At 62.4% G+C, this 115,343-nt stretch carries 96 protein-coding genes and 10 pseudogenes (2 of these 106 running past the window's edge); 53 read left to right on the top strand and 53 right to left on the bottom strand.

The features are described from left to right. The 5 genes in view from PWP93_RS16440 to PWP93_RS16420 are tightly spaced (at most 45 nt apart) and all read right to left on the bottom strand, a layout consistent with a single transcriptional unit that may run on beyond the window. On the bottom strand, positions 1 to 168 hold the beginning of the coding sequence (locus PWP93_RS16440) for a MaoC family dehydratase (RefSeq protein WP_421045147.1). 288 nt of this gene lie to the left of the window's left edge; only the first 168 of its 456 coding nucleotides appear in the window; its start codon is at positions 166 to 168; the stop codon falls past the left edge of the window. 35 nt (positions 169 to 203) lie between these two features. After that, entirely contained in the window at positions 204 to 1,412 is a 1,209-nt protein-coding gene (locus PWP93_RS16435; RefSeq protein ID WP_421045146.1) for an acyl-CoA dehydrogenase family protein, read from the bottom strand. A gap of 45 nt (positions 1,413 to 1,457) precedes the next feature. Then, the gene (locus PWP93_RS16430; RefSeq protein ID WP_421045145.1) at positions 1,458 to 2,369 is read right to left on the bottom strand and encodes an SDR family NAD(P)-dependent oxidoreductase; all 912 of its coding nucleotides are present in this window, start codon (positions 2,367 to 2,369) and stop codon (positions 1,458 to 1,460) included. 40 nt (positions 2,370 to 2,409) lie between these two features. Further along, entirely contained in the window at positions 2,410 to 3,609 is a 1,200-nt protein-coding gene (locus tag PWP93_RS16425; RefSeq protein WP_421045144.1) for an acetyl-CoA acetyltransferase, read from the bottom strand. A gap of 14 nt (positions 3,610 to 3,623) precedes the next feature. Beyond that, positions 3,624 to 5,084: a 3-oxoacyl-[acyl-carrier-protein] synthase III C-terminal domain-containing protein gene (locus tag PWP93_RS16420; protein WP_421045143.1), complete on the bottom strand. Its 1,461-nt coding sequence runs from the start codon at positions 5,082 to 5,084 to the stop codon at positions 3,624 to 3,626. Positions 5,085 to 5,492: 408 nt separating this feature from the next. On the opposite strand from PWP93_RS16420, the gene PWP93_RS16415 reads away from it, so the two are divergent. After that, a complete protein-coding gene (locus PWP93_RS16415; RefSeq protein ID WP_421045142.1) occupies positions 5,493 to 7,049 on the top strand; it encodes an acyl-CoA synthetase in 1,557 nt (518 codons plus the stop codon). A gap of 28 nt (positions 7,050 to 7,077) precedes the next feature. On the opposite strand, the gene PWP93_RS16410 is transcribed toward PWP93_RS16415, so the two are convergent. Both PWP93_RS16410 and PWP93_RS16405 read right to left on the bottom strand, forming a co-directional pair. Beyond that, positions 7,078 to 9,234 (bottom strand): acetate--CoA ligase family protein, encoded by a 2,157-nt coding sequence (locus tag PWP93_RS16410; RefSeq protein WP_421045141.1) that lies wholly within the window; start codon positions 9,232 to 9,234, stop codon positions 7,078 to 7,080. A gap of 106 nt (positions 9,235 to 9,340) precedes the next feature. Continuing rightward, positions 9,341 to 11,446 (bottom strand): acetate--CoA ligase family protein, encoded by a 2,106-nt coding sequence (locus PWP93_RS16405; protein WP_421045140.1) that lies wholly within the window; start codon positions 11,444 to 11,446, stop codon positions 9,341 to 9,343. A gap of 450 nt (positions 11,447 to 11,896) precedes the next feature. Between PWP93_RS16405 and PWP93_RS16400 the strand changes: the two genes are divergently transcribed. Beyond that, complete coding sequence (locus tag PWP93_RS16400; RefSeq protein WP_084225890.1) at positions 11,897 to 12,133, top strand: hypothetical protein; 237 nt, start codon at positions 11,897 to 11,899, stop codon at positions 12,131 to 12,133. A gap of 114 nt (positions 12,134 to 12,247) precedes the next feature. Next, the gene (locus PWP93_RS16395; protein WP_421046101.1) at positions 12,248 to 13,876 is read left to right on the top strand and encodes an electron transfer flavoprotein-ubiquinone oxidoreductase; all 1,629 of its coding nucleotides are present in this window, start codon (positions 12,248 to 12,250) and stop codon (positions 13,874 to 13,876) included. Positions 13,877 to 13,981: 105 nt separating this feature from the next. On the opposite strand, the gene PWP93_RS16390 is transcribed toward PWP93_RS16395, so the two are convergent. The 3 genes from PWP93_RS16390 to PWP93_RS16380 are packed head-to-tail and all read right to left on the bottom strand — an operon-like array spanning position 13,982 to position 16,495. Then, on the bottom strand, positions 13,982 to 14,878 hold the full coding sequence (locus tag PWP93_RS16390; RefSeq protein WP_421045139.1) for a sterol desaturase family protein: 897 nt from the start codon (positions 14,876 to 14,878) through the stop codon (positions 13,982 to 13,984). Positions 14,879 to 14,893: 15 nt separating this feature from the next. After that, positions 14,894 to 15,373 (bottom strand): hypothetical protein, encoded by a 480-nt coding sequence (locus tag PWP93_RS16385; RefSeq protein ID WP_421045138.1) that lies wholly within the window; start codon positions 15,371 to 15,373, stop codon positions 14,894 to 14,896. A 24-nt stretch (positions 15,374 to 15,397) separates the two neighbouring features. Continuing rightward, the gene (locus PWP93_RS16380; protein ID WP_421045137.1) at positions 15,398 to 16,495 is read right to left on the bottom strand and encodes a 2Fe-2S iron-sulfur cluster-binding protein; all 1,098 of its coding nucleotides are present in this window, start codon (positions 16,493 to 16,495) and stop codon (positions 15,398 to 15,400) included. A gap of 139 nt (positions 16,496 to 16,634) precedes the next feature. On the opposite strand from PWP93_RS16380, the gene PWP93_RS16375 reads away from it, so the two are divergent. Then, positions 16,635 to 17,312 (top strand): Crp/Fnr family transcriptional regulator, encoded by a 678-nt coding sequence (locus PWP93_RS16375; protein ID WP_421045136.1) that lies wholly within the window; start codon positions 16,635 to 16,637, stop codon positions 17,310 to 17,312. Between the two features lie 65 nt (positions 17,313 to 17,377). On the opposite strand, the gene PWP93_RS16370 is transcribed toward PWP93_RS16375, so the two are convergent. From PWP93_RS16370 to PWP93_RS16340, 7 genes are all read right to left on the bottom strand, one after another. After that, positions 17,378 to 17,863, bottom strand: coding sequence for a c-type cytochrome (locus tag PWP93_RS16370; protein ID WP_421045135.1), 486 nt, complete (start codon positions 17,861 to 17,863; stop codon positions 17,378 to 17,380). Beyond that, entirely contained in the window at positions 17,860 to 18,357 is a 498-nt protein-coding gene (locus tag PWP93_RS16365) for a c-type cytochrome (protein ID WP_421045134.1), read from the bottom strand. Before PWP93_RS16365 ends, PWP93_RS16370 begins: the two co-directional genes overlap by 4 nt. Further along, the gene (locus tag PWP93_RS16360; protein WP_421045133.1) at positions 18,354 to 18,899 is read right to left on the bottom strand and encodes a methylamine dehydrogenase light chain; all 546 of its coding nucleotides are present in this window, start codon (positions 18,897 to 18,899) and stop codon (positions 18,354 to 18,356) included. The genes PWP93_RS16365 and PWP93_RS16360 overlap by 4 nt, the downstream gene beginning before the upstream one ends. Before the next feature lie 38 nt (positions 18,900 to 18,937). Further along, complete coding sequence (gene mauD, locus PWP93_RS16355; RefSeq protein ID WP_421045132.1) at positions 18,938 to 19,543, bottom strand: methylamine dehydrogenase accessory protein MauD; 606 nt, start codon at positions 19,541 to 19,543, stop codon at positions 18,938 to 18,940. Next, positions 19,540 to 20,106, bottom strand: a complete 567-nt coding sequence (locus PWP93_RS16350; protein ID WP_421045131.1) for a MauE/DoxX family redox-associated membrane protein — start codon at positions 20,104 to 20,106, stop codon at positions 19,540 to 19,542. The genes mauD and PWP93_RS16350 overlap by 4 nt, the downstream gene beginning before the upstream one ends. A gap of 7 nt (positions 20,107 to 20,113) precedes the next feature. Then, the gene (locus PWP93_RS16345) at positions 20,114 to 21,262 is read right to left on the bottom strand and encodes an amine dehydrogenase large subunit (RefSeq protein ID WP_421045130.1); all 1,149 of its coding nucleotides are present in this window, start codon (positions 21,260 to 21,262) and stop codon (positions 20,114 to 20,116) included. Positions 21,263 to 21,456: 194 nt separating this feature from the next. Next, positions 21,457 to 22,413 carry a helix-turn-helix domain-containing protein gene (locus tag PWP93_RS16340; RefSeq protein WP_421045129.1) on the bottom strand — a complete coding sequence of 319 codons (957 nt, stop codon included), beginning with the start codon at positions 22,411 to 22,413 and terminating at the stop codon, positions 21,457 to 21,459. A gap of 271 nt (positions 22,414 to 22,684) precedes the next feature. On the opposite strand from PWP93_RS16340, the gene PWP93_RS16335 reads away from it, so the two are divergent. The 11 genes and pseudogenes from PWP93_RS16335 to PWP93_RS16285 all read left to right on the top strand — a co-directional run bounded on the left by PWP93_RS16335 (position 22,685) and on the right by PWP93_RS16285 (position 39,322). Further along, positions 22,685 to 24,049, top strand: a complete 1,365-nt coding sequence (locus tag PWP93_RS16335; RefSeq protein ID WP_421045128.1) for a DUF1329 domain-containing protein — start codon at positions 22,685 to 22,687, stop codon at positions 24,047 to 24,049. 75 nt (positions 24,050 to 24,124) lie between these two features. After that, positions 24,125 to 25,954: a DUF1302 domain-containing protein gene (locus PWP93_RS16330; RefSeq protein WP_421045127.1), complete on the top strand. Its 1,830-nt coding sequence runs from the start codon at positions 24,125 to 24,127 to the stop codon at positions 25,952 to 25,954. Between the two features lie 64 nt (positions 25,955 to 26,018). Then, entirely contained in the window at positions 26,019 to 28,379 is a 2,361-nt protein-coding gene (locus tag PWP93_RS16325; protein ID WP_421045126.1) for an efflux RND transporter permease subunit, read from the top strand. A 30-nt stretch (positions 28,380 to 28,409) separates the two neighbouring features. Further along, positions 28,410 to 29,372: a WD40/YVTN/BNR-like repeat-containing protein gene (locus tag PWP93_RS16320; protein ID WP_421045125.1), complete on the top strand. Its 963-nt coding sequence runs from the start codon at positions 28,410 to 28,412 to the stop codon at positions 29,370 to 29,372. A 683-nt stretch (positions 29,373 to 30,055) separates the two neighbouring features. Beyond that, positions 30,056 to 30,184: pseudogene (locus PWP93_RS16315) on the top strand (phage integrase central domain-containing protein); the annotation flags it as partial. Positions 30,185 to 30,960: 776 nt separating this feature from the next. Beyond that, the gene (locus PWP93_RS16310; protein WP_421045124.1) at positions 30,961 to 31,323 is read left to right on the top strand and encodes a DUF3870 domain-containing protein; all 363 of its coding nucleotides are present in this window, start codon (positions 30,961 to 30,963) and stop codon (positions 31,321 to 31,323) included. A 245-nt stretch (positions 31,324 to 31,568) separates the two neighbouring features. Next, positions 31,569 to 32,513, top strand: coding sequence for a glutarate dioxygenase GlaH (gene glaH, locus PWP93_RS16305; RefSeq protein ID WP_421045123.1), 945 nt, complete (start codon positions 31,569 to 31,571; stop codon positions 32,511 to 32,513). Between the two features lie 254 nt (positions 32,514 to 32,767). Further along, positions 32,768 to 34,519, top strand: a complete 1,752-nt coding sequence (locus PWP93_RS16300; protein ID WP_421025903.1) for a hydantoinase B/oxoprolinase family protein — start codon at positions 32,768 to 32,770, stop codon at positions 34,517 to 34,519. A 21-nt stretch (positions 34,520 to 34,540) separates the two neighbouring features. After that, positions 34,541 to 36,640 carry a hydantoinase/oxoprolinase family protein gene (locus PWP93_RS16295; RefSeq protein ID WP_421045122.1) on the top strand — a complete coding sequence of 700 codons (2,100 nt, stop codon included), beginning with the start codon at positions 34,541 to 34,543 and terminating at the stop codon, positions 36,638 to 36,640. Positions 36,641 to 36,742: 102 nt separating this feature from the next. Continuing rightward, positions 36,743 to 38,101: a purine-cytosine permease family protein gene (locus PWP93_RS16290; RefSeq protein WP_421045121.1), complete on the top strand. Its 1,359-nt coding sequence runs from the start codon at positions 36,743 to 36,745 to the stop codon at positions 38,099 to 38,101. An 84-nt stretch (positions 38,102 to 38,185) separates the two neighbouring features. Beyond that, on the top strand, positions 38,186 to 39,322 hold the full coding sequence (locus PWP93_RS16285; RefSeq protein WP_421045120.1) for a porin: 1,137 nt from the start codon (positions 38,186 to 38,188) through the stop codon (positions 39,320 to 39,322). A gap of 67 nt (positions 39,323 to 39,389) precedes the next feature. Here the strand turns inward: PWP93_RS16285 and PWP93_RS16280 are convergent, their stop codons facing one another. Together PWP93_RS16280 and PWP93_RS16275 are read right to left on the bottom strand one after the other, a co-directional pair. Continuing rightward, positions 39,390 to 40,775, bottom strand: coding sequence for a PLP-dependent aminotransferase family protein (locus PWP93_RS16280; RefSeq protein ID WP_421046100.1), 1,386 nt, complete (start codon positions 40,773 to 40,775; stop codon positions 39,390 to 39,392). Between the two features lie 224 nt (positions 40,776 to 40,999). Next, entirely contained in the window at positions 41,000 to 41,989 is a 990-nt protein-coding gene (locus PWP93_RS16275; protein ID WP_421045119.1) for an AraC family transcriptional regulator, read from the bottom strand. A 298-nt stretch (positions 41,990 to 42,287) separates the two neighbouring features. Here PWP93_RS16275 and fae point away from each other — a divergent pair, with 298 nt between their 5' ends. After that, entirely contained in the window at positions 42,288 to 42,833 is a 546-nt protein-coding gene (gene fae / locus PWP93_RS16270) for a formaldehyde-activating enzyme (RefSeq protein ID WP_421045118.1), read from the top strand. Between the two features lie 210 nt (positions 42,834 to 43,043). Here the strand turns inward: fae and PWP93_RS16265 are convergent. Then, positions 43,044 to 43,190: pseudogene (locus tag PWP93_RS16265) on the bottom strand (DUF1275 family protein); the annotation flags it as partial. Positions 43,191 to 43,756: 566 nt separating this feature from the next. On the opposite strand from PWP93_RS16265, the gene pgaB reads away from it, so the two are divergent. Both pgaB and PWP93_RS16255 read left to right on the top strand, forming a co-directional pair. Beyond that, complete coding sequence (gene pgaB, locus PWP93_RS16260; RefSeq protein ID WP_421045117.1) at positions 43,757 to 45,847, top strand: poly-beta-1,6-N-acetyl-D-glucosamine N-deacetylase PgaB; 2,091 nt, start codon at positions 43,757 to 43,759, stop codon at positions 45,845 to 45,847. A 61-nt stretch (positions 45,848 to 45,908) separates the two neighbouring features. Beyond that, positions 45,909 to 46,079: a hypothetical protein gene (locus tag PWP93_RS16255; RefSeq protein ID WP_421045116.1), complete on the top strand. Its 171-nt coding sequence runs from the start codon at positions 45,909 to 45,911 to the stop codon at positions 46,077 to 46,079. A 31-nt stretch (positions 46,080 to 46,110) separates the two neighbouring features. On the opposite strand, the gene PWP93_RS16250 is transcribed toward PWP93_RS16255, so the two are convergent. From PWP93_RS16250 to PWP93_RS16240, 3 genes are all read right to left on the bottom strand, one after another. Continuing rightward, a complete protein-coding gene (locus tag PWP93_RS16250) occupies positions 46,111 to 46,692 on the bottom strand; it encodes a hypothetical protein (RefSeq protein ID WP_421045115.1) in 582 nt (193 codons plus the stop codon). Positions 46,693 to 46,818: 126 nt separating this feature from the next. Next, positions 46,819 to 48,129: a chloride channel protein gene (locus PWP93_RS16245; RefSeq protein WP_421029081.1), complete on the bottom strand. Its 1,311-nt coding sequence runs from the start codon at positions 48,127 to 48,129 to the stop codon at positions 46,819 to 46,821. Between the two features lie 81 nt (positions 48,130 to 48,210). Continuing rightward, positions 48,211 to 49,410 (bottom strand): MFS transporter, encoded by a 1,200-nt coding sequence (locus PWP93_RS16240; RefSeq protein WP_421042788.1) that lies wholly within the window; start codon positions 49,408 to 49,410, stop codon positions 48,211 to 48,213. A 388-nt stretch (positions 49,411 to 49,798) separates the two neighbouring features. Between PWP93_RS16240 and pal the strand changes: the two genes are divergently transcribed. Beyond that, the gene (pal, locus tag PWP93_RS16235) at positions 49,799 to 50,305 is read left to right on the top strand and encodes a peptidoglycan-associated lipoprotein Pal (protein ID WP_421045114.1); all 507 of its coding nucleotides are present in this window, start codon (positions 49,799 to 49,801) and stop codon (positions 50,303 to 50,305) included. A gap of 41 nt (positions 50,306 to 50,346) precedes the next feature. On the opposite strand, the gene PWP93_RS16230 is transcribed toward pal, so the two are convergent. From PWP93_RS16230 to PWP93_RS16210, 5 genes are all read right to left on the bottom strand, one after another. Beyond that, a complete protein-coding gene (locus PWP93_RS16230; RefSeq protein WP_421045113.1) occupies positions 50,347 to 50,595 on the bottom strand; it encodes a hypothetical protein in 249 nt (82 codons plus the stop codon). Continuing rightward, complete coding sequence (locus tag PWP93_RS16225) at positions 50,579 to 52,543, bottom strand: chloride channel protein (protein WP_421045112.1); 1,965 nt, start codon at positions 52,541 to 52,543, stop codon at positions 50,579 to 50,581. Before PWP93_RS16225 ends, PWP93_RS16230 begins: the two co-directional genes overlap by 17 nt. Before the next feature lie 57 nt (positions 52,544 to 52,600). Next, positions 52,601 to 54,202 carry an APC family permease gene (locus PWP93_RS16220; RefSeq protein WP_421029086.1) on the bottom strand — a complete coding sequence of 534 codons (1,602 nt, stop codon included), beginning with the start codon at positions 54,200 to 54,202 and terminating at the stop codon, positions 52,601 to 52,603. Between the two features lie 108 nt (positions 54,203 to 54,310). Further along, positions 54,311 to 54,742: a MarR family winged helix-turn-helix transcriptional regulator gene (locus PWP93_RS16215; RefSeq protein ID WP_421029087.1), complete on the bottom strand. Its 432-nt coding sequence runs from the start codon at positions 54,740 to 54,742 to the stop codon at positions 54,311 to 54,313. 561 nt (positions 54,743 to 55,303) lie between these two features. Then, the gene (locus PWP93_RS16210; RefSeq protein ID WP_421029088.1) at positions 55,304 to 55,678 is read right to left on the bottom strand and encodes an STAS/SEC14 domain-containing protein; all 375 of its coding nucleotides are present in this window, start codon (positions 55,676 to 55,678) and stop codon (positions 55,304 to 55,306) included. Between the two features lie 614 nt (positions 55,679 to 56,292). Here PWP93_RS16210 and PWP93_RS16205 point away from each other — a divergent pair. The 4 genes from PWP93_RS16205 (at position 56,293) to PWP93_RS16190 (ending at position 61,113) form a co-directional block, all read left to right on the top strand. Further along, positions 56,293 to 56,976 (top strand): DUF4396 domain-containing protein, encoded by a 684-nt coding sequence (locus PWP93_RS16205; RefSeq protein ID WP_421029089.1) that lies wholly within the window; start codon positions 56,293 to 56,295, stop codon positions 56,974 to 56,976. 740 nt (positions 56,977 to 57,716) lie between these two features. Continuing rightward, positions 57,717 to 58,484, top strand: coding sequence for a hypothetical protein (locus PWP93_RS16200; RefSeq protein WP_421029090.1), 768 nt, complete (start codon positions 57,717 to 57,719; stop codon positions 58,482 to 58,484). Positions 58,485 to 58,926: 442 nt separating this feature from the next. After that, positions 58,927 to 59,541 carry a c-type cytochrome gene (locus PWP93_RS16195; RefSeq protein ID WP_421029091.1) on the top strand — a complete coding sequence of 205 codons (615 nt, stop codon included), beginning with the start codon at positions 58,927 to 58,929 and terminating at the stop codon, positions 59,539 to 59,541. Between the two features lie 180 nt (positions 59,542 to 59,721). Continuing rightward, a complete protein-coding gene (locus tag PWP93_RS16190; protein WP_421029092.1) occupies positions 59,722 to 61,113 on the top strand; it encodes a cytochrome C in 1,392 nt (463 codons plus the stop codon). 79 nt (positions 61,114 to 61,192) lie between these two features. Here PWP93_RS16190 and PWP93_RS16185 read toward each other — a convergent pair whose 3' ends face one another. Then, a complete protein-coding gene (locus PWP93_RS16185; protein ID WP_421029093.1) occupies positions 61,193 to 61,705 on the bottom strand; it encodes an acylphosphatase in 513 nt (170 codons plus the stop codon). Between the two features lie 191 nt (positions 61,706 to 61,896). On the opposite strand from PWP93_RS16185, the gene atpD reads away from it, so the two are divergent. The 16 genes from atpD (at position 61,897) to tnpA (ending at position 75,103) form a co-directional block, all read left to right on the top strand. Next, positions 61,897 to 63,414: a F0F1 ATP synthase subunit beta gene (atpD, locus tag PWP93_RS16180; protein WP_421029094.1), complete on the top strand. Its 1,518-nt coding sequence runs from the start codon at positions 61,897 to 61,899 to the stop codon at positions 63,412 to 63,414. Then, entirely contained in the window at positions 63,411 to 63,869 is a 459-nt protein-coding gene (locus tag PWP93_RS16175) for a F0F1 ATP synthase subunit epsilon (RefSeq protein ID WP_421029095.1), read from the top strand. The genes atpD and PWP93_RS16175 overlap by 4 nt, the downstream gene beginning before the upstream one ends. Continuing rightward, the gene (locus PWP93_RS16170; protein WP_421029096.1) at positions 63,866 to 64,162 is read left to right on the top strand and encodes an AtpZ/AtpI family protein; all 297 of its coding nucleotides are present in this window, start codon (positions 63,866 to 63,868) and stop codon (positions 64,160 to 64,162) included. Before PWP93_RS16175 ends, PWP93_RS16170 begins: the two co-directional genes overlap by 4 nt. Then, positions 64,159 to 64,434, top strand: coding sequence for an ATP synthase subunit I (locus PWP93_RS16165; RefSeq protein WP_421045111.1), 276 nt, complete (start codon positions 64,159 to 64,161; stop codon positions 64,432 to 64,434). The genes PWP93_RS16170 and PWP93_RS16165 overlap by 4 nt, the downstream gene beginning before the upstream one ends. Next, positions 64,431 to 65,129: a F0F1 ATP synthase subunit A gene (locus PWP93_RS16160; protein WP_421029098.1), complete on the top strand. Its 699-nt coding sequence runs from the start codon at positions 64,431 to 64,433 to the stop codon at positions 65,127 to 65,129. The genes PWP93_RS16165 and PWP93_RS16160 overlap by 4 nt, the downstream gene beginning before the upstream one ends. Further along, positions 65,126 to 65,371, top strand: coding sequence for a F0F1 ATP synthase subunit C (locus PWP93_RS16155; protein WP_410852683.1), 246 nt, complete (start codon positions 65,126 to 65,128; stop codon positions 65,369 to 65,371). The genes PWP93_RS16160 and PWP93_RS16155 overlap by 4 nt, the downstream gene beginning before the upstream one ends. Positions 65,372 to 65,381: 10 nt before the next feature. Beyond that, positions 65,382 to 66,131: a F0F1 ATP synthase subunit B gene (locus PWP93_RS16150; protein WP_421029099.1), complete on the top strand. Its 750-nt coding sequence runs from the start codon at positions 65,382 to 65,384 to the stop codon at positions 66,129 to 66,131. After that, the gene (locus tag PWP93_RS16145; protein WP_421042787.1) at positions 66,118 to 67,680 is read left to right on the top strand and encodes a F0F1 ATP synthase subunit alpha; all 1,563 of its coding nucleotides are present in this window, start codon (positions 66,118 to 66,120) and stop codon (positions 67,678 to 67,680) included. Before PWP93_RS16150 ends, PWP93_RS16145 begins: the two co-directional genes overlap by 14 nt. Beyond that, the gene (locus tag PWP93_RS16140; protein ID WP_421045110.1) at positions 67,677 to 68,546 is read left to right on the top strand and encodes a F0F1 ATP synthase subunit gamma; all 870 of its coding nucleotides are present in this window, start codon (positions 67,677 to 67,679) and stop codon (positions 68,544 to 68,546) included. Before PWP93_RS16145 ends, PWP93_RS16140 begins: the two co-directional genes overlap by 4 nt. A gap of 26 nt (positions 68,547 to 68,572) precedes the next feature. Next, positions 68,573 to 68,929: a BON domain-containing protein gene (locus PWP93_RS16135; RefSeq protein ID WP_421029102.1), complete on the top strand. Its 357-nt coding sequence runs from the start codon at positions 68,573 to 68,575 to the stop codon at positions 68,927 to 68,929. After that, positions 68,848 to 69,189: a BON domain-containing protein gene (locus PWP93_RS16130; protein WP_421029103.1), complete on the top strand. Its 342-nt coding sequence runs from the start codon at positions 68,848 to 68,850 to the stop codon at positions 69,187 to 69,189. The genes PWP93_RS16135 and PWP93_RS16130 overlap by 82 nt, the downstream gene beginning before the upstream one ends. 1,132 nt (positions 69,190 to 70,321) lie before the next feature. Continuing rightward, positions 70,322 to 70,786, top strand: coding sequence for an HU family DNA-binding protein (locus PWP93_RS16125; RefSeq protein WP_421029104.1), 465 nt, complete (start codon positions 70,322 to 70,324; stop codon positions 70,784 to 70,786). A gap of 391 nt (positions 70,787 to 71,177) precedes the next feature. Further along, on the top strand, positions 71,178 to 71,846 hold the full coding sequence (locus PWP93_RS16120) for a hypothetical protein (RefSeq protein WP_421029105.1): 669 nt from the start codon (positions 71,178 to 71,180) through the stop codon (positions 71,844 to 71,846). 711 nt (positions 71,847 to 72,557) lie between these two features. Next, positions 72,558 to 73,732 (top strand): IS3 family transposase gene (locus PWP93_RS16115; protein WP_421028881.1). Its coding sequence is split into 2 segments (ribosomal slippage): positions 72,558 to 72,807 and positions 72,807 to 73,732, totalling 1,176 coding nucleotides; the frame shifts between segments, so codons are not numbered across the junction. A 155-nt stretch (positions 73,733 to 73,887) separates the two neighbouring features. Continuing rightward, positions 73,888 to 74,559: an endonuclease NucS domain-containing protein gene (locus PWP93_RS16110; protein WP_421045109.1), complete on the top strand. Its 672-nt coding sequence runs from the start codon at positions 73,888 to 73,890 to the stop codon at positions 74,557 to 74,559. An 82-nt stretch (positions 74,560 to 74,641) separates the two neighbouring features. Beyond that, the gene (gene tnpA / locus PWP93_RS16105) at positions 74,642 to 75,103 is read left to right on the top strand and encodes an IS200/IS605 family transposase (protein WP_421023352.1); all 462 of its coding nucleotides are present in this window, start codon (positions 74,642 to 74,644) and stop codon (positions 75,101 to 75,103) included. 25 nt (positions 75,104 to 75,128) lie between these two features. Here the strand turns inward: tnpA and PWP93_RS16100 are convergent, their stop codons facing one another. The 4 genes from PWP93_RS16100 to PWP93_RS16085 form a co-directional block, all read right to left on the bottom strand. Continuing rightward, positions 75,129 to 76,475, bottom strand: a complete 1,347-nt coding sequence (locus PWP93_RS16100) for an IS4 family transposase (RefSeq protein ID WP_421028804.1) — start codon at positions 76,473 to 76,475, stop codon at positions 75,129 to 75,131. Between the two features lie 430 nt (positions 76,476 to 76,905). Next, entirely contained in the window at positions 76,906 to 78,504 is a 1,599-nt protein-coding gene (locus PWP93_RS16095) for an HNH endonuclease family protein (protein ID WP_421028805.1), read from the bottom strand. An 814-nt stretch (positions 78,505 to 79,318) separates the two neighbouring features. Further along, positions 79,319 to 80,602, bottom strand: a complete 1,284-nt coding sequence (locus PWP93_RS16090) for a hypothetical protein (protein WP_421028806.1) — start codon at positions 80,600 to 80,602, stop codon at positions 79,319 to 79,321. A gap of 539 nt (positions 80,603 to 81,141) precedes the next feature. Continuing rightward, on the bottom strand, positions 81,142 to 81,753 hold the full coding sequence (locus PWP93_RS16085; protein WP_421028807.1) for a hypothetical protein: 612 nt from the start codon (positions 81,751 to 81,753) through the stop codon (positions 81,142 to 81,144). 432 nt (positions 81,754 to 82,185) lie between these two features. On the opposite strand from PWP93_RS16085, the pseudogene PWP93_RS16080 reads away from it, so the two are divergent. Further along, positions 82,186 to 82,424, top strand: a pseudogene (locus PWP93_RS16080) (transposase); the annotation flags it as partial. Between the two features lie 126 nt (positions 82,425 to 82,550). Continuing rightward, a pseudogene (locus tag PWP93_RS16075) lies at positions 82,551 to 82,835 on the top strand (AAA domain-containing protein); the annotation flags it as partial. A gap of 77 nt (positions 82,836 to 82,912) precedes the next feature. On the opposite strand, the gene PWP93_RS16070 reads toward PWP93_RS16075, so the two are convergent. Together PWP93_RS16070 and PWP93_RS16065 are read right to left on the bottom strand one after the other, a co-directional pair. Further along, complete coding sequence (locus PWP93_RS16070; RefSeq protein WP_421028808.1) at positions 82,913 to 83,482, bottom strand: hypothetical protein; 570 nt, start codon at positions 83,480 to 83,482, stop codon at positions 82,913 to 82,915. Beyond that, complete coding sequence (locus PWP93_RS16065; RefSeq protein WP_421045108.1) at positions 83,479 to 84,711, bottom strand: AAA family ATPase; 1,233 nt, start codon at positions 84,709 to 84,711, stop codon at positions 83,479 to 83,481. The genes PWP93_RS16070 and PWP93_RS16065 overlap by 4 nt, the downstream gene beginning before the upstream one ends. A 425-nt stretch (positions 84,712 to 85,136) precedes the next feature. Between PWP93_RS16065 and PWP93_RS16060 the strand changes: the two genes are divergently transcribed. Next, positions 85,137 to 85,370: a DUF6650 family protein gene (locus tag PWP93_RS16060; RefSeq protein ID WP_421028810.1), complete on the top strand. Its 234-nt coding sequence runs from the start codon at positions 85,137 to 85,139 to the stop codon at positions 85,368 to 85,370. 501 nt (positions 85,371 to 85,871) lie between these two features. Here PWP93_RS16060 and PWP93_RS16055 read toward each other — a convergent pair. From PWP93_RS16055 to PWP93_RS16030, 6 genes and pseudogenes are all read right to left on the bottom strand, one after another. After that, positions 85,872 to 87,189, bottom strand: a pseudogene (locus PWP93_RS16055) (tyrosine-type recombinase/integrase). Between the two features lie 94 nt (positions 87,190 to 87,283). After that, positions 87,284 to 87,856 (bottom strand): hypothetical protein, encoded by a 573-nt coding sequence (locus PWP93_RS16050; protein WP_007180433.1) that lies wholly within the window; start codon positions 87,854 to 87,856, stop codon positions 87,284 to 87,286. Between the two features lie 76 nt (positions 87,857 to 87,932). Further along, positions 87,933 to 88,196: a hypothetical protein gene (locus tag PWP93_RS16045; RefSeq protein ID WP_007180432.1), complete on the bottom strand. Its 264-nt coding sequence runs from the start codon at positions 88,194 to 88,196 to the stop codon at positions 87,933 to 87,935. Further along, positions 88,193 to 88,555, bottom strand: coding sequence for a hypothetical protein (locus tag PWP93_RS16040; protein ID WP_156903410.1), 363 nt, complete (start codon positions 88,553 to 88,555; stop codon positions 88,193 to 88,195). Before PWP93_RS16040 ends, PWP93_RS16045 begins: the two co-directional genes overlap by 4 nt. Then, positions 88,552 to 90,345 (bottom strand): annotated as a pseudogene (locus PWP93_RS16035) (Tn3 family transposase); the annotation flags it as partial. The gene PWP93_RS16040 and the pseudogene PWP93_RS16035, both read right to left, overlap by 4 nt. Before the next feature lie 377 nt (positions 90,346 to 90,722). Then, positions 90,723 to 90,905: pseudogene (locus tag PWP93_RS16030) on the bottom strand (helix-turn-helix domain-containing protein); the annotation flags it as partial. Between the two features lie 74 nt (positions 90,906 to 90,979). On the opposite strand from PWP93_RS16030, the gene PWP93_RS16025 reads away from it, so the two are divergent. Further along, complete coding sequence (locus PWP93_RS16025) at positions 90,980 to 92,056, top strand: aromatic ring-hydroxylating dioxygenase subunit alpha (protein ID WP_011178402.1); 1,077 nt, start codon at positions 90,980 to 90,982, stop codon at positions 92,054 to 92,056. On the opposite strand, the gene PWP93_RS16020 is transcribed toward PWP93_RS16025, so the two are convergent. From PWP93_RS16020 to tfdA, 4 genes are read right to left on the bottom strand one after another with little or no spacing between them, the layout of a single operon-like run. Continuing rightward, entirely contained in the window at positions 92,053 to 92,469 is a 417-nt protein-coding gene (locus tag PWP93_RS16020; RefSeq protein WP_049796618.1) for a Zn-ribbon domain-containing OB-fold protein, read from the bottom strand. The two genes, PWP93_RS16025 and PWP93_RS16020, sit on opposite strands and share 4 nt — an antisense overlap. Positions 92,470 to 92,489: 20 nt before the next feature. Further along, a complete protein-coding gene (locus PWP93_RS16015) occupies positions 92,490 to 93,656 on the bottom strand; it encodes a thiolase family protein (protein WP_011178401.1) in 1,167 nt (388 codons plus the stop codon). A gap of 5 nt (positions 93,657 to 93,661) precedes the next feature. Continuing rightward, a complete protein-coding gene (locus tag PWP93_RS16010) occupies positions 93,662 to 95,203 on the bottom strand; it encodes an acyl-CoA synthetase (protein WP_011178400.1) in 1,542 nt (513 codons plus the stop codon). Between the two features lie 42 nt (positions 95,204 to 95,245). After that, positions 95,246 to 96,109, bottom strand: a complete 864-nt coding sequence (gene tfdA / locus PWP93_RS16005; protein WP_011178399.1) for an alpha-ketoglutarate-dependent 2,4-dichlorophenoxyacetate dioxygenase — start codon at positions 96,107 to 96,109, stop codon at positions 95,246 to 95,248. 205 nt (positions 96,110 to 96,314) lie between these two features. Here tfdA and PWP93_RS16000 point away from each other — a divergent pair, with 205 nt between their 5' ends. Continuing rightward, entirely contained in the window at positions 96,315 to 97,202 is an 888-nt protein-coding gene (locus tag PWP93_RS16000; protein ID WP_011178398.1) for a LysR substrate-binding domain-containing protein, read from the top strand. 184 nt (positions 97,203 to 97,386) lie between these two features. Then, positions 97,387 to 98,226 (top strand): IclR family transcriptional regulator, encoded by an 840-nt coding sequence (locus PWP93_RS15995; RefSeq protein WP_011178397.1) that lies wholly within the window; start codon positions 97,387 to 97,389, stop codon positions 98,224 to 98,226. A gap of 27 nt (positions 98,227 to 98,253) precedes the next feature. Here the strand turns inward: PWP93_RS15995 and PWP93_RS15990 are convergent, their stop codons facing one another. The 3 genes and pseudogenes from PWP93_RS15990 to PWP93_RS15980 form a co-directional block, all read right to left on the bottom strand. Next, positions 98,254 to 99,042, bottom strand: coding sequence for an enoyl-CoA hydratase/isomerase family protein (locus tag PWP93_RS15990; RefSeq protein ID WP_227978825.1), 789 nt, complete (start codon positions 99,040 to 99,042; stop codon positions 98,254 to 98,256). Then, a pseudogene (locus PWP93_RS15985) lies at positions 99,019 to 99,645 on the bottom strand (helix-turn-helix domain-containing protein); the annotation flags it as partial. The gene PWP93_RS15990 and the pseudogene PWP93_RS15985, both read right to left, overlap by 24 nt. Beyond that, entirely contained in the window at positions 99,614 to 100,486 is an 873-nt protein-coding gene (locus PWP93_RS15980; protein WP_232355764.1) for a LysR family transcriptional regulator, read from the bottom strand. The pseudogene PWP93_RS15985 and the gene PWP93_RS15980, both read right to left, overlap by 32 nt. A gap of 210 nt (positions 100,487 to 100,696) precedes the next feature. Between PWP93_RS15980 and PWP93_RS15975 the strand changes: the two genes are divergently transcribed. The 5 genes from PWP93_RS15975 to tfdB all read left to right on the top strand — a co-directional run bounded on the left by PWP93_RS15975 (position 100,697) and on the right by tfdB (position 106,554). Further along, entirely contained in the window at positions 100,697 to 101,464 is a 768-nt protein-coding gene (locus PWP93_RS15975) for a chlorocatechol 1,2-dioxygenase (protein WP_011178386.1), read from the top strand. Beyond that, entirely contained in the window at positions 101,461 to 102,573 is a 1,113-nt protein-coding gene (tfdD, locus tag PWP93_RS15970) for a chloromuconate cycloisomerase (RefSeq protein ID WP_011178385.1), read from the top strand. Before PWP93_RS15975 ends, tfdD begins: the two co-directional genes overlap by 4 nt. A 41-nt stretch (positions 102,574 to 102,614) precedes the next feature. After that, a complete protein-coding gene (locus tag PWP93_RS15965) occupies positions 102,615 to 103,352 on the top strand; it encodes a dienelactone hydrolase family protein (protein WP_223995859.1) in 738 nt (245 codons plus the stop codon). Then, on the top strand, positions 103,349 to 104,413 hold the full coding sequence (locus PWP93_RS15960) for a maleylacetate reductase (RefSeq protein WP_011178383.1): 1,065 nt from the start codon (positions 103,349 to 103,351) through the stop codon (positions 104,411 to 104,413). Before PWP93_RS15965 ends, PWP93_RS15960 begins: the two co-directional genes overlap by 4 nt. 344 nt (positions 104,414 to 104,757) lie before the next feature. Next, positions 104,758 to 106,554, top strand: a complete 1,797-nt coding sequence (gene tfdB, locus PWP93_RS15955) for a 2,4-dichlorophenol 6-monooxygenase (RefSeq protein WP_011178382.1) — start codon at positions 104,758 to 104,760, stop codon at positions 106,552 to 106,554. Positions 106,555 to 106,907: 353 nt separating this feature from the next. Here the strand turns inward: tfdB and PWP93_RS15950 are convergent. The 5 genes and pseudogenes from PWP93_RS15950 to PWP93_RS15930 all read right to left on the bottom strand — a co-directional run. After that, a pseudogene (locus tag PWP93_RS15950) lies at positions 106,908 to 107,107 on the bottom strand (IS30 family transposase); the annotation flags it as partial. Between the two features lie 541 nt (positions 107,108 to 107,648). Then, positions 107,649 to 108,221, bottom strand: a complete 573-nt coding sequence (locus tag PWP93_RS15945) for a hypothetical protein (RefSeq protein ID WP_007180433.1) — start codon at positions 108,219 to 108,221, stop codon at positions 107,649 to 107,651. Between the two features lie 76 nt (positions 108,222 to 108,297). Beyond that, positions 108,298 to 108,561, bottom strand: coding sequence for a hypothetical protein (locus PWP93_RS15940; protein WP_007180432.1), 264 nt, complete (start codon positions 108,559 to 108,561; stop codon positions 108,298 to 108,300). Then, complete coding sequence (locus PWP93_RS15935) at positions 108,558 to 108,920, bottom strand: hypothetical protein (protein ID WP_156903410.1); 363 nt, start codon at positions 108,918 to 108,920, stop codon at positions 108,558 to 108,560. Before PWP93_RS15935 ends, PWP93_RS15940 begins: the two co-directional genes overlap by 4 nt. Further along, the gene (locus PWP93_RS15930) at positions 108,917 to 111,943 is read right to left on the bottom strand and encodes a Tn3 family transposase (RefSeq protein ID WP_007181927.1); all 3,027 of its coding nucleotides are present in this window, start codon (positions 111,941 to 111,943) and stop codon (positions 108,917 to 108,919) included. Before PWP93_RS15930 ends, PWP93_RS15935 begins: the two co-directional genes overlap by 4 nt. Before the next feature lie 143 nt (positions 111,944 to 112,086). On the opposite strand from PWP93_RS15930, the gene PWP93_RS15925 reads away from it, so the two are divergent. From PWP93_RS15925 to PWP93_RS15915, 3 genes and pseudogenes are all read left to right on the top strand, one after another. After that, complete coding sequence (locus tag PWP93_RS15925; protein WP_007180429.1) at positions 112,087 to 113,778, top strand: site-specific integrase; 1,692 nt, start codon at positions 112,087 to 112,089, stop codon at positions 113,776 to 113,778. 228 nt (positions 113,779 to 114,006) lie between these two features. Continuing rightward, a pseudogene (locus PWP93_RS15920) lies at positions 114,007 to 114,892 on the top strand (DNA-binding protein); the annotation flags it as partial. 217 nt (positions 114,893 to 115,109) lie between these two features. Continuing rightward, on the top strand, positions 115,110 to 115,343 hold the 5' end (the start) of the coding sequence (locus PWP93_RS15915; RefSeq protein ID WP_421042782.1) for a hypothetical protein. 315 nt of this gene lie beyond the right edge of the window; only the first 234 of its 549 coding nucleotides appear in the window; its start codon is at positions 115,110 to 115,112; its stop codon lies beyond the right edge, outside the window.

Genomic DNA, 115,343 nt, shown 5'->3' with positions numbered 1-115,343 from the left:
GAACGGGCCGTCTTTTGCGCGTTCCGGGTCCACGTGGATCCACTGGTGATCGCCGGTGGCGTCGGCGAACAGATTGACGCGCGCCTGGTCGATCGTCGTCCACTCGCTCGTGCCGATCACTTCGCCGACCAGCGGCTGAAGGTCGGCAATCGTTTGATACGTCTTCATTTCGGTTCCTTCGATTTCGATATGACTTCGCGCGCTCAGAACTGAAACAGCGCACGCGCGACGATGCTGCGCTGGACCTCGCTGGTGCCGCCATAGATCGTGGAGGCGCGGCGAAAGAACATCTCGTTGGCAAGGCCGCGGCCAAGCTCCTGCATCGGCAGCGTGGCGGCGTCGCGTTCCTGCGGGCCCGGATAGGCGATTGCGCCGTGATCGCCGAGCGACTCCACCACGAACGCGCTCATCTGCTGCTGCAGTTCGGTCGCGCGCACCTTGAGGATCGAGCCCATGGCATGCGCCGCCGGGCTGTGATCCTGCTCCAGTGCCGCCACGCGCTGCACCATCATGGCGATGGCGTTCGTTTCCGCTTCGAAGCGCGCGAGACGCAGGGCGAAACTGGTGCGCTCGATCAGCGGGCGCGCGCCGTCCCGAGCGACCACCGCCAGCGACCGCAACTGCTTCAGGTATCGCCGCAGCACCGGCAGGTCGGCCGTCGAGGCGTGCTCGTTGTTGAGCAGGAACTTCGTGATCGACCATCCCTCGCCCTCGGCGCCCACGCGGTTCGACACGGGCACGCGCACGTTGTCGAAGAACGTCTCGTTCAGGTGATGGCAGTCGTCGATGCTGCGGATCGGGCGCACCGTGATGCCGGGCGTCTTCATGTCGACCAGCAGGAAGCTGATGCCGGCCTGCTTCTTCGCCTCCTGATCGGTGCGTACGAGCAGGAAGATCCAGTCGGCCCGATGCGCGTAGCTGGTCCAGATTTTCTGGCCGTTGACGACGTAGTGGTCGCCTTCATCGTCCGTGACCCGATCGGCGCGCGTGCGCAGCGAGGCGAGGTCCGAGCCCGAGCCCGGCTCGGAAAAGCCCTGGCACCATTGACGCTCGCCGCTCAGCAGCAACGGCAGATGCGCCGCCTTCTGCTCAGGTGTGCCAAAGGCATTGAGCACGGGGCCGAGCAGTTTCTGCGCGCCGCCGTCCTGGGTGGGCGCGCCCGCGTTCATGCACTCCTCGTCGAACACGAGGCGTTCCTGCACGCTCCAGCCCGGGCCGCCATGTTCGGCCGGCCACGAGGGCGTGCCCCAACCCTGTTCGTTGAGGAGGCGCTGCCAGCGCGTCACGTCCTCGCGCGCCGAACGCGTGCCGGTGCGCAGCGGGCGGACGAGGTCCGCTGGCAGACGCTCGCGCAGGAAGGCGCGCAGGTTCTGGCGAAAGGCCTCGAGGTTTCGATCAGGCTGGAAGTCCATGTGTACTGTTCCTTTGCGTACTGGCGGGGCGCACCGGGGTTCCGGTCAGACCGGGTCCCAGGCGAAGACGTCGCGCGAGAGTTCGAGCGGGTAGAACGACTTCTCGAACATCGGAATGGCGCGCTCGACGCAGGACTCCACGGTCCAGCCTTGCGCCGTGTGCGCGGTGCGGATGGGGCGCGGCTGCGAGAACAGATAGATTTCGTTGTTACGCACACCGAAGATCTGGCCGTTGACGTGCTTCGCGTTGTCAGTGAGGAGGGCGAGCGTGAACGGGGCGATCTTGCCGGACTCCATCGTCATGTAGACCTTCATGCGCTCCTTCGCTTCTTCCGATTCGGTCGGCACGCTGCCGACCATGCGCGTGAAGGCGAACGGCGCAATGCAGTTCGAGCGCACGTTGAAGCGTTGCATGTCGATCGCGATGGATTTCGACAGTCCCACGATGCCCATCTTGGCGGCGGCGTAGTTCGCCTGGCCGAAGTTGCCGATCAGCCCCGAAGTCGAGGTCATGTGCACGAAGGCGCCGCTTTCCTGCGCCTTGAAATGCGGCGCGGCGGCGCGCGACATGTTCCAGGAGCCCTTCAGGTGGACGCGCACCACTGCGTCGAACTCTTCTTCGGTCATGCGGTGGAACACCGTGTCGCGCAGATTGCCGGCGTTGTTGACGACGGCGTCGACGCGGCCGAAGGTGTCGAGCGCCTGCTGGACGATCTTCTGGGCCGAGTCCCATTCCGCCACGCTATCGGTATTGGCGGCAGCCTCGCCGCCCGCCGCGCGGATCTCGTCGACGGTCTGCTGCGCGGGGCCGGCGCTGCCGCCGGAGCCGTCGATGTTCACGCCCAGGTCGTTGACGATTACGCGCGCGCCCTGGCGCGCGGCCTCGCAGGCAATACCCTTGCCGACACCGGCGCCCGCGCCGGTCACGATGACAACCTTTCCTTCGAGCAAACCCATTACGTACTCCTCGATGAATCGGAATCCTGACGATCCGTTTTTAGTGATGAAGACCCAGCACGCTGATCGCGGCGACGCCCTGGTAGGGAACGCCGCCCAGGTTGTGCGTGAGCCCGATGGCCGGGTTCTTGAGCTGGCGCTCGCCGGCCCGGTCCTGCAGCTGGTTGTAGATTTCGTAGGCCATGCGCAAGCCCGATGCGGCGATGGGGTGGCCGAAGCATTTGAGGCCGCCGTCGATCTGGCACGGCACGCCGCCGTCGCGGTCATAGAAACCGTCGAGCACGTCGTGCACGGCGCGTCCCGCTTCGGAGATGAACAGGTCCTCCATCGTCACGAGCTCGGTGATGGAGAAGCAGTCGTGCACTTCGATCAGGTCGAGCTGTTCGCGCGGATTCGTGATGCCGGCCTCGGCATAGGCGCGTTGTGCTGCGTTGCGCGTGTTGCGAACGTGGCTGCCGTCCCACACGTTGGTCGTCGATTCGATGCCCGAACTGACGCTCAACTGGATTGCCTTGATCGTCACCATGTCCTTGCGGCCGAGCGCGCGCGCGATCTCCGGCGTGGTGACGATGGCCGCCGCCGCGCCGTCGCTCACGCCGCAGCAGTCGAACAGGCCGAGCGGCTCGGCGATGATCGGCGCGCCGAGAATCTGTTCCATCGTCACCGCTTTGCGCAGATGGGCCTTGGGGCTCAGCACGCCGTTCTGATGGCTCTTCCACGAGACGCGAGCGAGCGCGCGCTTGAGTTCGTCTTTCGCGATGCCGTGGCGGGTGCGATAGCCATCGGCCAGTTGAGCGAAGCCGGCGGGCGCGGAGCCGAGGGGCAGCCACAAATCGTTCATGGTGCCCTTGTACGTGGGCGGCAGGCCGCCGTAACCGGTGTCCTTGAGCTTTTCCGCGCCGATCGCGAGCGCGATGTCCACCGCGCCCGACGCGACCGCATAGGCCGCGCCGCGCAACGCCTCGGTGCCGGTCGCGCACATGTTTTCCATGCGGCTGAATGGAATGCCATCGAGGCGCAACGCGAGCGACGCCGGGACGGCCGAGTTGCCGACGTTCACCGCATCGAGACACGACCCGTACCACGCGGCGCCGATCTCGTTGCGTGCGATGCCCGCATCCGCGAGCGCTTCGTTGAATGCCTCGGCCAGCAGATCGTGCGTACCTGCGTCCCAGCGCTCGCCAAAGCGCGAGCAGCCCATGCCGATAATGGCGACCTTGTCCTTGATACCGTTTGCCATGGTTGTCGCCTCCGTTATGCCGCAAGCGGCGTGGCTTTCCAGAAATAGCGCGGATAGTTGCGCGTCTTGTCGATGTCCTTGATACGGAACACCATGCGCAGCGGCGTGCCGACATCGAGACCTTCCGTGCCGACGTCGGTGACTTCCATGAGCACGCGCGCACCGTTGTCGAACTGCACGAAGCCCACATAGAGCGGCGGGGCCGGGTGATACGAAAGCCAGTCGGCGGTCATGGTCAGCACTTTCGCGTCCACGTCGTAGAGCGCGGTGGGCTCGAACTGCGAGGCGGGCGCGTGGCAGGTATCGTTCACGCAATAAGCCAGCTGCGGGAACTGCACGGTGCCGCAACAGCCGCACTTGCCGGCCACAAAGCCGCCGAGCTGCCACGCGCTGCGGTATTGCTCGGTGAACGCCGTCTTGACCTGCTTCTCGGCGCGCATGCCCCATTCGAGGTCGATGGCGTTGTCGTACGAGAGCATGCGCAAATAGTCGCCATGCACCTGGGCGTCGGCGATGGCCTGCGTCGCACCGCGGCGCGGCCTGAACGATGCGATGGCCGCGGTCGTCTTCAGCACGAGCACGTCGCATCCCTGTCCGAAGCCCGCCACCACGATGATGTCGTCCGGTTGCGCGCGTTCGAGCGTGGCTGCGAGCATGAGACACGGATGCGCGGCGCCCGCGTAGCCGCAGTGTTCGTCGAGATGATCCGCTACGGCCTGCGCGGCGATGCCGGCGCGCCTGGCCACGGCTGCGCCCACGCCCTTGAGCGGCGCGGCAAATACGAAGTGCGCGACCGCATCGGCGGGCACGCCCGCGCTTTCGAGCGCGGCCTTGACGGTGGCCGGGACGATCTTCGCGTAGCCTTCGTCGCGAATCCAGCGCTCTTCCCAGTAGTAGTCGTGCTTGCCATCGGCGGCGCGAAAATGATCGACGAACAGATTGGCCTCGCTGGCGCTGCCGATGAGTTCGGCGATCACACCTTCGTTGCCGAGCGTGAATGCAGCGGCGCCTGCGCCATACGCGAGTTCCTGCGCGCTGGCAGGCTTCGCCGAGGGATGATCGCTCGCGACGAACAGCACGTTCTCTCGCGCCGCGCGCAGGTGGTTCAGCAGGCCGGCAACGCCGGCGCGCTGCGATTGCCCGATTTCGAGCGTGCGCACGCCAGCGGGCAACTCGAGTGCGCCAGCGACGATGCTCGCGCCTTGCAAGTCGGCAAAGGCGGGCCGCGTCGTGGCGAGTGTCAGCGCTTCGATGTTCGTGCGGGTGCGTTGGCCGAGCGCGTCACGGGCGGCTTCGACGGCCATCGTGATGCTGTCCTCGTCCCAGCTGCAGAAGGCGCGCTCGCCTTTCGGCGCGGCGCCGGCCGCTCCGCTCATCCAGCGATGGGCGGCGGCAATGGCGGCGCGCTGCATACGCAGGCGGGGCACATAGCCGCCATAGCCGGTGATGCCATACGGTATTGGCGTTCGGGTCATGCTTACCTCGCGGTCTTGGATGCTTGATGAATCCTGCTGTCGAGCGGACCCTGGTGGTGCGGGGCGCTCGGGTGATCGAATCATCGCTAGAGGTCGGTTCCGGGCCACTCCCCAACGCGGGGGGCGGCGAGGACGGCACTTAAGCGCCGGGTGGGGAGAGCGGGAATTGCAGGAGGACGAGGCGGGTCATGTCGGGGGGCGGCGTGAAGGGTTGCCTCGGGGTCGCCTCGCGCGGCAGGCGCACCCGGCGAGGGCGGAAACGGAACTTATGCGCACGGCCCGAACGGCCTGCCCCCTGAGTCGAGGGGGCGGCGATCTCGCGCCTGGCGCCATACTGGCGCGGACGATTTTTCTTCCATTTCAGGGCTGCGCGTTCCGATCTGGATACCGACAACGGAGACAATCACGATGTACCTCACCCAATGCCTTCATCGTGCGGTTCAGCAATACCCGGACCGGACGGCCACTGCGTTTCGCGGGCGTCGCCGCAGTTACGGCGAATTTGGCGAACGTGTCGCGCGCCTCGCGGGCGCCCTGGTTGGCCTGGGCATGGCGCATGGCGACCGGGTTGCCATGCTGGCCCCGAATTCGGACCGGTACGTCGAGTACATCATGGGTGTCTGGTGGGGGGGCGGCGTCCTCAATCCCATTAACGTGCGCTGGAGCGTGCCGGAAATCGTCTACTCGCTGGACGATTGCGATACGCGCATCCTGCTCGTCGACGATGCGTTCCTGCCCCATGTCGAGGCGATTCGCGCGAAGGCGAAGCACGCGCCGCTCGTGATTTATGCGGGCGACGGCGAGGCGCCCGAGGGCATGCTGTCGTTCGAGACGCTGATCGCCGATACGCCGCCCATCGAGGATGCCTGGCGCGGCGGCGACGATCTCGCTTGCATCATGTACACGGGCGGCACCACGGGCTTTCCGAAAGGCGTGATGCAGACGCATCTGAACCTGTGGTCAGGTTGCGTGCCGCGTCTCGCAGAGATGCCGCAGCCGCCCAACTGCGTCGTCATGCACGTCGCGCCGCTCTTTCACGTGGCGGGGCTTGGACGCGTCGCGACGCAATTCCTCGCGGGCGGCACGCACGTGCTGGTGCCGTCGTTCGATGCAGGCGAGTTGCTTGCGACCATCGAACGGGAAGGCGTGACCGAATCGGTACTGGTGCCGACGATGATTCAGGCGCTGCTCGCGCATCCCGATCTTTCGCGCTACAACCTGAGCAGCCTGCGCCGGCTCTACTACGGCGCGTCGCCCAGCGCAGGCGCGATGGTCGAGCAACTCCTCGCGCAGTTTCCGGGGATCGAACTGTCGCACAGCTATGGCCTGACCGAGACGTGCCCCGTCGTGTCGAGCAATCCGCCGGAGAATCACAGCGAGGCCGCACGCCGCAGCGGGCTTTCGCGCTCGGTCGGGCGCGGCGGGATTGGCGTCACCATCCGCATCGTCGACGCTGAAGGTCGCGAGGTGCCGCGCGGGACGGTGGGCGAAATTGTCGTTCGCGGTCCTAATATCACGCCGGGATACTGGAACAAACCGGAGGAAACGGCGCGCGCCATGCGCAACGGGTGGTTCCATACCGGCGACGGCGGCTACATGGACGAGCAGGGCTATGTGTTCATCGTCGATCGCATCAAGGACATGATCGTGACGGGCGGCGAAAACGTCTATTCCGCCGAGATCGAGAATGTGATCGCGCGTCATCCTGCCGTGGCGATGTGCGCGGTGATCGGCGTGCCGCACGAGCACTGGGGCGAGGCGGTTCACGCGGTGGTGGTGCTCAAGCCTGGCGCGAAGCTCGACGAAACCGCGCTGCGCGAGCATTGCCGCGAGTTCGTTGCAAGCTACAAATGCCCCAAGACCGTGGAGTTTCGCGACGCATTGCCCCTTTCCGGCGCCGGCAAGATTCTGAAGAAGGATCTGCGCGAGCCTTACTGGAGCGGCAAGGCTCGCGAGACGAAATAGGGCGGGTTGCGGGCGTTGCGCGCCTCGATCAACGGAACGGGCCGCCCGGCAGCTGACTGGCGGCCGGTTCGCCTCCGTGACGGCAGAGGACCGCGTCGAGCGCGACGACGCCGTGTCCCTGCGGTCTTACCGCGAGGGGATTGATTTCCAGTTCGCCGACCGAATCGGCGTGGCTCGCGACGAAGTCGCTCAGTTTCACCATGACGGCAACCAGCGCGTCGACGTCATACGCGCACTGGCCGCGATAGCCTTTGAGCAGCGCGTGACAGCGGGTCTCCTCGATCATCTGCCGGGCGGACTGCGCTGTGAGCGGAAGCAGCCGCCTGCTGACATCGCCGAAGAGTTCGATGCCGACTCCGCCGAGTCCGAACGTGCACACGTGACCGAACACCGGGTCCTGGTGAATGCCCACTACCACTTCCACAAACGGCGCCGGCAGCATGGGCTCGATCAGTACGCCTTCGAGATCGGAAGCCGCGCATACCCGCAATCCGTTTGCATGAATGTCCCCGAATGCTTCGGCCGCTTCGCGTTCCGACGTTATGCCGAGCCGCACGCCGCCCATATCGGTCTTGTGCGTAATGGAAGCGCTCGCGATCTTCATGACCGCTCTGCCGTTTGCGACGTCGCGCCAGGCTTGCGCCGCTTCATCGGCTGTGCGGGCGACGCGGCTATTGGGTACGGGAATGCCGATTTTTGCCAATAGCGCCTTCGTTCTGGCTTCGGAAAGACCCATGTTCGCTGCGTGCGATGCGATTGCGCCCAGCGGGGTCCACGCGTTGTCGAAGCGGGCTCGCCAGCGCCCGTATTCGATGAACCGCTTGACGGCCAGCACGGCGTTGCCCACGGCACGCATCGGCATCAACCCGCCTTCGATGATCGTGCGATGTCCCTCGCCTGTGCGGTCGCTCATCCACACGGGGACGATGGGCGTGCTCACCTCGCGCTGTACGTCGACGAGGCTTGCGCCGAGCAGCGTAGTGGTCCTTCCGTATTCGACGGGAATCGGCACGAGCACGAGGTCCGCGTGCGGATCGCTTGCCGTCGCTTTCAGGGCAGCATGGCTCACCTCGGCATTGACGAGCACTTCCGCCGTGACGTCGACCGGGTTGTCGATCGCCGCGTAGCCGGGGAGGGTGTCGCGCAGCTTTTGCAGCGTCTGCGGGGCGAATCGGGTTAGCGTCAGGCCAGCTAGCCCGATCATATCGGACGCGAGTGCGGCGGTCCCGCCGGAGAAGCTATAGACGGCCACCTGTTCGCGGCCGGTCGGCTCGGCGCGGGACAGCAGCGAAGCGACATCGATCATTTCGTCGATGTCGTCGACCTCGACGATGCCCAGTTCGCGGAACACGGCGCTATTGATTTCAGCGACGCCCGCAATGGCGGCGGTATGCGACTGCGCGGCTTTCGCGCCGTAGGCCGATTTGCCGACCTTCAGCGCGACGATCGGCTTGCCGAGGCGCGCGGCGTGCAAAGCGGCAGCCATGAAGCGCGGGCCGTTGCGTACGCCCTCGAGCGTCGTCACGATGACCTTGATGTCGGGCGCTTCAGCCATGTAGTCAATAAAGTCGCTGACTTCGAGATCGACCTCGTTGCCGCCGGAACACCAAAGGCCGATGCCCACGCCGCGGTCCATGGCCTGGATGAAGGCGCGGCCGAGGCCGCCGCCCTGGGTCGCGACGCCAATCGGACCGCTGCGCTGGTCGATGCGCCATGCGGGCGAAAAGCACAAACCGAGCCGCGCATTCATGTTGTTCAGGCCGGGGCAGTTGGGGCCATAGATCCGCATGCCGGTGCTCGCCGCGATTTCACGCATGTGCGCCTCGATCGCTCGTCCTGCCTCGCCGGTTTCGCCGAAGCCGGACGTGAAGACGATCGCGAACTTCACGCCGTGCTCGCCGCACTCGCGCAGCGTCTCCAGCACGGCGTCCGCGCGCACGGCCAGGATGGCCAGATCGGGAGCCTGCTCGATGCGCCGTATGGACGGTACGCAGGGTCGTCCGTGAATTTCGGCATAGCCAGGGTTCACGAGGTAGAGCTCACCGTGAAAATCGGACCAGGCGGTCAGATTCTCGAATGTGCGGCCTCCGATGCTGTCGGGCCGCTCCGATGCGCCGATCAACGCGATGGATCGCGGCTGGACAAGCAGCGAAAGGTCACTGAAGTGCGAGAGGCTTTCATTCATGGCGCGAGGAAGGTCCTGTTGTAGTGGTCATACTTTGGACTGCAGATGAATGGTCAAGAGCGGAGACGCCGCCCGGACGAACCCGGGCACTCCGGCTCGATGGGGCTCACGATCCCGGAGCTTCGTCGGCGACGATGGCCGCGTCGGCAGCCAGGGCCCCTTCGCCCTCGGGCATGGCGAAGACGGGATTGAGATCGAGCGATTGCAGGCGCGGCCCGGCGGCTATCGCAAAGGCCGAAAGCTTCGACAGCATGCGTGCGAGTGCGGCAATATCGGTAACTGGCCGGCCGCGCGCGCCGAGCAACAACGGTGCGCCGCGAATCGAGCGGATCATCCGCTCGGCGACGTCGACGCCAAACGGACAACGATGCAGGACGACATCGTTCAGGATCTCGACGAATACGCCGCCCAGGCCGAACATCGCGATCGGACCGAAGACCGGATCGCGCTGAATGCCCATGATGCACTCCACGCCGCCCATGATCTGGCGGGCTACCAGCACGCCGTCCAGCCGGGCTCGCGGTACGGCGTTGCGGGCGCGCTGAAACAGTGTGCCGAAGCCGCCGTGCACGGCGCTTTCATCGCTTACGCCGAGTAATACGCCGCCTGCCTCGGACTTGTGCAGGATATCGGGCGACAGGATTTTCAAAACCACGGGGAAGCCGAATTCGCGCGCCGCGCGCACGGCGGATTCGGCATCGGCGCAGGCCCGTTCCGGGACACTGGCGATACCCGCGGCGGCGAGCAGCTGCTTGGCCTGGGCTTCGGTGAGCGGGCCCGACGGCAGTGCAATCGGCGCTAATGCAGGGACCGGGGCACCCGGCTGCGCGTCTGCAGCGAAGCTGCGGCCAATGTGCCCCATGGCGGCAATGGCGGCGACTGCGCGGTTGAGGTCTTCGAAAATGGTGAAGCCTTGTTCCTCGAAAGCGTCCAGCGTTGCGCGCGACCCGCGCAGGATCAGCACATAAAGGCGGTCCGGATGGCGCGCCCGCACCCGTGCCATCCGCTCGAGCAGGCCCCTCCATACGTTGGGCGCGGTGCCGGCGTAGGTGAAGAATCCGAGCAACGTCCGATAGCCACCTTCGTCCAGCATGGTGTCGACGAACGGTTCGATGATGGACGGGTCGTTGATGAACTGGCCGGTCGTGTCGACCGGATTGCGTGGCGAGCAAATCGGCAGCAGTTCGAGCAAGGTGTGCTGCGCGTGTGCCGGCAATTCCGGCATGGGCAGCTTCAGCGCTTCCGCGGCATCCGAAACGATGACGCCCGCACCGCCGCTGACCGTGACCATGCCAAGCGTATTGCGTTCGGGAAAGATGCCGCGCGTGGCAAGCCGCACGATGTCGAGAAGCGCCTCAGTGGTGCTCGCGCGCACGACGCCGGCTTCGGCGAGAACGGCGTCGCACACGGCGTCGTCGCCGACGATCGACGCCGTGTGCGAAAGCGCTGCGGCGCTGCCCAGCGCGCTGCGGCCGACCTTCAACATCACGACAGGCTTGCGGGCCCGGCGCGCGGCCTGCAGCGCGGCGAGCAGGCCCGGGCCGTCCTGAATGCCTTCCGCGTAGAGCGCGATGACGGTGGTGTCGGGATCCTCCACCATCAAGTGGACGACGTCGGCCAGCGCGAGATCGGCCTCGTTGCCCGTCATGAAAATGCTGGAGATGCCGACACCGGCGTCGGCGGCCGCAGCGAGAAGGTGCCCTCCGTACGCGCCCGATTGGCTGGCGATGCCCACGTTTCCGGGGCGCACGTTGGCCGTGACGTCGGTCGAGAGAAAACTGCCCACGAAGCCGCTGTGAAAGTTCACGCATCCGAGTGCGTTCGGACCCAGCAGCCGCATGCCGCTGCGGCTTGCGGCTGTTGCCAGGCTGGCCTGCAGCGCGCTGCCCGGCGCGCCGGTTTCCGCGAAGCCCGCGCTGAACACGATTGCCGCGCGAACGCCGCGCTCGGCCAGCGCCTTCACGGCATCCAGCGCCTGCGGGGCGGGAACGGCGACGATCGCGGCGTGCGGCGTTTCCGGCAATGCGGCGATCGAAGCGTAGGCGGGCAGTCCCTGCACTTCGTTTCGGTGCGGATTGACCGGAAAGATGCGGCCGCTGAAGCCGAGCCGCCGCATGGCTTCGATCGGGCGGCCGCCTATGCGGGTCGGATCGTCCGATGCGCCGACCACAGCGACCGAGCCCGGGTTCAACAATGCATTCATCGAGAGCATTGCATCCATGTCCTTGACGGGAGGGTTACGGGATTGCGGTCCGTGGCGGTCTGAATGCCTCGGATGACCAAGCGTAGGCAAATGACGGCCCCAGTCTCCCCCCCAACGTTGGGGGTGGTAGGCGTTGCCACATGGGAAACGGATCTTTCCCCGCGCGGCGACACATCGCGCCGCGTGGCGGATACCGGATTTTGCTGTGACAAGAGGTGTTGCACTCGGGCGGCACAAAAGTCGAACGCGCCGCCGCAGTCGGCGGAGTAATGCGCGAGAGCGGTTAGATACCCCCGCCTTTTTGGGGGGGGAGGTCCGTCGCGCATGGCGTTACCTTGCTACCTGGAGTAGCCCGTGTTGTCGGGCATTTCGTTCGGAAGTAGGGCACAGTCGCGTTGTTTCAGGAATGGACCTTGGCCCTCCTCAGCATGCTGCGCACAGATGGCACTGGAGATATCGATGAAAACCGCGGAACGATCGTTGCGTCTGCTCGTTGAGAAGTGGATTGGCGCGAGCCCGGAAAGGCGGGCGCGGGTCACCGGGTTCGGATATTGCCGCAAACGTGCGTGGCGCTATGTGCGCGTGGAGACTGCGAATTCGTCAGGTGTTCTTTCTATTTTGTTTTTCCGGCATGAAGACGGATCGTGGTGCGTATTTCCGCCCGAACGCAGACGGCCGGCAATGCGCATCGTCTGAGAGCGTTGGTTTGTGGAAAACGATGTTTATACCGGATATCGGCAGGTATGGAGGCCTGGTTTCGTGAGTATCTCGACAGTTGAAAATGACGGCTTCGCGCCTGTGCGCGAGTCGATGGAATACGACGTGGTGATCGTGGGCGGCGGGCCGGCAGGCCTGTCCGCCGCGATTCGCCTGAAACAGCTGGCAGCGGAAAAAGGCGCTGAGATCGGCGTATGCGTGCTGGAAAAGGGCTCGGAGATCGGGGCGCATATCCTCTCGGGCGCGGTTATGGATCCGCGCGCCATCAGCGAGCTCATTCCCGACTGGAAAGAGCAAGGCGCGCCGCTGAACGTGCCCGTTGCCGAAGATCAATTTCTTTTCCTTTCGGAAAACAGCGCGAAGACGGTGCCCAACTGGGCGCTGCCGGACAACTTCAAGAACCACGGCAACTATGTGATCAGCCTCGCGAACGTCACGCGCTGGCTGGGCCAGCAGGCCGAGGCGCTGGGCGTGGAAATTTTCCCGGGCTTTCCGGCGGCTGAAGTGCTCTTCAACGATGATGGCTCGGTCAAGGGCGTGGCCACGGGCAACATGGGCGTCGGCAAGGATGGCGAGCCCACCGAGAATTTCCAGCTCGGCATGGAGTTGCACGCGAAGTACACGCTGTTTGCCGAAGGCTGCCGCGGCCATCTGGGCCGTCAACTGAACGAGCATTTCAAGCTCGGCAAGGACGCGGACCCGCAGGTGTACGGCATCGGCATCAAGGAGCTGTGGGAGATCGATCCCGCGAAGCACCAGCCGGGTCTGGTGATCCACACGGCCGGCTGGCCGCTCGAAAAGGACACCTACGGCGGTTCGTTCCTCTATCACACCGACAATAACCAGGTGATGGTGGGTTTTGTCGTTGGACTCGCGTACCAGAATCCGTATCTCTCGCCGTTCGAGGAGTTTCAGCGCTACAAGACGCACCCGGCGATCCGCAAGTATCTGGAAGGCGGCAAGCGCGTTTCGTACGGCGCGCGCGCGATGACGGCGGGCGGTCTGATGTCGCTGCCGAAGCTCGTGTTCCCGGGCGGCGCGCTCGTAGGCGACGACGCGGGCTTCCTGAACGCCGCGCGCATCAAGGGCAGCCACGCGGCGATCAAGACCGGCATGCTCGCAGCGGAAGCCGCATTCGATGCCGTGCAGGCCGGCCGCCAGAGCGATGAACTCGCGGCTTACCCGGAAGCGTTCAGGCAGTCGTGGCTCTATACGGAGCTCTACAAGGCGCGCAACTTCAAGCAGTGGATGAGCAAGGGCCTGTACCTGGGCACGCTGATGGTGGGCATCGAGCAGAAACTGCTGGGCGGCAATGTGCCGTGGACGCTGCATCACCAGCATCGCGATCACGAGATGCTCAAGCCGGCGTCGCAGTGCAAGCCCATCGAGTACCCGAAGCCCGATGGCAAGCTCACGTTCGACCGCCTTTCTTCGGTGTTCATTTCCAATACGAATCACGAAGAGAACCAGCCCGCGCATTTGACGCTGAAGGATGCAACGGTGCCGGTCGGCATCAACCTCAAAACCTACGCGGGCCCCGAATCGCGCTTCTGTCCCGCAGGCGTCTACGAATTCGTGAAGGATGAGCAGGACGACGACCGCCTGCAGATCAACGCGCAAAACTGCGTACACTGCAAGACCTGCGATATCAAGGACCCGACGCAGAACATCGTGTGGGTCACGCCGGAAGGCGGCGGCGGACCGAACTATCCGAACATGTAAGCGATTTGCGCACCCAAGGTGGCCCGTTCTGAACCGGCCGCTCTCGTTGTGCGCGCATCCACATTAAGTGACGAGGCGTTCGTACGCGCCTCAGTCACGCCATCTTCAGTTCGTTACGGCAATGGCGATGCCGCTGGCCGTGACGATCACCGCATCCGCCGCAGTCAGTGCTGCTTCCGAGCTTTGGGCCAACGGCGTCCCTTGCTGCAAACTCGAACGCCCGTCACGCAGAAGCGGCCAGAACAGTTGCACCATTCCGGGCTCCACGGGCATGCCCGCGGGCACGCCGTAGGCGTCCTGCCGCCGTGGTTGACTCTGGTGGGTCGTGCCGTGCAGCACGTCCCAGACGCAGAGGATATTGCCGTAGTTCGAAGAAGCATTGCCGTAACGGCCAAGGCCATGATGCGCGTGGTGAAAGTCCTGCAACACCACGACTTTCTCCACGATATCGAGCACCAGGCGGCCAGCGCGATATCGCCGTACCCACAGGTCCCAGCGATAGCCCGTGTGCTGCAGCAGCGTCACGACCCCCTTGAACCCGAATACCACCGCGGAAGCCGTGCCGGCGCCGAGATAGATCAACACAGGCGCCATCCACAAAGCCGGAACGAGAAAGTAGTAGAACGTATTTTCTCGCCCAGCCATCAGCACGTTCAGGTAGGTTGGCGTGTGATGGGGCTTGTGCAGGCGCCACAGCAGCGGCCACTGGTGCGCCATGCGATGCAGCCAGTAGTTCAGGTAGTCGTCGATGGCGAGGATGATCAGGAACATCGCCCACACCGGTACCTGAGCCAGCGCGCCCTTCCATTGCGGCAGGAAGCGGGCAATCGGCCAGGCGAGCGTCACGAGCAGCAGCGCCCGAACCGAAAAGGTCAGGATCTGGCTCAACACGTTGGTGCAGAGTTCACGCTTGCTCGACGCTTGCGGGTTGCGGAATTGTCCCGTCGACAGATCGACGACGAGCAGGAAGAACATCAGGCCAAACACGATTGCGACATTCATGTTCTTTCCCCTTGCTCACGGCTGGCTGGCGCTGTCGCGCTGGTTTTCCATCAGGAACACCGCCTTTCCCACTTTGGTCGGGCTGACACTGGCCTCGACAGCAACGCTGCCCGAGATGCCGGCAAAGTCGCCCGTGCCGCTTTCGATGGAAATCTGTCCGCGATCGGCGTGTTCGGCATCCCCCTTGTAATGGAGGTAGGCGACGCCGCCGCCCGTCGACTTCAGCTCGCAGTCGCCGCCTCCCTCGACCTGTTTCGTGCCGTCCAGTGTGTCGATCACGTTGCAGAGCGCGTAGAAGCGCACCGTCTTGCCCTGAGCGGTGATGACGCCCGCGCCTTCGACGAGGACGTCGATGCGCGAGCGTTCGGGCGTGATGTTCATGCGCGACGAGTTCTTGATCGCGCCGCCAATGGTGAGGCGAATCGGAGTGCCGGCGGCGTGCGCGTGTGCAACGAGGGACAGCAGCAGGCTGGCGATAAGGGTTTTCTTCATCATGATGTTTGTCTCCGGTGTTCGGGATCAGGCGGCGGCTTCGGCGAGATGGCTGCGGTCGAAGAACCGGTCGTAATGGATGCAATGCGGCGGCGTTTGCCCGCGCAGTTTTTCCAGCGTTGCGTCGATCATCGGCGGTGGCCCGCACAGGTAGAAGCTGGTGTCCGCGAGGCTGCAAAAACGTTCGAGATGGTCGGTGCAGAATCCGCGCAAGCCCTCCCAGCCCGAGTCGGGGGCTTCGCCGGAGAGGACCGGGAGCACGAGCAGGCGCCCCGGCGCGGGCCAGTGACGTTGCAGGCGTTCCAGCGCGTCCATGCAGTACAGGTCGCGCTGGCTGCGCGCGGCAAAGAACAGCGTCGTGTCCGGCGCGCGCGGCAATTGGCTCATGTGCTCGAGCATCGCCTTGATCGGTGCGAGCCCGCTGCCGCCCGCCACGCATACGACCGCGCGACCGTCGTCGCGAAAGCCGAAATCGCCAAGCGGCCCCGTGATGGCGAGCGCATGGCCGACGCGGTCTTCAGCAAAGAGCCATTCGGTGAACTGACCGCCGGGCACGCGCCGCACGTGGAATTGCACCTCGGTCTGCGGTCCATCTTGCGCAGCAGAACTGAACGAATAGCAACGCGGCGCGGACTCCAGCGAGGGATGTCCAGGCACGCAAAGCTGTGCGTATTGTCCCGCGCGGTAGGCGAGGGCCTCGTCGAGCTCGACCGTAAGCAGGCGGATATCGTGATTCAGTTCCGTAACCGATTTGATGCGGCCGCTGGTGTTGATCAACGCGCCTGCATCCATGCCATGCGAAAGGCCCGGCACGGCGAGCAGAATGTCGCTTTGCGCCTCGCTCTGGCAGGCCAGCAGGTGGCCCCTCTGCAAGGCCGCGGCATCGACATGGCTGGAAATGTCGCGCTTGAGCCGGACCTTTCCGCGCACGAGGCGGCAGCGGCACGACCCGCATTCTCCCGTCATGCAGAGGTGCGGAATGCGGATGCCCTGGCGCACCGCGGCCTTGAGCACGCTTTCGCCGGGCCGCAGCCAGCCGGATCCTGCGCCATCGGCTATTTCGAGGCGAAACGCCCCCGGCGGAGGGCTGTCGCGCTCCGTCCTTGTGTTGTCTCCATCGTTCATTCTGTCTTTGCCTGGCTCGTGAATGGATCGGCACCGCTTTTTGCTCCTGACGGATTGCGATGCCACGCTTGCCACGCGAAATTTTTATCAGCCGGGTGCCGGGTAGAATATGAAGTAGTTCACAATGTTGGGGTTACCGATGACTGTCCAGGACCCTCTCGGCCCTCATCTGCTGTTCGCCGTGCTCAACGAGGCAACGCGAGCCGAACTGTTCGCCGAGGGCAAGGAAGTGCGCTACCGCCCGGGGCAGACGATCCACCGGCAGGGCGATCGCGATCGCTCGCTGCAGGTCATCATCGAGGGTCAGGTGAGTTTCAGCCGTCTCGATCTCGACGGGCGCAAAGTGAACGCCGCCGTTTTCGGGCCAGGGGAGACGTTTGGCGAGATCCCGTTGCTGACGGGGCGCGCGCGCACGCATGACGCCGTGGCGGTAGGGTCTGTCCGGCTGCTGCGCCTCTCCGATCGTCAGTTCAGGGATCTGCTGAACCGCAAACCCGATCTGCGCGACCGGCTGCTCGCGGAACTCGCCGAAAGACTGATTCATGCGGCGGACAGGCTCGACAGCGCACTGCGCCTCTCGGTGCCGCAACGGGTTGCCCAATTTCTCGTCGCCGAGGTGGAGCGGGGTGCAGGCGGACGGTCTCTCGGTGTGCGGCAGACGGATATTGCCGAAGCGCTGGGTGTTACGCGCGAGGCGGTTGCAGCGGCCTTGAGGCAGTTCCGGGAGGGGCGCTTGATCGAGACCCGCTACCGCGCGATCGATGTTCTCGATATCGAGGCATTGCGCCTCGCAGTGGGGCGCACGACCGCAGCCTGAATTGCGCCGTGCCCCGGGAGCAGGGGCGTCGACGGACGAAACGTCGGATGAGCGCAGCGGCCGTTTCAGTAAACGGGCGCGACTTCGCGAATGCCGCGCCGCTGCATTTCACGCACGAGCGCCGCACGGCGCGGGGCGACGTCCGCAAACGCCGGGCGGCGATGTTCTGCGACTTCCTCCGCCGTATAGGGCTTGAAGTCCGGCGGCAGCGCCTCGCGGTTCATGGTCATGAGCAGCCAGTTCAGCACGTCGGCCAACTGTTGATCCGAGAGTGCGGAGTTGGATGCGCCCGGCACACGCATGACGTACTCGCGCCCGCCCGGCACGCGCTCGAAGTAGCCAAGCGAGTGCGCAAGCGGCGGGACCTTGCCCGCAATGCCGCCGCCGGTGGCCGTGTGGCAGCCCATGCAGTTCTGGATCCAGTGCTGCCGGGCGAGGGGCCACGCGCTGTCATGGTCGGCGGCCGCGCCGAGTTCGCCCGCCGTCGCAGCGCTCGTCCAGAGCGAGACCAGCACGAGGCAGCAGGTCATCGACCGGAAAACGGCCTTCATCGCAGGCCCAGTGCTTTCGTGACGGCTGCGCGCTGAGCGTAGACAGCGCCGGCGTCCATCGATTTCGCGCGGGCGGCCTTGATTTCCGCCGCCGTGAACGGTTTCGCCGCGCCGTGGCTGCTGCCGTTCAGGTCGAATACGACGTAGTTCAGCACTTGGGCGAGTTCGTCGTCGCTGAGGCTGTCGAAGTTGGGCATTTTGAAGTTGTAGGTCTTGTCCGCGACGCGGATCTCCCCATACATGCCGTGCAGGACCGTATCCGGAAGCTGATGCCGGCCTTGCGCCGAGGCCGCATAGTGGCCGGGATACGCGGTGAGCGGCGGCGCGAGGCCGTCCTGTCCTTTGCCGCCGGCCTGGTGACAGACGGCGCAGCGGGCATCGAAAGTGGCCTTGCCTGCCGGGAAATGGATCGCCTCGGCGCGGGCCGCGCCGGATATCGCGCCGAGCGCGATGAGCGCAGCGGCTGCGCAGGACTTGAGAGTATCGATCTTCATTGTTTGGCCGCTCCCAGAAGAACGGAAACCGAGCAGTGGTAGTTCGAATTGCTGTTCGCCATGCACCAGTTGATGTCGTTATTGAGCGAAAGTTTGTAGAGCGGCTTTTCGCGTTCGTTGCGGTTGCAGAAGCATTGCCCGCAGGAAGTCTTGCCGCAGCAGTCGTTATACGAAACGATGTAGTCGGAGCCGTCGTGCGGATTGCGGCAGGTGCCGATCCACGTGATCGGCGAAGCCGTGGTGCCCGGCGGACAACTGCTCGACGTGCCGCCGCAGCAACTGCAGAGCCAGCCGTCGATCGCGCAGTACTTCCAGTAGTCGCAGCTCGTGGGGTCGTCGACGCCCGGCGCGAGGGCGGTCGCCCCCGCACCGCTCGCGGCGGCGGGCCTGTCTGCTGCGTAAGCCGTGCGATCGACGGGCAGCAAGGGAACGAGCGCCGAGCCAACGAGCACCTTGCCTAGCCGCGCCATCGCGCTGCGCCGGGAGCTTCGCTGCGCCACGCCGCGCGCCGAATGCTCGAACCATGAATCAAACCACGCCATACAGGGGATCTCCGGTCAAATTGAATGAGGGGCGGCGCTCACGCGTGCTGTTCACCGTGCACGTACTGCTGCAGGGACGCCACGCCGCGTTCCTTCGCTTCGAACAGGCTTTCGAGGTGCTCGCGCGTATTGACGAGTCCTTTCGCGCGCACCTTGCCGTTTTCGTCGAGCAGGACCGCGTACGGAAGCTTGCCGATCTGGTAAGCCATGCCGAGTTCCTGGGAAAGCACGTACGGGAAGCGCTCGAGCCGTTGCTTCTGCGCGAAGCGCGTGTGGTCGGCCAGGTCGCCGTCGCTTGCCAGCACGACGTTGACCGGCGTCGCTTCGCTCGTCTGAATCGAAGGCAGCAGCGGCAGGAGCTTCTTGCAGACCGGACACGTCGGCGAGAGGAAGAACAGCAGGGTGGCCTTGCCGGCTGCGTCGAGGCCGCCGATCTTCACCGCGCGCCCCTGGATATCGGTCAGTTCGAAAACCGGCGCGATCGCGCCGACGGCCGGACCCTTGTCGATCATCAGCGCGCCGGCCGGCATGATGCGCTCGTACAGGATGCCGACCTGACGAACGAGCGCGAGACAGATTGCGCCAAGCGCGAGAACGGCTGCCCACAGCATGGCGGTGGAAACGGCAAGAGCGGTTTGCATCATGAATTCCTCAGGTGTTCGAGCTTCGGGCCGTTGGCGATCAGTGCGTCCAGCGCGAGCAGCACGCAGACGATCGACAGGACAGCGAATAAAAGCGTGAGATAGTCGAATGAGACGGTGGGGCGCGCGGTGCTTTCCAGGTAAGCCGTGGCCGTGAGCGCGGCAAGCAGGCCGAGCCGCGCGACGTGCCACCAGCCAATGCCGCGCGGGACGGCGTCGGGCTCTCTTTGCGCGAGGGCGGCCAGGCCGGAACAGCCGCAATCGATGTTCGTATGGCCGCGCAGGATGTTGAGCGTGAGACCCGCGGCGAAGAGGACGAACAGGGCGATGAGCAGCGTCGCGCCATCCGCGCGCGTTTCCTTGCAAAGGAGCGCGAGCGCGCCGAGCGTTTCCGCGGCCGCTATCGCGATGGCGCCAGGCCAGACGAGCCTTTCCGGCACGATCTGCCATGCGGAGAGTGCGTCGCGGAACGCGACGGGACGTCTCCATTTGGCCAGCGCGCCCAGCAGGACGATGATCGCCGCGCCCGATTGCGCGGCGTCAGCGAGGACAGGATCGATCTGCATGGCGGCCTCAGGGGTTCACGAGCAGCGTCGGCGTGCGCGCCACGTGTTGCGTGATGTAGCGGAGTTTGCCGGTCGGCGCGTCCTGCACCACCAGATCGCCGGTCAGCGTGAGGCCGTAGAGCAGCGGATGGTCGTCCTGGCTGACTTGAATCGATGCGACGAGCGGAGGGATCTTCTGATCCGCGAGGCTCCATCGCGCGATGCGCTTGTGGGTGTTCAGGTCGAACACCCAGATTTCGCTTGCGGGTTCCTTGTGCGAGCCGTCGGTCCCTTGATGCATGGCGACGTAGAGGCGATGCGTCCGGTCGTGGACGGCAGTCGGCTGGAGGCCGCCGGGCCGCCATCCGGAAGCGCGTTCGGCGTCGGTGACGAGCGGCCAGGGCTTGCCGAATACCGCCTTATCGCCACGAAAATCCGCAGTGCGAACCATGCCGTGGAAAGTGGTGAATACGTAGCCGCCTTGCGACGGCGAGGCGTTCGCAAACGCCGGGTCCCGCTCGACGTCGATGAACGGTTCCGACATGGCGCGATGGCTTTCCTTGCCGTTGGCGTCGAGCGTGATGGTCAGCGCCTTGCCGCTTTCGCACAGCGCCGTGAACTTGCTCGGGCCGCTCGGCAAGGCCAGCACGCAGGCAGCCATGTCGATCTCGCCGGCCAGCTTGCGCGAGCGCGCGTCGACCACGCTCACCGACGCCGACGGCGTGAGATTAGAAACGTAGATGTGCTTCCCATCGGAGCTGAATGTCGTGTTCCAGGCCGAGGGAACCGACTGGGCGTGCTTCGCCGGGATGATAGTTTCACCGGCGTGATCGAGCGTGCTGTTATCGGTGAACTCCATGACGTCCGTGCGCGCGCCATGCGATCCGCGCGAGAAATAAGTCGTCGCGACGACACTCGTCTTGTGGTCGGGCGAGATGACGAAGCCCGGCAGAAAGCCCGCGTCGATCTGGCCAAGCTCCTTGCGCGCGTCCGCGTCGTACAGGTAGATCCGGCCGTCGGTGGCGGCGTCGCCGGAGGGATCGACGATAAAAATCTCATGAGGATGCCAGGCCGGCATCTTCTGAATGGTCAATTCTTCCGGCTTTTCAGCGGCCGTTGCGGCGCCCGCGAATGCCAGAACCGCCGCGGCAGCCGCAGCGTGCTTTCTGATGCTCATGTTCACTCCTCGATCGAATCTCGATTCGGAGCGGACTGTAATACGGTATGAGCGGACCCGATGGCTCGAATCGGCAGATCGTGGATGAGGGCTTGCCCTGGTGCGGCGAGCGTATGGCAGGAAACCGCGCGAGCGCCACGCGGTTTTCGGTGTGAGTAACGTGCGTTCGGAGCGGCGCGTTCGGCGCGGTGTGTTCAGGCGCGAGAGCCGAAGCGCGGAGTCTGCGAGGGCAGCTCGCCGAACAGGCGCTGGTAGTTGCTGGCGAATTTGCCGAGATGGACGAAACCCCAACGGGCGGCGATGCTCGCAATGTTCATTTGCGCGGCGTGTTCTTCGCGCAGCATCTTGCGCACGCCGCACAGCCGCACCGCGCGCAGATAATCGGCAGGCGACTCGCCGGTGATTTGCCGGAAGCACGTTTGCAGCGTGCGGCGGCTCACGCGCAGCTCGGTGCAAAGATCGAGAACCGTCACCGGACTGCCCGCGTGACGCATCACGTAGTCCTGGCTGCGCCGGACGATCTCGCTGTAGGTGAGCCGGGTCAAGTCCTCACGCGGCGCAGGCGCGAGTTCCTCCATGGCCAGCAACACGTCGTCGAGCAGCGCTTTCCGGAAGGCATATCGCGTGGCGGGGCATGTGAGCCGATCAGCGTTTGCCCTTAGCTCGCCCACACGCGCATGGAGCCTGTGGAGCGCCTCCGGTGACGTTTCGCCGTGTGGCGTCGGGGTATGGCTTCGGACGGCGCGCTGGTACGTTGCACGGCTGAGATGTTCGGCCATGCCGTCGAATTCCGACTCGGCCAGGGTAATGCCGAACATCGTGGCGTCCGATGGAAGGTGCACGACCCAATCGTTGTCGCTGCGCGCGGCGCCAATGGTGCGATTGGTGATTTCGCGGCCGCGCGACGTGGGCGCCACCGACGAATGCGAAACCCAGCCGATGCCGACCATGCCTGCCGATACCCGGCCGCATTCCACGACACGCCGGTTGACCTGTTCGCAGAAGAGATGCAGCCCGTCCAGGTCGAACTGTTCCAGAGTGCCGCCGAACTTCCCTCTTTCGATCTGAAAGTATTGCTGCTTGATGTTGGCGAGATGCTGCGCATGTTCGCCGGCGTCGGCGTAATGCCGCACGGAATAGTGAGTAGCCATTGCAAAGTTCGAAGCCGGGCGCGCGGGTTACGCCGGCCTTCCTGAAGAGAGTTGCTGAATTCCGGGGACAGGTTCTGGAACGTGCGCGCGGGCGCGCCTCCGTCTTGCGGGACCCGTAGCGGTGGACCGTACCACGGAAAAAAAACGCCTGGAAGGCGGGTTGCAAGCTGGCACACCCGTATTTTCCCCAAGGGTGCGAGTTGCCGATTCGGGCCAGGCGCGCAACGCACGGTCCGTTAAAGTCGGTCCCGACTTGACAGAAGGGAGAGAGATGATGAAGAAGCGGAGCATGGGTGCCGCATGTATCGTCGCGGCCACCGTTTCGGTTGTCTGCCTGGCGGCGTCCGCGGACAACCTCACGCCGGCGGGCGCGAATCCCGCGGCGAGCAGCGATGGGGTCGTCCCTGCGTTCGCGGGACGCGAGGCGCCCGAGCAGGGCTGGGCATACGGCAAATACCGCGGCGATTTCTGGAAGCACCGCGCGGAGAAGCCGCTTTATTCGATCGACGCCTCGAACGTCGACAAGTATGCCGCTCACCTCTCGGCCGGTCAGATTCAGTTGATCAAGCAACGCAAGGGATACCGGATGGATGTCTATCCGGCGCATCGCGAGTGCCAGCTTCCCGAGGTTGCCGAGCAGAATTCGCGCGAGAACCTGACCGCCGCGAAGCTCGATGCGGGCGGCTCGATGCTTCAGTCGGCGTATTTTCCGGGCGTCGCCTTTCCGAAGCCGCAAAACGGCGCGGAGGCCATCCTGAACTTCGAGTACCGCTATCGCGGCGTCGGTATCGAATGGCCTTCGACGACGACAGCCGTGTCGCCGCGTCCGGGCAGCGACGACTGGATCATGACGATGGGACCGCAGAGTTTCTATCTCCCGTCGGGCAAGCTGGGCAAGAACACGCCGAGCGACGTCGACCAGCTTAGCCTCGCGGGCTACTTCGGCTACAACTCGCCGGCCGCGATGGCGGGACAGGGCGGCATGCAGCGCCAGTACTACGATAAGGACTCGGAAACCTTCTACTACTTCCCCGGCCAGCGCCGCGTGCGCCGCATGCCTGCGTATACGCACGACGCGCCGCAGATCGGTTACGAGAATCAGTACACGGTAGACGACGCGAACATGTTCAACGGCTTCATCGACCGGTTCGACTGGAAGCTGGTCGGCAAGCGCGAAATGCTCGTGCCATACAACGACTTCGCCATGTACGACTTCAACGCGAAGTTCGCCGACGTCGCGAAGCCCGACGGCCTGAGCGCGGCGAGCCGACGCTACGAGATGCATCGCGTCTGGGTCGTCGAGGCGACCGTCAAGCCGAAGGCGCGCCATGTCGCGTCGAAGAAGATCTTCTATCTCGACGAGGACAGCTGGCTCGCGCTCGTCGGCGAAGACTACGACGCGCAGGGCAAGCTCTGGAAGGTGCGCGAGGGATACCCGATTCCGGTCTGGGAGCTGGGCGGCGCGTGCGATCTCGAAGCGTTTGCGCAGTACGACCTGAACGACGGACGCTACGTGTTCGACCAGTCGCCGATCGGTGCGGGAAAGGACATTCACTGGTACTCGCAGTCGAACGACAGCCGCTTCAAGTCGGACTACTACAGTGCGGAGACACTGCGCTCGATCAGCGAGCGTTGATCCGGGTGCGGCGCAAGGGGCGCGGGCCAGCACATGCCCAATCCTTGCGCCTCAACCCATACAAAGAGGATAGCCATGAAGGCACAGGGGATAGGGAAGTCGGTTTGCGCTTCGCTCGTCGCATTGGGGGCGGCAAACCCGAGCGCATACGGCTATGAGTTCACGACGGGCGTGGGCGACATGCAGGGGTCGTGGGTGACCAACCTCACGGCAGGGGCCGGCATACGCCTGAAAATTCCGAGCTGTTCGTTGATCGGCGATCCCAACGCCGAGGGCTGCGGGGCGGCGGCAAACACGGATCAATGGGGCTTCGGCGACAACGGCAACTTGAATTACCGGAAAGGCCAGCTCTATAGCACGTATGTCAGCGCGACCAGCGAGCTGCTCCTGACGATGCCGAGCGAGGGCGTGAAGTTCATGGTCCGCGGCACCGGCATGTACGATTTTCTCGCGAAGGATACCGCGAGAACGCCGCTCACGAGCGCGGCGGAATCCCAGGCGGTGTACGACGCGCAACTGCTCGATTTGTGGGTCGAGAAGGACTTCACGATCGGCGACCGGCCGGCGCATGTACGGCTCGGCAACCAGGTGATCAACTGGGGCGAAAGCGCGTTCGCGGCGGGCGGCATCAATGCGACCAACTCGCTGGATATCCAGAAGCTGCTGATTCCGGGCACGCAGCTCAAGCAGGCGCTGCGTCCCGCGCCGATGCTGAGCTTTGCAGCCGACCTTTCTCATGGATTCAGTACTGAGGATTACTACCAGTTCCAATGGAACGGAAATCGCTATCCGCCGGTCGGCACGTACTGGTCGATCACGAACAGCTTTGGCCGCGGTGCGGAACCGCTTACGCTGAACACGAACAACCTCAACGCGGCGGGCTTCAGCGCGGGAACCATCGCGGGGCCCAATAGCGGCAACGCAGGAACGATTGCGGCGATCAACGGCGGGCTCGTCAACGGAGACTTCGCCGGGCCGCCGTTCAATACGATCGGCATTCCGGTGTCCACTGAACTGCCCTCGAAATACCGGCCGCAATTCGGCGTGAAGTTCAACTACCGGCCGCGAACCATCGACGCGAACTTCGCGGTCTATTACGAAAACTATACCGACAAGTCGCCAGTGATATCGGCGCTGCCCAACGGGACCGCACAGTTCTCCTTTCTCCAGAATCGCCAGCTTTTCGGTGTCAGCGCGAACTTCGGACTCGGCGAATGGGCAATCGGAACCGAGCTCTCGTATCGTCCGCATGATGCCGTTGCGCTTTCAAGCTGTTTCGGCGCGGGCGGTCCGCTCGATTCAAACACCAATGGGGTTTTTGGCGTCGACTGCCAGCAGTGGGCCGACAAGAAGAAGATTCAGTATGACATCAACGGCATTCTCAGCCTCACGCGCAGCGAGTATCCGTTTCTCAAGCTGATCGGCGCGGATATGGCCGTGCTGACTACCGAGCTGACGTGGATCTACTATCCGGGCCTCAGTTCGAGCGGCGTGACGCGCACGGTGGGCGGCCAGTCCGTGACGCAGGTTCCCGCGGCTGGCTATCTGCCGTGGCTCAACTATGGCTCGGGTGTCGGCTATCCGATCGTCATGGCGCAGGGCACGTCCAGTTCGGTGGGCGCGACCGTCGACTTCAACTGGACTTACGACGGCAGCCTCGTCCCGGGTTGGCAGGTGACGCCCGGCGTGACGTTCTCGGATGCGCTCTACGGCTATACGCCGACGTTCTCCGCGAATTACCTGCAAGGGGCGAAGTCGGTCAACGTCTACGTGCTGTTCAACCAGAACCCGGCCGTATGGCAGGCCGGGATCAACTTCACGGCGTTCTTTGGCGGCCACCAGACGGTGGGCCAGCCTTTCGCGGATCGCAATTTTGTCGGCATGTTCGCGACCCGGAATTTCTAAGGTCTCGAACGGGGAGGCGCGTTCTTGCTGTCAAACGCATCTGCCAATCAGAAGGGAAATTTTCGTGCTAAATCGCCTGGTCTGTCGTCTTGAGACGCTTTTGTTTGGTCATCGCGCCGTCGTGCTGATTGCGATTGCGGCATTCACCGCGGTCATGGCCGTGTTCGCCACGCAGTTGCGCATGGACGCAGGCTTCGACAAGCAGATGCCGATCGGACACGAGTACATCCAGACGTTCCAGAAGTACCGGAACGACCTGTTCGGGGCGAACCGCATCACGGTGGTGGTGCGCGCGCGCAAGGGCTCCATCTGGACGCCCGATGGGCTCGCACGCCTGTACAAGGTCACGCAGGCCGTGACGTATCTGCCGAATGTGGACCGCTTGGGCGTCCAGTCGCTCTGGACGCCTAATGCCTACGTCAACGAGATCACGGAAGATGGCTTTCGCGCCGACCCGATCATCAGCGGCACGGTCACGCCGGACCAGTTGACGCCCGCGATCATCGAGAAGATTCGCCGCTCCACGACGCAGGGCGGCTATATCGGCACGCTCGTTTCGCATCACGAAGATAGCGCGATGATCACGGCCGAACTCACCGAACGGGACCGTTCCGGCAAGGTGCTCGACTACCTGGCGTTCAACCGCTTGCTGGAGAGCCAGATCCGCAAGCCGTTCGAGGACGCAGGCTACGAGATCCAGATCATCGGCTTCGCCAAGCAGATTGGCGATATCGCCGACGGCGCGACGTCGGTGCTCGGCTTTTGCGGCATCGCGCTCGTTCTTACCGCGCTCGCGGTGTACTGGTACAGCCACTCGATCCGCTTCACGATCCTGCCGATCGCCTGTTCGCTGACATCGCTCGTCTGGCAGTTCGGCACGCTCAGGCTGCTCGGCTTCGGGCTCGATCCGCTTGCGGTGCTCGTGCCGTTCCTCGTCTTCGCGATTGGGGTGTCCCATGGTGTTCAGCAGGTCAACTACATCGTGCGCGAACTCTCGCTCGGACGCACGCCGCTCGAGGCCGCCCGCCACAGCTTCAGCGGATTGCTGGTGCCGGGCGTGCTCGCGCTCGTCACTGCCTTTGTTTCGTTCATCACGCTTTTGCTGATTCCGATTCCCATGGTGCGGGAGCTGGCCATCACGGCTTCCCTCGGGGTGGGCTACAAGATCGTGACGAATCTCTTCATGCTGCCGGTCGTGGCGTCGTGCTTCGATTTCACGAAGACCTATGCGGACCGCGCCCTCGAGCGGCGCGAGCGCCGTTCGGCGTGGCTTCAGGGGCTCGCGCGCGTGGCCGAGCCGCGCTACGCGCCGTTGGTCATCGCGCTCACGCTGGTCGTGTTCGCAGTGGCCGTGTGGCAGAGCCGCGAGCGTGTCATCGGCACGCTCGAGCCGGGCGCGCCGGAACTGCGTGCGGATGCGCGCTTCAACCACGATGCGCTCTCGATTGCCGGCAGCTACGACGTCGGACTGGACTGGCTCACGGTGGTTTTCGAATCGAACGGTTCGTCGTGCGACAGGCCCGCACTCGGCTTCTATGAAGACGATTTCGCGACCGCCATGCAAACCGAGCCTGGCGTGGTGTCGGTGCAGTCGTTTCCGGCGATGCTGCGCACGTATAACGAAGGCTACAACGAAGGCTATCCGAAGATGAACGTGGTGCCGATCGAAGCCAGCAATTACGGCGCGCTGGCGGCCGAAGTCGGGCGCGTGAAAGGCTTCATGAACAGCGACTGCAGCATGACCGCCGTTCACCTTTTCCTTGCCGACCACAAGGCGGCGACCATCAATCGCATTCTTGCGGACGTGAAGCAATACCGCGCGACGCACGAGATGCCCGGGGTCGCGATACGCCTCGCGGCGGGCAACGCCGGCGTGCTCGCGGCAACCAACGAGGAAGTGGCGAAGAGCGAACTGCCGATGATGCTCTATGTGTATGCGGCAATTCTGGTCCTCGTGTTCCTGGCTTACCGCGACTGGCGCGCGATGGTGGCCTGCTGTGCGCCGCTCACCGTGGCGACCTTCGTTGGCTACTGGTTCATGAAGGCGCTGCACATCGGACTCACGGTTGCGACGCTTCCCGTCATGGTGCTTGCCGTGGGCATTGGCGTCGATTACGCCTTCTATATCTACAACCGGCTGCAACTGCATCTTGCCGGCGGGGAAAGCATCGTGAAGGCGGTGGAGCATGCGATGCTCGAAGTCGGCGTGGCGACGATCTTTACGGCGATCACGCTGGCGATTGGCGTGGCGACCTGGAGCTTCTCCGCGCTGAAGTTTCAGGCCGATATGGGCAAGCTGCTGGCCTTCATGTTCGTGGTCAACCTGCTGATGGCGATGATCGCGCTGCCCGCGCTTGCGTCGCTGCTCGAGCGCTGGTTCCCTCGAACGAAGCCCGCGCGGGCGCCGGGCCTGCTGAGTCACTGAGCCGAACGGACTTTTCTGGAACAGATAGCCATGCTGAAAACAATCGCAGTTTGCGCCGGGTTGTGCGCCTGCTTGCCGGTGCTCGCGCAAACGGCCGACAAGCCCGCTACGCTCATCGAGGCGCCCGCACATGCCTGGCGCGCGCCGGAAACCAAAATGATGCTCGATGCAACGCGCGCGGGGACGCGCATCGTGGCGGTGGGCGAGCACGGCGTCGTGCTGCTGTCCGACGACGATGGCCGGTCGTTTCGTCAGGCCGCCAGGGTGCCGGTCAGTTCGACCCTCAACGCCGTGACATTTGCGGATGCGGCGCACGGTTGGGCGGCCGGGCATTGGGGGACGATTATCGCCACCGAGGACGGCGGCGAGACCTGGAAGCTGCAGCGAGTCGATACGTCGACGGACCAGCCGCTTTTCTCGGTTGATTTTCTCAATGCGCGCGACGGCTTTGCGGTAGGGCTCTGGTCGCTGCTGCTCGCGACGCACGACGGCGGCAGCACCTGGACGCGGGTTCCGGTGCCGAAGCCGGCTGGCGGCAGTCGCGCGGACCGGAATCTGTATCGTGTCTTTAGCGATCGCTCCAACTCGATCTATGTGACTGCGGAGCAGGGGGCGGTATTGCGGTCCACGGACGGAGGCGCGAGCTGGACGTGGCTGGATACGGGGGGCAAGGGTTCGCTATGGGCGGGGGTTGCCGCGGCGGACGGCCGGCTCTTTGTCGGCGGTCTGCTCGGCAATCTGTACGAGAGTAGCGATCGGGGCGAAACCTGGTCGCATGTCGATTCGCGCGCAAGCGGGTCGATTACCGATCTGGTCGACACGCGCGATGGTGTGGCGGGTGTTGGACTCGATGGCTTCGTGCTTGAAACGCAAAGCGGCTCGCCGGACTTCACCGCGAAACAGCGCGCCGACCGCGCTGCGCTGACGGCTGTCGTGATCAATAGGAAGGGTGCGCCGGTGATGTTTTCGAAGGATGGCGTGATTGGGCGGTGAATTGTCCAGCCCGGCTTTCGGAAAATTGGTGCCCCCTGCCACGGCCAGTGCCCATATGCAGTGCAGCGGATGACGAACGGCTCGCTGAGGCGGTTCGGCTGGAAGCAAGTTTGAATCGGACGTAGAGAGATTGCTGTCCGTCCCAGTTGGCCGTTTGCGAAATATATTTGATATTGGGAGCTAGCTCAGCGAACTTGTCGAGCAGCCATCCGCCCCCGTCCTCAGGCAGCCAATGGTCCTTTCCATGCTCTCTCTCGGCGCGTAGAGTTTGGCCCGGGGTGCTTTTGCTCATAGGCCTCGCGCTGATTGCGGCTCGTTCCATTTTGTTCCGCCACTCAGCAGGGGTAGATCTGGGGGTAACCGCATATCGCCACATTGCCAATCCCTTACGTGACGGGCCTGAGCGCCTGCAATGAGAGTCCGACCCGGCCCACCATTTGCTGTTCCATAGAGTGCCAGCGTATTCCGTTGGACTCGCCAAACCCCCTTTCTGGGTGGGCTTCTCGGCCCACGTCCTGTTCCCTGAGTTGCCGGCTAGGTCCGTTGACTTCCCGCGTTTTTTCGGGGGGTAAGTTTTGGGGTAACTCTAAGCGGGAAACAGGAGTTACCACCATGCCCCTTTCCGATACTGCAATCCGTAGTACAAAGGCTGGGCTTCGCCCTGTCTCTTCCTCGCAAAACGCCCGATCAATGAGATTTCCGCGGTCGAACTGCTGGCTGCGTTGAGGGAAATCGAGCAACGCGGCGCCGTCGACACTGCACATCGTTCTTTGCAGAAGTGCGGACAGACTTGCCCGTGCGCAGGAACATGATGCAGGCGTGGGCTGATCACCTCGATCAATTCGAACACGGTGCGAGAATCCTAAAAATGCATTTGCCGAAGGCTGGTTGACGCACAGAACCGGCATTACGGACAATTAAAAGCGTCTGCGCGAGATCACCGACATAGCGCACGCTATTTACTGTTATTGCGGAAGTCTTGGAGACGGCGAGCGTTTTACGAACGGCCGAAAACGGGAGAGAACTCGGGCACAACGACGCGAGGCCGTGGTGCTAGGAGCATGCCGCTGCACATTGCTGCTCCACACGCGGTCGGAGTGATTTAGTGTAGTGAATAATTCGAAATCCTCTATATATGACGGTTGCAGTGGTATAGGCCAAACCTCGGCAAGCAAAGCCTGACAGCCCGCGCGGGTATCAAGCCAGCATCGTTTGGCGAATTCGCAGCTTGATCGCATCGAGGTGCTTTTCCAGTGCGACGCCTGGCTCGGCGCCTAGAGGAATCAATTGGGCCAGGGTAGTCATGCACCTCCTCCGAAACGGAGCGCTTTTACGGCCCGCGCCGGGTGGGCCCATTCACAGCCCAATTTATCGGTCTGATCAGCCTTCCCGCGGCAAAATTCTTTCAATGATGGGCCGCCAGTGTACTGCCGGCGGAAGCAGGACAGTACGTGGATCGCTCGCAGTGGGCTGTACATTGCCGCGTGATATCGCCGTTCCTAAACTGGACTCCAGATATCGAACGGGAGCGAACGATGCAGACCCATCAACTGCGCAGCCTTGCCGCCGCGACGTGGTGCACCCGATCATGAACCGCGCTCAAACGCTGTTCGTGGCGGGACACGCGCGGCTGCCCCAGGGCATGGCTGCTCAGCATCTGTTCGAGTCGTTGGCGGTCACCGTGGAGATCGACGCGAAATACGCGGTTATCCTCGATGCTTCATGCACACTGGTCACGGAGCATGGGCGGACCTTCATTGGCGACCTGCTGCGTGGACACAGCCTGCGCGACGGCGCGGCGCCGGTCATCGACCGTGTGCAGCGTTGCTACATTGGCCGCGCCGGGCTCGCGCTCGTTGCGGCGCTCAAGGACTTGCATCTCCAGTACGAACGCAGTCTGTCCGAAGCGCCAGACACGCGCCCGGGCAGTATTTCGCGCAGAGGGATGTAACGCGGTTCACCAGGCGCTTGCCTGTGCCGCGCCGGCTCGTTTCGCACCCGTGCGAAACGGGTCGGCGCCGCCTCTACACCTTGCTCCGCGCAGGATGACGCCTGCAGCGACAGCACAGGTTCCCCGATTGCCATTCGCTGCGAGCTGTCGCGACGCGCCATGCGGCGTGGGCCGGCAGGACCGACACGCCGTCGAGGGCGCCAGGGCGCCCGCTCTCATCCAGCACAGTCACTCAAGGACAGATCATGCAACGAGAGCAGCTTTTCGCACGTCCCGCGTTCACTAATGTTGCCGGCGACGCCGGGTTTCGCGTCCAGCCGCACGTGGAACATCAGCGGCTTTATCACATCGAGCTCGACGAGCACGCGCTTGCCGACTTCTTCAAATCGCACCGCTCGATGAGCAGCCAGCATCTGGAATATGTGCCGACCGCGCGCTTCATGCTCGCCCAGGCGCTGGACGAGCGCCTGGGTGCCGGCTTCAGGCAGACGCTGCGCGCGATCCTGCATGAGCGCGATAGTGGCGGCTTTACGATTGGGGTTCAGGGCGTCACATCTGATCATGAGGATTACGTGAAATTCGGCACGGCCATCGGCCATCTCATCGGGCCAGCTAATTACGACGCAATGTCCGGGGCGTTTTATGCGCGCTTCGTGGTCGAGGCCACCGATGCCAGCGATTCGTATCTGCGTCAGGCGTATCGTCGCTTCACGCTGCATACGGATGGTACGTTCGTCGACGAAGCAACGGACTGGCTGCTGATGATGAAGTTCTCCGAGCATCACGCACGCGGTGGCGAATCGAGACTGCTGCATCTCGACGACTGGGAGGAGCTCAAACGTTTCAGCGAGCATCCGCTCGGCGCGTATCCGTTTACCTACCGCTCACCTGCGAGCAAGAACATCACGCAATGCGTGGCGCGGCCGACGTTTTTCAAGGTCAATGACCGCGAGTGCATCTGCTATATCGACCAGTTCGTTTGTCCAGAAAGCATCGAGCATGCGGCGTGGCTGCAGGCGCTTTCCGATTCGATGGAGGCGTCTGCTGGCACCTCGGCACTGCCGTTGCCGGCGGGGGACCTGATTGTGCTGAATAATCAGTTCTGGCTGCATGGCCGGGCGCCGTTCGAACCCGATGCGCAACTGCATCGGGAACTGATGCGCCAGCGTGGCCGCTTTTCATCGCGGTGAAGAAGGCGGCGATGGCCACCACATACGAGCTTGCGATCGGGGGCGGCGCCGTGCCTGAGCGCGCCCGTGGGGCGTACCGGATGCGCTAGCCGCACAGTGCGCGTGTATGGCTCGCAGCGGCAACACAGCGTGGGTGCGAAGCCGCTCTGCTGTGCATTGTTGGGCCAATTTTGCCTTTCTACTCTCGTTCTATCCGCTTCGGATCGGGCTCCTCATCGGGAGCCCGGAAAAACACTTATCAGATGGAGACAGCAATGGCACGAGATGTTGATCCGATTACGCTTGCCGTCGTGCGCGGCGTGCTCGAAACCACGCAGCGCGAGATGACCATGACGCTGGAGAAGACCGCGCGCTCGAGTGTATTCAACGTTGCGCACGACTACAGCAATGCGATCTTCAACGAACGGCCCGAGATGGTCCTGCAAGGCCAGGATATTCCTATCCACCTGGGCGGACTGATTCCGGCCATGAAAGAGGTCGCACGCTTCTTCGGCGATGATCTCCACGACGGCGACATCATTTACCACAACGACCCGGTCTACAAAGGCAGCCATATCGTCGACTGCTGCATGTACAAGCCGGTGTTTTACAAGGGCGAGCTGGCGTTCTGGACGGTGTGCAAGGGCCACGTGACCGACATTGGTGGCCCGGTACCAGCAGGCTATAACCCGGATGCGAAGGAGATCTACGCAGAGGGTCTTCGCATTCCGCCTGTGAAGCTTTGGGACCGTGGCGTCGAGCGTTACGACATGGTCAACTTCATGTTGAGCAACATGCGCTCGCGCCGCGACCAGGAGGGCGATCTGAAGGCGCAGCTTGGCGCGGTCAACGTTGGCGCGCGCAACCTGATCGCGCTGCTCGACAAATACGGTGTCGAGACGGTGCGTGCATGTATCGACGAGCTGATGGACATGGCCGATCGACACATGCGCCAGATCATCCGCGCGGTACCGGACGGCACCTATGAGGCGAGCGCGATACTGGAGGATTCGGGCCACGGCTTCGGCGAGATCGAGATCAAGGCGACCGTGGACATCGCAGCGGATTCGTGCCGCATCCGTATCGAGAGTCCGCCGCAGATTCCCTACTTCATCAACTCCTACGAAGGCAATTCGATCTCGGGCGTCTACCTCGGCCTGATGATGTTCGCCCAGCTCGATCCACCGTATAACGAGGGCTTGTACCGCTGTGTGAGCGTCGACCTTGGCCCGAAGGGGACACTGTGCAACGCGCGCGAGCCCGCGCCGCACGTGAACTGCACGACGACACCGATGGAAACGCTCGCCGACGCGGTGCGCCTCGCGCTGGAAAAGGCGCAGCCCGAGCGTGCAGTCGGCTCATGGGGCCACTCGAGCGGGGTGAATATCGCAGGACACGATCAAAGAAACGATGAGGAATACGTCACGATGGTGCTGGCGTCGCTCGTATCGGGCGCGGGCGCAACCGGCTACATGGATGGCTGGCATGCGTGCGGGCCACAGTCCTGTTTCGGGGCGCTGTATTCGGGCGACATCGAGACGCTCGAATATTCGTATCCGATCCTGATCCATCGTTACGGGCTGGTCACGGACAGTGCAGGAGCGGGCCAGTATCGCGGTGGCAGCGGCACGGTCTGGGAAGTCGAGCCAATCGGCCATGAAATGACGGTCGTGAGTTTCGGAGAGGGGCGCAAGCTGCCCGCGATCGGCGCCAACGGTGCGTCGAGTGCCTTGCCGGAGACGAAACTCGGCCGCGTCGACCTGAAGCGCCACGGCAAGGTGATCGAATCGCATCAGGAAAACTCGGTTATGACGGTGCGCGACGGCTATTGCCTCGCCACGTACAACCCAGGCGGCGGCGGTTGGGGATCGCCACTGTTGCGCGATCCTGAGCAGGTGGCGACAGACGTGCGCAACGGCATTGTTTCAATCGGTGCGGCGCACGCCGAGTATGGGGTGGTAATCGACGAAGAAAGCCTGCGCGTGGACCGCGCCGCTACCGATGTGCTGCGCGCCAGCCGCCGCTAACCGCAAGACGAAGGAGACACCATGAACAGCAAGCAATATCGCCTGGGCGTTGACGCAGGCGGCACGTTTACCGATTTCGTTCTCGCGGACGGCGCAGGCCAGATGCGCCTCTTCAAGGCCACTTCGACGCCCGAGGACGGCACCCGCGCCATCGCGGACGGCCTGGGACAGATTGCGCAGGCGCTTGGCCAGCCGGTCGGGCAAATCCTTTCGAATCTGGACTTGTGCGTCAATGGCACGACTGTCGCGCTGAACGCGCTGATCCAGCACAAGGGTGTGAAGACCGGCCTCATCTGCACGGCCGGCCACGAGGATTCGCTCGAAATCCGCCTCGGGCACAAGGAAGAAGGACACCGCTACGACGCCTGCTATCCGGCCGCGAAAATGCTCGTCGAGCGCTATTTGCGCAGACCGATCCGCGAGCGCATTCTGGCCGACGGCACGGTGCACACGCCGCTGAACGAGGACGACGTGCGCGCCGCGTGCGAACTGTTCCGCCGCGAAGGCGTGGAGGCCGTCGCGGTCTCGTTCGTGTGGTCCGTTGCCAACGGCGCTCACGAGCGGCGCGCCGCAGAGATCGTGCGCGAGATGCTGCCGCATGTGTATGTGTCAGTGGGTCTCGAAGTGTTTCCGCAGATGCGCGAATACACGCGCACCTCGACGACCGTGGTGAACGCCTATCTCGGCCCCGTGCTCTCACGCTACGTGAGCCGTATCGAACGCTTCTACCTCGACAACGGGGTCGAGTCGCCGGTGCGTTTCTATCAGTCGAACGGCGGCATGGCGTCGCCTGCCGCGATGGCCTCGCGCGCCGTCAATGCGATCAACTCGGGGCCGGCGTCTGCGCCGCGCGCGGCGCTGTTCGTCGCAAAGCCGTTTGGCTATCGCAATCTGATTACCGTCGACATGGGCGGGACGTCGTTCGATATCACGCTGACCAAGGACGGCGTGACGAACGTGAACAAGGATATCGACTTCCTGCGCTACCGGATCGGCACGCCGATGATCCAGGTCGAGACCCTTGGTGCGGGCGGCGGCTCGATCGCGTGGATCGACGCGATGGGGCTGCTGAAGGTCGGGCCGCAGAGCGCCGGCGCCGTGCCAGGGCCGGTGTGCTATATGCGCGGCGGTACGGAGCCGACGGTGACCGACGCAAACGTCGTGCTCGGCTACCTGAATCCGGAGTCGTTGCTCGGCGGCCGGGTGAAGATTGACGGAAAGGCTTCGCAGGCTGCGATCGAAACGCACATCGCGAAGCCGCTCGGGCTTGGTGTTGGCAAGGCGGCATACGGCATTTACAACATCGTCAACGTGAACATGATCAACGGCATCCGGCGGGTTTCGATCGAGCGCGGCTACGATCCTCGCGACTTCGTCCTGATCGCTGCCGGTGGCGCAACCTCGCTGCACATCGCGGGCCTCGCGCGCGAGATTGGCGTGAAGACGGTGCTGGTGCCCAAGCTGGCCTCGGGGCTGTGTGCGTTCGGGCAACTGCTTTCCGATGTCAAGTATAACTACATGGCCGCGTGCCCGATGCGCATCGAGCCGCACACGTCGTTCGAGCGCGTGCAGCGGCAGTTCGACCGGCTCGAGGCCGACGCAGTGGCGGCGCTCGAACGCGAGGGCTTCCCGCGCGAGCGCATCCAGGTCGAGCGCCAGCTCGACATGCGCTATTGCGGCCAAGTGCATGAGTGCTCGGTGAACATCGGCGCCATGGAGGTCAGCAGGGAGACCATCGGCCATATTCGCGAGTTGTTCGACGAGCGCCACAAGCAGCTTTTCACGTACGCGGAGCCGGAAAGCCAGGTGGAGATCGTGAACATCGAAAGCACCGTGTACGGCGTGCTCGAGCAGCCGCCCGCGCAGACCATCGACGCGGGATCTGGCGAAGTGGAGATTGCGATCAAGGAGCGGCGCAACATGATCTTCGGGCGAGGGCAGGACGTCGAGACGGTGCATGCGCCGGTATACGACGGCACGTTGCTGGGTGCGGGCGACGTGGTTGCCGGCCCTGCGGTCATTGAGGAGGTGACGACCTCGATCGTGTTGCCGCCGCAATGGAGCGCGCGCCTTGACGCAACGGGCGTCTACGTGCTGACGGACGAAGGCGAAGCGGCCTGACGCTGAATCGGTGTGGCGGGCCGTGCGTCGCGCGGTTCGCCTGACGATGAAGCAGGCAGGATTCCTGGCGCTTGATTACACCAAAATTATTTCGGAGGACTTATGGAGATTGATGCCAATGCGGAAAAGCACGACAGCAGCTATGCCGCAAGCCCGGTTCCTGACGACGCACGCATGTCGCGGGGCTCATTGACCATGGCGTGGTGGGCGATCTGCAGCGCGATGTTCTGGCTGGTGGTATCCGCTACGCTCGCTATCCATTTCGGCACTGTCAATGCGCTGATCGGGCTTGCGCTTTCGGTCGCCGTCTACAGTGTGATCAACCGGGTGATCGTGCGCTTCGCGATCTCGAGCGGATTGTCGGTTGCGCTGTTTTCGCGCGTCGTGTTCGGCAGTTTCGGCGCGCCGCTGGCGACCCTGATTTTCTTCGCAACGGCGATCTACTATGCGCTATTCGAAGGCTCGGTGATCGCCATTGCGATCAACGCCTACTTTCCGTCCATCTCGCTGCATCTGGCCTACCTGATTGTCGTGACCTATAGCGTGCTGCTCGTGTTCGGCAGCGTGCAGCGCTGGCTCGACAAGTTCAACGGCGTGCTGCTGCCGTTTTACCTGATCGGTCTCGTGGCAGCGCTGATCGCCGCATTCTCCGCGAGCGGCGACCACAGCGCCTGGCTGCATCTGGGGCCGTCCGGCGGCGCGCCGGCAAATGGGTGGTGGAACTGCTTCACCGCATTCATGGGGGTTTGGATTCTCATGATGTACACGTGGGACTACGCGCGCTTCGGCAAGAAGCAGGACGCCGCCTATCACGCGAACCTGAACTTCGGGTGGATCTTTTACACGTTCACGTTCCTCTGCAACGGCGTGGCGGGCATCTTTCTCGCTGGCACGCTTGCGACCCAAGGCGCGTTGAGCGAAGTGTCGGTGGTCATGGCGCTGCTCAAACTCATGGGTTTCGGCGGGCTGCTGTTCGTCTGGGTCACCCAGACGCGCATTAACACGGCGAACTTCTATCTCGCGTCGACGAACATGCACGCATTTTTTCAAAGTGCGATCGGGCTGCATTTGCCGGAATTCGTCTGGTCAATCATAGTTGGCGCGCTCGTCTATGCGCTCATGCTCACGAACGTCTTCAGCTTCATCCTGCAGGCGCTCGCGTATCAGGGCATCTTCGTCGTTGCGTGGGTTGCGATCTCCGTCACGCATATCGTGTCGCCGCACTACAACGCGATTTTCGGTGGAGCGATCGAATATCGGCGCGAGCGCGTGGTCGCGCTCAATCTGTGCGGGCTCGGCGCGTGGCTCGCAGCAACCGCGATCGGCATCGCGCTGCTCGAATGCGGCGGCGCCGTCGCGACATTCTCTGCTCCCGCGGCGGCCGTAAGCGCGGCGCTTGTCTATCGCGCGGCCCTGACGCTCGCTGGCAAGGGGACGTTCGTGCGCGACGTGGTGCTCTAAGCAGTTTCGCGCGGTGCATGGCGAGGTGAGCGCGCCCCCGCGCCGCGGACACCCATTCAACATCAAATCAACATGGAAGAGACAATGAAAAAATTCGTGAGCGCAGGACTGCCGCTCCTGCTGCTTGCAGCCGGTGCGCAGGCGCAGAGCTCGGTCACGCTATATGGCGTGGTCGACCTTGGCATGGACTACGCGAACAACGTGGTGAACGCGAGCAACGGCCAGGCGGTGGCGGGCAGCGGCGGCCGGCTCGTTCAGATGCAGAGCGGCGTGCCGCTCGGCAGCCGCTGGGGCGTCAAGGGTACAGAGGAGCTGGGTGGGGGCTTGAGCGCGATTTTCCGGCTCGAAAGCGGCTTTGACGCCGCAAATGGTCAGGCGGGTGGCGGCCTTGCGTTTTCACGCAACGCTTATGTCGGCATTCAGTCCGTGCGCTACGGCACGCTCACGCTTGGCCGGCAATGGGATGCAAACGTCGATCTGCTGGAACCGTTCACGCTGAATGGGCAATACGGAGGATGGTACTTCGCACATCCGAACGATATGGACAATCTCGACAACGGCTTTTCGGTGCCGAACGCGATCAAGTACGTGAGCCCAGCGATTGCGGGTATCACGTTCGAAGGCCATTACTCGCCCGGCGGCCACGCGGGCGCGTTTTCGACCGATTCGACCTGGAGCGTGGCGCTCGCATACGCCGGCGGCGCAATTAGCGCGGGTGTTGGCTATCTCCACGTTGACGATCCGCTGACGGCTGTAGCGGGTTACGCGTCGGGTGGCGGCTTCGCCAACGCCATTTATGGCGACGCGCTCGCACGTGCCCGCAGCCAGAGCGTGCTCGCAATGGGCGCGTCATACGTGTGGGGCTCGCTGAAAGTGTCAGCGGATTTTTCGGACACCGCGTTTCGCTCGGCGGTTGGCGGCGGCGACATGACGTTCCAGAATTATGAAATCTCCGGAACGTACTCGGTCACGAGCGCATTGCTTCTTGGCGCGGGTTTCACCTATACGATCGGGCACGCGCACGTGAGCGACACCACGCCGAAGTATCAGCAGGCCAACCTGATCGCGCAGTACGCGCTTTCCAAACGCACGTTCCTCTATGCGATGGGCGCGTTCCAGAACGCCTCAGGCGACGCGCCCGTGGCCCAGATTGCGGGCTTCAATCCGTCGAGCACGAGCAGGCAGGTCGCGGCGAGGCTTGGCGTGACGCACCAGTTCTAACGGGCGCAGGATAGGTATAAAGATGGCGCAAGCGGCATTCGCCGGCTTGCGCTGCTTTTGCGCTGCGCTACGCGAGAGCCAGAAACTCGAACAGCGCATCGTGATCGCAATAGCCGACATTGAAGCGCAGCCAGGGCGTGGTTGCCTCGTCGTGCATGAACAGATGACCGGGCGCGAGATAGATGTCCTTGTCGAGCGCGCGGTTAGAGAGCGCGCGCGAGTCGTCGTGGGACGGATGGCGTGCCCACACGAACAGTCCATCGTGTGCGTCGTTGAACAACACCATACCCGCCTGGACGAGCTTGCGCCGCGTTTCGTCCTGCGCGCGCGACAGGTTATCGCGCAGCCCCTTGAGATGCTTGCGATAGCGGCCATCGGTGAGAAGTTGATAGACGAAGCGCTCACTGATCTCCGAACTCGTGAGGCCGGTAATCATCTTGAACTGCGTGAGGTCCTCGACGAGGTCCGGATGCGCGGCGATATAGCCGGCGCGCAGGGCCGGAGAAGCCGTTTTCGAAAAACTGCCCACATAGATCACGCGCTCGAGCTGGTCCATGCTCGCAAGAGGGCGGCGGGCCGCGCTGTCGAGGTCGGCGCATACGTCGTCTTCTACGATCAGGAAGTCGTGTTTCGTGGCAAGCTGGAGCATCCGGTGTGCGGTGGCAGTCGAGCACGACGCGCCCGTTGGATTGTGCAGCCGCGGATTCGTGAACCAGGCGCGCGGCTTGTGTTCGCGCAGCAACTGCTCGAGGACCGCGATGTCCGGGCCGAGCGGCGTCCACGGCACGCCGACGATATTCACGCCGAGCCGCTTCAGATGGAGGAACAGCAGGCTGTACCCGGGCGAATCGACAAACACCGTGTCCGCGGGCTTGATTAGCAGATGGATCAGAAGCCCGAGCGCGTGCGCGGCGCCAGTCGTCATCAGCAACTGCTCGGGCGGGCAGAAGACCTCTTGCTGATTGAGCCAGTCGGAGATCTTCCAACGCAGCGGCAGATAGCCCTTGGGCGTGCCGTAGCCGGCCATCGAGCCGTTCGTATGGAGCGACATGTTGCGCATTGCGCGTCGCAGGCCTTCTTCGTCCAGCCAGCGCGGCGCAATCCAGCCGCAGCCCGGGTTGATTTCGACGTTATGGTTTTGCCAGATGCGGTTTGGCATCCACAGCGAATCGAAGCCCGCGGCTTCGTCGCTACGTGCGTCGTAATCGCGCCGACCGCCGCGCTGAAAACTGCGCACGAAGAATCCGGCGTTCTGGCGCGGCACCAGCAGGCCGTCGGCGACCAGCCGGTCATAGGCGTCCACGACAGTCGACACGCTGACGCCGTGCGATTCCGCGAAGCTGCGGATCGACGGAATCTTCATGCCGGATTGGAGCTTGCCGTCTTCAATCAGCGTGCGGAAGTGATCGACGATGCGCTGCACGAGCGACCGGGACGTATCGGGCATGGTCATATACACGGCATCTCTCCTTTTGTCCTGGGTGCTGCGGGCCCGCGCGCCATCCGGCACGACGGAACCCGTTGATTCGCACTCTACAAAGCGGAAAAGCCGCTCACTTGCACAGTGGCGCACAAAAGCCTGGACTGGAGCGCCCGGATGGTGGGCGATCGGGATGCGGTGCCGGTAAGGATTTTGTCAGGAGAATGCCGGCCGCGCGGCGCTGCCTGAGCCGAGGCTTACGGGGTGTCGCCTTCGTACCGGGCAGGCGAAACGCCGGTGGCCTGGCGGAACACGCGGCTGAACCAGGCGGGATCGGAGAAGCCTACGGCATACGCGATTTGCGTGACGCTCAGGCGTAGCTGTGCGCGGTTTGCGAGAAGGCGCTTTGCCTCGAGAATGCGGCGTTCGCGGATGGTTGCCGAGATGGTTTCCTGCCGCTCCGAAAAAATCTTCTGCAGATAGCGCTCGGACACGCCGACCGCGCGCGCGATGCCGGACGGGTCGAGCGCCGGGTCGCAGAAGTGCTGCTCAATCGCACGCAAGGCGCGCTGCCGGTGTGCGCTGCGCACGGACGTTTCGCTGCTGATGTCGTCGGCGCCAAGGAGTGCCATTGCCAGCAAATCGAGCAGTTGCTGCTCCAGCCGCTCGTGGTGCGCCGGCAGCAGTGCAGGGCCATGCTGGCCATAGGAGGCCGCGAAATCGAGAAAGAGCGCCACCAGTGGCTGGCTCGAGTCGCATGTTGTTGCGACCCAGTCGTCGAGGCTCGGCAGGCGTGCGCGGAGCGAGCGGCATGGAATGCGCAAGGTGCGGACCTCGTTGTGTTGCGCAGTCTCGAACGTGTAGCCCTCCGCGCCGTTGACGACCGTGAAGCCGCCCGGGCGAACGATGGCCTCGCGACCGCGCTGCGCGACCCGTACTGACGCCTCCCGAGGTATTTCCACCACGTAGAAGTCGCGCCCGTCCGGCATGGCGCGCGACGCGCGGCGCTCGGTCAGCATTGGATCGGTCTTCAGCGTGCATGCGCGTATGTTTCCGATATCGACGCGCGTGAGCAGGCCCGAGCGAAAGTCGCGGCCAATCTTCACGTCGAGCGGGAAGTAATTGTCGTGGAGGATCTTGAACCATGCCTGTACGCCGGTGTGAACCTGCCCGGAAGCGTTGAGGTCGACATTGAAGGTGCGAGCTGGCGACGCACTTCGTGCGATGCTCCCGCCATTTTCAGTCATGCTCGTCATCTCCTTGCTGAAATGGGGCGCTGTGCGACAGGCGTTGAGCACCGGGCAGCGCTACGCAACGGTATCGCTACGTCAATCCACGCGCAATTCGGATCCGCCCGGGGCATGCCTGCAACGTGCAGGTGTCGTCGCAGTCAGGTGCTGCAGAGGTGATGCCGGTTTGTCACCGTGTCACGAAAGCGATACACGTTGCGCAACGCCATGGCTGCTCAAGGGCGTTGACTCGAGTGGCACTGTCCTTGCATGCAGCCAACCTCCCATGTCCAACTATCGAAGGGAGGAAGTAACGATGAGTCTCGATTTGACGTTCCGCGCAGGCGAAGCCACCGTATTCGCGGCGCCCGGCCAGGTGACCGACGCGATGCCCGAAGTCCTGATAGGCCGCGTCGACGGACCGGTCGGTCACGCGTTCGCCAATATGATGGCGCAGAGCAAAGGACACACGGCCATGTTCGCGATTCGCGCCTGCAATCAGATGGTTCGCCCTGCCACGATGATCGTCCCAAAGGTGACGCTCAAAGACATGGCCACTATCGAGTTGTTTGGTGGCGTCGTGCAGTCGGCTACGTCGGATGCCATTGTCGATTGCCTGATCGAAGGGATCTTGCCTAAAGACCAGGCCAACGAGCTATGCATCATCAGCCTCGTGTGGATCGATCCGCGCTGCGCCACAGACGCCAATCTCGATAAACGGGACATGTACCGCACGAACTACGAGGCAACCAAACTTGCCGTTCAACGCGCCATGAACAACGAACCGGGCATTGAGACGCTTATCGCCAACCGACACACCGTCAGGCACGATATGGACGACTGGAGTTCAAGTGCGGTTTGAAGCGCGCCTTTACACCCCTTGGAAGGGAGCCGCTGTCAACACGGCCAGCCTCTAGCCGCTGACTTGAATGTCGTGCGTAGTGTTCCTGGCCAAGCCCTCATATCGACGCTTGAAGCCGCGCCACCAGCCATTTCCTGAAAATTTTGAGTCTCGGGTTGAGGTCCTCCTCCTTGCGGTAAAGGAGGTGATACACGTGGTGGGCCGAAGCAGCCGGTACCGATTCCAGTACAAACCCTTGCCGAGTTCAATGCCCAGGTCGGTCACGATGCCGGTCATGTGCGTTGTGCGTCTTTCGGCTCGTGAAATCTTTGTGATCATGGCGTTTTGTACGCCCATGACATAGCAGAGTAGCGCGACGATTATCCTGCGATTGACATGGTGACCGCGACGACGCGCGAATTTGTTGTGTGGTTTCGGTCGATGTTGCGCAAGTCCGGTTCGGGGTGCGTTTTTCGGTTGGCAGTACGTGACGTTATCCTGCAGCAGGAGATGTACCGGCTGATTAAAAGATCGTAACCCGGTTGCTGCTGATCGAGTTCATTGTGTTCCGCCGTTTCGTGGGGGTAGATCCGCCTGCTGCCTTGACGGCAGCAGGATCCACTGCGGGGAAATAAAAAGCGCATCGCTTTTGGATAAGACCTCCGGGGTCGCATCGGAAACTTTGCTGAGTGCAATGACAGCACGAGATACCCGGTCAATCGGGCTGGTCACCCGGCGAGCCTTCCAAACCTTGCCTGGAATTCGTGTGCTCATCCAGGTATGGCGCGTGCGCACCTTCGGTACTTTGATTGCCACGAGAAGTGGAACGGCAGGACTTTCCTCGTCAGCACTCCAGCCTCGGGCGTGCAAAACATCACGCTCCTCACACGTGACGCTACGTTGTTTACGGTTCAGTTCCGACGTCAGATTTTGAAAGGAGGCCGATGATGCAGACTCGGCGACGTTTCATTTGCGGGTGTCTGGGTGCCATGGCAGGCGGGACACTCTTCCCATCGTTCGCTTCCGCAAGGCTGATTGACATTCTTCCACCGGCCGATCCGGCGGACGGTGTGACCTTTCGTGTGCTGTGCTTCCATGACGTGCGCGACAACTTGCGAGCGCAGTACCATACGAACGGGCTGATCGATCCCTACGCGGTCGACACCGGCACGCTGACGTCGATTTTTTCGTGGCTGGAAGACAACCATTACCACCCTGTCACGATCGGCGCGATTCTGGCTTCACGCGCAGGCGGCGATCCGTTGCCGCCGCGCCCGGTACTGCTGACCTTCGACGATGGCTTCAAGAGCCATCACGACAAAGTCTTGCCGCTGTTGAAGGACTTCCGCTATCCGGCAGTCATGGGCATCGTGACATCATGGATCGATACGCCTGTCGAAAGTGGCGTTCGTCTTTCGGATAAGCTGGTCGTGCCGCGTAACATCTTCATGTCATGGGATGACGTGCGCAACGTGGCCTCGTCTGGGCTGGTCGAGCTGGCGTGCCATACGCACGACCTGCATCACGGAGCAATTGCCAATCCGCAAGGCAATGAGTTGCCGGCAACAACATCGCATCTGTACCTGAAAGATCAGCAGCGCTACGAAACGGACACCGAATTCCATTCGCGCGTGCAGTCGGACCTGGCCACATGCATGCAGCAAATCAGGGCGCAGACGGGCGCTTCCGTGCGGGCGATGGTTTGGCCTTACGGGGCACAGAACCTTGCCGTGCGCACTATTGCGTCGGATCTTGGCATGCCCACGCAGTTCACGCTCGAGGACGGCCCGAACACGCGTGATGTGCCGCTCAACCGGCTGCGCCGGATTCTGGCGACCTACGATATCGACGTTGGCGGTCTGGAGCGCTCGATGCGCGAACCCGCGCAGAACCGCGGGGAAATCAACCCGGTGGAACGGGTTGCCGTCGTTGCACTGGACGACGTGTACGACCCCTCACCTGCTGCGCAGGAAAAGAAGCTTGGCGAGCTGATCGATCGAATGTACGCATTGCGTCCGAGCTCCGTATACCTCCAGGCGTACTCGGACCCCAGACGTTCCGGGTTCGCACGCGCCGTGTACTTTCCAAACCGGCACCTGCCGATGCGCTCGGATTTGTTCTCCCGCGCAGCATGGCAGTTGAACACGCGTGCTCACGTGGAGGTCTACGCGTGGTTACCGGTGCTCGCCTTCGCGATCCCGGCCAAGCTTGACAGGCGGGTGGAGTTCGTCACGGCGGCAACCGGCAACCGCCTGCCGCCCGGTGCCTCCGGCGTGCGGCGGCTCAGCCCTTTCGATCCTGCTGCGCGGGCGTATGTGCGCGAACTGTACGAGGACCTGGGCAAGTATTCCGCTTTCAACGGCGTGCTGTTCGGCGAGGACGCGATGCTTACCGATTACGAGGACGCGGGGCAGCATGCGCGACAGACGCTTGCCCGCTGGGACCTGCCGCAGAGTATCGACCAGATTCGCTCCAACCCCGAACTGGCGAAGCGTTGGGGCGACATGAAGACCCGGTATCTGCTCGACTTCACAAAGGAGCTCAGGAAAATCGTGCTCGATAGCCAGAACAGCGACGAAGTACTGACCGTTCGGACGATATTTCCCGATGCCCTGGTCGATCCACTTGCGGGACGGCGCTACGCGCAGAACTACGAGGCATTCCTCGGCACGTATGACTATGTCGGGTTGCTCGCCATGCCTTCTCGCCAGGGCATCACGTCGGTGGATCATTGGCTCGATTCGTTGAGCGAAGAGGTGCGGTCCGTGCCGAACGGTGCTCACCGGACGGTCTTCCTGCTCGAAGCCACCGACGCCCATTCCGGCGCACGCATACCAACGGGGCGTCTCGTGAACCAGATGCGTCATTTGCGTATGACCGGGATGGTGAGCTACGGGTACTATCCCGACAACTTCGCTCGCGATCTGCCGCAGGCTGTTGCGCTCAACGATGTTCTGTCAACACGATCGCAGCTCAACCGTGATTCCATCAAGGCGCTGTTTCAGGCCAGCACCAGCGGGGCACTTTACCGCTGACGCATGACGCGCCGTAACATCGCGCGTGCCTTTGGCGTATGAGCCGCGTCTGCGAGGCTTCATGCTGCGCCAGCAGGATGCAGCGGTGCGCTTTGCGGGCTCATTCACGCCGCGCAGCCGTATCGGACTTCTCCTGCGCGATTGTGTCGTGAACCTCATGAACGTCCCGCAGATTGGCGCGTGGCTTGCGCCGCGCATGCTGGGAGAGCGCTTCCTGTTTCCTGGCGATTAGCGTCGGTAATCAACAGGCATCCGGGGCCACCCTAATCCTTCCGTTCGACGCGCAGATGGCGCGTATTACGTTCGATCGACATCAGAACCAGAAGCAGCGTGAGGAATCCCGTCAGGGCAAGCAGCGTTCCCAGAGAAGCCCTGAACTGCTCGCTCCTGTCGTGCGCGATCTCGAGGGCACGCTCGGCTGCGGCGATGCGCTCGATTTTGACGCGCGCATACAGATTCATCGCCGCCGCTACGTACCGTTCGCGATCGTCCCATTCCCACGTTGCTGCATGCTGGCTGGCACGAGTGACGACCTCCGAAAGCTTGTTCAGGAACTGCTGCCGGTCGGGCGGGGGAACGTTGCCCAGCCACGCGTTGAGCAGCGGCTGGCTCGCGTTATCCCCATTCAGGACCTGACGCAGCGGGGCCGGGATCGCGAGGCCCGCCGCGGCCTGGACGCTTACTTCCGGAATGTTGCCGTTCGCGCTATTGCCGGAGATGGCATCGTTGGCCGTCTCGGAGCCCGGGAGCGAGGCGAGTACATCGGTCACGCTCACTGACGAATCCGCAGCTGCGCTGTGTTTGGCGGGAACCGCGAGTGCGAAAATGACGGCGGTGATCGCCATCACGGCTGCGACGAGGGCGGCGATGCATAGTGCGCGGGCCGTGCCGAGCAAGCGACGCTCCAGCCTTTCTGCAAGCTTCATTTCAATCCCGTTGGTATCGGTAGAGGCGCGCCGTTGGCATCGAACTCACGGCTCGCGCAGATAGCGCTCCGACAACGCCTCGTACAGCGGCGGTGCAAAAAAACGCGAGACGCGGCTCGCGATGAGCGCGGTGGCCATCAGCGAGATGACGAGCGCATGGCCGTTGATCATCTCGATGACGATCACGAATGCCGTGATCGGACTCTGCGTCACCGCTGCGAGATAGCCGACCATACCGAGCGCAATCAGCATCGACAGTTGCATCTGCGAGAACACCATGTGCAAGGTATTGCCGATGCCGGAGCCGATGGCCAGCGACGGCGCGAACAAGCCACCGGGCGCGCCCGGCAGATACGATCCCACCATCGAGATGAGCTTGAGGATCGGGTAGGCCGCGCTGACATGCGCAGTGTCTTCCAGCATGCCGCGCGCCTCGGCGTAGCCGCTGCCAAACGTGTGACGGTGAGACAGCACGCCAACGACGGCGATGACGAGGCCGCATAGCGCCCCGAACAGCACCGGCCGTTGCGCGCGCATCTCGAGCAGCATGCGCGGCATCCAGCGCCGGGTATTGAGCAGCAGCCAGCAGAAGCTGCCGCCCAGCACACCCGCAAGCACACCGGTCAGCACGACGGCGACGCTGAGCCACTGTGGCAACCCGGAGCCGATATCGATCGTGCCGAAATACACATAGTTGCCCTGGAGACCCAGCGAGACGACGCCAGCGAAGATGATGGCCGTGATCAGCACGCCGCTCGTGCGCTGCTCGAAGCTGCGCATGAGCTCTTCGATGGCGAACACGACCCCTGCAAGCGGCGCATTGAATGCCGCGGACAGGCCCGCGGCTGCACCTGCGAGTGCCAGCCTGCGTTCGAGCACGCCCGGCCGGATGGTGAGGAAGCGCTGGGGATAGAAGCGCCTCAGACTGAACATCAGGGCGGCGCCGACATGGATGGTCGGTCCTTCGCGGCCAATCGTGAACCCGCCGAGAATGGCGAGGAACGAGATGAAGATCTTGCCCACGAGGATGCGCAGCGTGAGCAGTCGCGGACCGAGTTCGTTTGGTCCGTGCAGCATCGCAATGACTTGCGGGATGCCGCTGCCTTCGGAGCCGGGAAAGAACTTCCGCGTGAGCCAGACCGTCACTGCACCCGTTGCGGGCGCGACGAGGAGCGGCAGCCAGAACCGCTCAGCTGCGTAGCGCAGGAACAGCGCATAGCCAAAATCGATCAGCTTTGCGTAGAGCACGGCGACGAGGCCGACGGCGATCGCGCCCAGCCAGAACACGCCATAGTGGAGCCACAGCCGGTTGGCGCGCTGTAACGTTCGCCTGTCGATCAGCCCGAAGATTCGCACGATCTGTATCCCCTGTTTGTCGATTGTCGTTGTACGGATGGTACAGGCGTTTCATTCAGTTCGCGCCAGGGCGCAAATAAGTCAGGCACGGCGCAGCGGCGGCGCCTTCATGCTGGCCGCGATCAGGAGCCAGCAGAACACGAGCCCCGAGCACGTGTAGAACACCGCGCTCGCGCTGCCGTGCTTGAGCAGCCAGCCGCCCACCACGCCGCCGAGCGCGAGCCCGATCGACTGGGTGGTGTTATAGACGCCCGTGGCCGCGCCCTTGCGGTTGCCCGGTGCGAGCTTGGACACCAGCGAGGGCTGCGAGGCTTCGAGAATATTGAACCCGAGAAAGTACACGAACAGCACGGTCGCCACGATTGCTATGGTATGCGCAAGCGAGCCGAGCAGAAGCTGGCCGATCAGGATAAGCCCAATGGCCGAGCACAGCACAGCCTTCATCTTGCCCCGCTTTTCCGCGGCGATGATGGCAGGCACCATCAGGACGAACGAGACGCCCATCACCGGCAGATAAATTTTCCAGTGTGACGCCACAGGCAGGCCCGCGTCCACGAGCAGGCGCGGCACGACGAGAAAGAGCGCGGTCTGCGTGGCATGCAACACGAGCACGCCGAAGTTCAGGCGCAGCAGTTCCACGTTGTGCAGGACTTCGGCGAACGGCGCGCGCACATGCACGGGTTTGGGCGCATCGGGCACGATCCACAGCACGACGCCCACGGCGAGAATCGAGAACACGCCCACGAGGGCGAACAGGCCGCTCATGCCGACCCAGTGGAACACGATGGGCGCGCCCACGATCGCCACCGCGAAGGACATGCCGATCGAGCCGCCCACCATCGCCATGGCCTTGGTGCGGTGCTCCTCGGAAGTGAGGTCGGCGATGAACGCGAGCACCGCCGAGGAAATCGCCCCCATGCCCTGAATCACCCGCCCGACGATGATCCACGTGATGTCGTGCGCGAAAGCCGCCACGAAGCTGCCGAGGGCAAAGATCACGAGGCCGATGACGATCACCGGCTTGCGGCCCATCTTGTCCGAAAGCCAGCCATAAAAGATATACAGGAGCGATTGCGTGACACCGTAGGCCCCGAGCGCAATGCCGACGAGCAGCACGTTGTCACCGCCGGGAATGGTTTTCGCGTAGACCGAAAACACCGGCATGATCATGAAGAGGCCGAGCATGCGCAACGCGAAGATCGCGGCGAGCGACACGGTCGCGCGCATTTCCGGCGCGCTCATGCGTGAAGAAGGAGTAGGCGACGTCGAGGAGGTGCGCATATGGGCAATCGAAAAAAAACCCAGCGACAACGCTGGGTCAGGGGAGTTGCCGCCGGTACTCTACCGGTGGTAACTGGACGTTTTCAATCCGGCAAGCTGAGGATACAACGGTATCGTGCTCACTTCTGATGCACCCGCTGAAAGCATATTGCAATAAATAGTCACAGCATGACATTTTCTCCAGTTTGAGCCGCAATACTTAAATGAAGCTTAAATTTGTCGCTTCAGGTGCGCGGTTTTGCCGGAGGATCCGGTTACGCGAGAGCATTCGTGAAATCCAACACCAACGCGGGAAAATACGCTGGCATCCGGGCATATTGCCACCTAGACTGCATCATGCAATGAAAATAGTGGTGCTACGCATGTCCACCCGGACGGGGAGCCTCGGATGAGCCTGAATCGATCCTGCGCGGCAATCCTGCTGGCTGCGCTGCTTGCCGGATGTCATTCGGCAACGACGGTGCCGCAAGCCAGTGGCACGGCAAACACCAATGCCGCCACGATGCAGCCCGTCACCGGGGCAGCGTCCTCAGTCGACGAGCTGAACAATCCCAACAGTCCGCTCGCCAAACGCAGCGTCTATTTCGATTTCGACAGCTATGACGTGAAGAGCGACTATCTGCCGTTGCTGCGCGCCCATGCCAACTATCTGCGCAATCATCCGGCCCAGCAGGTGCTGATCCAGGGCAATACCGACGAGCGCGGCACGGACGAGTACAACCTGGCGCTGGGCGAACGCCGCTCCGAAGCCGTGTTGCACGAGCTCGAATCGCTCGGCGTATCCGGCTCCCAGCTCGAGGCCGTCAGTCTTGGCAAGGAGAAGCCCGTGGCGCCTGGCCACGATGAGGCGTCGTGGGCCCAGAACCGGCGCGCTGATCTGGTTTATCGTCAGTAGTTCGTATCACTATGGCTGGGTACCCTGGCGCACCCAGCCATTCACATGCCCATGAAGTAGGGGCGTACATCCATTTCCTCTGCCCACGTCTGGACGTCGAGCATGTCTTCGAAATCCACGGGCAGCTCTTGGTACATGCAGCAAAAACCGTTCGCCGTCCGGTAGACGATCACCCATGCGCGATTGTCTTCGCCAGGCCGGCTGGATCCCGGGGCATTGTGCAGCTTCGCGTAATGCAGTGCCGCTTCAATGCGGCTGCGGACCGCGCGCCATTCAGTCGTTAGTTTCATGACGGTCCTCCTCGTCTGCGCCACGCGACGCTACTTCGCGCTGCAACGCACGCGCATCGCCGTGCGGCCCGCGCGCATCGTTGTTTGCGCGAGCCGGGAAAATGCGGATGCTGCTGGCGACGGCATCCGCAATGTGCTCCTTTGCAATGACGCCGCTGACTCGCAACGGCCCCGATAGACCTCCAGCGACGACGACCGCCATCGTCGCCCTGTGCTGCCGCAACTGGCTGATGACGTCGAATGCGGCATCGGACTCGTCGACGACGATGTAGTTGTGTTGTGCGAGCCGGCCCAGCGTCACCGTCAGGTCGTCGCGACTCACGGCGCGCCGCAGGCCGGTATTGATGCGAAGCACGCCGTTTATCTTGCCATCGCGTGTGACAACCACATGACGAAAGGCCGGGTCGCCTGGCGAGCGAAGCAGATTCCGGAACGGCACGGCCTCGTCGAGCACGAGGACATCGGTTTCCATGACCTGTGCAGCGCTTTGCACCAGAAACATGTTGGCATGCAAGGCATTGGGAATGACGTGCCCCCGGCGCGCAAGCTTCAGCGTATAAATGCTCTCGTGCGAAAGCAGGCGGCGGGTGCCCAGGCTAAACGCGACGGCTATGATCATCGGCAGCACGATGTCGTAGTCGCGCGTCATCTCGAAGATCATCGCCACGGCAGTCATGGCGGCGCCGGTGCCCGAGCCGACCATGGCGCCCATGCCCACCATGGCGAACGCAGGAGCGCTCACCGGCACCCCCGGCAGCATGAACTGGAACGCCGATGCCAACGCGGCGCCCAGCGTCGCGCCGACGAACAGTGACGGAGAGAAGACCCCACCCGACGATCCGGAGCCGAGACTGACCGAAGTCGCGAACGTTTTCGCGGCAGCAAGCAGAAGCAAAAACAGGCCGCCCTGCAATTGGCCGTAGAGCGTCGCCTGGATCGACGCGTAACCCACGCCTTCGACGTAATAGTGTCCGGCGTAACGCATCAGCGCGTACATCAACGCACCGACAAGCAGCATGCCGAGCGCGTGGCGCCAGTAGCGATTATGGATGCGGTCGAAGCCGTCTTCCGCCCAGTGCAGCGCGCGTATCAGCACGGCAGCGGCAGCGCCGGTGACCACCCCGAGTACTGCGTACAGCATCATCGTGAGGGCGCTGCCCGGCTGATTGGGCAACGCGCCCAGCTGCGCGGGCACCAGAAATGCGGGTTCGCCTCCGAAAAAGAGCCGCCCGACGAACGTGGCTGTCCCGGTCGCGAGGGCAACGGGAAGAAACGTGTTGACGCTGATCTCCGGCATCATCAGTTCGGTCGCGAAAAGTACGCCGCCGATAGGCGTGTTGAAGGTGGCGGCGATCCCCGCGCCCGCCCCGGCCGCGACCAGCGTGATGCGCTGGCCCGCAGCCATCGGCATCGCCTGGCCGAGTGTCGAGCCGAGCGCCGAACCAATCTGGATGATGGGGCCTTCCCGGCCCACGGCCGCTCCGGTGCCGATCGCAAACGCCGACGCAAGCGACTTGACGACGGCGACGACCGGCCGGATCACGCCGCGTTTGAAATAGATCGCGTCCATGACTTCTGGCACGCCATGCCCCTTTGCCTCGGGCGCGAAGGTGCTGACGAGCCAGGTGACGACGAGCGCGCCTGCAACGGGAACGAGGATCACCCAGGCGCCCCATGGCGCCGCAGGTGTGAACCGGCTCGCGTCATAGGAAAATGACAGATGGCCGAGAAAGAACACATTGTGCACGGCGCCAATCAGGCCGCGAAACACGACGGCCCCGAGTCCGGTGACGATGCCTACGAGGAAGGCATAGAAGCACAGCAGATAGATGCCTATCGGCTGCGCTTCGTCATCGGGCAGGGTGGCCGGTACGGCGCGCCCCGCCGCGACCGGAACGGCCTGGCGAGCGGCCTTCCCAGTATCCTGTTGCCTTATCCCTTCGCTCATGGTCCTGTGCTCCCGGCTGCCATCGGTTGCTTTGCGGCGCTCGCCTGACTGTGGTCGTTAGCTGGTGCTGTTCATGCGCGCCATCATGTCAGCGGTTTCGCTGCCGTCAAGCGAGCTGCGAAGCGCAAGCAGGAGCACCACAATGCTCCAGACCGTGACGACCAGGATATCCCAGCCAAAGCCGATCACTCCGCGTCCGCCGCCGATTCCGCCAAGCCACGAAAGCACCCAGAGGCCGCCGAACCAGGGCAGCAGCCATGCGATGTGCTTCCAGCCGAAGTCGTGAACGCTGCGGCGCGCAATGAAGTGATAGTGGACGGCGTAAATCACGAAGCCGATCGCCACAAGCGTGAACAGGAAATTGTTGGTCTTGAACCCGGTCCAGTAAATGATGAGGTTGCTGCAGATAAAGGCGAGCGGGGCGATGATCGCGGCGCCGCTCATGCGGAACGGCCGTTGGAGATCCGGCAGATTGCGCCGCAGGACCAAGAGCGCGACGGGACCGAGGCCATAGGTCAGCACGGTGACGGAGGTAATGTAGTTGACCATTTGCTGCCACGCCGGGAAGGGCAGCAGAAACAGCACGCCAACGACCCACATCACGAGCACGCTGAGCCACGGAATCCTGTTGCCGTTCAGGCGCGTGAGCGCGCGCGGGCCCGCGCTCAGCTCACCGGTGGCGAACAGGACGCGCGAGCCGCCCGTCATGTACATGAGGCCGGTGCCGCCCGGCGAAACATAGGCGTCGATGTAAAGCAGCGTCGCCATCCAGCCCAGCCCGAGCGTGGCCGCTAGTCCGGCAAACGGCCCCATTTCTCCCTGGAAGCTCAACTGCGCCCAGCCGTGCGCGAGGTCGCCGGGCGAGAGCGCCATGATGAACGCGACCTGGAGCAGGATGTAGACGACGGCGGCCAGCACCACGGCACCTATCACGGCAAGCGGAATATTGCGGTGCGGGTTGGCGGTCTCCCCGCCCAGGTCGATGGCTGTGCGAAAGCCGAGATAGCTGAAAACGATCCCGGCGGCCGGCAATGCCGTGAACATGCCCGAGAGCTTGTAGGTGCCGGGCGCCGCGTGCATGACGTCCCAATGGGTGCTCGCGGCGATCAGCCCAACGATGGTGGCGAGCGGCACGAAGATCTTCCACCACGTGATGGTGGAGTTCACGTTGAGGAGCCAGCGCACGACCATCAGATTCAGAAGCGCCATGACGCCGAGCAGCGCGGCACAGGCGACGAATCCCGTCAACGTAAGCAGCCCGGAGCTTCCCGGGCGGATGAACCAGGGGAGATAGTTGTTGGCATAGGTGACGATGGCCTCCGCTTCGACTGCGGGCACGGGCACATAGGCCAGAAAGAGCAGCCAGCACCAGATGCGGCCGAGCCCTTCGCCGTGGCTGGCGTGGCTCATGTGGACCAGCGCGCCGCTGCGCGGGAAGAGCGCGGCGAGCTCGGCGAAGCACAGCGCAATCAACATGATGATGATGGCGCCCAGTATCCAGCTCCCGATGCTGTACGGCCCCGCGATCCGGGAGGCGTGAAATGCGCCGAACAGCCAGCCCGAGCCGATCATGCTGGTGGTGCTGGCAAACAATAGCCCTACGATTCCGGCATCACGCCGGAGCTTGCCTTCGAGGGTCAGGCTTGAGGGTGTGCTCATGCTGAACTCCTTGCTTTCAGTCACCCCTGACCTAATGCTTTGTTCTTGTGCCGTGTGTGGCGTTCTCCTCTTCGTTGGCACGAGACTACGGGCTCTTGTCGCTTCGTGCTATTCCTCTTTGTCCCTGAAAGCCCAACCGAAGGACTGAACCTCCTGCTTGTGAAATGCGGCCACCTTCATGAGGCATTGCTCCCCCTTGGGCGTCAGGTGCACCTGTGACTGACGGCGGTCGTATGGGCTCTGTACGCGGGAGACAAGCCCGGCCGCCTCACAGCGGGTGACCAGCGCCACGGTTCCGTGCGACGAAGCCTGCAGGCGTTCGGCGATTTCGCCCACGGTAGCCCAGTCGCGGTCGGGAAACGCGCGTGTGTGCAGCATGAGCATGTACTGGAGAGGCGTTATCCCCTGCGCATGCAAGAATTCCTCGGAAATTCGCAAGAACCTGCGCAGACGATAGCGAAACTCCGAAAGCTCCTCCAGGTCGGCCCGTGTCACCTTTTCCGTTACTTGACGGGGCTTCGGTGGCATAGGCCTGTCCATATTTTGGTGAGCTTAGGTGGGGAAAGATCACTATGTGACATAAAATATAGACGTAATTGAGTTGTCGTGCAAAACACGATTGTATAAGGGAGCGCCGCGCCGCAACGACTGGACCACGCGCTGGCTTCGCCTGCCGGCGGTGCCTCGGTGTTCATTTCCATCGGCGGTGTGGGCCGCTCGCGGTCGCAATGGTTTTCGGCGTTGCCGCGCGGACAGCGGCAGTTCGAAGTCGATTCCTCAAAGCTACGTGGTCAACGCTTTCACTGGTACGCGCCAAAGCCTCGCGCGTGGCGGGGCGCCCTGTTGCGTTATTGATCGGGTCGCAAGCGTCTATGTCCACGCAGGATGTCAGAAATGGCGGCGAAGCCTGGTTGGTGCTGATGCCTCATTCGTCCGCCGCTCGCTTTCGCCTGGCACCTGGCTGATTTTTTTGTGCTTGGCTTCCCCGCTGGTCGGCAGCGTTCATGTTGTCGTTTTGCTGCGCTCCGGCGAAATGCGTCGTGCTGGCCGTACCCGGTTCCCGGGAGTGGCTGCGCTTCCGGGAATTGAGGATGTGCGATTCTACGGAGACTTACCTTCGACAATCCATGCTCGCGCTGTTGCCGCATCGCCATTTAAATATACCCGGACATCACCAGGGATCATGAATCGAAACGCAGTCAGTGCAATTCGGATCCATTCGACGTTCGTGACGACGGCAACGCGCTCCCACTGTGTGATGTGTTGCATACCGACCTTGAAGTCCTCCCATGCCGCACCCGGGTCCATTCCAGAGAAGTCGGGTCCCAATTCATAGTAGCAGCGGACCTTTGGGTGACTGCGAAGTGTTGCTTCCAGCGCTGGAAGCAACACGTCTTCATAGTCCTTTCTCGTAACACGCCCCGTGGCGACGAATCCTGCTACGCCGTCCGGCAGGCCGGTAACAATCTCGATCATGATCGTCCCCTTCTCGTGATTGGGTGGTGCTTGTCAATGCGGCCGGTAGGGCTCGATGAAGCTCTAACCGGGGAGACACTTCGCAAGGCATAGATCCCATCATCTGGACCACATCCCCCTCGTCCTTACGATAGTCGACTCCGGTATCGTTGCCAAATCGCCGGGAAAAATGGGGAAGAAGGGCCCGGAACCGATGGCGTTTGCTTCCTCTTCCTCATAGTGCTTGCGCGGGTTGTCGCGGCTAACCGCCATTGCGCGGCCACTCCGGATGATATCTGTCGCGCCTGTCTGTCTCGCGCGCTCCCACAACTTGAACCGGTCACGCCGCAAGCGCTCCGTATGTTTCAAGGAATGGACGTTGCGGGTACCTGCTTGCGCCGACGTTCGTGCGAACGCCGAAGCAGTGAGCGATTTGCGATGGTCCGCCACGATGCCCGGTATGGGAATCTGCGTCCGCATTCGTGATGGAAGGTCGTCGCTCACCTGCGCCAGTGGAACGCAATTTTTCAATTTGCTCGGCCAGAGCGACATCTCAGTCGACGCTCCGGCTGTGCCGCGCCGGAGTGACCAGGGTTTGCTGCAAGTCCCGTGCGCCGAATTGCGGAGTGCAAGGAATGGAACAAAATGGACTCGAAGCATTTGTCGCCCTCTGGCTCGCTGCCAGCGTCCTTTCTGCGGCTTGGGTTACCTGGGACGTGACAGGAGGCGGACGGCATCAACGCATGACGGTCATGGCGGTCGTCTGGCCGTTGACCATGTTGTACTGGGGGCCGCCAGGGCTAGTCTTTTATGTTTCCTTGGGGCGTGCCGTTCGCGTGACGGCGAGCAGGAGTCACGACGAAGATGACAAGTCAGTGGCTCCGATGTGGCATGCAGCGTTCAAAGGCGCGATGCACTGCGGCGCGGGCTGCGCGCTCGGCGACTTTATTGGTGAATGGGTAGCATTCGGTACTACTTTCAGAGCGGCTGGCTCGGCACTGGGCGGGAAACTGCTTCTCGCGTTCGTGCTTGCCTACTTGATTGGGATCGCCTTCCAGTTTTTCTCGATCGCCCCGATGCGGGGACTTGGTCTGCGCGACGGCATCGTCGCTGCCGTGAAGGCCGACACGCTTTCACTTGTGGCCTACGAGATGGGTATGTTCGCGTGCATGGTGGCGTTCGCCATGGCGTTTCCCGGGCTCGAGCCGATCAATTTACGCTATTGGCTTCTCATGCAGCTGGCAATGCTGGCCGGATTCATTACCACGTATCCGGTGAACTGGTGGCTCATCAGTCACGGCATGAAAGAAAAGATGTGAAGAGATTATTCGATCTCGGGACAGGAGAGGTGGTGACTGTAAACGTGCCGAAGCGATGTTGCAGGGCAAGGAAGGTGATCGTGGTCGAGTGGCCAGGGACAATCGTCGCTTTATCGAAGCGGCGCTGTGGATAAGTCGCATGGGCACCCAGCGATGCGGCGTGCCCGGCGGAACTCGGCCACTGGCACACCGTGCACACGTGATTCGCGAGGGCGACGCCGAGGTGTCTGGCAGCTGGACGTTTGATCGAACTGGCGATACTTCAGGCTGTCGTCTGCCTTTCGAGGAGGTCGTCGAGGGCTTGTACGCTACTTTGGCTTGCCATCGCTGCTGGCGAACCGGTCCCGGGTGCGGACCAGCGGCTGGCCGCAAAGAATAGTCATGCCGTGATGTAAATCAAAAGAATACCGGCTGGACGAATTAGCCTTTGGTCAAGTCAAGTTGTGGAACATCGGATGATGTGGTTTGCCGCAACGCGGCGGGGGCGGCTTCGAATGGCTGCTCGTGCTTCTAATTGTCGCGGCTTGGGCTGTGGTGCCCGGTTTGGTTAGCCGGTCCTCACCTTGCCAACGGTAACGAAGTACTCGAAGCCGGTCGGCTCCTGGCATACTCGACGACCGCTGCGCGTACGGTGAGATCGACGCCGACGAATCATAAAACGGGCGCGCAGACCTGGAGCGCCCAGAAGTGCAGGCCGTGCTTCGCGGGCGCGGTTTCATCACGTTAGCAGGGGAGAGATCATGAACAGACGGGTTTTGGCGGCCTTGGCGGCCTCTGCGCTTGCGCTCGCATCCATCCCGGCATGGGCGCAATCCACCAATAGCACCGACACATCTGCGGCATCGGGTTACGGGAGGGGTTACGGCATGGGCCCCGGAATGATGGGTGGCTACGGAACGGGAGCATGGCAGCGCGAAACGGGCGATGGCCGTCCCCATGGGCCGGGCGGGTGGTCAATGGGACCGGGCATGATGGGCGGCTTCGCAGACCGTCCTGTCGATTCAGCCTGGGAGGGCGGTGTTTTCACCCATGCACAGGTCGCGAAGTATTTGCGTGAGAGCGCCGCTCAGGGCCACGTCGACACCAGTGCCAACGCCATTACATATGGCGGGACGGAGATCACCATCAACATGGTCACGGTGCAACCGGGACATGACGACCAGACCTTTGAGGTCGCCGGTCTCACGAATCCGACACTCGTTGTTCCGCGTGGCGCGACGGTTCATCTGAATCTGGTGAACATGGACTATGGCGGCAATATGGAGCACGGCCTGATCATCACCCCAGCTCCACCGCCATACCCCTATATGTCGATGATGTACACGGGGGCCGGCCTCGCGCAGGTCGAACCACTTCTCCCATGGCGCAGCAAGAAGGATGTCGGACAAGCTAGGTACGCGGCGCTCTCGACAACCTTCGTCGCTCGCGACGCTGGCACCTACTGGTATGTTTGCCCGACCCCTCGGCACGCTGAAGAAGGCATGTACGGAAAGTTTGTCGTGCGTTGACTCGGGTGGGCGTTGTACACCAACGGCGTTAATGAAGCAGGCGCCTGTTTGAGGAGCCGAAGCGTTCGGAGTCGAAGCGCTGCTTACTGGGGATGAGGAGTCTAGTGAACGAGCGAGGTACGGTCCGGGTGAGTTCATGGCTGCCTGCCACCGGACGCGATCACCTCAAATCGCCCCTGAATTGCACTTCGACAGGGCGCAGGTCGACCGGCGGGTTCCGGGGAAACATTTGCACCTGAGCACCGGCGCGATCGTGATGGAGACACTCGGGACTCGCCACTGTAGTGCCGTCGCTTGTGACAAGAAAGCCGAATACGTCGCGTGTGTGGGGCAACACGTCCGCCTTCAACTTTCCCTTTGTCTTGAGTTCAAAAATATCCTACGCTGCCCGAACGGGTTGACATCTTCCATCCGTTCGACTTGAAGACAACGTAGATAAAAAATGATCCTCGGTCCACGATTGCCCGTAATTGCGCTGCTTGCTGCAGCTGGCCTCACCTTTACGCCAGCCCTCGCACAGAGCGAGGATGGCACCCGCATTGCCATGCAGATTTGTTCCGGCTGCCATGGTGTAGGCGGGCGTAGCGAATCGCCGATGTTTCCGAAGCTCAATGCGCAGACCCCCGAATACATCGAAGCCCAGTTGAAAGGATTCCGCGAGCACGCGCGTGGTGAAAACACTGCCCGCGATTACATGTGGGGCATTGCCGCACTGCTGGACGACGCCGCTGTCAAGTCGCTGGCCGACTATTTCTCGCACCAGCCGGCAACGCGAGGCGCGAGTGGAGATGCCGCCTTGACGGCCAGGGGACAGGAAATCTTCGAACGTGGGGTGCCGGATAAGGGCGTGCCGGCTTGCGCAACATGTCACGGCGCGCAGGCCCAGGGAGCCGGCACATTCCCACGGCTGGCCGGGCAACACAAGGAGTATCTGTTGCATCAGATCGAGGTTTTCAAAAACGGTACGCGTGGCAATGCGCCTGTGATGAGTGCAGTTGCACATACCTTGAATGACGAACAGGCTAAGGCCGTGGTGACCTACCTGCAATCCAGATAAGCCATTCCCCCCCGCATGGCGGGGGCAGTGGACTCTGAACAAGTTGTTCCGTATGCCAGTTGATCTTGATCAATGCGCCGCAGCCAAGGCACAGCGAGATTCACTCATGGCTAAATGATTCGCCTTCGCTACCGATGCCTTCAAGGAAGAGTGCAAGGCGGCGACACCGCAGGGGGAAAAATGATCACGACGTCCGCTCTTGCCCGCGACCGAACATGCTGCTACCTGCTTCGCCGCGCCTGGATTGCTGTAGTGGCGGCACTTTGCCTGCTCCAGGCTTCTGCAGCCCATGCATTGCCCATATTCGCACGACAGACGGGGCAAAGTTGCGTGGCGTGTCACGCCGGCGGGCAATTTCCTGAACTGACTCCCTACGGGCGGTGGTTCAAGTTAAATGGCTACACCATCGGCAAGCGCACGATTCCGCTAGCAGCAATGGCCACTGCCGATCTGAGTAACACACGCAATAACCTCGACTCTAACGGGATGCCCATCAATCCCAAAAACGGCCTTCCAATGTTCGATTCGGCCAGCATCTTCCTCGCAGGGAAAATTACCGATCATATTGGCGGATTCGCTCAGTTCACATACTCGAATTACGATCACCAGAACGGTGACGGCCGGTGGCAGGGTCGCTGGGGGTCGGACAACACCGACTTCCGTTTTGTGGACAGTATCATCGGGGACACCAGCGACCTGATACTCGGCCTGACCGTGCACAACAATCCCACCGTGCAGGACGTGTGGAATAGCGCGCCGGCGTGGAGCTACCCCTACATTTCCTCAACGATTAGCCCGGTTGCCCGCATTGAGAACCTGCCAATTATCGACGGGGCACTGGCCCAACAGGTCGTAGGCACGGGCGCCTATATGTATTGGAACAAGACGATTTACGCGGAATTGACGGCGTACAGCACGGCAGATGGCATCTGGTCGTTCCTGAGCCATGGAAACAGTGCGGGCGACCCAGCTCACCCGCAGATCTATCTGCGCGGGTACAACCCATACGCGCGAATCGCCTTTACCCGTGACTGGGGTCCACATAGTGTCATGCTAGGCGCGTTCGGGTTTAACGTGAACGTCTATCCCAACGATGCAAACGATTTCCCGATATTCGTGCAGGGCGTAACCCGCTATCGGGATATTGGCGCGGACGCGCAGTATGAATACATCCTCGACCCGCATACGATTACCGCCCAGGCGCTCTATGTCAAAGAGAATATCCACGACCCGAACAATTTCGTTCTGGGCGACAGCACGTCGGGGAATCTGAACAGCCTGCGGCTTAAGGCGTCATACGTCTACCAGAACAAATACGGTATAAGCCTTTCATTCTTCAATACGACGGGTAGTTCTGATAGCGTCGCCTACGCCGGCAGCGCGAATTTCTCCCCCAATACGCAAGGCTGGACGCCTGAGATTTTTTGGATCCCGGTGCAATACCTTCGCATCGGCTTACAGTATACGCATTTCACCAAATACCTTGGCGCGAGCAGCAACTACGATGGTAACGGGCGCAACGCAAGTTCCAACGACACGCTGTTTCTATACTTGTGGGCGGCGTCCTGGTGATACACGTTTGCTCCTGCACGCGGCTTTGTCGAATTGATGAAGATGGCATGTGTTCTTTCAAGGCGTAAAGGATTCCTTGTTATTGGGTGCGAGGTAGCTTACGCCAGGCCATTCCCGCCAGATGAAAAGGCGCACCCGAAGTGTGGCGCGATGACAGGCCGCATTCATGCTGAACGGGAACGACTGGATACCGTCCGCTGAATGTCGCCTTGTCACGATGGAGAGGCGCGCCGGCGAGGCCGTGCGGCCTGGTATGGCGCAGCACGGCGATTCGCTCCTTCGTCACTTCACTCGCATCTATTGAGAAGCGCAAAGCACTTGATGACCCTCGCTTCCACGCGCTCGTGCGCCACTCATCCGAAGGCGGGGTAGACGGGCCGCCGGCTTTGACTACGCGAGCCGATGAAATTTGCGCGGTGCCCTCCGGAAGGTCAGTTAGCTCGAATTCGTCGATGGGGGTGCCGGGCATGCCCTTTCCTGGCCAGATGCACGTGTCGAGGAGCTGCTTCGGCGAACCCTGCACGAATACCTTCACTTGGCCATCCAAAAGGTTGCGCACCCAGCCGGTAATCCTCATCTCTATCGCGCGCATGACTGGTTGCATCCTGTCGAGCTGTTCGCGCGCGAGACGCGCCCAGAACGACTCGGGGCGCGCCTCGCCTCTTCGACGAGCGCGCGGGAGACGGCCATACCCGCCGATTTGCAGGGCGAGGCGCAGCGAATTGACCGAGATCAGTCGAGATGCGCATCCAGCGCTTATCCTGGACGAATCGAACCCGTGCCATGCGGAGCAACGACGTGCCCATTTGCGCCACCGACCCGAATATCTCGACGACGCCTGCAGACCAGGCCGTGCCTGTTGGCGCTGCACGCGTGAGCGCCGTGCGCGGCGCCGTGGTGGACGTCGTGTTCGAGACGGGCCCGCTGCCGGACGTGGAAGACGCGCTGTGGATCATGGGCGACGACGGCTCGCGACTGACGGCCGAGGTGCAGGCGCATCTCGGTCCTACGGCATTGCGCGCGCTCGCCTTGCAATCGACGGCCGGATTGCGGCGCGGCGCGCGTGTCGAGCCCCAGGGCGGGCCGCTAGAAGTGCCGGTGGGCGAGGCGGTGCTCGGCCGTCTGCTAGACGTGAGCGGCGCCACGCATGACGGCGGCGCACCGCTCGACCCTGCGGCGCCACGCCGTCCGATCCATCGCGCGGCGCCTGCGCTTGCCGCGCTGCGCGGCTCCACCGAAATCTTCACGACCGGCATCAAGGCGATCGATCTGCTCGCGCCGCTCGCGCAGGGCGGCAAGGCGGCGATGTTCGGCGGCGCGGGCGTCGGCAAGACAGTACTCGTGATGGAGCTGATCCACGCCATGGTCCAGCGTTACCAGGGCATCTCGGTGTTCGCGGGCGTGGGCGAGCGCTCGCGCGAGGGCCACGAGATGCTCTCCGACATGCGCGGCTCCGACGTGCTCGCGCGCACCGTGCTGGTGTATGGCCAGATGAACGAGCCGCCCGGCGCGCGTTGGCGCGTGCCGCTCACGGCGCTCACCATCGCCGAATATTTTCGCGACGAGAAACGCCAGAACGTATTGCTGATGATCGACAACGTGTTCCGCTTCGTGCAGGCGGGCGCGGAGGTATCGGCATCGCTCGGGCGCATGCCGTCGCGGGTGGGCTATCAGCCCACGCTCGCGAGCGAGGTGGCCGCCTTGCAGGAGCGCATCGTCTCGGTGGGCGGCGCGGCGGTGACGGCCGTGGAGGCCGTCTACGTGCCCGCCGACGATTTCACCGATCCGGCCGTGACCACCATCGCCGCGCACGTGGACAGCATGGTCGTGCTCTCGCGCGCGATGGCCGCCGAGGGCATGTATCCGGCCATCGACCCGATTGCGTCGTCATCGGTGCTGCTCGACCCGCTGGTGGTGGGTGCGGAGCACGCGGCCATCGCGACCGAGGTGCGGCGGCTCATCGAACATCATCGTGAATTGCAGGACGTGATCGCGCTGCTTGGGGTGGAGGAGCTGGGCGCCGAAGATCGCCTGCTCGTACAACGCGCGCGCCGCCTGCAACGTTTTCTCACCCAACCGTTCACGGTGACCGAGGCGTTCTCGGGCCAGCCGGGCCGTTCGGTCTCGATCGCGCAGACGCTCGCGGGCTGCAAGGCGATTCTTGCCGGCGAGTGCGACGAGTGGCAGGAGCGCTCGCTTTTCATGGTCGGCACGCTCGACGAGGCGCGCGCGAAGGAACGCGCCTCGACGAGCTTGCCCACGACACCCACGGCGGACGCGCACGCGGGAGCCCCCGCATGAACGACGCGCTGCTCGACCTCACGATTGCCACGCCGCTCCAGATGGTGGTGAACCACGCCATGGCGCGCGCCCTGCGCGCCGAGGACGAAAGCGGTTCGTTCGGCATCCGGCCCGGTCATGCGGACTTCATCACGATGCTCGCCCCTTCGGTGGTGCGCTGGGCCGCGCCGGACGGCGCGCGGCGCTTTTGTGCCGTGGACGGCGGCGTCATGACCGTATCCGGCGGCCGTGTGGTGGCGATTGCGTGCCGCGAGGCGATAGCCGGCGATTCGCTCGAATGGCTGGAGCGCGAAGTGGCGCGCGTGCGCGCGGCCCAGCTCGACGCCGGGCGGCGCGTGCGCGTGGAAACCGTGCGACTGCACGCGCAGGCGGTACGGCAGATGGTGCGGTATCTGCGCGGTCCGGTCGTGCCCGACGGGCAGGACATTCCGGCGCCGCGGGAGCACCGGCGATGAGCGGTCCAACACATGAGCCCGATCACGTTGCCCGTGCGGCGCGCGAGGCCGCCGTGCGCGAGGCGCGCGGCCGGGCGCAACCCGAACCGTCGCTCGGCAGCCGTCTCGGGCAGATCGGCATTCTCGGCTGGACCATCGTGCTGCCGACGCTCGCGGGCCTCGTGATCGGCCGCGTGCTCGACCGGCTATTCGGTACGCGCGTGTTTTTCTCGGCGCCGCTGCTCATGCTCGGCGCGGCGGCGGGCCTCTGGTTCGCCTGGAAATGGATGCATCGACAGGATTCTTCAGGATGACGGAACATGTGACGATCTGGGCCTGCCTGGCGGGCCTCGCCGCGGGCGCCGGGGCCGGCGCCGCGCACTTCGCGGCGCTGCGCTGGAATACGCGGCTGCTGGTGGCGGGCCGCATCGGCTTCGCGCTCGGCGCACAGGCCGTGCGCTGTCTGCTGACCGCGCTGGTGCTGTTCGCGCTCGCACGCGCGGGCGCCCCGGCGCTGCTCGCGGGCATCGCGGGCCTGCTGCTCGCGCGCCACGCCGTGCTGCGGCTCACGGCGGTGAAGCGATGAAAACCTCGCCGCTTGCCACCGCGCCGCTCTGGCATCTCGGCCCGTTGCCGATCACGGCGCCCGTGGTGGTGACATGGGCCATCATGGCCGGCCTCGCCATCGCCGCCGCGCTGCTCACGCGGCGGCTCGCGCTCGTGCCCTCGAAGGCGCAGACTGTGCTGGAGCTGTTCGTCACCACGCTCGACGCGCAGATCCGCGACACCCTCGAAGGCGATCCCGCGCCGTACCGCGCGCTGATCGGTACGCTCTTCGTGTTCGTGCTCGCGGCGAACTGGTCCTCGCTGCTGCCGGGCGTGGAGCCGCCCACCGCGCATATCGAAACCGATGCCGCGCTCGCGCTGATCGTGCTGGCCGCCACCGTCTTTCACGGCCTGCGCACGCGCGGGCTGCGCGGCTACCTCGCGACCTTCGCCGAGCCCACCTGGGTGATGATCCCCCTGAATGTCGTCGAGCAGCTCACGCGCACGTTCTCGCTCGTCGTGCGCCTGTTCGGCAACGTGATGAGCGGCGTGTTCGTGGTGGGCATCGTGCTCTCGCTCGCGGGGCTGCTAGTGCCGATTCCGCTGATGGCGCTCGATCTCCTCACGGGCGCAGTCCAGGCCTACATTTTCGCGGTGCTGGCGATGGTGTTCGTCGGCGCCGCGGCGGGCGGCGCGCAGGCCGGCGCCGGCCATGGCGCACAGGAACAACCATGAACCTCATCGAAATCGTCAGCATTGCCGCTGCCGCACTCGCCGTCTCGTTCGGCGCCATCGGGCCCGCGCTCGCCGAGGGCCGCGCCGTCGCGGCCGCGATGGACGCCATCGCGCGCCAGCCCGACTCCGCGGGCACGCTCTCGCGCACGCTGTTTGTCGGTCTCGCGATGATCGAAACGATGGCGATCTACTGCCTCGTGGTCGCGCTCCTGCTGCTGTTCGCCAATCCGTTCGTCAAGTAAGGCCGCGGCCATGCATATCGACTGGTCGACGCTTGCCTTGCAGACCGTCAATGCCCTCGTGCTGGTGTGGCTGCTCGCGCGTTTCCTGTTCCGGCCCGTGGCGGAGATCGTGGCGGCGCGCCAGAAGGCCGCGCAGGCGCTGCTCGCCGATGCCCTGGCGTGCCGGAGCGCGGCGCAGGCCGAGCAGCAGGCCGCGAGCGCTCAGGCCGCGAAGCTCGCGGCCTCGCGTGAGGCGGTGCTGGAGGCCGCGCAGGCCGAGGCGAAAGCAGGCAAGGACGCGCTGCTCGCCGCAGTGCGGGCCGAGGCTGCGCAATTGCGCGCCGATGCCGCTGGCGAGATCGAACGCGCGCGCGCCGCGCAGGCACGGGCGATTGAAAACGATGCAGTGCGGCTTGCCGTCGAGATCGCGGGGCGGCTGCTCGACCGTTTGCCGCCGCAGGCGCGCGTAGCGGGTTTTATCGACGGCACGGCCGGGGTGCTGGCCGCCTTGCCGCCCGAGACGCGCGCCGGATTCGCCGCGCCGGGAGAGCCGCTTGCGCTCGCCGCACCGCGCGCGCTGAGCGCCGCCGAAGAGGCGGCGTGCGTCACGGCCTTCGGCGCGGCGCTCGGCCGGCCCGTGACCTTGCAGGTGCGCGAAGACCCGGCGCTGATCGCCGGGCTCGAACTCACAGGCTCGCACGCCGTGGTGCGCAACCACCTGCGTCATGATCTCGACGATATCCGCGAGACCTTGCTGGAGCACGCCATTGAGCGCCGCTGACACCTCGGCCGAGGATGCCCATGGTGCCGATCTGGCGGGCGAGGCCGACCGCTGGTTCGAGCGTCAGCACAGCGCGCTCGCGCGCGTGCATCCTGGCGCCGATGCAAGAACGTTCGGGCGCGTGGAGCGTATCGCCGACGGCGTCGCGCATATTTCGGGACTGCCCGACGTCGCGCTCGACGAGACGGTGCGCTTCGCAAGTGGCGCGACGGGCTATGTGCGCACGCTCGACAGCGAACTCGCGAGGATCGTGCTGCTGGACGGCGCGCAAGGCGTGGCGGCGGGCGAGCGCGTCGAGCGTACAGGCGCCGTGCTTCAGGTGCCGGTGGGCGAGGACCTGCTCGGTCGCGTGATCGATCCGCTGGGCCGGCCGCTCGATCGCGGCGCACCGCTTGCCGCCAGCGCGTGGCTACCGGTGGAGCGGCCTGCGCCGGCCATCGTCGAGCGCGCCGCTGTGACCGAGCCGCTCGAAACCGGCATGCTGATCGTCGATGCCTTGTTCGCGATCGGACGCGGCCAGCGCGAACTCATCATCGGCGACCGCGCGACGGGCAAGACCTCGCTCGCCGTCGACGCGATCGTCAACCAGCGCGCGAGCGACGTGGTCTGCGTCTACGTCGCGGTGGGGCAGCGCGCCACGGCGGTCCAGCGCGTGATCGACGCCGTGCGCGAGCGCGGCGCGCCGCAGCGCTGCGTGTTCGTGGTCGCGTCCTCGGCGGCGTCGCCGGGCATGCAATGGATCGCGCCGTTCGCGGGCTTCTCGGTGGCCGAATACTTCCGCGACCGCGGCCAGCACGCGCTCGTCGTGATCGACGATCTCTCGAAACACGCGGCCACGCACCGCGAACTGGCGCTGCTCACCGGCGAGCCGCCAGGCCGCGAGGCCTATCCCGGCGATATCTTCTATCTGCACGCGCGGCTGCTGGAGCGCGCCGCGAAGCTGAGCCCCGCGCTGGGCGGCGGTTCGCTGACCGCGCTGCCCATCGCCGAGACCGACGCGGGCAATCTCTCGGCCTACATCCCCACGAATCTGATCTCGATCACCGATGGCCAGCTCGTGATGGATGCCGCGCTCTTCGCATCCAACCAGCGGCCGGCGGTCAACGTGGGGCTGAGCGTGAGCCGCGTGGGCGGCAAGGCGCAGACAGCCGCGCTGCGCCAGGTGGCCGGGCCCCTGCGGCTCGACTATGCGCAGTTCCTCGAACTGGAGATATTCACGCGCTTTGGCGGCCTCACGGATGCGCGCGTGAGCGCGCAGATCGCGCGCGGCGAGCGGATTCGCGCCTTGCTCGCGCAGCCGCGCTTCAGCGCGCTGGGCACGGGCGACCAGGTGGCGCTGCTCGCCGCGCTCGCCGCGGGCGTGTTCGACGCGGCGCCCGCGAGCGTGGCCGCGCAGATTCGCGAGCGCCTCGCGCAGCGGCATGCACAGCGATCGACGGTTCATTCGGATGCCGAAGCATCGCTAAACCTCGCCCAGCTTCGCGAGTGGGTGCGCGAGCGGATTTCCGATACGGCGGCGGGCGGCGCGCCCGCCAGGGAGCACGAATGAGCGGCAAGCTCGGCGAAATCGAGAGCCGGATCGCGGCGACGCATCAACTCGATGCCGTGATCGCGGCGATGCGCGGCATTGCGGCCTCGCGCTCGCACGAGGCGCGCGAGCGGCTGGCCGGCATCCGCGCGGCGGCGGCGACGGCGGGGGCGGCGATCGGTGAAGTGCTCGCGTTCGCGACCGAAGGCGCGGCCGGCGGTCCAGCGGCCGGCGCGGGGGGCGGCGACGTGTGCATCGTCGTCGGCACGGAGCAGGGCTTCGTCGGCGCGCTCAACGACGAATTGGCGGAGCACGCGCTGCATCAGGACGGCGGTGCGCATACGTACCGCTGGCTGCTCGTCGGTTCGCGGCTCGCGAGCGCCGCCGCCTCGCGCGGCCTGAGCGCTGCCTGGTCCGCACCGATGGCGGCGCATCCCGACGCCATTCCGCAACTGGCGGTCCGCATTACCGATGCGCTCTACGCGCGGCTCGCGCGCGGCCAGCGCGCCGCCCGGATTTCGGTGGTGAGTGCGCAGCCCGGCGAGTCACGCTTGCAGATCGCGCAGCGCACCCTCATTCCCTTCGAATTCACGCGCTTCCGGGTATCCCCGCGCGCGCAGCCACCGCTTGTCAACCTCGCGCCGGCGCGGCTGCTGTCCGGTCTCGTCGACTTTTATGTGTTCGTGCAATTGTGCGAAGCGCTGATGCTCTCGTTCGCGGCTGAAAACGAAGCGCGCGTGCGCGCGATGCTCGCGGCGCGCACCCACGTGCAGCAGCGCCTGAATGATCTCACGCAGCACTATCGGGCAGTGCGCCAGGAGGAGATTACCTCGGAGATCGTCGAGCTGAGCGCCGGCGGCGAGGCTGCCCGTCGCGCCGTGGATTGATCGGCATCAGCCGAGCGGTCCCCGCGATGTTCGAACTGGCGCGGGATCTCGCACTCGACGCCTCGGGCATCAAGGTCGGTGTGAAAGATCGCATCGTCACGTTGTCGGGGTGGGCGCCCGACTATGCGCAGAAGCTGGCAACCGAGCGCGCCGCCGGGCGCGTGGCCGGTTGCCGCGCGATCGCGCTTGGAACTGTCGATCGACCCGCCGCCGGACCCCGACCATCCCGACGCCTATCTAGCCACCGCGATCATGGGCGCCTTGCGTTGGCAGGCGAGTTTGAGCCCGAACCGGGGTGCGCGTGGAGGTCGAACATCGCTGCGTCACCCTCATCGGCGAAGTGGACCTGTGTTATCAGCACACCGCCGCGGAGAGCGTCGTGAGCCGCATGCGCGGCCTGGTGGGCGTGGCTAACCGGCTGAGCGTGCGCCATAGCGATGCGGCGCTCCACGGCGCTCAGCATATCAGCGCGGCGCTGGCGCGCCCTGCGCAACGCGAGTTCGCGGGCATCCACATCGACGAGCACGACGGCGTGATGACGCTCATCGATACTGTCGCCTCGCTGCATGAGAGGCTTGCGGCCTGCGGCGCCGTCTGGTTCACGCGCGGCGTGCGCGCCGTCGTGGACCGGCCGGTTGTGTAGTGAAGAGGACTGCAGATGGAATTGCGTATCCGGAACACATCGCTAGCGTCGAAGTTGATGCCGGCCAGCGCTGCTGCCGCGCTGATAGAAGGCCGTGCCGCTCGAACTGGCGCACCTGATCGAGAAGGCGCACGCGCGCGGCGAGCGCTTTGCGATTCCATGCTCACGGGCGCGTCCACCGCGCCGGAACTCGATTGAGTACATGAACATCCATCTCGGCTAGGTAGCGCAGCACGCGTAGTTCTATTTTTTTGCCGCCATGGCCACGGCACGGAGGACCCTCTGTGCGCCTTGCCTGGTGACATGAATTTAACATAATTCTATTGATCGCATTTTGGTTTGTAGTCCTTATGATATTGGACGCCGTGCGGCACGGGCTCGCGTTCGTGCCGGATTTCGAGCGCGGAAAGGTTTGACCCGGCACATCGGCGAGACGACAACCGATCCCGGTCGAGCCGGCAAACCCTTGCGCTACGACTGTGCATATATTCGCAACGGCACCGCCGATCTGTTTGTCTTCCCCGAGGCACACCATAGCTGGCGCAATTTAAGTTACCGAACCGAGAACGGCAACGACGTCGGTCGCGCCCTCGGCGAGGATCGGCGAGATCGCGCGATTGCGATTCGCCTACGGCGGGGGCGGCGAGGGAAGCGCGAGTTCGTCGGTCATGGAGGTCTCAGGGAGTCGCGCCAGCGAGGGACAGCGTCATGGCCGCGCACCCGTGAAAAAAAAGGCGGTGTGGCGGGGCCAATTAGAGACATACCTGGGAGTATGTCTCTGTCGTCGCAACGTTCAAGATCGAGCGCATTGAACTCAGGGCAGCAGCCGGGGACGCGCGCGCAGGCGGCGGAATTGTGTCGCGTCGAGAGCGGCAGGAGCGGAGATGACCGCTCGCAATGCGCCGACGCAAGCGGCGGCGCGCTTCTCCCTGTTCAGACGCGGTTCCCAGGTCCGCCCGCTGCGCGTCCCGGGCTTCGTGCGCTGGCGATGACGAAAAGCCTTGCCAGAAGGTGTTTTCCTGTTGCGAATCGCGGACACCGTTGATACGCTAGGCGCCAGCTTAAGACGGTGCAGTAACGCAAGGCGTCGTGCACCGTCTTAAGCGGTTCTCAACCTGATAGAGGATTATTGATGGCAACGAAGACCGCAACGAAAGCCCCGAAGGTGGCAAAGCCGGCCGCAACGAAGGCAGCACCGAAGGCCGTAAAGCCGGCAGCGAGGAAGGCCGCGCCCAAGGCTGCGGCTCCGGCGAAGAAGGCTGTGACCAATGACGTACTCAAGCCGCTGAAGGACACGTTCACGAAGGCCTCGTTGGCAACGTACGTTGCCGAGCAGGCCGGTGTCGAGCCGAAAGCGGCCAAAGCCGTTCTGGCTGCGCTCGAAGACACGATTCTGGGCTCGGTGCATAAGAAGGGTGCAGGTGAGTTCACGCTGTCGGGCCTGGTGAAAATCGGCGTCCAGGCCGTCCCGGCGAAGAAAAAGCGCTTCGGCAAGGACCCGTTCACGGGTCAAGAGCGCTGGTTCGATGCGAAGCCGGCAACGGTGAAGCTGAAGATTCGTGCGCTGAAGAAGCTGAAGGACGCCGCCGCAACCTGAAGCCCGTTGCGACGTTGACAGAAAGCCCGCGTTGAGCGGGCTTTTCGTTTTCAGACCGGCGTTATGGCGGAGTACACGCCCGCACGGATGGCGATGCCGCCAGAGTTTTCGATGGAGGCGGCACCCGCAGATACTTGCCCTTTGGAACGTTCATCAAAAGCTCCGTTGCGAATGTCTCCGACACACCGAGCGTCTTGGCAAGCGGCGGCGCTGTTTCCTGCATTGCATCGAGGGACTCCAGCCGCGACAGGAAAATCGGCCTGCCGGATCTCGAAGCATGCGGTCGAACGTGCTGCTTGAGAGTCGCCAGAGGGTATCGTCGGGGGCGACAAGAAACGGTCCCGGCGGTTTTGAATCTGAATAATTGATAGACCATTGCACGGAGGCTGCTGTGCTGCATTTGAACTTCCACTATCCAGAAAGCGACGACTACTGGGATTCAATTTTCAATGATGGGGTGCTTGATCCGAAATCTTGGATCGATACCGCAACCGAGTTGGCATGCACGTTGAATTACCTGCGGACACCAGCCATAGATTTTTTCAAGGCTACGCGCAGCACTCTGGGACAAGCATTGCCAATGAACAAACGTGTGCACGGCTGCTACCTTATGATAGCAGGCTTTGTGGCTGAAAATCTGTTGAAGGCAATCGTTGCAAAGGCCGCGTCGTCACAAGGAACCGTCGATCCGACAGATTTGTTAAAAGAGATAAAGACACACAACCTCCTGAAGTTAGCGGCCAAGGCAGGAATGCCTGTTACTGATTCTGGCAGAGAACTGCTTCAGCGACTCACCTACTTCGCGGTCTGGGCAGGAAGATACCCGACGCCAGTTTCCGTTGCTGATTTCAAACCGCAGGCTATATCGGGAGCAGAAAAGAACACTTTGAATTACGTCAGAGGCTCGGACATTCGCGCGATAGACCAACTTTTTTCATACGGTGAAAAAGTGTTGGAAATTCCGCCCCTCATAGGACTCGATGCTAAAGGCTATGGCGATCAGATGGAGGATTGGGAAGGCGTCGTCATGCATCAATCTGTTAGGCCATGGGTAGCCTGATCTTATCTATACGCTCCAGGTCTAAAACTCCGGTCAACCTGACAGCCGAAGGCGGGGCGCTCTCCGAGACAGCCACCCCGCGCGGTTGCAAATTATCTTCACTTCAACGTCCGCTTTTCTATAGCAACAACGTCTGCATTGGGTCGTGCTATGCCTGTTGCATCGCCCACGCGCCGGACACGATCGTGGCGCTCGGTGGTCGGGCGCTAGTCGTCCAAGTCCATCGGTCGAGCTTCAGCTCGAAACCGGCTGTTCGTGTTTCCGTGTTCATGAATTTGGTCGAGCAGATAGGTTACGCTGAAAACAGATTGACGTTTTGTTGATTACACTCAGCGGCTACCTCGCATTGTCCAGTCCCGCTTGACTCCGGGCGGCAGCACACCAGTTCAACGCTGCCCACCACTGTTCGGGGCAGACAAAAAATCCCCCATCCGGCAACAGATTCTTGGGCTTACAATTTCCATGACCACCGCGGTAGCGGCGGTGCAGTCCGACAGCGTTTATCTGCCGCTGATCGACTCGTGCTATGGAAAAGGAAAGTCGCGCCGAGGCGGTGGATAAAACTTTATTCGTTAGAAAACTTGACAAATATGAGCTTTGACCCGACAACCCCAAACTGGAAGCTTGTAATTCAAGCCATAGTGACCTTGCCCTCGAAAAACGTATCCGTTATTGAGAGTGTGTAAAACTTCAGTGACGGAGGATTGAGCAATGGGTAACCCGAGGGCGCGGTACACGCTGGAATTCAAGGTTGAGGCGGTTCGCATGGTGCGTAACGGCCAGAGCCAGGCGGCGGTGGCAAAGATTCTGGGCATCAGTACGCAGACGCTAAACAGCTGGCTCAAGGCTGACGAGGCTGGCAAGCTCGCTGGCGCAGGCAAACAGGTATCGGCCGAACAGATGGAAATTGCGCGACTCAGGGCAGAGAACGCGAAGCTGCGCATGGAGCGCGACATCCTGGGAAAAGCGACGGCATACTTCGCGAAGAGGTCGGCGTGAAGTATGCCTGGATTGAGCGGCACAGCCGACAATGGCCGGTATCCGTGGCCTGTGAGGCGCTGGGTGTCAGCCCCAGTGGTTATCACAACCGCAAGGCCCGAGACGTTGATCCTGATCGGCCGCGCCGACGTATCAGCAACGATGCGTTGCTGGTCCACATCAAGGCCGTGCACGCCGAATCCAAAGGCGAGTACGGCTGGCCGCGCGTGTGGAAAAAGCTGCTTGCGCAAGGCATTCGCGTGAGCAAGGACCGGGTTCAACGGCTGATGAAGCTGCATGGCATCAAGGCGCGGACCAAACGCCGCTTCAAGGCCACGACAGACAGCAGCCACAACCTTCCGGTCGCACCGAACCTGCTGCAACGCGACTTCTCGCCGGCGAAGCCCGATCAGGTCTGGACGACAGACATCACGTATCTGTGGACCGACGAGGGCTGGCTGTACCTGACGGTCATCCTGGATCTGTTTAGCCGCCAGGTCGTGGGCTGGTCGCTCAAGCCGCACATGCGCACGGAGCTGGTTTCTGACGCGTTGCGTATGGCGTGGTTCCGTCGTCGCCCCGAGACCGGTCTGATCGTGCACAGCGACCGTGGGAGCCAATATTGCAGCGCCGAGTTTCAGGACCTGCTCAAGAGCTACGGCATGCAAAGCTCGATGAGTCGCCGAGCAAATTGTTGGGACAACGCACCGACCGAAAGCCTGTGGGGATCGCTGAAGCAGGCGCGCATCCACGGCAAACGCTTTGCGACGCGTCGCGAAGCGATGGACGAGGTAATCGACTGGTTGAGCTTCTACAATCATTCGCGCTTGCACTCGACGTTGAATTACGTCAGTCCGATGCAATTTGAACAAGACTGGCACGCCGCACAGCGAAAGGAAGCGGCATAATAAGTGCTCGGTTAGCGGATGCGAAAATCGCGGGCAACGTCATAGAAGCGCTAAATGGTGCCGCATCCATTCCTGAAATTGAGGCTTATTTCAAAGCAAACTTCCCACCCATAAAGCGTGCGGCCAACGTGCGCGCTGATGCGACGTCGATCACCGTGAATGCCAACTCAAGGGTACATTACGGAGCGGGAAAAAAAGTTAGGCGAACAGATTCCGGAAATCAATACGACCGCCTATATCGCAGGGAAGATGGACGCTACGAGTTCTACCTTCCAGAAAAGCATGGTATTTGGGAAATTGCAAAAAATAGCCAAGGCAACCACTATGTTCAAAGAATTTCAGAATCGGATGCTAACGCCGCAACCGATGAGGAGCCTTTTGAAGCTGAAAGCATAGTCTGTGACGCTGAAAGAAATTCGGCCAGTTCACGCTTCGCCATGGAGTCTCATTTGAGGGACTATTTGGCGCAGAATTTGAATCGTATCGAAGGATTGCCGACGCAACTAGACCTGTATAGGGATGACTCAGATATGCCTGCTATCGAGTACAGAACCTCCGTCGGCTATATCGACATCCTCACAAAAGGTGCCGATGGTGCATTCTATGTTCTTGAGTTAAAGCTTGCTCGCGGCTCTGACGCGGTGATCGGCCAAATATTACGCTACATGGCGTGGGTAAGAACCAATCTTGCGAAAGGTAGCCCCGTATACGGTGTAGTTGTTGCCAGCGGCGCATCTGATAAACTTAAATATGCAGCATCAGAGGTGCCCGGAATACTTTTAATGACAAGTCGAAATCCACGTCCTATGGACGTGGTCATCGCCTAACTGGCTATGCCTGTTAGAGCACCTGCCCATGCAGGTACCTTTCTGTGTGTTGTCCCCACAACGCATAAAAAGGAACAGAAGCATGAGCAGGTTCAAAAGAGCATCGCATGTCATATGGCATTGTCAATACCACATTGTGTGGGTGCCGAAATATCGGTTTCGCGTGCTGCAAGGTCCGGTCGGCAAGGAAGTCTACAGATGCGTGATGGTGTTTAGTCAGCAACTGGGTTGCGAGGTGATAGAACTCAACGTTCAGCCAGACCATGTCCATCTCCTGGTAAGCATTCCGCCGAAGCTGTCGGTATCGGGACTGATGGGCGTCCTGAAAGGACGTACCGCGATACGAATTTTTACGGCGTTTCCGTTTCTGAAGAAGAAACCGTACTGGGGCAATCACTTCTGGGCAAAGGGTTACTGCGTGGATTCCGTAGGCCTGAACAGCGAGATGATTCAAAAGTACGTACGGTTCCAGGAGAAGGAAGAGATGCATCAAGAGCAGCTTCAGCTGGAACCGGGTAGAGGACCTTCTCAGAAGGGCCGATAGGTGTGCCCCCCTATGGGGCATCCCCTTATACAGAAGTATCGTAGCCGTCGCGCAAGATCTGGATGGTGATCACGGCATCCATGACCCGCTGCATACCGATCCACAGCGTCTTCGCGCCCGGTTCACCGTCGCTCTTGCGCCCGAGGAATCCACCCAGTGATGCGATCATCCGTATCATCTGGTTGAGCGTTGGTGGCTTTTTCGGGCGTGGCTTTTTTGAGAGTACGTGAGCGCCATGTATCTCGTCAGCCGCAAAGAACAGTGACGCATCCAGCTCCGGACACGTCCTGCCCACACGCATGAGCCGTGCAATACGCCACGATACGACCATGTACAACGCGAGTGCCTTCTCGACCCGCTCCATCTGCGAGAGCTGCAGCGCCTCAACCCGGCAGGCGTTCTTCAGGACATTGAAGTACATTTCGATCTCCCACCTCGCCCGGTACCAGTCAATGAGTTCGATGAGCGCATCCGCATCAACCGCTTCGCGGTTGGTCACAAGACGCCAGATAACGGGCGTGGCGCCCACTGGTGCATCCACCTCGCACGCCTCGACGCAGGTGAGCGTGATACCGGCCCGCCCGGGCAGCGTGATGCGCTGGCTACGCAGTTCCTGCCTTACTTCCCGCGCCTTTTGGCCACTGCGCCCGGGCAACACGAAGCTGATATGGCCGAGCACGTTACCCGCGTGCACCTTGTCCCACAGCTTTTCCTCATCCTTCAGGGCACGATTGTGCTGGGAGCGGATCAGCCAGTCAGCCGGTTCGCCCAGTTCCTGCGCCCGCTTCATGAGCGCCGCGATATCACCTTCCCGATCGGCCACATACACCAACCGCGTCTCAGGTAGTGCTCGCGCCTGTTCGGCCACGATCTCGTAGCTTTCGATCCACCGTATACTTTCCCTGACACCACCGCGTTTGCCGTTGGCTTCGCGCGGCTCACGCGCCCACATCCAGGAATTGACGACACCCAGCGGCTCCCGATCCGGTGTCACCGCATAGGTCGCGTGAAGATACATGCCCACCTGCGCTTCATAACTGAGCGGGCCAGCGCCCTCGATATCCTGGCCGTTAAAGTTCAGCTCCGTCGTATCGGCAATGCACAGCACCACCGGCAATTGCCCCATGCGCGCTGTGGTGCGATCCCAATGCGGCTGCATCATGTCGCGCCACTCAATGCGCTCATTGCCCAGAAAGCGATAGGCCGCCATCGTCTCGGCCCACCCCTCGCACGCACCGGGAATGCTGGCTGTCGGCCGGCTGGCAAACCGTTTGAGCAGTTCCTTCGCGCGCCGGTCTCGCCGTGGATCACCCAGATCCAGCGTTTCGAATTCCTCGTCCACCCACACCCCCGCATCGTCCCGAATTTTCATGCAGAAAATCCGAGAGTAAACAGGAAATCCGCAGCGTTAACAATCGCTTTTTTGCTTCGTCACCTGCACTGTGCCTTTCCGCTTGCGGTGACTTGTGTATAAGGGCATGCCTATGGGGGGCTTAAGGCGAAACCACGTTCTACGAACGTGGTGATTCACTTGGAATACGAGCTGAATTTTTCGCTGCGAATGTCAGAGAAATTATGAGCACATTTCTAACTTGGCGAAGCGGGTGCTCCTAAACGTTGAATGTCCAGTTTTCGTTGAGGCGAACGTCTCATATGGGTCGAGGAACTGCGACGGCCGCCTGTCGCTAATGATCACGACAGAGCGCTTCTCGTGGCTCTGCCTGATTCCTTGCGAATCGTGCTACGAGCCGCCGCGTTCAAATAGACATACAAGGACGGCCCCAGCGCCATCAAATGAGACATCAGCGGGCGATGCTACCGGATACGTTGTGCTCTTTATACCCTGTATTGCAATACGGATGAGCCAGTTGCCCATTCTCGAACGTGCCCAAACCACCGTCAGCCTTTCTCTTGATGTGATCGATGGTGACCGCCTTCTTATGGATTCGCGCACCGCAAATCTGGCAACGTGGCGCGTTATCGATCGCTTCCTTCAAGTAGATCGCCGATTTTGTTTCACTTCGAAAATTCCTGCCAGCCCGTTGTTCTTCTTCGGTATAGGGCGCGAGAGTGATTGTCTTGGGGTCCTCGCGGAAGCGTTTAAAGATTTCTTCTTCGTCGGCATTCCCATACAAACAACTAATAATCGTCCTGTACATGCCGAGGATCGGCTCCATACTTCGCGGGCCGCTTCCGAATTTACCTGCGACATGATTTACAAGGTAACGATGTTTTACCAGAAAATCTTCGAATTTCTTGCGAACATCGGTGAATCTCGGAAACGCGTTTGTGCGGTCGAAATCGTCCAGCAATTTCGCCGTTGCCAAGAATGCAGAGGGTTGATACCGACCTCCAAGGCTATAGAAGTAAACTGCGGGGTGCAGCCCGAGCGAGCCCGGATGGGCGCCCGAAATCAGGTTCGATAGGCGCTTGACGCTCTTCAGAAAGCGTACAGTCTCATCTCCCGACAAGTCGTCTTCCAAGTCATCTTCCTGCTTCCCGCGAAGGCTCAAAGAGTTTGCCAAGTTGACGAAATCAAAAACCAACTTAACGCTTTCAGCAGAGTAGCCGCGCCCGGCCACCGGCAGATCGAGGGTCTTGATCGGCGTCTCTAGGACGGGGGTAAAAAGGTTGTCGTAAATCTCCCGCGCCAAACGCTGGATCGACTGCTGCACCTCTTCAGGAAATCCCGACCAATACTTATGGCCGACCCCTGCACGAATGATCGCACGTGTCGCTATCGCATTAGGCTTGCGGCGCGACTTCAGCATCGCCAATTCTGTGGCGTTGATTGCTGTGGCCTTTTGGTTAATCTTAAAAAATGACGCTTCGGCCTTTTTCGCGTCGCCACTAACCCACTGCAATTGAACTTGAAGAACCGCCATGTTTCTTGCGCGGCGCACCTGTTCAGCAGTCGAGTTTTCTGGCTTTTGTAACGCCAGAGTGAGCTTCTTGTAGCTACCAATCCTAGATTCGATCAGAGCCCGGCATTTAGTCGCGGCCTCGACCTGCTCAGGCGTCACAAGGTTTTCGAAAAAATCCAACGACTTAGACGACGCGCCATAATCGTCGTGCACCCAGGCGATAAGCGCACTGAGTCGGTGTGCTCCGTCGATGACAAATATGTTTCCGCTAGTTGGAGAACGCCAAAGAATCAGTGCTGGGATGAGATCGCCATCGAGGAAACTCTCAACCAAGTCCACGACCTTTTCCGGGTCCCAACTTGCAGTCTCTCGCTGGAAATCCGGCTTTCTGAGCGTTAGGTAGGTGAGGCCGTGGGACTCTAGCTCGTTCACCTTTAAGCCCGCCGCGAGAGAAAGCGAAACGAGAGGCGAATCCGTGACCGATTCGAAGTCGTCTCGCGGGATCAGTGCATCCAAGTTCACCAAGTGTGTAGCCACTTCAACGCTCCCCTTACGGCTTTTGCGTAACGAACCCGGCGCCGGGCTCAGACTAGCGCATCTTACACCTGTGCAGTGCCCGTCCTCCGACGCGGCGGAGAAGCGGCATAAAAAAGCGCGCCGATACGAGTGGTAGCGACGCGCCGGAGCTCACCGCAGCATAAACGATGGAAAGCGCTACGGCGAACCACAAGGACTGTCCGAACGGAAGTAAAGATAGCCCGCCTACCATGTGCGCTTTAGCGCGTGCGAAGAATTTGCACGGCGCGTTACTCAGCAATGCGACGTTCGACAGGCTCGCGCACGGCGTCGATCCTGACATTTGCACTGGACAATGCTTGGCTACGATGCCGCCTGCCCAGCGTTGGCTCTTCAATCGGCATTCCAGCATGTTTGCGCAGCCTGCGCACCGAGGCTGAGGCTTGGAGCCCAAAGACCGCGTATTCGCGCCTTCTGACCCAAAAGGGCTCAAGGTGGCGCAGGTAAGCCGAATTCGCCGGGTCTGTTGTAGTTGGGCGGAAAAGGACTTGACTGGCCTAGCGCACGTCTGGATGCGCCAGGCGTGCCTATGTCGACGTTGACTCGATGGTTGGGACCTAAAGCGGTCAAGAGGAGACCTTGGTCCGGTTGCGTCGACAGACATTCAGATGGTTGTTCCGTCCAGCAAGCGGCCATTCGATTGGCGAAGGCCGGCGTCGGGTCGTCGGCCATACCCGACATTCGTCGATAGGCGATGGTATGTCGGCAGAGGGCTGGTTTGCTGCACGAGGCAGCACCAGCCGCGCACGCGGGAATCCGCTGACGGTGTATCCGGTCAGGCCGGGCGGGGCGCGAGCGACCAGCCCGGTTGCTCCTGCAGCCACGGGGGAGCGGTGAGGCCACAGGCGAGATACACGGCTTCGACCATGCCACACAGGGCTGTGGGCAGGATCGATACGAGCTCATCACCCAGCAGTCTGCTGAGGCTTGTCACGGACATGCCCTTGTCGATACTCACCGGCTTGTACGACGGCTTGAAATGAATCATCCCGTTCCGCGCCTTAATCAGAGCGCCCAGCGCCTGCCAAGGGGCCTTCGCGGTGTCAAACGCGCTTTCCTGGCCGCACAGCCTAAAGAGGAGCCGGAACTTGTCGTCGATAGAGAGTTTCTCCATGCCTTCCCACAGACCGGCATAGTGCTTGTAGCCGATCTCGTTCGCGACGGCTTCGAGGCAGGCCATGGCCATGATGACGGCCTCCGCGCGCGCGCCATACATCTCGTCGAGCAGACGCACTGAAACCGGCGCACCCGGTTGGCGAATGCTTTTGTCGTACCCGCAATGCCGTACGGCCGATCGGTAAAACACCGGCGCCATCATGGCCCGCGTGGAGACCCTGTTGTCCTCCACTGCCATCATTTCAAAGTGCGACAGCACGGGGGGAGCGTGCTCGATGAGCTTGCGTTTGCTGCGCCCGGACTGTCTCTTGAAATCCTCGTGGACGTTTAGCAACTCGGCGAAGGCGCGCGCCCGTGTCGCCCTCGCCATGGCGACAAAGGCCTCGGCGCGAAGCGCGTAGTCGTCGGGCGAGGCGGTTCGCCTCAGCGACATCAATTCCTGGAACGGATCGTACAGGGCGTCGAACCCGGACAGGTCCGCGTAATCGGAAACCCATCGCCCGTAGTGACGGTCCTTGACTCCCTCCAGTCGGGCCACTTCCCACTGGTACAGGACGCCCTCATCTAACACTTGGATGTGACTGTGAAAACCCTCGATCGGATCGGCAACGTGAATATCGTTGGTCAGCCACGGAAAGTGATGCGGGCTGACCTGCCCATGTGGCATGATCGCCTTCGAGTCGCCATCGACGAGCGGGACAACTACAGGACTGAACAGACTGTGCGCTAAGCGTGACCGGAACGTATCGGGATCGACATTATGGACCAGCGTGCCGTAAGACACGATTCGGTGAGTGGTTAGCGCCTGCGTCCATGCATCGTCGGACACGAGGCCGAAATCGATGCGGCCGATGCGCTCGCCTTCACGATAGTTGCGACAGGGCAGATACTCGATGGCGATGGCGTCTCGCCACCAGTCGGGATAGTTTGGTTCGGTCTTCATGGTGCTCGGGGGCGAAGCGGAAAATAGGGCGAGTCGATTATGGAGCGCGGGTTCAGTCGTGTCCACTGAACCGGTCATGTTCATTGAGCGATGCCGTGCTGCGCCCTGGCAATGCAAATATACGCAGATTTAGGCAACCTTGGCAGGCCAGCACCGATACGCGGTTTTGCACGGCGCCAGGCGCCACACGGTGCAGATCCCTCCAGCCGTCCGTGTGCGTACCGATATCCCTGCTAGGGGGCGAACACGTAGTTGAAGGGAGACGAGGTGAACTTCAATGGCAGCTCAGGGGCGCGAGTGCTCATCTACTCGCATCGGCCTCTGACATTCGAGGCTGCGACTGCGCGAATGGCGGCAGCACCACCCAATTGCCGGCCGAATGTTGTATGTATTGCGGAAGGTGTCTTCGCTTTCTCCAGTTCGGCCCAGAGCTTCACGGCAGTGACGAATTCCGAGCCTAACTGGATCTCCTTGCGAGGTTGCCCCGGTAGACGTGATGCACGATGTAGTGGGCAAAGGACGGCTCGAGCACTGGCGGCCTACCATTCTTGTCCCTGGCCTGCCCAGGCATGGAGATAGTGAACTTGACACCCATGCCGAAGCCCAATGCCAATTTGCAGTTGTGGATGATCATCGGCCGCGCATCGCTCCAGACGTTGAATCTGTCCTTCGGCCCAGTAGAGAGCAGATCGTAGACGGTCAATCTCTGCCTCAAGCTCGCGGATTTTACGCTTGTTTTTGGCGTTCTCGGTTCGGGTGATGAATCGGATGTTGCCGGGCTCGTAGTGACCGTTTGTGTTCTCGCGGTCCATGTCGAGTGTGGGGTCGTCCCATCCGGGGAGCGTGGCGGCGTGCCGCAGGAATGCGGTGCGGTCTCGTCTCCATTCTTCACAAACGCGAATACCCCGACCGCCATAGTTGACATAGCCTTCGTCGTTAGGATTGTGGCAGCGTGTGATGGCGGCGGCGAGCCGGTTGAGCAGGCGGGATCGATGTCCGGTGTCGGGCATGGCATCGTAGTAGCGCCAGTACTTCTTGCCCTTGGCTGCTGCGTTGGCGCATACGTCGCATCGCGTACTGGCCCCCGTGCGGAAATTGACGGGGTCGACGCTGTATTCTGGTCTCCCACAACTGCATCGGACGATGAGCATAGCGCCGCCCCGTTCACCGAGCAGGTATCCAGTGACGGCAAGCTCGCCGCTGCGAAAGCCAATGACTGGGAGTGGATACTTGCGTCTTGCTCCAGATACTGCGCTTCCCACCACTGCGTGCCTGACCACACGAGGTGATCCGGCGTCAACCAGAGCCCTGACAGCGAGAGCGTTTCCTTCAAGCCGTTTCTCGATCGTCCTGAGTGGGCTACCCATGATTCACCGTCCCAGTGGTTCGTCAGCCTGTATAGATTCTATGGACACCCACCCGCGCCGGGTGCGGTCCAATGTGCCCTCGGCCACACAGACTTTCCCCATCTGCCGCTCGTTGGGTGGCGTGGCGTTGGTGACTGGATGCTTGTATATACGCTCGGCGATGTCTCCGCTTAGAAGGTGTTATGAACTTTCGGCCAGACCTGGTACCCTGGCGGGATGAAGAAACGCAGACCCTACCCAACGGATGTTTCGGATGAAGAGTGGTACTTCGCCCCTCCGTACCTGATATTGATGAATCAGGTCAGGACGCGCCTCAGCGTCGCTACGAATTGCGCGAAATGTTCAACGCCTTGCGCTGGATTGTCCGCGCGGGTGCACCGTGGCGTCTGCTGCCCAATGACTTTCCGCCGTGGGAGACGGTCTACCAGCAGACGCGGCGCTGGATTCAGGCAGGCTTGCGCAAGCATTTCCGCTCATTTCCTGAACTCATCGGCTATTCGTCGCGGTTCTTCGGTTCTTCTACGATGGGCAGTTGCAGGCTTTCAAAATCTGCGGTCTCCCACTCGAGGATGTGATTCGTTTTGACGAGGTGGATACGAGCGGCAAGTCGGTCAGCCGCACCACCAACGCAGCGGAGGGCCGAATTCATCGCTGAATGGCTTATGGAAATGTTGGGGGATGAGAACCCACCGACAGTGGCGGTCGTGACGCCATTCCGAAAACGGCACACGCTGCTGACAAAGACTCTATTTTCGCACCCCCGGGCGCAGGAGTTCGAGGACCGCCTGCGGTTGCGGGTGTTCACCTTCGACTCGTGGCAGGGTGAGGAGCGGGGTGTCATCTTCTATTCGATGGTCGCGACGTCGGGTAACGACGCGTTGGCGTGCATCTTTCCGATGGCCTGGAATGAACTCTTGCCAAGAGGAAGATCCGTCCGGCTGGTTCAGGCCAGCAATTCCAGGCTGCGAAGCAGGCCGGCAAGATCGGGCTCGACGCCGGCGGCCTGCAGGACGGAATCGAGCGTGATCCGCCTGGCCAGGGCCGCGCGCGACATGGGCTTTTCGTACTCCGGCCACTCCCTGGTGATGGCCTGCTCGGCGGCTCTGCTGTCAGGCGGCCGATTCGCTGCCCGGTTCGGAAGATGCCGGAGCAGGACGGCTTCGAAACAGCTTTCCTGCCAGACGATGGTGATATCGTTGTCGATCGCCAGTCGCCGAGCCCGGTTGGCCCGCTGTTGATCGAGCGCGATCTGATCGGTATCAAGCAGCACGAAGGCAGCGGCCGGCGCAATTCGCTTTTTGGCGAGCATGCCGATGCGCATGACCGCCAGTTCGACGCGTGCGAGGGGATCACCGGCGCCAGGCGCCAGCTCGTCGATTTTGAGATGGACGGGCAGGCCGGCCTCGTTGATGAAGTCCTGCAGCAAAGCCGCATAGCCGACTTCGGAAGCGCCTTCACAGCCGATGTAAATCTGCCGCTTCTGTGGGATATGGGGAGCGCGCCTTCGATTCATCCGAGCAGCGGCACTCCACCATAGGCACCGCTCAAATACTTGCGGTAGTGGTTTTCATCGCGTCGCACTTTCACGTCCATGAGGCTGAAAAACTGTGTGCGCCCCTGACGGTCTTTTTCGCAGATGACGATCTCTTCCTTGTTCAGATCGTCGAGCAGCGAGGCCGAATGACAGGAAAGCCAGAGCTGCGCATCATACCTGTTACGCGTCTGCTTGTCATAGAACCAACGCAGCAATTCCGGCAGCACCAGGGGATGGATCGCCGCGTCCATTTCGTCGATCGCGATCACACCGCCCTGGTCGAGTGCCGCGACCAGATATGGGAACATCTTGATGAAGGCGCGCGTCCCGTGGCTTTCGAGCAGCCACGGCATTTCATGCTCCAGGCCGGCATGTTTGAACATCAGGAACGGCCCGTCTTTCCCATCCTGAAAGCGCAGGCCTTCCACGCCGATATCGATGCGGTTCATTTCCGCATTGAGGCGCGAGACGATGTTCGGCTGGTTTTTCAGATAATCGATAACGGCCTTATCGGTGTTCGTGTGCGCGACCGGCTCGATCGAGAAAAACGCCTGGCGCGCGATATCGACGAAGATTTGCGCGGTCGGGTGCTGGAATTTCGCGAAGGAGGACAGGACCGTGTGATTGGCGGCAAGCGTCTTCACCAGATGCTGGAAGCCTGACAGGCTGAACGACTTTGAGCCTTTCACCTTGCCCTCGGCGTCGCGGTCGAACACGCGCTGCCATTTGCCTTGACCGTTCGGCCTCTGGTGCAGGGCTTCATGCTGGATGCGCGTGGCGAGTCCGTCGATGACCTCGAGTTCCAACTCGTAACGATAGAACCCCTGCTCGACCTTCTCGCCGGACTGCGCGCGCTGAAGCACGTTCGGCGTGACGTTCATGATCCCGCCGAGTTCGATCGCCAGCTTTATCGGACGGTTCGCGGATTCGGCATCGTTGAAGCGTTCGCAGCCGGCAAAACCGGGAACGGTGCGCTGAACGCTGTCGCGGATCATCGTGACGATAAATTCGAGGGTGCGCAGCACGGTCGTCTTGCCGGACGCATTGGCGCCGTACAGGACAACGACCTTCGGCGCGCGCGCAGCCGATCCCTCAAAGATCGGGGCGAAGCGCGTGTCGAGATCCGGCACCTTGGCGTCGATCGTGAGATCGAGTACCTGGCGGTCGCGGACAGAGAAGAAGTTTTCGACTTCGAGTTTGTATAGCATGGCGGGGCCTATTTGACGATATTCTAGAACTTTTAACGAGAAGCCGTCAATAAGCTAATTTCATGCGGCAGTCATGCGTTTTTTCCGCCACTCTGATCTCCGGTCAGAAGATCAAGAGAGCCAGCGAGGCCGAGTGGAAAGCAATAGAGAAATCGCTTAGGAAAGCCATTCGGGCTTGCAGCCCATTCCGTCCAGCATTGGACGCAGGCACTCACCGGGGTGGTGGCATGGTTCGCTCCGCTATCAGCACGGCCTGCGGGGTGATTCCCCTCGCCCCAGCTCGGCGCTTGGCGTCGCTTCGCCGCTTTCGCGGCTTGAGCTCTCAGCTAATACGTAAGCTGCATCGGAAAAAGATCGGCAGACTAGACTTAGAATTCCCATGACGCGTTTTGCCTCTCTCCATCACTCACCCAAAGGCGGACAGGATGCTTAAGCGACCATTTCAGTGGCTTCGGGAAAATTTCACAGGAGTGTCGACCCCGCTTGTTGGAGTGTCGTGGCAATCAACAACCTCAGAAAAGGAGGCTATCCGCAAGCTCTTGGTCTTTCTGGACGATCGACGAGTTCTTCATGTAGATGAAAAAGGAGACGCTTCCCACCTTGCCAGTCACGTCCAAAGCCCGGAGTGGCTTGCCGCCTCGATTCTCGAAATGCGGTAGGAAATCACCAAAACATTGCAAGCTACGATCTTTCCCCCGAAAGTGAAGAACTTGCTGTCAGAAATGCAAGAGGCTTGCCGGACGCAGTTGGAGGATAAACCTACTAAATTCGTTATGGACAGGAGACAGACACTGGCCGACGTGAATCATCTGAAGCCGTTTCATCGAGCGATGGCAAAGGGTGTGGCCCGCCTCGCTGTGTCTTACGAGCTTGACCTAGATAAACACCTGGCTGCCCTTGTCGAAAGAGTCTTGCCGCGTGTGAAAGAGTAAACGTTCCGCTCATGCGCAATGGCAAAGGATGCTTGGTAAGAAAGACCGGCGGCCACACCGAGCTCGTACCCCGAACCCTAACGCTTGTTAGCAGACAAAGTGCGTTCGGCTATATAAAACGACTTGAAGGGCAGGGTCCGAGCCACTAGCTCTCGCGAGCGCGCAGGATCCAGGTCGCCATCCGGCCACGGCCTGCCCGGCAGGATGATCAACGCAAGGGGATCGCTGTCAATCCTCGTCCTTGCTGCTTCCGGCGGGCGGCGGCGTCCAGTTCATCCGGTGACGATCGACCGTTTCGCGATGACGCTCGTCGTCTTCGGCATGCAGATAGAGGCTGGTCGTGTTCAGCGAGACGTGGCCAAGGTTGTCGCGGATCGTGCGCAGGTCCACGCCGCCGTCCGCCTGGTGCGAGCCGGCCGTGTGCCGCAGCCAGTGCGCCGAGGCCCGGTCGAGTTCATCGGCGCGATCGGCGAATTCCGCATCCCTGTCGCGCAGCCAGGCGGCGGCACTGCCAAAAATGCCCTTGATGGCGTCGTGCACGGCGGAGCGCGACAGGCAGCGCGCGGTGCCCCGAAACGGCAGGATGAGCGGCAGGTCCTCGGCGCGCGCGGGCAGGGCGGCCAGGGCGTTCGCGGTTCGATAGCGCCGCGGCTCGGCGATCAGCTCGGGTGACGCCGGCACGATGCGCGCCTTGTCGCCTTTGCCCACCGTTTCCAGCCACCACTGGTCCTGGCCGTCGGCGCCCAGGCGCCGGAAGAAGTCGCCCATGCGGCCGCCCGCGACCTCCGAAATCCGCATGCCCTGCAGATAGAACAGCGTCGTGAGCCAGCGGCAGCGTGCGGCATATCTGCGTTCGGCTTCGCTCTGCTGGGGGAGCTGTTCCACCCAGGCCTTGACCTCGTCCCATAGCGAGGTCGACAGATAGCGCGTCACGCGCGGCGCCGAACGCTTCGCGCGCTGCCGCAGCAGCGCCATGGGATTGCCGCGCAGATAGCCGGCGCTCACGAGCCAGGTGAACATCGCATTGAGGATGATGAGCGCCTGGCGCTGGCTGGCCGGCGAAAGCGGGCCGTTGAACGGGCGCCAGCGTGCGTCGGCGCGCGCGTATTTGCCGCCGCGGGTGCCGTCGTCCCTGAGCGAGACCCAGCGGCTGGCCGGCTGCGGGTCGGTGAGAAACACCTTGTACCGCAGCAGATCCTCGTGCGTCAGCGACGACAGCGGCTTGCCGAGCTGCACGACGGCCCAGAGCAGCAGCCGTTCGGCTTCCTTGCGGTAGCTGTCGAAGGTGGTTTTCGTATCGGCGTAGTTCGACAGCCACGCGCGCAGGGCGTCCAGGTCGTTGTCCGCGGCGAGCTGGCTATTGTGGCTATTGGCCGGCCACGCCGCGGTTGCTGCCGTCACGGCCATCGAGCGCGGCCGGCACGACGAGCGATTCGACGGGCTGGATGGCAACGAGACCGGTGTTTTTCACGGCCTGAGGGCTCCAGATGACGTCACGGAGTGGGGGATCTACGCCGGAACCCCAGAAAATTCCGTCGTTCCACATTGTGAACATTAATCGGCTTATTCCAGCCGAAGAATGTTGGAGCGACGTCCGGTGAGTGACATGACGGTCTCGGTCACACGGACCATCAGGACCGTTACGCGGGGCCCAGTTCGATTACATTGTGGGACAGGTCGAGACAATCTTCGCAGTCCCGGCAAACCCAGTGCAGCATCGGCCCGACCGGATCTGGATGGTCGCTGAACGTTGTCAGCGCCGCGTCGTACTGAGCATCGGACGTGCTCGAGCGCAGTATCCGCTCGAGATTAGACTCGATGCTGTCCAGGCTGCATTCACCGATGCCGGACTTGAACACCGTCACACCGCCTGACGGGTTGACCGCGAAGAAGAAAAACGCCTTCGTGTCGACCATGTGCGACAGGATTGTCCTGGCGATGAAGTTGCTCGGATTGATCAGCGCATTGAAGATGCGGTAGCCGTAAAACTCTAAGCCGAAGTGTACGACCTCGAAGTCGTCGGTGCCGCGTATCGAGTGGCCAAAGTTGAAACCGCTGCGTGTTACGTCGTTCGGAATGTCATCCACCGGCCGCAGTGCCAGGCAAGCATAGTGCGTCTGGCCCTCGGCCACGAGTCCCATCGCAAAGCAGGGCGCGCGCTCGGCCAGCAAGGCCTCGACAAAATTCCGGTTCATGCGGAGCGTTGGCAGCATCGGGCATCCTTCATCGTGAATCAAATCAACATTTGCCGACCTGGCTGTGCGGTGCGTCGACGTCGAACATCAAAGGCTATACATCGTCGAGCTCGAACAGCGCGCGATCGGCGGGCCGCGACAGATAATCGTCCATCATCGCGCGGAAATCGGCTTCATCCCACTCGCCGCGATCGACACGCCGCAGCAACGCCTCGCCGGCCAGCATGATCTTTCGCTCGCGATCCGCGCGCGTTTGCTTGACCTGCTGGCGCTGCGCCTTAGCTGCCGCTTTGCGGGCTGTTTTCAGCTCCTGCAGCTTTTCGTCTGTCGCATCGAGACGACGTTTCAGCATGTTCATTCTGGCGTCCTGTTCGAAGAAGCGGTTTGCGCGGGAAACCGGCGCGCCGGCGTGCGCCGGTTCGTTACATTCGCGCCGTACTGTCGCGCCCAGGTGCGTACCGAGGGAGCGATATCGACTAACGTCGGCGGCATGTTCGGCAACACATCCATCGTCCAGCCACCCAGCCGCTTTGGCGCAATATACGCCGGTCGCCAGCTGCCGTCGGCCAGGATATCGATCACGAACAGCGACGTGCCGACGCTCAGTCGCCAGGTGTTGACCACGGCTGGGGGTAAAGGATTACCTGGTTGTGGCATCGTATTCCACCGTAACAGGAATAAGGGATTCCAAGCCAGAACCGCCGAAAATTCGATCACTCCAATTCGAGCCCTGCAATGAGCGCGTCCAGGTCGATTTTGTTGTCGCTTTGAAAAGTGTAGTGCCCGTTCAAAAGGATATGCCGCCAGGCTGCCGGTGATATCTGCGTAAGCCGCGCCAGCGCCTTGGCGTTGCCACTGGCCTCCCATTTCGTCAGTAGATGCGACAGAATCGCCGAGTTGTAAAAAATGATGACGTTGGCGATCAGCCGGGCGCACTGGTTGCTGATCTCGATTTCGATGTCGGTGCGGCCGGTCAATTCCTTCTTGCCGCCGACCTGGGCGATGGTCGAACGAAGCTGATGGTAAGACTCGAGGCGGTTTTGGGAGCGATGCACGTTTCGCTCGAGCTGCGGGTCGCGCAGGTAACGCAACGTGTAGATGGTACGAATGAGCTTATCGAACTCAAAAATCGCGCGACGTGTCGGGTTTTCCTGCGAGTACGTACATAGTTTGCGGATCAGCGAGCCCTGCGTGATCTCTTTGAGGCCCAGCGTGGCGACGATCTGATCGATATTTGTCTTCTCACTGGTGATGAGCTGCCGATCGATTTGTCCGATCGGCTGAATCAGGCATTTCTCGTACAGCGCCGGGTCGTCGATACAATACAATTCCTGCAACTGGTCATCGAGGTTTGTGAAGCGAGGCTCGAAGCGCAACCCGAACCAATACAGGATAGCGAAGTTGGCTTTGTTGATGCTGTGCATGTCGCCGGTGATCGCAGTCGGCACTATATCCGACGTGTTGCGATACCAGATGTCGAACACGTGATGCGCCTCGTACTCGTGCGCGCCGATTAGGTAGCCGTTCAACGGGACATGATTGCACAGCAGCGTGTAGGCGACGACGCCTTTGCCTCGTCCGAAGTATTTGCGCGAGTAACGCGCCTTCACGGTCGGTCGCTCGACGCCGAATTTCTGCCCATCGACGGCGCTGTACAGCGCATCGAGATCGAACGAGTAGTACGGGAAGATCGGCAGCGCGGCGATGGCGTTGCTGATGCAGTCGTTGGCCGCATGCAGCGTCGCCTGACGCAGATACTGCTGGTAGGTGCTATCCAGAACGTGGTACGGAATGTCGCTGGTGCGCGCCATGACATGGTTGCCATGGTTCATTGCCTGAGCGATGATAACCGCCATCAGGCTATCGGCGTCCGCTACCTTCTTCGCGTAGCGCGGCTGCAATGGCGTCAGCGCCGACAGGAACTGGCACTGGCCGTTGACGAAGCGGAACACGTCGGCAACATCGCAGAATGGCAGTTGCTCGTAGAATGCCTGCTCACGCACCTTCTGGTTCTCGGTTTTCGGTTTGCGCCAAATCAGCTTCTGCGTATCCTTGTCGTATTCCAGGTGCGTAAGCTTGCCCTGTTTCAGCTCTCGGTTGAAGGCCAGCCATTGTGCATGCAACTCGGCCGCTAACGCATCGAGTTGGGCATCGATTGGCTGCTGCAGGAACGGGATCTCCATCTGCGCCAGCGCGTCGGCCTTCTCGTTCATCGAAACAAGCTCGTCGGAGAAGTGACGATGTTGCAGACTGTCGTCGAGATAGATCTCTCCCGACTGGAAGCGCTTCCGGATCTGGCGGTACAACCAGAATTCGTAGCGATCGGCGTGCAAACCGGTCGGCTGACCATCAGCGCCGAAGATCAGCAGGTACGGTCGCAGGCGCTTCGGCAGCGTGGCCGCGGGACATTCGGCGAGCGGTCGTTGTGACAGGCGCTGCTGTTTGGCGAAGGCCCCCTTGACCCAAGCCAGCGCCGCGAGCCACGGGTTGTCTGGGGCGCTTCGCGAATCAGCGCCGGAATATTGACTTGAACACCGTCAGCCGCCTCCGCGTTCGCGGCAGAGGCGATCCGTTCGATGTCCTCGTCGCGTTCGTTCGCCAGCAAGACCTTGCCGGCCGCCGACCTGCAGACTGGACGCAGGACGCCTGGCGGAAACCACAGCGCGTTGGTCTTCAAGCTCGGCAACAGCGACAGGATGAAGCGCACGTGAATGCCTTGGCGCAGTCCGACCATGACGCCGGCCTTCGTGCGCATCGCGAGGGCCTTCATGTCGGTCACGAAACTGTTCTTCGCGAAGAACGCCTCGTGCTGCCAGGCGCCCAGCAGCATGACGCGCAGCGTGGGACGGAAGAGGTGGTCTTTCTCGGAGAACGTGAGGTAGCCCATCGTCTCCAGGCTGCCAACCAGCATCGAGGTGCTGGATTGGGGATAGTCCAGCGCCGCCGCAATCTCGGTGATGGTGGCGCCCTTCTGCCTCGCGGCGAAGTACTCGAGGATCTCGATCGCCCGGAATGCCGACTTGACCGGCTTGGGCGATGAATCAAGGGTTTCTTCGCGCTTCGTCATCACATTCATGATGCCACTGGAAGGTGCTCGCCCTACGCTCAGCGCACGGTCCGCAAACGAAGGAGAACTAGACCATGTATCCCAAGAATTTCTGGTACGTCGGGGCGATGAAGCACGAGGTGGGGCGGCAGCTGCTGGCGAGAACCCTGCTGGAACAGCCCGTCGTCTTCTTCCGTCGCAATGACGGCAGTGTCGCCGCGCTGGCCGATCGTTGCAGCCACCGTCGCGTCTCGCTTTCCCTGGGGCGCCTGATCGGCGACGAAGTCCAGTGCGGCTATCACGGGTTGACCTTTGCCGGCGACGGTTCGTGCACGAGCATTCCCGGTCAGTCTCGCGTCCCACCGAGCGCCTGCGTGCGCTCCTATCCGGTGGTCGAGCGCGACGGATTCGTCTGGATCTGGCCGGGCGATCCGGCGCTCGCAAACGAAACGCTGGTGCCCGACTACGCGGAGATCTGCAGCTCCGGACGCTACGTCGGGCGGCCCGCCGAAGCCCTGCTCGTCGAGGCGCCCTTTTTGTTCAACATCGAGAACGTGCTGGACCTGTCGCATGTGACCTACGCCCATCCAGAGACCGTCGGCACGCCCGAAGTGGCGCTCACGCGCCCGACCGTCGACGTCAGCGAAGCCAAGGTCCAGGTGACACGCAACTGGGACAAGGCGTCCACCGGACCCTCGTTCAAGAACCTGTTCGGATGGGACTTCGTCAAGAACAGCCAACGCATCAGCTTCTGGCCCGGCGCCAACATGCTGCTGGAGATCGAGGTCGAACCGGTCGGCAACAACGACCCGACGCAGATCAAGCGGCTTCGGGTGCCGGGGCCCTGTACCCCCTCCACATCGACCACGCATTTCAAGTTCTCCGCGCTCTATCGCGACTTCCTGCCGGACAACGAGGCGCTGACCGTCGGCATGTTCGAGCAGTTCCGCAAGACCGTGATGGAAGACAAGGTGCTCATGGAGAACCAGCAGAGAAACTGGGCACTCGACGGCGTGGAAGTCATTCGCAGGATCGAGCCGTCCAGCAGCGGCGGAATGATGGATATCGCGGTGGATCACGCGCCGCTCGCCGCACGCCGTTGGCTTCAGCGGCTGGCGATGGCGGAACGGAGTGCGCCAGAAATCAAGGCCCCAGGCGTGTTGCAAGGCTAGGGTGCCTTTCCGTTGGGCCCGCCTGAATGCGCGGCGATGGTGAAGGCGGGCCACTGCCATCCGTCGGGGAGCGAGATCCAGGCGACCCGAACGGCCAGGCCCACGCGCAATCGCGCGGGATCGCAGTCGACCAGCCAGCTGAGGATTCGCGCGCCTTCGACCAGGTCGATCCATGCGTGCATGCGGGGGGCGTCGGCCGCCGCAGGGGTGTTCATGCGATCGACGGTCCAGCTTGCCAACACCCCGTCGCCGCTGACCTCGCGCCACGCCAGACGACGGCGCCCGGTGTAGACGCTGCCAGGCCGCGGATAGGCCTGCCACCGTCCTGTTTGCGTGCAGAACTGGACCAGCAGCCGGCGCTCGCGCGTGGCCGCCCAGAACGCCGCGGTGTCCATGTAGTGGCCGATGGCCACAGTCGAAGTTCGAAGACCGCTCATCGGTCCAGCACGAGCGCGCTGCTCATCATCCAGGCCCGGCCATAGGCGAGGCCGCCGATGCCCGTGACCAGCGCATTGCGCGGATCTTCGACCTGGGTTGCGCCGCCTTCGCCGAAGAGCTGGCGCACCGCCTCCACCAGGCCCAGTCCGCCGGCAGCCAAGCCTGGTTGACCCGCGGAGAGTTGGCCCCCGCCCGTGTTCAGCGGCAAGCCGCCGCTGAATCTTAGATCGGTCTTCTCGATGAAGGCGGCGCCCTCGCCCCGGCCGCAAAACCCCATGTGCTCCAGCTGCATCAGGACGGCGATGGTGAAGTCGTCGTACAGCTGCAGCATGTCGATCTCCTGCACGGTCAGGCCGGCCTGGCGCAGCGCGCGCGGACCGGCCTGGACGAAGCCCGACGCGAGCAGGTCGGGCGGCTGTTCCTGCACATCGTGGTTCGTGCGTTCGGCGTAGCCGGCCAGCCGCGCGCATTTGGACAATCCCATCGCGGACGCCGTCTCGGCCCGCATCATCAGGACGCCGTTCGCGCCGTCGCAGAACATCACGCTGTCGAGCAGGCGCAGCGGATCGGAGACCTTGCGCGACTTCAGGTAGTCGTCGAGGGCAAGCGGTCTTCGCAGCTTTTCGCATGCGCGCTCGTTCTCCAACGCGTGCCCGCGCTGTGTGAGCACGATCTTCCCCAGCGCGGCATCGAGCGCACCGTAGCGCTGTTCATAGGCGTTGTGCAGCAGCGCAAAGAAGCCGGGCGGGCGCGTCATGCCGGTCGGCGCGATGAACTCGTCGTGGTAGCCGCGGAACTCGGCGGCAAAGTGGGTGCTGGGAGCGTCGGCGCCCAGCACGAGCGCCACCTTGCAGTGCCCGTCGCGCAGCGCCGAAGCCGTTGCGGCCACGGCGGACAACATCGCGCAGCCGCCCGTGGTGCCGGTCGCCAGCCAGTCGAGCGCCAGTCCCAGCGCGTCCGACATGAAGGCCGCATGGAAGGGATTGCTGCCCTCGCTCAGCGCGGCCGTGACCGCCAGCCCGTCGATATCGGCGGGCGCGATGCCGTACTTGCGTGCGAGCTCGTCCAGGACGTCCGCCGCCAGGTCGTAGGCACTTCGACCCGACCCGAAGACAACGGGTGTTTCGGCATAGCCGCCGATGACGATGTCGGATGCCGCCATCCGGCCTACGCTGCCGCCGACGATGGCGCGATGCTGTCGATGTACTGCTGCTTGAGCTTGCGGCGCGCAATCTTGCCGCTGTCTTCGCGCGGCAGCACCGGCATGCTCAGCAAGAACCTGGGGCAACGCAGGCCTCCCAGTCTGTTCTTGAGCGTGGCCCGCATCGTTTCGAGGTCGACGCGCGCGCCGGCGTGCGGCTCGACCACGAGGACCAGGACTTCGCCGAGGTCCCGGTCGGCGATGCCGAAAGCGACGCAATCGCGCACCTCCGGCAACTTCATCGCTTCCTCTTCGAGTTCCGCCGGAAGTATGTTCACGCCGCCGGAGATCACCATGTCCTTCTTGCGATCGCTGATCCACAGGAAGCCGTCCGCATCCAGATGCCCGACGTCGCCGAGCGTGATCCACTCGCCGCGTCGAAGCTCCGTCAATGCCTCGGGCCGATTGTGGTAGGTCACCAGATCGGCAACGTCGGCGTGAACGAGGATCTCGCCCTTGTCGCCGATGGGCACCGGATGTCCTTCGTCATCGACGATGGCGATGCGGACGCCCTCGGGCGCCTTGCCGACGGTGCCTGGGTGCGACAGCCATTCCTCGGACGTGCAGGTCGCGATCACGCCGATCTCGGTGCCGGCGTAGTACTCGATGATGACCGGGCCCCACCAGTCGATCATGGCCTGCTTGACATCGCGCGGGCACATGGCCGCCCCATGCGTCACGGCGCTCAGCGTCGACGTATCGAAAGCGGCTCTGCGCGCCGGCGGGAGGTCGAGCAGCCGGCTGAACATCGTGGGCACCACATGCATGTGGCTCAGGCGATGGCGCTCGACCAGGTCGAGAAGATCATCCGCGTCGAAGCGCGGCTGAAGCACCAGGACTTCGCCGAAGCGCAAGCTGTTGAGCGCATAGACATAGGGTGCCGAGTGGTAGAGCGGCCCCGTCAGCACGGCCCGGATCGGCCGAATCTCTTGCCCGTGCGCCAGACGAACCCTCAGGCCGAACTTCGCCGCGAGCTCGGGCGTGCCGTTGGCGCGCTGCACGCCCTTCGGGCGGCCCGTCGTGCCGGAGGTATAGAGCAGACTGGCCGGCGCCGCGACCGGCAAGGCCGTCGAAGGCTCCGATGCCTGGAGCCAGCCTTCATAGTCGACCGTGCCCGGGTTCGCCGTGCACGACGCATCGGACAGCCGATAGGCCTGCCGGATCTCGGGCGGCGACGCGGCTTCCAGCACCTTGCAGGCCTCGGGCACCGCGGATGCAACGCCCTTGAGCAGATCGGTGTGCGCGACGAGCACACGCGCTTTGCAGTCCTCGAGGATGAAGGCGATCTCGTCCCGGTTCGCATGCCAGTTCAAAGGCACCGCAACGATGCCGGCGCGGTTCGCGGCCAGCGTCATTTCGAGCACCGGAAAGTCATTGCGCATGAGGATGGCGACGACATCACCGGGCCTCAATCCCCATGCCGCCAGGCCGCCCGCCGCTCGAAGGACGCGCTGCGCCAAGGTGTCGCCGTCCAGGCTACGGCTGCCGCTGATCAGGGTTGCGTACATCTTGTGGGGCCTTCGCGAAAAGGGCGTGCGCCATGGCGTGCGCTAGACGACGGCATCGTCCAGGGTGGTCGCCCGGCGCAGCTCACGCCTGGCCGAGATGTCGTACCTGCGTCCGCGGTGAAGAACGCAGCGGTTGTCCCACATCACCAGATCTCCCACGTTCCAGCGATGCCGGTACACGAATTCCCGCTGTGTCGCGTGCTCGAGAAGCTCCGCAAGCAGCATCCGGCCTTCGGCCACCGGAAGGCCTTCGACGTGGCTCGCGTGCGCGCCGATGAAGAGAAACTTGCGCCCGGAGCCGGCGTGGGTTCGAACCAGCGGCCAGTTGACCGGCGGCATGGCATTGCGTTGCGCTTCCGAATAGTCGGTGTCGCCGAGCAGGAAGCGGGAGTTCAGTGCGTAGTGCTCGGCACGCAGCCCTTCCAACTCGGATTGGAGGTCCCGAGGCAGCGCGTCGTATGCCGCACGCATGTCGCAGAACTCGGTGTCGCCGCCCGACGGCGGAACCACCACCGCGGAGAGCATCGAGTAGCGGGCAGCAGGTTGCTGAAAGGAGCTGTCGCTGTGCCAGAGCTGGTTCGCGAAGTTCCCGACCACCTCGCGCGCATCGCGTTGCGCGACCTTGCCGTCGAGACTGACGTTCGAGATGTCCGCCAACTCCGCGTACTTGAATCTCGAAGGTCTTTGATTGACCTTGATGAAACCGCCTTCGAGTGGCCCGAAATTGCGCGCGAAGGCGATCTGCTGATCCTGACTCAGGGGCTGCCCCCGGAACACCAGCACCGACTTCTCGTCCATTAGCCGTTCGATCTCTCGGACCTCGGTCGAACCCAAGGCCTCTCGAAGGTCGATGTCTTCGACCCCTGCGGCGAAAAGAGGATGAAGGGGATTTGCGACGACGCTCACTTTTTTGCTCCTTTTCTAAGAGACTGTTTCAAAAAGACGGCTCAGCGCGCCTGAAGATGTTCCAGCAGACGAGAGAGCAGCCGAGTTTTATCATGGCGGTAGTCTAGAAATGCCGGGCCATATGGTCTAATACCTTCCATCAGCGCGAGCGATACGGGATCGGTATGGCTCTCCGGCAGCCGGAGCCAGCCACCAGGAGTGAAGAATGGAGTTTCGACAGCTTCGCTATTTCGTTGCTGCCGCGGAGGAGGGCAACGTCGGTGCCGCCGCGCGGCGGCTGCATATTTCCCAGCCCCCGGTCACGCGACAGATTCACGCGCTCGAACAGCATCTGGGCGTGTTGTTGTTCGAGCGCAGCGCGCGCGGCGTGCAGCTCACGCCCGCCGGGGCCGCGTTTCTCGAAGATGCACGGCGCATGCTCGAACTGGGTCGGACTTCCGTGGACCGGTCCCGCGCCGCCAGCCGGGGCGAGATCGGCCAACTCGATATCGGCTACCTCGGCACGGCGATCTACCAGACCGTCCCGGCATTGCTCCATGCGTTCACGCAGGCGGTCCCGGGGGCGACGCTGTCTCTGGCCCTGATGCCCAAGGTGCGGCAGATCGAGGCCCTGCGTGCCGGCACCATCCATCTCGGTGTCGGCCGCTTCTACCCCCAGGAGCCTGGAATCACGGTGGAGCACCTGCACTACGAACGGCTGTATATCGCAGCGGGTTCGAGCATTGCGCGCCAGCTGAGACAGGATCCGACGCTGCTGCGGCTCAAGAGCGAGTCCCTCGTTCTTTTCCCCAAGGAGGGGAGGCCGAGTTTCGCTGACGAAGTGATCGCCTTGATGCGCCGGGCCGGGGTCGAGCCGCGCGTGACGGCGATTGTCGAAGATGTCAACGCGGCCCTCGGGCTCGTCGCGGCCGGCGCCGGCGTCACGCTGGTCCCGGCCTCGGTGGCCGCGATTCGGCGGCCCTTCGTCCGGACGATGGAGATGGCCGATGCGAGCGCCAAGGTGCCGGTCAGCCTGACTTACCTGACCGACTCTCGCGTACCCGTGCTTCGCGCATTTCTCGATGTCGCAAGACGCGGGAAAGGACAGAAATAGCGCGGCTGGCTACGTGTACGATTTCGTGTTCGAACGCGAACTCCGTCAAGCAACTCGACCATCCATCGCCGCCGTCAGGCGCCAGCGCGAAGACGACTACCATCGAGATAGATCACCCGCCGCGTGGCGCCCGCAACGGGCCTCCTCGAAGGCGAATGCAACCCCGCTCCCCTCAGCACGGCACATGGCCACCCAAGATCGAACCCAGGCGGCACGCAAGAAGACATCGGGCCCGGCCGCGGCCAAACCCGCCAGCGAATCGACGCTGTACGTGCAATCGGTCGAGAAGGCGATGAAGGTGCTGATGGCCTTCGACGGCTCCAAGCGCCAGCTTTCGCTGTCCGAGATCTGCACGCTCACGCAGCTCGACCTGAGCGCCGGGCAGCGCTTCACTTTCACGCTCACGGCGCTCGGCTACCTCAACAAGGAATCGGAAAGCCGCAAGTACGAGCTCTCGCCGCGGCTGCTCGACTTCACCTACCATTACCTGGCGTCGAGCGACGTGGTGAACCGCGCCACGCCCTTTCTGCAGCAGCTCAGCCAGATGACGGAGGAGGTCTGCAACCTCACCGTGCTCGACGGGCCGGACATCGTCTTCGTGCAGCGCATCGTGAGCCGCAACGTGCTGCATCCCAACGTGATCGTCGGTACCCGCCTGCCGGCCTACTGCACCGCGCCGGGGCTGGCGCTGCTGTCGACGCTGCCCGAGGCCGAAGTCGATGCGCTGCTCGACGCCAGCACGCTGGTCAGGCACACGCCCAGGACCATCGTCGACCGCCGCAAGATCAAGGAGCGCGTGGCCGTCGCGCACGCGCGCGGCTTCGTGCGCACCGAGGACGAGTACTTTCTCTCCGACATCTCCACGGCCGCGCCGATCACCGATGCGCGCGGGCGCGGCATCGGCGCGATCAACGTCGCGGTGTCGCGTGCACGCTGGGAACCGGCGCGCGACGAGCAGCGCTTCGCCGACCTGGTGCGCAGCACGGCCTTCGCCGTGTCGGCGCCTCGGCGGCACGTCGCCTAGCAGCGAGGCCCGGGCGGGGCCTGCGATTCAGCGGCCCTTGAAATGCGGCGTGCGCTTCTCTGCGAAGGCCGCGCGTGCTTCGCGGAAGTCCTCGCTGTCGTCGGCCCGCGCCACCATGGCGTCGAGCTCGGCCCGCCGTTGCGCGACCTGGCCGGCGAGCACCGCATTCAACTGCGCCTTCGAACCGGCGATCGACAAGGGCGCGGCGGCGGTCATCGGTGCGCCGAAGCGCAAGGCCGCCTCGACGACATCGCCCTCGGCCACCGCGTCGGCGAAGCCGGTGCGGCCGATCTCGTCGATGCCGAACATCTGGCCGCTGTAGAGCCAGCGCCGCGCGTTGGAAGCGCCGATCAGCCAGGCCAGGCGCTGCAGCTGGATGGTCGGATAGACCAGGCCCAGCTTCGCGACCGGCACGCCGACGCGCGCCGTCGCGTCGGCCACGCGGAAGTCGCAGCACATGGCCAGGCTGCAGCCGCCGCCGGCACAGACGCCGCTGATGGCCGCGATCACCGGCAGCGGGGCGCTCTGTACCGCGGCATAGGCCTCCTGGATGCGCTGGCGGTAGACCTCGGCGTGCGCGGGATCGGCCTTGGCCGCCGCGAAGGCGACGATGTCGTCGCCGGCGCAGAAGTGGCCGCCGCTGCCGGTGAGCACCACGAGCCGGACCGAGCGGTCCTGCGCGAAGCGCTCGAAGGCGGCCTTCAGGTCGGTCCAGGCGTCGAAGTCGCAGGCATTGCGCCGCTGCGGGCGGTCGATGGTGACGATCGCGGTGCCGTCGCCGCGCTGATCGATGAGGATGTCCGGCCCGTCGAGCACGGTGAGGTTGCAGACCTCCTCCGTCATCTGGCTGAGCTGCTGCAGAAAGGGCGTGGCGCGGTTCACCACGTCGCTCGACGCCAGGTAATGGTAGGTGAAGTCGAGCAGCCGCGGCGAGAGCTCGTACTTGCGGCTTTCCGATTCCTTGTTGAGGTAGCCGAGCGCCGTGAGCGTGAAAGTGAAGCGCTGCCCGGCGCTCAGGTCGAGCTGCGTGAGCGTGCAGATCTCGGACAGCGAAAGCTGGCGCTTGGAGCCGTCGAAGGCCATCAGCACCTTCATCGCCTTCTCGACCGATTGCACGTACAGCGTCGATTCGCTGGCGGGTTTGGCCGCGGCCGGGCCCGATGTCTTCTTGCGTGCCGCCTGGGTTCGATCTTGGGTGGCCATGTGCCGTGCTGAGGGGAGCGGGGTTGCATTCGCCTTCGAGGAGGCCCGTTGCGGGCGCCACGCGGCGGGTGATCTATCTCGATGGTAGTCGTCTTCGCGCTGGCGCCTGACGGCGGCGATGGATGGTCGAGTTGCTTGACGGAGTTCGCGTTCGAACACGAAATCGTACACGTAGCCAGCCGCGCTATTTCTGTCCTTTCCCGCGTCTTGCGACATCGAGAAATGCGCGAAGCACGGGTACGCGAGAGTCGGTCAGGTAAGTCAGGCTGACCGGCACCTTGGCGCTCGCATCGGCCATCTCCATCGTCCGGACGAAGGGCCGCCGAATCGCGGCCACCGAGGCCGGGACCAGCGTGACGCCGGCGCCGGCCGCGACGAGCCCGAGGGCCGCGTTGACATCTTCGACCTCGGCTGCGATTTTTGGCTCCACTCCTTCCGTTCTAAATATGGAAACTACCTTGTCGGCGAAACTTGGTCGGTCGCCGCGTGGATAAAGAATGAGGGGCACATCGAGTAGGTCTACAACTGCACGGGCACGGGAAACGCGTGTGTCCCACGGATCGGCAGCGGCGACGTGAAGCGTCTCCGTCCCAATGTTCCAACTCGACACGCCTTCGGTCACCGGATAGAAGCGCCCGAATCCGATGTCCACCACCCCTGAAAGAAGAGACTCGAGCTGAGCTTCCTTGGTCATGTGAGACACGGCGACGGTGGCGTCGGGATACGTTGCGAGGAACGTTCTGACGAACGCCGGAACCGTCTCAAAGACAGGAGTCCCAAAGTAGACGAGCTTCAGCTCACCCGATTCGCCTCTAGCGGCAGCTTGCGATCGCCGCGAAGACCGCTGCACAAGCGCGAGCAACTGACGCGCGTCATCAAGAAACACCTTTCCGGCGGCGGTGAGTTCGACGCCCCGTGCCGTCCGCTCGAAAAGCTTTGCCCCAATATCGCGTTCCAAGGCCTGGATCTGACGAGTAAGCGGTGGCTGCGATATGTGCATCCTCTGTGCCGCTGTTCCGAAACCTCCCGCCTCCGCGACCGCGACGAAGTATTTCAACTGTCTTATTTCCATGTTCCGTCCCGTTGCGCTGCCTGTTACAAGGCGATTGTGAGCAAGCACCTGCGGTCTCGCAACTAGGGAAAGACATACCGAAACCGTATGGTCTAGGCGGAGAAAAGGTATTGGACGGTATGGGATTGCCGTCTCTATTATGACTGTGCGGGGCAATTGTCGCCCACGTGTTCATGTTTTCATGACGGAGGCAAAGTGAACAAAAGAGTCAAGGATGTTGTCGATGCGATCGTCGCGGCGGTACAGCGGGTGCTCGACCAGAAGGAGGTTACTGAGGCGGAATACCGAACTGCGGTTCATTACCTCATGCAAGTAGCCGAACAGCGTGAAACCGCTCTTCTTTGCGATGTTTTTTTCAATAGCACCGTGGCTGCGACGAAGGCTCGTATTAGCGAAGGTTCAACGCCTGCTATCGAGGGACCCTACTATCGCGACGACGCCCCTCTGGTCGATGACCGGCTCAAGACTTACGACACGGACGACCACAAGCCTTTGCTTATCCAGGGAACGGTCAAAGCGGTCGACGGGAGCGTTGTCGAGGACGTGACGATTGATGTCTGGCATTCGACGCCCGATGGGAAGTACAGCGGTTTCCATGACGACATCCCGACTGATTTTTATCGAGGGAAGCTCAGGGTGGGCACCGATGGCAGCTTCCGCGTGCGCACAACGATGCCGGTGCCGTATCAGATCCCGGATCAGGGTCCCACGGGCGCATTGCTCGAAACCATGGGTGGTCACTCGTGGCGTCCCGCTCATGTACATTTCAAGGTGAAGGCGCCGGGATATGAAACGTTGACCACGCAGTACTACTTCGAAGGTGGAGATTGGATCACGGACGACTGTTGCAACGGCGTCCAGTCTAGTCTGATTACTCCCGATATTGTGGAAGAGGGTGTCCGCCTGATGAACATCAACTTCGTTATCGAGCCCGCGCGTGCGCAGGCGGGGGCAAACCCGTGAAGATTGACGCGATTGAAGCAGTGATCGTGGATGTGCCGACCAAGCGGCCGATCCAGATGTCGATCACTACCGTGCACCAGCAGAGCTACGTTATCGTCCGGGTGTATTCGGAGGGGCTCGTTGGTGTCGGCGAGGGTGGAAGCGTTGGTGGTCCCGTCTGGAGCGCAGAGTGTGCGGAGACGATCAAGATCATCGTGGAACGGTATCTCGCGCCCCACCTCCTCGGAACTGATGCGTTCAACGTTTCAGGTGCACTGCAAACCATGGCGCGTGCCGTCACCGGAAACGCCTCTGCAAAGGCTGCGGTCGAGATGGCGTTACTGGATCTCAAAGCTCGAGCGTTAGGCGTATCGATCGCCGAGTTACTTGGCGGGCCGTTGCGCAGTGCGATTCCGATTGCCTGGACATTGGCGAGCGGAGATACGAAACGCGATCTCGATTCTGCCGTCGAGATGATTGAAAGACGACGACACAATCGCTTCAAAGTCAAGCTTGGCTTCCGGTCGCCCCAAGACGATCTCATCCATATGGAGGCTTTGTCAAATAGTCTCGGATCGAAGGCCTACCTTCGCGTTGACGTGAATCAGGCTTGGGACGAGCAAGTGGCGTCCGTCTACATTCCTGAACTGGAGGCGCTTGGCGTGGAACTCATCGAACAGCCGGTCGGCCGCGAAAATACGCAAGCGTTGAGGCGGCTCTCCGACAACAACCGCGTGGCCATCATGGCCGATGAGAGCCTGAGTACGTTGGCCTCGGCATTCGATCTCGCGCGCGACCGAAGTGTGGATGTCTTTTCGCTGAAGCTTTGCAACATGGGAGGGGTCTCGGCGACGCAAAAGATAGCAGCGGTCGCGGAAGCAAGCGGGATTGCATCGTATGGCGGAACAATGCTTGACTCGACGATCGGCACATCGGTTGCACTTCAGCTCTATTCTACGGTTCCATCGCTTCCGTTCGGTTGCGAACTGATCGGTCCCTTCGTGTTGGCAGACACGCTGAGCCACGAGCCACTCGAGATCCGGGATTACGAACTGCAGGTTCCCACTGGCGTAGGTCACGGCATGACGCTTGACGAGGACAAGGTGCGCCAATACGCACGCGTCAGCTAGGCAAAACGCGCAGCGCAGGCCGCGGCTGTGGATCGCCTCGAATGCAACTGCGCATGTGTAACTGGAGACTAAATATGTTATCAGACGGCGTTGAGATCACGTCGCGCTCGGGTGGTCGCTTTGGTGCCTACCTCGGAAAGCCGACGACGGACTCCGCACCCATCGTCGTGATCGCGCAGGAGATTTTCGGGATCACGCCTTTCATAAGAGAAACCGTGGAATGGCTCGTTGGTGCGGGCTTTGGTTGCGTGTGTCCGGATCTGTACTGGAGACAGGCGCCGAATATCGAGCTTGATGCAAACGTACCATCGGAACGGGAACAGGCGCTTGCGTTGTTTCGCGACTTTGACATGGAGGCAGGAGTCAATGACCTTTCATGCGCCATTGAATACGCTCGTGCGCTCCCTTTCTCGAACGGTCGTGTCGCTGTAGTCGGGTACTGCCTGGGAGGTGCGCTGGCGTTTGATGTGGCGGCGCGATCATTGGCCGATTGCTCAATCGGCTATTACGGCGTGGGACTTGAAAAAAAGGTCTCACTGGTGCCAGCTATTACACGACCGGCGATGTTCCACATGGGTACCAAAGATCACTATGTCACAGAAGAGGCCCGTAGCATTCTCGAAGAGCATTTCGGTCGAAACAAAAATCTGAGTCTGCACTGGTATCCAGTGGGGCATTCATTTGCACGGTCATCCAGCCCAAATTTCGATCAGGCGGCGACAACTGTGGCCAATGCTCGGACGCTCGAACTGCTTGCAATGTTGAAGGACCCTTCATGAAGAAGTTCACGCTTGACTACCTGAGCCCGAGGGTCGTCTTCGGGGCGGGCACTGCTTCTGCATTGCCAGATGAAATAGGACGCCTTGGCGCACGCCGGCCCTTGGTATTAAGCAGCCCGGAACAACGCGAGTTAGCGAAGGATATCGTCCGTCCGATAGGTGACAGGGTAGCTGGATATTTCGATGGCGCGACGATGCATGTTCCCGTCGACGTCATCCAGAAAGCCGAGCGGGCTTTTAACGATACTGACGCCGACTCAATCATCGCGATCGGGGGAGGATCGACCACCGGACTCGCAAAAATCCTTTCGATGAACCTTGACGTCCCAAGTCTGGTTATACCAACGACCTATGCCGGTAGTGAAATGACTACCATTTGGGGTGTCACGGAAGGCGGAATGAAGAGGACCGGCCGCGACCCCAAGGTGCTACCGAAGACCGTGATTTATGATCCATTGCTCACGGTCGATTTGCCGCTTGCTATCTCGGTGACGAGCGCCTTGAATGCGATCGCTCACGCCGCAGAAGGTCTGTACTCGGCCGACCTCAATCCCGTTCTCGAGACCATGTGTAAGCAGGGCATATGCGCCTTGTTCGATGCAATCCCGCGCCTGGTGGCAAAGCCGACTGACGCCGAAGCGCGTACGGATGCCCTTTTTGGGGCATGGATGTGTGGCACTGCACTGTGCCACTTGGGCATGGGGCTACATCACAAACTCTGCCACACGCTTGGGGGAACCCTTAATCTTCCCCACGCGGAGACACATGCAATCGTACTACCACACGCACTGGCATACAATCTGCCGTACGCCGCGCCAGCTGAGCGACTGCTTCAGGAAGTCGCCGGCAGTAGTGACGTCCCGAGCGCGCTATATGATCTCGCCAGAAATGCTGGAGCACCACTCAGTCTCGCCGAAATCGGTATGCGGCCTGAAGATATTCCGAGGGTACGCGACCTCGCGCTAAGGGACCAATATCCGAATCCGCGTCCGCTGGAATCGGACGCATTGGAAACATTGTTAGTCAATGCGTTTCGTGGGCGAAGACCGGATTTCAAATAATGTGACCTGCACTCCGCGTTTAGTACGGTAGCGGTGAAGAGCCCGTTCCAAAGTCGACATCGGGTCTTCAAGCTAAAGCGAAGCACATGAATTTGCATCCACTGTTCCTTGTGGAGCATCGCCAGCCTTCGCGCGAAAAAGGCCGACTGTACTGGAGGTGGCTCGGATTTTCTTTGCGCGAAGTGGCTCATTTTTACTTTGCGCGCAACAAAGGCTCTTCAGCCTTACTATTCATCGCGCGTTAAAGACGGTGAAGTTTAAAAAATCGACTTGGCCGAACGCGAGATGAACAATCCCTGTTTCTTCTCACAAAGAGAGAGACATAACAATTGACGGAGGAAGACATGGCATTGACGATCGAAACCGACGTGCTGGTCGTTGGCACCGGGCCGGCGGGCGCTTCGGCGGGGGCACTGCTTGCGCGATACGGTGTCAGGACGATGCTCATTAACAAGTACAACTGGACGGCTCCGACGCCGCGTGCCCACATCACCAACCAACGCACAATGGAGATCCTGCGTGATCTCGGTCTCGAAGCTGAAGCCCGCCTCTACGCCGCGCCGAATGACCTAATGGGCGAGAACACCATCTGCGCCTCGTTGGCCGGCGAGGAGTTCGGTCGGATTCGCACCTGGGGGACGGATGTTCGCCGGCGCGCCGATTACGACGAATGTTCGCCGACCTCCATGTGCGACCTGCCACAGAACTATCTCGAGCCGATTCTCGTCAAGTCGGCCGCACTCGACGGCTGCAAGGTGCGCTTCGACACAGAGTATCTTGGACACGAACAGGATGCTGACGGCGTGTCGTCGCGCTTGCGCGATCGTCTGAATGGCGAAGAGTTTACCGTCCGGTCGAAATATCTGATCGGCGCCGACGGCGCCAACAGCCGCGTCGTGTCAGACCTGGACCTGCCGCTCGAAGGTACCATGGGCAAGTCCGGTTCCATCAACTTGCTGTTCGAGGCTGATCTCGACCGCTACGTCGCGCATCGTCCATCGGTCCTTTACTGGGTCATCCAGCCCGGCTCCGATATCGGCGGTCTCGGCATCGGCGTGGTGCGCATGGTCCGGCCGTGGAACAAATGGCTGGCGATCTGGGGGTACGACGTCGAGCAGGGCCCGCCGGAGATCTCGGAATCCTTCGCCCGCCGCATCGTCCACAATCTGATCGGCGATGACAGCGTGCCGCTGAAAATTGAGGGCATCTCGACCTGGACGGTCAACGACATGTACGCGACCCGGTTGCAGCAAGGACGGGTCTTCTGCGCCGGCGACGCGGTCCACCGGCATCCGCCGACCAACGGACTCGGCTCAAACACCTCCATCCAGGACAGCTTCAATCTCGCCTGGAAGATCGCCATGGTGCTGAACGGCACGGCCGACGAGAGCCTGCTGGACACCTACACGATCGAGCGGGCGCCGATCGCGAAGCAGGTGGTCTGCAGGGCGAACAAGTCGCTTGAGGATTTCCCGCCGATCGCGATGGCTCTGGGGTTGCCGCAGGCCAAGAGCGCCGACGAGATGAAGAGCAACATGGCTCGCCGCAAGGAACCTGGGCCCGAGGCGCAAGCGCAGCGCACGCGGTTACGCGAGGCCATCGCCGGGACCAATTACGTTTACAACGCCCACGGCGTCGAAATGAATCAGCGTTACGACAGTCCCGCGATCGTGGCAGACAATTCGCCGGACGAAGTCTTCCGCGACGTCGAGCTCTATCACCAGGCGTCGACGCGGCCTGGAGCGCCCATGCCGCATGTCTGGGTCTATGCGAGTGGTGATGGACACCGTATCTCAACAAAGGATCTCTGCGGGAAGGGCAACTTCACTCTCTTTACCGGGATTGGCGGCGCAGCCTGGCAGGATGCCGCGGCGGCCGTGAGCCGGCAACTCGGGGTGGCAGTGACGGTGCGCATCATTGGGCCTGGCCAGGCCTACGAGGATCATTACGGCGACTTCGCGAGAATTTCCGAGATCATCGACACCGGCGCCATCCTGGTGCGGCCGGATTTCCACGTCGCCTATCGGGCGACGTCCTTGCCGGCCGATGCGGCAGGCGACCTCGTGTCCGCCATGAGGCGGATCCTCGGACGCCAGTCAGAGAGGTCGAGCGCGCTGCGCGTTACGTCTCGAGCTATATAAGGAGTGGCGTCGCGATCTATTCGAGGTGAGACGGAAGCGCTCACCTCGGGTTGCGGGAGGGGAAGCGTGATCTTGCGCAGCGTGAGATGGCGTGTGGCGACGCGGGAAGGTTGTCGCGCGATTAAGGCAAGGCGGTGCGCAACGACGTGACGTGTTTTCTGGACCGGACGTAACTGCAGATCATCTAATTTGGGAAGTTCGTACCGGTGTCGACCGCCTTGCTGATGATGCTATTAAGCACGTGAGCAGACGACGGGCCGGTGCAGCCAACGTTGAAAAAAGAGCGCTTGATTGCAATGTCGACGACACGATCTACATTACTGTCATTTGAATGACCGCTTGCTCGTGCGGATTCAACCGGTGGATGCAACAGTTTGCTGAAATCGTTCGGCGGGCGTTCCGTGGTTCAGGGTTTTCCTCGGTCGCCCATCCAGCCGCCTCGCCACGGTATTGAGTAGCCAATTGGTACACCGAAATGTAGGTGCCGTTGGGGATGTCTCGATAGCCCGTTCGCATTTTCATTCGACCCGCGCTGCCAAGGATGCTGGGGGTTCAGTAACTGCAGGCTGAACTGCGCCAGGTGAACCAAACGCTGATCGTCAAGCAAAATGAAATAACCCAGTTGAACAGAGAAAGCGCGCGGCTCGTCGCCGAAGCCGGCGTCGCGACAAGGCATCTACGCGAGCTGCAAGCGCACAGCAAGTAGTTACAGAATACGTTGAACCAGTCGCTCGCCGACCACGCACGCACCAAGGCCGAGCACGATGCGCTGCTAACACCGCGAGGACTGAGGCGACTGAACTGACGCGGCTGCGCGAAGCACGTGAATCGCTGACCGCCGATCTGACGAAGCTCACAGCGCAGTTCGACGAGCAGCAGTTGCTCGGGGACTATCGGATGCGTCTGGGCCTCACGGACGCGGCGGGATGAAAGCGCCAGATTCCGCATCAAAAGGATGGGGATCTACGCCGGAACCCCAGAAAATTCCGTCGTTCCACATTGTGAACATTAATCGGCTTATTCCAGCCGAAGAATGTTGGAGCGACGTCCGGTGAGTGACATGACGGTCTCGGTCACACGGACCATCAGGACCGTTACGCGGGGCCCAGTTCGATTACATTGTGGGACAGGTCGAGACAATCTTCGCAGTCCCGGCAAACCCAGTGCAGCATCGGCCCGACCGGATCTGGATGGTCGCTGAACGTTGTCAGCGCCGCGTCGTACTGAGCATCGGACGTGCTCGAGCGCAGTATCCGCTCGAGATTAGACTCGATGCTGTCCAGGCTGCATTCACCGATGCCGGACTTGAACACCGTCACACCGCCTGACGGGTTGACCGCGAAGAAGAAAAACGCCTTCGTGTCGACCATGTGCGACAGGATTGTCCTGGCGATGAAGTTGCTCGGATTGATCAGCGCATTGAAGATGCGGTAGCCGTAAAACTCTAAGCCGAAGTGTACGACCTCGAAGTCGTCGGTGCCGCGTATCGAGTGGCCAAAGTTGAAACCGCTGCGTGTTACGTCGTTCGGAATGTCATCCACCGGCCGCAGTGCCAGGCAAGCATAGTGCGTCTGGCCCTCGGCCACGAGTCCCATCGCAAAGCAGGGCGCGCGCTCGGCCAGCAAGGCCTCGACAAAATTCCGGTTCATGCGGAGCGTTGGCAGCATCGGGCATCCTTCATCGTGAATCAAATCAACATTTGCCGACCTGGCTGTGCGGTGCGTCGACGTCGAACATCAAAGGCTATACATCGTCGAGCTCGAACAGCGCGCGATCGGCGGGCCGCGACAGATAATCGTCCATCATCGCGCGGAAATCGGCTTCATCCCACTCGCCGCGATCGACACGCCGCAGCAACGCCTCGCCGGCCAGCATGATCTTTCGCTCGCGATCCGCGCGCGTTTGCTTGACCTGCTGGCGCTGCGCCTTAGCTGCCGCTTTGCGGGCTGTTTTCAGCTCCTGCAGCTTTTCGTCTGTCGCATCGAGACGACGTTTCAGCATGTTCATTCTGGCGTCCTGTTCGAAGAAGCGGTTTGCGCGGGAAACCGGCGCGCCGGCGTGCGCCGGTTCGTTACATTCGCGCCGTACTGTCGCGCCCAGGTGCGTACCGAGGGAGCGATATCGACTAACGTCGGCGGCATGTTCGGCAACACATCCATCGTCCAGCCACCCAGCCGCTTTGGCGCAATATACGCCGGTCGCCAGCTGCCGTCGGCCAGGATATCGATCACGAACAGCGACGTGCCGACGCTCAGTCGCCAGGTGTTGACCACGGCTGGGGGTAAAGGATTACCTGGTTGTGGCATCGTATTCCACCGTAACAGGAATAAGGGATTCCAAGCCAGAACCGCCGAAAATTCGATCACTCCAATTCGAGCCCTGCAATGAGCGCGTCCAGGTCGATTTTGTTGTCGCTTTGAAAAGTGTAGTGCCCGTTCAAAAGGATATGCCGCCAGGCTGCCGGTGATATCTGCGTAAGCCGCGCCAGCGCCTTGGCGTTGCCACTGGCCTCCCATTTCGTCAGTAGATGCGACAGAATCGCCGAGTTGTAAAAAATGATGACGTTGGCGATCAGCCGGGCGCACTGGTTGCTGATCTCGATTTCGATGTCGGTGCGGCCGGTCAATTCCTTCTTGCCGCCGACCTGGGCGATGGTCGAACGAAGCTGATGGTAAGACTCGAGGCGGTTTTGGGAGCGATGCACGTTTCGCTCGAGCTGCGGGTCGCGCAGGTAACGCAACGTGTAGATGGTACGAATGAGCTTATCGAACTCAAAAATCGCGCGACGTGTCGGGTTTTCCTGCGAGTACGTACATAGTTTGCGGATCAGCGAGCCCTGCGTGATCTCTTTGAGGCCCAGCGTGGCGACGATCTGATCGATATTTGTCTTCTCACTGGTGATGAGCTGCCGATCGATTTGTCCGATCGGCTGAATCAGGCATTTCTCGTACAGCGCCGGGTCGTCGATACAATACAATTCCTGCAACTGGTCATCGAGGTTTGTGAAGCGAGGCTCGAAGCGCAACCCGAACCAATACAGGATAGCGAAGTTGGCTTTGTTGATGCTGTGCATGTCGCCGGTGATCGCAGTCGGCACTATATCCGACGTGTTGCGATACCAGATGTCGAACACGTGATGCGCCTCGTACTCGTGCGCGCCGATTAGGTAGCCGTTCAACGGGACATGATTGCACAGCAGCGTGTAGGCGACGACGCCTTTGCCTCGTCCGAAGTATTTGCGCGAGTAACGCGCCTTCACGGTCGGTCGCTCGACGCCGAATTTCTGCCCATCGACGGCGCTGTACAGCGCATCGAGATCGAACGAGTAGTACGGGAAGATCGGCAGCGCGGCGATGGCGTTGCTGATGCAGTCGTTGGCCGCATGCAGCGTCGCCTGACGCAGATACTGCTGGTAGGTGCTATCCAGAACGTGGTACGGAATGTCGCTGGTGCGCGCCATGACATGGTTGCCATGGTTCATTGCCTGAGCGATGATAACCGCCATCAGGCTATCGGCGTCCGCTACCTTCTTCGCGTAGCGCGGCTGCAATGGCGTCAGCGCCGACAGGAACTGGCACTGGCCGTTGACGAAGCGGAACACGTCGGCAACATCGCAGAATGGCAGTTGCTCGTAGAATGCCTGCTCACGCACCTTCTGGTTCTCGGTTTTCGGTTTGCGCCAAATCAGCTTCTGCGTATCCTTGTCGTATTCCAGGTGCGTAAGCTTGCCCTGTTTCAGCTCTCGGTTGAAGGCCAGCCATTGTGCATGCAACTCGGCCGCTAACGCATCGAGTTGGGCATCGATTGGCTGCTGCAGGAACGGGATCTCCATCTGCGCCAGCGCGTCGGCCTTCTCGTTCATCGAAACAAGCTCGTCGGAGAAGTGACGATGTTGCAGACTGTCGTCGAGATAGATCTCTCCCGACTGGAAGCGCTTCCGGATCTGGCGGTACAACCAGAATTCGTAGCGATCGGCGTGCAAACCGGTCGGCTGACCATCAGCGCCGAAGATCAGCAGGTACGGTCGCAGGCGCTTCGGCAGCGTGGCCGCGGGACATTCGGCGAGCGGTCGTTGTGACAGGCGCTGCTGTTTGGCGAAGGCCCCCTTGACCCAAGCCAGCGCCGCGAGCCACGGGTTGTCTGGGGAGGTGCCGACGAAGTCGAGCTCGACGTACAAGGGGCGCAGGTGACGGCGAATACGTTTGGCTAGGCCGTCCACCGCCAACCAGTGTAGTGCCAGTTGACTCAGCGGCTTGACCGTCATGCGTTGCGCCGTGTTTTGTAGCACATCTTTGGCCATGATTTTATAGGCGCGCTGACGCACCTCGCCGAACGGCGTCGGATCGGCTACGCTGTCGTCCACATAGAGCGACAACAGGCGGCCGATCTGCGGCGTTTCCCGATGGCGTTTTACTTGCTCGGCGATGAGTGACTGTTTCGCGCCCGCGCTGCTTTCTTCCTCGAGCTGCTTCATGTGGAAGGCCATCGCATCGACCAGGTTGTCGGTGAGCTGTCGGAAGCGCACCCAGGCGTAACACAGCAGGTAGAGCTGCGCCTGATCCGCCTTCAGGTTGCGCAGGTCGTGGACGGTATAGAAGTTCGCCAGGCTTGCGTAGTACAGCACGTTCTGCTGCGAGATATCCAGCCGGGGCAGCAGCGTCCTGGCGATTTCGTGCAACGGCTGCAGCGTGCCGCGCTTTTCGCGTTCGCGGACCATCTGACGCCAGCCGAAATTCTTGGCATCCTGTTTCAGCGCCGCCAGTTTCGACAGAGTATCATCGCGCACCAGAAGTTGGTCTAGCGCGGTTTGGGTCAATTCGTCCAATACGCCGGTGAGCAGGTCGCCCAGCCGCCGACGTTCGACGGACAGGGCTTCGCTGACTAGCTCTTGCAAGGTCGTGTAGCCGGGCCGGATCATCTTGTGCTCATTGAGCCACACGATGAGCTCGGCGGCGACGAATCCCGGTGTCACGTCGCGACGTACGATCTGCGCGGCCTGCTGCATGAGTTGCGGCAGGAAGGCGGCCACCCACGGTCGATAGCCGTACAGTTCAGCGATCTGTTCGCGCTGGGCGTAGTACTCGTGCCGGGTGATCGGCTTGCGTTCGAACGGCTCGCCGTGGAAATAGCGGCTCAACACGAAATCGTAATCGTCCTCAACCTCGTCCCAATCGAAGCGGAAGAAGGCGTGCTTGGACTTGAAGTAGCCAATCTGCAAGATGCAATAGACCTGCGCGGGTATGGAGGGCCGGCTACTGGCGAGCGCCAGTTCGGATTCGGTCAATGCCAGGTATTCCAGCCGCTGCGCATCGTCGAAATCAGGCAGGCCATACAGGGCTTCCTGTTCGGCGTCGGAAAAGACGCTGAGCAGCTTATTCTTGTTGATCATCGACCATCCTCTCCACGCAACGTCAGATCCTTCAATTTTGTGATATCACGACATGGGGTACGACAGAAATATTGAACTCCCGCATTCTACAGAGATAAGCTTTATTATCTCTGTGGCATTGTTTCCATATTAAACTCGATGACATGAAAACGCGCCCCACGAGCCCGTCCGCCGCCGACATCCCGACCGACTTTCCTGATGCTGATGCACTGGCAGCGCTGCGTGCCTGGTACGAGGGCGCATCCTCGCGTGAGGCGGCACACCGGTACATGCAAGATCGGCTCAGCCACAGCCAGTCAGCCCGCGGCGTCATCGGCCAGATCCGCCGGCAACTGGCACTTTATGCCCGTAACCGACAGCGGGCAGATCTGGCCACGCTGTTCGAATGCCCGGCCCAAAAGCGTATGCATCATGCGCGCGCCACCACGCAGGCTGTCGAGCTACTGCGCATCATGCCTGCGCCAGCTCCGCAGATCGGCGACGACATTGCGCACTGGCTGCCGAATCGCGCTGCCCGCACCCTGCACGCGGCCGGCATCCGGACCCTGGCCGATCTCACGGTACGGATTCCGCGTCGCCGGCAGTGGTGGACCGTCATTCCGGGTCTCGGGCCGGCCAGTGCAAGAAGGATCGAGGCCTTCTTTGCCGCGTACCCGGCGCTCACGGAGCGGGCCCGCGCACTGATCATCGCGGATCGGCAGTCAGTCGTGACGCCTTGGGAGCAACTACGGCTACCGCACGAGATCGACGGATCCGCCGGCGCCTTCCGCGCACCGGTGTCGGCCTGCATCCTCGGCGTCGACAACGATTACGACGCTATCCAGGCATGGCTCGCGTTGCACGAATCCCCGGCCACGCAGCGGGCCTACCGCAAGGAAGCCGAACGGCTGATTCTCTGGGGCATCGTTGCTCGCGGCAAGGCGCTGTCTTCGCTGACCACCCGGGATGCCACCGACTACAGGGCGTTTCTGCGCAGACCTACACCGCGAGAACGCTGGGTCGGGCCACCGCGGCCGCGCACATCAACGGACTGGCGCCCGTTTGTCGACAACCTCTCGGCCCGTTCGATTGCGCATGCGCTTGCCGTGCTCAGCGCCATGTTCCGCTGGCTGGTCGAGCAGCGCTACGTCGTGGCCAACCCATTCTCCGGCATCAAGGTACGCGGCAGCAAGCGCGCCATGGCTCTTGAAACCTCGCACGCTTTCACCGAAGGAGAATGGATGCTGACGCGCACCATCGCCAACGGGCTCGAGTGGTCGTACGGCTGGCAGGCGCCCGCTGCGCAACGGTTGCGGTTCATGCTGGATTTCGGCTACGCAACGGGACTGCGGATCAGCGAACTGGCTGACGCCACACTGCGCAGCATCGAAGTCGACGCAGCCGGTGATCACTGGCTGCACGTGGTCGGCAAGGGCGGCAAGCCAGCCCGCGTTACCCTGACACCCCTAGCGCGCACAGCGCTGGACCGATATCTGCAGGAGCGGGGGCTTCCTGTCAGCCGTGCTCACTGGAATCCGACCACGTCCCTGATTGGCAGCCTTGACGACGCCGATGCCGGCATCAAGCCCTTGCGGCTGTGGGAAGTCATGCGCCGGTTTTTTCGGCTCGTCGCGCAGATTATCAAGAACGACCATCCGGTGCTGGCTGAAAAGCTGCATCGGGCCTCTCCGCACTGGATGCGGCACACCCATGCGACCCACGCGATCGCCAGAGGGGTTGAGCTGAGCGCCGTACGAGATAACCTGCGTCACGCGTCGATTTCGACCACGTCGATTTACTTGCATACCGACGATGTAAAGCGGGCACGGCAGTTCGGGCAGGCATTTACCGACTGAGTTACTCGCTCGGCACGTCAGGCAACAAACCGATTGACGTTCACAATGTGGAATGACGGAATTTTCTGGGGTTCCGGCGTAGAACCCCGAGTGGGTACGATGCTGAATTATACACTACACGACATTATACGCCTAATGTCGTGTATCACGTTAAAATCGTCAGAAATTGATCATATTACGTAGTAATATTTATAAAAATTCACCCCGAAAATTTCCACGCACCATACCCTGTCCGCCGAAACGGTCCCCGCCGTCGCCCCCGACGTCGCCCTGGCCGCCGGGATCGAGCGCCTGAAGGTCGCGCATCCAAAGACGCGCGAGCTCTATCGCGAAGTCTGCGCGCTGCTGTTCTTCCGCTTCGGCATCACGCCGACGGCCAACCGCCTGTACCAGCTGGTGCGCCGCGGCAGCATGGGCACGCCCACCGAGGTGCTCGCCGAATTCTGGGTCGACCTGCGGGAAAAAAAGCCGCGTGCGCATCGAGCACGCCGACCTGCCCGAGGACCTGCGGGGCGCCCCCGGCGAGCGGGTGGCCGCCCTCTGGACACGTGCGAGCGGTGCCGCACAGGACGCCCTGGCGGCGCTGCGGGATGAAGCTGAAGCCGCCCGAGTCGCTGCCGAGGCGTCAGTCGCCGCCCTGCAGGCGGATCTGGCGCGCACCGGAACGGCGCTCGAGCATCGCACAGGCGCCCTGCTCGCCGCGCAGGTTCGCATCCAGGCACTCGAGCAGGCGCAGGCGGCCGCAGGGGCGACGCGCGAAGCGCTGGAAGGCGAGCTCGCGCGGCTGCAGCAGGAAGGCCGCGAACGGGATGCCGCCCTTGCGCAGGCCCGCACCGATTTCGCCGCCGAACTCGACAAACAGCGCAGCAGCACGGCGCTGGCCGAGACGCGCCTGCAGGCCGCGGAGAAGCGCGCGCTGCTGGAGATCGAGCGGGAACGCACTGCGAATACGCGTCTGCAGCGCGACATCGACAGCGCACAGCAACGCGCGGTTCGCGAAGGCGAGCGCGCGCAGGTCGAGATCCAGTCGCTGCAGGCGCAGCTGGGCGATCTGCGTCATCAGGCGGGCATGCTGGAAGGCCAGCTTGACGCGATGCGGGCGAGCCATGCGGCCCATCCCGGCGCAGATGCCGTCCCCGGTGGCTGCGCGACGGGCGGCACGCGCTGGACGAAGGCCAGCATGGCGGTGAAGCAGGCAGTACCGCCGATCGCGCGCAGACGCGCTGTCGTGGGCCTTTCAGCGCATCGCTGTTGCGCCGGCCGGCTGCCGCCCGCGTGTCGCGGATCTGGCGCTCCTATATACAATTGGCAGAAACCAGCCAGACCCGAGAATGATCGACTATGTGACCCCGGCGCTGATCGCGCGCCTTTTTCCGAACCCGCCGGACGACGCCATCGTCGTGACCGAACCGTTGCCGATTGATTCGACGATGGAGGCAGTCGGTATCGACTTCGCCGGCACGCGGTTTCTCGTATTCTTCGCCGACGTCATGGCGTATGCCGGCAACGACCCCGATTTCGTGCGCGAGACAGCCGTCGCGTGGAACAACGGCTTCATCCCGGCG

Origin of the sequence: Paraburkholderia sp. A1RI-2L, from assembly GCF_048957375.1 — a bacterium.
In the GTDB taxonomy this organism is placed as follows: domain Bacteria; phylum Pseudomonadota; class Gammaproteobacteria; order Burkholderiales; family Burkholderiaceae; genus Paraburkholderia.
The sequence above is the reverse complement of the archived record's forward strand: the minus strand, read 5'-3'. Positions and strand labels throughout refer to the sequence as shown.

Excerpts from the sequence above, each read along its gene's own strand:
- PWP93_RS16085 (WP_421028807.1), bottom strand. The coding sequence starts at position 81,753 with ATGCTCATCGTCCGATGCAGTTGTGGGAGACCAGAATACAGCGTCGAC.
- PWP93_RS16255 (WP_421045116.1), top strand. The coding sequence starts at position 45,909 with ATGCTGCGCCAGCAGGATGCAGCGGTGCGCTTTGCGGGCTCATTCACG.
- atpD (WP_421029094.1), top strand. The coding sequence starts at position 61,897 with ATGCGGAGCAACGACGTGCCCATTTGCGCCACCGACCCGAATATCTCG.
- PWP93_RS16160 (WP_421029098.1), top strand. The coding sequence starts at position 64,431 with ATGAAAACCTCGCCGCTTGCCACCGCGCCGCTCTGGCATCTCGGCCCG.
- PWP93_RS16250 (WP_421045115.1), bottom strand. The coding sequence starts at position 46,692 with ATGGCGATCACCGCCGTCATTTTCGCACTCGCGGTTCCCGCCAAACAC.
- PWP93_RS16410 (WP_421045141.1), bottom strand. The coding sequence starts at position 9,234 with ATGAATGAAAGCCTCTCGCACTTCAGTGACCTTTCGCTGCTTGTCCAG.
- fae (WP_421045118.1), top strand. The coding sequence starts at position 42,288 with ATGAGTCTCGATTTGACGTTCCGCGCAGGCGAAGCCACCGTATTCGCG.
- PWP93_RS16310 (WP_421045124.1), top strand. The coding sequence starts at position 30,961 with ATGAACCGCGCTCAAACGCTGTTCGTGGCGGGACACGCGCGGCTGCCC.
- PWP93_RS16000 (WP_011178398.1), top strand. The coding sequence starts at position 96,315 with ATGGAGTTTCGACAGCTTCGCTATTTCGTTGCTGCCGCGGAGGAGGGC.
- PWP93_RS16100 (WP_421028804.1), bottom strand. The coding sequence starts at position 76,475 with ATGAAAATTCGGGACGATGCGGGGGTGTGGGTGGACGAGGAATTCGAA.
- PWP93_RS16010 (WP_011178400.1), bottom strand. The coding sequence starts at position 95,203 with ATGTACGCAACCCTGATCAGCGGCAGCCGTAGCCTGGACGGCGACACC.
- PWP93_RS16380 (WP_421045137.1), bottom strand. The coding sequence starts at position 16,495 with ATGAACGATGGAGACAACACAAGGACGGAGCGCGACAGCCCTCCGCCG.
- PWP93_RS16295 (WP_421045122.1), top strand. The coding sequence starts at position 34,541 with ATGAACAGCAAGCAATATCGCCTGGGCGTTGACGCAGGCGGCACGTTT.
- PWP93_RS16175 (WP_421029095.1), top strand. The coding sequence starts at position 63,411 with ATGAACGACGCGCTGCTCGACCTCACGATTGCCACGCCGCTCCAGATG.
- PWP93_RS16225 (WP_421045112.1), bottom strand. The coding sequence starts at position 52,543 with ATGAGCGAAGGGATAAGGCAACAGGATACTGGGAAGGCCGCTCGCCAG.
- PWP93_RS16415 (WP_421045142.1), top strand. The coding sequence starts at position 5,493 with ATGTACCTCACCCAATGCCTTCATCGTGCGGTTCAGCAATACCCGGAC.
- PWP93_RS16400 (WP_084225890.1), top strand. The coding sequence starts at position 11,897 with ATGAAAACCGCGGAACGATCGTTGCGTCTGCTCGTTGAGAAGTGGATT.
- PWP93_RS16420 (WP_421045143.1), bottom strand. The coding sequence starts at position 5,084 with ATGACCCGAACGCCAATACCGTATGGCATCACCGGCTATGGCGGCTAT.
- PWP93_RS16090 (WP_421028806.1), bottom strand. The coding sequence starts at position 80,602 with ATGAAGACCGAACCAAACTATCCCGACTGGTGGCGAGACGCCATCGCC.
- PWP93_RS16045 (WP_007180432.1), bottom strand. The coding sequence starts at position 88,196 with ATGAACATGCTGAAACGTCGTCTCGATGCGACAGACGAAAAGCTGCAG.
- PWP93_RS15930 (WP_007181927.1), bottom strand. The coding sequence starts at position 111,943 with ATGATCAACAAGAATAAGCTGCTCAGCGTCTTTTCCGACGCCGAACAG.
- PWP93_RS16290 (WP_421045121.1), top strand. The coding sequence starts at position 36,743 with ATGGAGATTGATGCCAATGCGGAAAAGCACGACAGCAGCTATGCCGCA.
- PWP93_RS15995 (WP_011178397.1), top strand. The coding sequence starts at position 97,387 with ATGGCCACCCAAGATCGAACCCAGGCGGCACGCAAGAAGACATCGGGC.
- PWP93_RS16050 (WP_007180433.1), bottom strand. The coding sequence starts at position 87,856 with ATGCTGCCAACGCTCCGCATGAACCGGAATTTTGTCGAGGCCTTGCTG.
- PWP93_RS16060 (WP_421028810.1), top strand. The coding sequence starts at position 85,137 with ATGCTTAAGCGACCATTTCAGTGGCTTCGGGAAAATTTCACAGGAGTG.
- PWP93_RS16405 (WP_421045140.1), bottom strand. The coding sequence starts at position 11,446 with ATGCTCTCGATGAATGCATTGTTGAACCCGGGCTCGGTCGCTGTGGTC.
- PWP93_RS16335 (WP_421045128.1), top strand. The coding sequence starts at position 22,685 with ATGATGAAGAAGCGGAGCATGGGTGCCGCATGTATCGTCGCGGCCACC.
- PWP93_RS16195 (WP_421029091.1), top strand. The coding sequence starts at position 58,927 with ATGATCCTCGGTCCACGATTGCCCGTAATTGCGCTGCTTGCTGCAGCT.
- PWP93_RS16240 (WP_421042788.1), bottom strand. The coding sequence starts at position 49,410 with ATGCGCACCTCCTCGACGTCGCCTACTCCTTCTTCACGCATGAGCGCG.
- PWP93_RS16430 (WP_421045145.1), bottom strand. The coding sequence starts at position 2,369 with ATGGGTTTGCTCGAAGGAAAGGTTGTCATCGTGACCGGCGCGGGCGCC.
- PWP93_RS16280 (WP_421046100.1), bottom strand. The coding sequence starts at position 40,775 with ATGACCATGCCCGATACGTCCCGGTCGCTCGTGCAGCGCATCGTCGAT.
- PWP93_RS15960 (WP_011178383.1), top strand. The coding sequence starts at position 103,349 with ATGAAGAAGTTCACGCTTGACTACCTGAGCCCGAGGGTCGTCTTCGGG.
- PWP93_RS16205 (WP_421029089.1), top strand. The coding sequence starts at position 56,293 with ATGGAACAAAATGGACTCGAAGCATTTGTCGCCCTCTGGCTCGCTGCC.
- PWP93_RS16125 (WP_421029104.1), top strand. The coding sequence starts at position 70,322 with ATGGCAACGAAGACCGCAACGAAAGCCCCGAAGGTGGCAAAGCCGGCC.
- PWP93_RS16275 (WP_421045119.1), bottom strand. The coding sequence starts at position 41,989 with ATGACTGAAAATGGCGGGAGCATCGCACGAAGTGCGTCGCCAGCTCGC.
- PWP93_RS16185 (WP_421029093.1), bottom strand. The coding sequence starts at position 61,705 with ATGCGCGCGATAGAGATGAGGATTACCGGCTGGGTGCGCAACCTTTTG.
- PWP93_RS16320 (WP_421045125.1), top strand. The coding sequence starts at position 28,410 with ATGCTGAAAACAATCGCAGTTTGCGCCGGGTTGTGCGCCTGCTTGCCG.
- PWP93_RS16170 (WP_421029096.1), top strand. The coding sequence starts at position 63,866 with ATGAGCGGTCCAACACATGAGCCCGATCACGTTGCCCGTGCGGCGCGC.
- PWP93_RS16065 (WP_421045108.1), bottom strand. The coding sequence starts at position 84,711 with ATGCTATACAAACTCGAAGTCGAAAACTTCTTCTCTGTCCGCGACCGC.
- PWP93_RS15940 (WP_007180432.1), bottom strand. The coding sequence starts at position 108,561 with ATGAACATGCTGAAACGTCGTCTCGATGCGACAGACGAAAAGCTGCAG.
- PWP93_RS16370 (WP_421045135.1), bottom strand. The coding sequence starts at position 17,863 with ATGAAGGCCGTTTTCCGGTCGATGACCTGCTGCCTCGTGCTGGTCTCG.
- PWP93_RS16220 (WP_421029086.1), bottom strand. The coding sequence starts at position 54,202 with ATGAGCACACCCTCAAGCCTGACCCTCGAAGGCAAGCTCCGGCGTGAT.
- glaH (WP_421045123.1), top strand. The coding sequence starts at position 31,569 with ATGCAACGAGAGCAGCTTTTCGCACGTCCCGCGTTCACTAATGTTGCC.
- PWP93_RS16190 (WP_421029092.1), top strand. The coding sequence starts at position 59,722 with ATGATCACGACGTCCGCTCTTGCCCGCGACCGAACATGCTGCTACCTG.
- PWP93_RS16395 (WP_421046101.1), top strand. The coding sequence starts at position 12,248 with ATGGAATACGACGTGGTGATCGTGGGCGGCGGGCCGGCAGGCCTGTCC.
- PWP93_RS16025 (WP_011178402.1), top strand. The coding sequence starts at position 90,980 with ATGTATCCCAAGAATTTCTGGTACGTCGGGGCGATGAAGCACGAGGTG.
- PWP93_RS16390 (WP_421045139.1), bottom strand. The coding sequence starts at position 14,878 with ATGAATGTCGCAATCGTGTTTGGCCTGATGTTCTTCCTGCTCGTCGTC.
- PWP93_RS15945 (WP_007180433.1), bottom strand. The coding sequence starts at position 108,221 with ATGCTGCCAACGCTCCGCATGAACCGGAATTTTGTCGAGGCCTTGCTG.
- PWP93_RS16385 (WP_421045138.1), bottom strand. The coding sequence starts at position 15,373 with ATGATGAAGAAAACCCTTATCGCCAGCCTGCTGCTGTCCCTCGTTGCA.
- PWP93_RS16135 (WP_421029102.1), top strand. The coding sequence starts at position 68,573 with ATGTTCGAACTGGCGCGGGATCTCGCACTCGACGCCTCGGGCATCAAG.
- tfdB (WP_011178382.1), top strand. The coding sequence starts at position 104,758 with ATGGCATTGACGATCGAAACCGACGTGCTGGTCGTTGGCACCGGGCCG.
- PWP93_RS15925 (WP_007180429.1), top strand. The coding sequence starts at position 112,087 with ATGAAAACGCGCCCCACGAGCCCGTCCGCCGCCGACATCCCGACCGAC.
- PWP93_RS16330 (WP_421045127.1), top strand. The coding sequence starts at position 24,125 with ATGAAGGCACAGGGGATAGGGAAGTCGGTTTGCGCTTCGCTCGTCGCA.
- PWP93_RS16165 (WP_421045111.1), top strand. The coding sequence starts at position 64,159 with ATGACGGAACATGTGACGATCTGGGCCTGCCTGGCGGGCCTCGCCGCG.
- PWP93_RS16015 (WP_011178401.1), bottom strand. The coding sequence starts at position 93,656 with ATGGCGGCATCCGACATCGTCATCGGCGGCTATGCCGAAACACCCGTT.
- PWP93_RS16350 (WP_421045131.1), bottom strand. The coding sequence starts at position 20,106 with ATGCAGATCGATCCTGTCCTCGCTGACGCCGCGCAATCGGGCGCGGCG.
- PWP93_RS16285 (WP_421045120.1), top strand. The coding sequence starts at position 38,186 with ATGAAAAAATTCGTGAGCGCAGGACTGCCGCTCCTGCTGCTTGCAGCC.
- PWP93_RS16365 (WP_421045134.1), bottom strand. The coding sequence starts at position 18,357 with ATGAAGATCGATACTCTCAAGTCCTGCGCAGCCGCTGCGCTCATCGCG.
- PWP93_RS16070 (WP_421028808.1), bottom strand. The coding sequence starts at position 83,482 with ATGAATCGAAGGCGCGCTCCCCATATCCCACAGAAGCGGCAGATTTAC.
- tnpA (WP_421023352.1), top strand. The coding sequence starts at position 74,642 with ATGAGCAGGTTCAAAAGAGCATCGCATGTCATATGGCATTGTCAATAC.
- PWP93_RS16345 (WP_421045130.1), bottom strand. The coding sequence starts at position 21,262 with ATGAGCATCAGAAAGCACGCTGCGGCTGCCGCGGCGGTTCTGGCATTC.
- PWP93_RS16230 (WP_421045113.1), bottom strand. The coding sequence starts at position 50,595 with ATGAAACTAACGACTGAATGGCGCGCGGTCCGCAGCCGCATTGAAGCG.
- PWP93_RS16200 (WP_421029090.1), top strand. The coding sequence starts at position 57,717 with ATGAACAGACGGGTTTTGGCGGCCTTGGCGGCCTCTGCGCTTGCGCTC.
- PWP93_RS16425 (WP_421045144.1), bottom strand. The coding sequence starts at position 3,609 with ATGGCAAACGGTATCAAGGACAAGGTCGCCATTATCGGCATGGGCTGC.
- PWP93_RS16375 (WP_421045136.1), top strand. The coding sequence starts at position 16,635 with ATGACTGTCCAGGACCCTCTCGGCCCTCATCTGCTGTTCGCCGTGCTC.
- PWP93_RS16215 (WP_421029087.1), bottom strand. The coding sequence starts at position 54,742 with ATGGACAGGCCTATGCCACCGAAGCCCCGTCAAGTAACGGAAAAGGTG.
- PWP93_RS15965 (WP_223995859.1), top strand. The coding sequence starts at position 102,615 with ATGCAACTGCGCATGTGTAACTGGAGACTAAATATGTTATCAGACGGC.
- PWP93_RS16360 (WP_421045133.1), bottom strand. The coding sequence starts at position 18,899 with ATGGCGTGGTTTGATTCATGGTTCGAGCATTCGGCGCGCGGCGTGGCG.
- PWP93_RS16150 (WP_421029099.1), top strand. The coding sequence starts at position 65,382 with ATGCATATCGACTGGTCGACGCTTGCCTTGCAGACCGTCAATGCCCTC.
- PWP93_RS16435 (WP_421045146.1), bottom strand. The coding sequence starts at position 1,412 with ATGGACTTCCAGCCTGATCGAAACCTCGAGGCCTTTCGCCAGAACCTG.
- PWP93_RS16340 (WP_421045129.1), bottom strand. The coding sequence starts at position 22,413 with ATGGCTACTCACTATTCCGTGCGGCATTACGCCGACGCCGGCGAACAT.
- PWP93_RS16140 (WP_421045110.1), top strand. The coding sequence starts at position 67,677 with ATGAGCGGCAAGCTCGGCGAAATCGAGAGCCGGATCGCGGCGACGCAT.
- mauD (WP_421045132.1), bottom strand. The coding sequence starts at position 19,543 with ATGATGCAAACCGCTCTTGCCGTTTCCACCGCCATGCTGTGGGCAGCC.
- pgaB (WP_421045117.1), top strand. The coding sequence starts at position 43,757 with ATGATGCAGACTCGGCGACGTTTCATTTGCGGGTGTCTGGGTGCCATG.
- PWP93_RS16155 (WP_410852683.1), top strand. The coding sequence starts at position 65,126 with ATGAACCTCATCGAAATCGTCAGCATTGCCGCTGCCGCACTCGCCGTC.
- pal (WP_421045114.1), top strand. The coding sequence starts at position 49,799 with ATGAGCCTGAATCGATCCTGCGCGGCAATCCTGCTGGCTGCGCTGCTT.
- PWP93_RS16210 (WP_421029088.1), bottom strand. The coding sequence starts at position 55,678 with ATGATCGAGATTGTTACCGGCCTGCCGGACGGCGTAGCAGGATTCGTC.
- PWP93_RS16300 (WP_421025903.1), top strand. The coding sequence starts at position 32,768 with ATGGCACGAGATGTTGATCCGATTACGCTTGCCGTCGTGCGCGGCGTG.